The sequence below is a fragment of the Allobosea sp. AAP35 genome (assembly GCF_001295925.1).
In the GTDB taxonomy this organism is placed as follows: Bacteria; Pseudomonadota; Alphaproteobacteria; order Rhizobiales; family Beijerinckiaceae; genus Allobosea.
On record NZ_LJHQ01000063.1, the window covers coordinates 1 to 83,299 of the forward strand.

Annotated in this window: 81 protein-coding genes, 2 tRNA genes and 1 pseudogene; 41 read left to right on the forward strand and 43 right to left on the reverse strand. The window is 67.5% G+C overall.

Features of this window, described 5'->3' with window-relative positions:
• The 4 genes from IP69_RS22185 to IP69_RS18415 all read left to right on the forward strand — a co-directional run.
• On the forward strand, positions 1–313 hold a 313-nt coding region (locus IP69_RS22185; protein ID WP_054144291.1), incomplete at its 5' end, for a hypothetical protein.
• Positions 314–329: 16 nt separating this feature from the next.
• Positions 330–641, forward strand: coding sequence for an RNA-binding S4 domain-containing protein (locus IP69_RS18405; protein ID WP_054144292.1), 312 nt, complete (start codon positions 330–332; stop codon positions 639–641).
• Positions 642–815: 174 nt separating this feature from the next.
• Positions 816–1,154, forward strand: coding sequence for a ferredoxin FdxA (gene fdxA, locus IP69_RS18410; RefSeq protein ID WP_054144293.1), 339 nt, complete (start codon positions 816–818; stop codon positions 1,152–1,154).
• Between the two features lie 397 nt (positions 1,155–1,551).
• Positions 1,552–2,154, forward strand: a complete 603-nt coding sequence (locus IP69_RS18415) for a CarD family transcriptional regulator (protein ID WP_054144294.1) — start codon at positions 1,552–1,554, stop codon at positions 2,152–2,154.
• Positions 2,155–2,232: 78 nt separating this feature from the next.
• On the opposite strand, the gene IP69_RS18420 is transcribed toward IP69_RS18415, so the two are convergent.
• The 3 genes from IP69_RS18420 to IP69_RS18430 all read right to left on the reverse strand — a co-directional run bounded on the left by IP69_RS18420 (position 2,233) and on the right by IP69_RS18430 (position 5,500).
• On the reverse strand, positions 2,233–3,102 hold the full coding sequence (locus IP69_RS18420) for a dienelactone hydrolase family protein (RefSeq protein WP_054144295.1): 870 nt from the start codon (positions 3,100–3,102) through the stop codon (positions 2,233–2,235).
• 105 nt (positions 3,103–3,207) lie between these two features.
• On the reverse strand, positions 3,208–4,689 hold the full coding sequence (locus tag IP69_RS18425; protein WP_054144296.1) for a M48 family metalloprotease: 1,482 nt from the start codon (positions 4,687–4,689) through the stop codon (positions 3,208–3,210).
• Between the two features lie 4 nt (positions 4,690–4,693).
• A complete protein-coding gene (locus tag IP69_RS18430) occupies positions 4,694–5,500 on the reverse strand; it encodes a hypothetical protein (protein WP_054144297.1) in 807 nt (268 codons plus the stop codon).
• Positions 5,501–5,528: 28 nt separating this feature from the next.
• On the opposite strand from IP69_RS18430, the gene IP69_RS18435 reads away from it, so the two are divergent.
• Positions 5,529–5,605, forward strand: a tRNA-Arg gene (locus IP69_RS18435).
• Between the two features lie 74 nt (positions 5,606–5,679).
• Here the strand turns inward: IP69_RS18435 and IP69_RS18440 are convergent.
• The 3 genes from IP69_RS18440 to IP69_RS18450 all read right to left on the reverse strand — a co-directional run bounded on the left by IP69_RS18440 (position 5,680) and on the right by IP69_RS18450 (position 8,825).
• Complete coding sequence (locus tag IP69_RS18440) at positions 5,680–6,690, reverse strand: NAD(P)H-quinone oxidoreductase (RefSeq protein WP_054144352.1); 1,011 nt, start codon at positions 6,688–6,690, stop codon at positions 5,680–5,682.
• A gap of 138 nt (positions 6,691–6,828) precedes the next feature.
• On the reverse strand, positions 6,829–8,166 hold the full coding sequence (locus tag IP69_RS18445; protein WP_054144298.1) for a sensor histidine kinase N-terminal domain-containing protein: 1,338 nt from the start codon (positions 8,164–8,166) through the stop codon (positions 6,829–6,831).
• The gene (locus IP69_RS18450) at positions 8,163–8,825 is read right to left on the reverse strand and encodes a response regulator (RefSeq protein ID WP_054144299.1); all 663 of its coding nucleotides are present in this window, start codon (positions 8,823–8,825) and stop codon (positions 8,163–8,165) included. Before IP69_RS18450 ends, IP69_RS18445 begins: the two co-directional genes overlap by 4 nt.
• Positions 8,826–8,947: 122 nt before the next feature.
• Here IP69_RS18450 and IP69_RS18455 point away from each other — a divergent pair, with 122 nt between their 5' ends.
• Together IP69_RS18455 and IP69_RS18460 are read left to right on the forward strand one after the other, a co-directional pair.
• Positions 8,948–9,568: a DsbA family protein gene (locus tag IP69_RS18455; protein WP_054144300.1), complete on the forward strand. Its 621-nt coding sequence runs from the start codon at positions 8,948–8,950 to the stop codon at positions 9,566–9,568.
• Between the two features lie 63 nt (positions 9,569–9,631).
• Positions 9,632–10,252: pseudogene (locus tag IP69_RS18460) on the forward strand (L,D-transpeptidase); the annotation flags it as partial.
• 59 nt (positions 10,253–10,311) lie between these two features.
• On the opposite strand, the gene IP69_RS21975 reads toward IP69_RS18460, so the two are convergent.
• Genes IP69_RS21975 through IP69_RS18470 form a run of 3 tightly spaced genes read right to left on the reverse strand, consistent with a single transcriptional unit; the run spans position 10,312 to position 12,903 of the window.
• The gene (locus tag IP69_RS21975; RefSeq protein ID WP_156323536.1) at positions 10,312–10,467 is read right to left on the reverse strand and encodes a DUF2474 domain-containing protein; all 156 of its coding nucleotides are present in this window, start codon (positions 10,465–10,467) and stop codon (positions 10,312–10,314) included.
• Complete coding sequence (gene cydB / locus IP69_RS18465; RefSeq protein WP_054144302.1) at positions 10,467–11,474, reverse strand: cytochrome d ubiquinol oxidase subunit II; 1,008 nt, start codon at positions 11,472–11,474, stop codon at positions 10,467–10,469. The genes IP69_RS21975 and cydB overlap by 1 nt, the downstream gene beginning before the upstream one ends.
• Before the next feature lie 13 nt (positions 11,475–11,487).
• Positions 11,488–12,903, reverse strand: coding sequence for a cytochrome ubiquinol oxidase subunit I (locus IP69_RS18470; protein WP_054144303.1), 1,416 nt, complete (start codon positions 12,901–12,903; stop codon positions 11,488–11,490).
• Between the two features lie 82 nt (positions 12,904–12,985).
• Here IP69_RS18470 and IP69_RS18475 point away from each other — a divergent pair, with 82 nt between their 5' ends.
• The 6 genes from IP69_RS18475 to IP69_RS18500 all read left to right on the forward strand — a co-directional run bounded on the left by IP69_RS18475 (position 12,986) and on the right by IP69_RS18500 (position 16,812).
• Positions 12,986–13,468: an Rrf2 family transcriptional regulator gene (locus IP69_RS18475; RefSeq protein WP_197279952.1), complete on the forward strand. Its 483-nt coding sequence runs from the start codon at positions 12,986–12,988 to the stop codon at positions 13,466–13,468.
• A 116-nt stretch (positions 13,469–13,584) separates the two neighbouring features.
• Positions 13,585–13,809: a DUF2892 domain-containing protein gene (locus tag IP69_RS18480; protein ID WP_054144304.1), complete on the forward strand. Its 225-nt coding sequence runs from the start codon at positions 13,585–13,587 to the stop codon at positions 13,807–13,809.
• A 319-nt stretch (positions 13,810–14,128) separates the two neighbouring features.
• Positions 14,129–14,716 (forward strand): rhodanese-like domain-containing protein, encoded by a 588-nt coding sequence (locus tag IP69_RS18485; protein WP_054144305.1) that lies wholly within the window; start codon positions 14,129–14,131, stop codon positions 14,714–14,716.
• Between the two features lie 78 nt (positions 14,717–14,794).
• Positions 14,795–15,232, forward strand: a complete 438-nt coding sequence (locus tag IP69_RS18490) for a hypothetical protein (RefSeq protein ID WP_156323537.1) — start codon at positions 14,795–14,797, stop codon at positions 15,230–15,232.
• 152 nt (positions 15,233–15,384) lie between these two features.
• On the forward strand, positions 15,385–16,206 hold the full coding sequence (locus tag IP69_RS18495; RefSeq protein WP_248306890.1) for a sulfite exporter TauE/SafE family protein: 822 nt from the start codon (positions 15,385–15,387) through the stop codon (positions 16,204–16,206).
• 111 nt (positions 16,207–16,317) lie between these two features.
• The gene (locus IP69_RS18500) at positions 16,318–16,812 is read left to right on the forward strand and encodes a TspO/MBR family protein (RefSeq protein WP_054144355.1); all 495 of its coding nucleotides are present in this window, start codon (positions 16,318–16,320) and stop codon (positions 16,810–16,812) included.
• Here the strand turns inward: IP69_RS18500 and hemC are convergent.
• From hemC to IP69_RS18520, 4 genes are all read right to left on the reverse strand, one after another.
• Positions 16,809–17,753, reverse strand: coding sequence for a hydroxymethylbilane synthase (gene hemC, locus IP69_RS18505; RefSeq protein WP_054144307.1), 945 nt, complete (start codon positions 17,751–17,753; stop codon positions 16,809–16,811). The two genes, IP69_RS18500 and hemC, sit on opposite strands and share 4 nt — an antisense overlap.
• A gap of 115 nt (positions 17,754–17,868) precedes the next feature.
• Positions 17,869–19,374, reverse strand: coding sequence for an alpha/beta fold hydrolase (locus IP69_RS18510; protein WP_248306891.1), 1,506 nt, complete (start codon positions 19,372–19,374; stop codon positions 17,869–17,871).
• A 68-nt stretch (positions 19,375–19,442) separates the two neighbouring features.
• A complete protein-coding gene (gene chlG / locus IP69_RS18515) occupies positions 19,443–20,369 on the reverse strand; it encodes a chlorophyll synthase ChlG (protein ID WP_054144309.1) in 927 nt (308 codons plus the stop codon).
• Entirely contained in the window at positions 20,366–24,130 is a 3,765-nt protein-coding gene (locus IP69_RS18520) for a magnesium chelatase subunit H (protein WP_197279959.1), read from the reverse strand. Before IP69_RS18520 ends, chlG begins: the two co-directional genes overlap by 4 nt.
• 586 nt (positions 24,131–24,716) lie before the next feature.
• On the opposite strand from IP69_RS18520, the gene ppsR (IP69_RS18525) reads away from it, so the two are divergent.
• Positions 24,717–26,192 carry a transcriptional regulator PpsR gene (ppsR, locus tag IP69_RS18525; protein WP_156323538.1) on the forward strand — a complete coding sequence of 492 codons (1,476 nt, stop codon included), beginning with the start codon at positions 24,717–24,719 and terminating at the stop codon, positions 26,190–26,192.
• A gap of 27 nt (positions 26,193–26,219) precedes the next feature.
• Here ppsR (IP69_RS18525) and IP69_RS18530 read toward each other — a convergent pair whose 3' ends face one another.
• The 5 genes from IP69_RS18530 to IP69_RS18550 all read right to left on the reverse strand — a co-directional run bounded on the left by IP69_RS18530 (position 26,220) and on the right by IP69_RS18550 (position 31,546).
• Positions 26,220–26,516, reverse strand: a complete 297-nt coding sequence (locus tag IP69_RS18530) for a hypothetical protein (protein ID WP_054144312.1) — start codon at positions 26,514–26,516, stop codon at positions 26,220–26,222.
• Complete coding sequence (locus IP69_RS18535; protein ID WP_248306892.1) at positions 26,516–27,727, reverse strand: geranylgeranyl diphosphate reductase; 1,212 nt, start codon at positions 27,725–27,727, stop codon at positions 26,516–26,518. Before IP69_RS18535 ends, IP69_RS18530 begins: the two co-directional genes overlap by 1 nt.
• Positions 27,728–27,732: 5 nt before the next feature.
• Positions 27,733–29,070 carry a BCD family MFS transporter gene (locus tag IP69_RS18540; protein WP_054144313.1) on the reverse strand — a complete coding sequence of 446 codons (1,338 nt, stop codon included), beginning with the start codon at positions 29,068–29,070 and terminating at the stop codon, positions 27,733–27,735.
• A 179-nt stretch (positions 29,071–29,249) separates the two neighbouring features.
• On the reverse strand, positions 29,250–30,698 hold the full coding sequence (gene ppsR / locus IP69_RS18545; RefSeq protein WP_082359460.1) for a transcriptional regulator PpsR: 1,449 nt from the start codon (positions 30,696–30,698) through the stop codon (positions 29,250–29,252).
• A 74-nt stretch (positions 30,699–30,772) separates the two neighbouring features.
• Positions 30,773–31,546, reverse strand: coding sequence for a cobalamin B12-binding domain-containing protein (locus IP69_RS18550; protein WP_054144314.1), 774 nt, complete (start codon positions 31,544–31,546; stop codon positions 30,773–30,775).
• Between the two features lie 585 nt (positions 31,547–32,131).
• On the opposite strand from IP69_RS18550, the gene bchF reads away from it, so the two are divergent.
• The 14 genes from bchF (at position 32,132) to hemA (ending at position 44,341) form a co-directional block, all read left to right on the forward strand.
• Positions 32,132–32,650: a 2-vinyl bacteriochlorophyllide hydratase gene (gene bchF, locus IP69_RS18555; protein WP_054144315.1), complete on the forward strand. Its 519-nt coding sequence runs from the start codon at positions 32,132–32,134 to the stop codon at positions 32,648–32,650.
• Positions 32,647–33,936: a ferredoxin:protochlorophyllide reductase (ATP-dependent) subunit N gene (locus IP69_RS18560; protein ID WP_054144316.1), complete on the forward strand. Its 1,290-nt coding sequence runs from the start codon at positions 32,647–32,649 to the stop codon at positions 33,934–33,936. Before bchF ends, IP69_RS18560 begins: the two co-directional genes overlap by 4 nt.
• 2 nt (positions 33,937–33,938) lie before the next feature.
• Positions 33,939–35,612, forward strand: coding sequence for a ferredoxin:protochlorophyllide reductase (ATP-dependent) subunit B (bchB, locus tag IP69_RS18565; protein WP_054144317.1), 1,674 nt, complete (start codon positions 33,939–33,941; stop codon positions 35,610–35,612).
• A complete protein-coding gene (locus tag IP69_RS18570) occupies positions 35,587–35,796 on the forward strand; it encodes a hypothetical protein (protein WP_054144318.1) in 210 nt (69 codons plus the stop codon). Before bchB ends, IP69_RS18570 begins: the two co-directional genes overlap by 26 nt.
• Before the next feature lie 95 nt (positions 35,797–35,891).
• Complete coding sequence (bchL, locus tag IP69_RS18575) at positions 35,892–36,722, forward strand: ferredoxin:protochlorophyllide reductase (ATP-dependent) iron-sulfur ATP-binding protein (RefSeq protein WP_210165949.1); 831 nt, start codon at positions 35,892–35,894, stop codon at positions 36,720–36,722.
• On the forward strand, positions 36,722–37,423 hold the full coding sequence (gene bchM, locus IP69_RS18580) for a magnesium protoporphyrin IX methyltransferase (RefSeq protein WP_054144358.1): 702 nt from the start codon (positions 36,722–36,724) through the stop codon (positions 37,421–37,423). Before bchL ends, bchM begins: the two co-directional genes overlap by 1 nt.
• Positions 37,420–38,853 carry a BCD family MFS transporter gene (locus IP69_RS18585; protein ID WP_054144320.1) on the forward strand — a complete coding sequence of 478 codons (1,434 nt, stop codon included), beginning with the start codon at positions 37,420–37,422 and terminating at the stop codon, positions 38,851–38,853. The genes bchM and IP69_RS18585 overlap by 4 nt, the downstream gene beginning before the upstream one ends.
• 36 nt (positions 38,854–38,889) lie before the next feature.
• Positions 38,890–39,666 (forward strand): photosynthetic reaction center subunit H, encoded by a 777-nt coding sequence (gene puhA, locus IP69_RS18590; protein ID WP_054144321.1) that lies wholly within the window; start codon positions 38,890–38,892, stop codon positions 39,664–39,666.
• Positions 39,663–40,328: a photosynthetic complex putative assembly protein PuhB gene (gene puhB / locus IP69_RS18595; protein ID WP_054144322.1), complete on the forward strand. Its 666-nt coding sequence runs from the start codon at positions 39,663–39,665 to the stop codon at positions 40,326–40,328. Before puhA ends, puhB begins: the two co-directional genes overlap by 4 nt.
• Before the next feature lie 13 nt (positions 40,329–40,341).
• Positions 40,342–40,815 carry a photosynthetic complex assembly protein PuhC gene (gene puhC / locus IP69_RS18600; protein WP_197279954.1) on the forward strand — a complete coding sequence of 158 codons (474 nt, stop codon included), beginning with the start codon at positions 40,342–40,344 and terminating at the stop codon, positions 40,813–40,815.
• On the forward strand, positions 40,812–41,132 hold the full coding sequence (locus tag IP69_RS18605) for a hypothetical protein (protein ID WP_248306893.1): 321 nt from the start codon (positions 40,812–40,814) through the stop codon (positions 41,130–41,132). The genes puhC and IP69_RS18605 overlap by 4 nt, the downstream gene beginning before the upstream one ends.
• Entirely contained in the window at positions 41,129–42,208 is a 1,080-nt protein-coding gene (gene acsF, locus IP69_RS18610) for a magnesium-protoporphyrin IX monomethyl ester (oxidative) cyclase (protein WP_248306894.1), read from the forward strand. Before IP69_RS18605 ends, acsF begins: the two co-directional genes overlap by 4 nt.
• Positions 42,209–42,220: 12 nt before the next feature.
• On the forward strand, positions 42,221–43,090 hold the full coding sequence (gene puhE, locus IP69_RS18615) for a putative photosynthetic complex assembly protein PuhE (protein ID WP_054144324.1): 870 nt from the start codon (positions 42,221–42,223) through the stop codon (positions 43,088–43,090).
• A 39-nt stretch (positions 43,091–43,129) separates the two neighbouring features.
• Positions 43,130–44,341 carry a 5-aminolevulinate synthase gene (gene hemA, locus IP69_RS18620; RefSeq protein WP_054144361.1) on the forward strand — a complete coding sequence of 404 codons (1,212 nt, stop codon included), beginning with the start codon at positions 43,130–43,132 and terminating at the stop codon, positions 44,339–44,341.
• A 435-nt stretch (positions 44,342–44,776) separates the two neighbouring features.
• Here the strand turns inward: hemA and pufM are convergent, their stop codons facing one another.
• From pufM to IP69_RS18675, 11 genes are all read right to left on the reverse strand, one after another.
• Positions 44,777–45,745, reverse strand: a complete 969-nt coding sequence (pufM, locus tag IP69_RS18625; protein WP_054144325.1) for a photosynthetic reaction center subunit M — start codon at positions 45,743–45,745, stop codon at positions 44,777–44,779.
• A 60-nt stretch (positions 45,746–45,805) separates the two neighbouring features.
• On the reverse strand, positions 45,806–46,630 hold the full coding sequence (gene pufL / locus IP69_RS18630; RefSeq protein ID WP_054144326.1) for a photosynthetic reaction center subunit L: 825 nt from the start codon (positions 46,628–46,630) through the stop codon (positions 45,806–45,808).
• A 127-nt stretch (positions 46,631–46,757) separates the two neighbouring features.
• Positions 46,758–46,961 carry a light-harvesting antenna LH1, alpha subunit gene (gene pufA, locus IP69_RS18635; RefSeq protein WP_054144327.1) on the reverse strand — a complete coding sequence of 68 codons (204 nt, stop codon included), beginning with the start codon at positions 46,959–46,961 and terminating at the stop codon, positions 46,758–46,760.
• Between the two features lie 15 nt (positions 46,962–46,976).
• A complete protein-coding gene (gene pufB, locus IP69_RS18640) occupies positions 46,977–47,195 on the reverse strand; it encodes a light-harvesting antenna LH1, beta subunit (protein WP_054144328.1) in 219 nt (72 codons plus the stop codon).
• A gap of 125 nt (positions 47,196–47,320) precedes the next feature.
• Complete coding sequence (locus tag IP69_RS22435; RefSeq protein WP_054144329.1) at positions 47,321–47,644, reverse strand: hypothetical protein; 324 nt, start codon at positions 47,642–47,644, stop codon at positions 47,321–47,323.
• The gene (gene bchZ, locus IP69_RS18650; RefSeq protein WP_054144330.1) at positions 47,641–49,092 is read right to left on the reverse strand and encodes a chlorophyllide a reductase subunit Z; all 1,452 of its coding nucleotides are present in this window, start codon (positions 49,090–49,092) and stop codon (positions 47,641–47,643) included. The genes IP69_RS22435 and bchZ overlap by 4 nt, the downstream gene beginning before the upstream one ends.
• Positions 49,092–50,630: a chlorophyllide a reductase subunit Y gene (gene bchY, locus IP69_RS18655; protein WP_054144331.1), complete on the reverse strand. Its 1,539-nt coding sequence runs from the start codon at positions 50,628–50,630 to the stop codon at positions 49,092–49,094. Before bchY ends, bchZ begins: the two co-directional genes overlap by 1 nt.
• Positions 50,631–50,638: 8 nt before the next feature.
• Entirely contained in the window at positions 50,639–51,610 is a 972-nt protein-coding gene (locus IP69_RS18660; protein WP_054144362.1) for a chlorophyllide a reductase iron protein subunit X, read from the reverse strand.
• A gap of 41 nt (positions 51,611–51,651) precedes the next feature.
• Entirely contained in the window at positions 51,652–52,584 is a 933-nt protein-coding gene (gene bchC, locus IP69_RS18665) for a chlorophyll synthesis pathway protein BchC (protein WP_054144332.1), read from the reverse strand.
• 105 nt (positions 52,585–52,689) lie between these two features.
• The gene (locus tag IP69_RS18670; protein WP_248306895.1) at positions 52,690–53,838 is read right to left on the reverse strand and encodes a methyltransferase; all 1,149 of its coding nucleotides are present in this window, start codon (positions 53,836–53,838) and stop codon (positions 52,690–52,692) included.
• A gap of 20 nt (positions 53,839–53,858) precedes the next feature.
• Positions 53,859–54,728 carry a polyprenyl synthetase family protein gene (locus IP69_RS18675; protein ID WP_054144334.1) on the reverse strand — a complete coding sequence of 290 codons (870 nt, stop codon included), beginning with the start codon at positions 54,726–54,728 and terminating at the stop codon, positions 53,859–53,861.
• 101 nt (positions 54,729–54,829) lie between these two features.
• On the opposite strand from IP69_RS18675, the gene crtD reads away from it, so the two are divergent.
• Together crtD and IP69_RS18685 are read left to right on the forward strand one after the other, a co-directional pair.
• Positions 54,830–56,368 (forward strand): 1-hydroxycarotenoid 3,4-desaturase CrtD, encoded by a 1,539-nt coding sequence (crtD, locus tag IP69_RS18680; RefSeq protein WP_054144335.1) that lies wholly within the window; start codon positions 54,830–54,832, stop codon positions 56,366–56,368.
• A complete protein-coding gene (locus tag IP69_RS18685; RefSeq protein WP_197279958.1) occupies positions 56,278–57,237 on the forward strand; it encodes a carotenoid 1,2-hydratase in 960 nt (319 codons plus the stop codon). Before crtD ends, IP69_RS18685 begins: the two co-directional genes overlap by 91 nt.
• A gap of 144 nt (positions 57,238–57,381) precedes the next feature.
• Here IP69_RS18685 and IP69_RS21985 read toward each other — a convergent pair whose 3' ends face one another.
• From IP69_RS21985 to dxs, 8 genes are all read right to left on the reverse strand, one after another.
• Positions 57,382–57,552: a hypothetical protein gene (locus tag IP69_RS21985; RefSeq protein ID WP_156323540.1), complete on the reverse strand. Its 171-nt coding sequence runs from the start codon at positions 57,550–57,552 to the stop codon at positions 57,382–57,384.
• A gap of 15 nt (positions 57,553–57,567) precedes the next feature.
• Positions 57,568–58,623: a phytoene/squalene synthase family protein gene (locus tag IP69_RS18690; RefSeq protein ID WP_054144336.1), complete on the reverse strand. Its 1,056-nt coding sequence runs from the start codon at positions 58,621–58,623 to the stop codon at positions 57,568–57,570.
• 1 nt (position 58,624) lies between these two features.
• Positions 58,625–60,169: a phytoene desaturase gene (locus tag IP69_RS18695; RefSeq protein ID WP_054144337.1), complete on the reverse strand. Its 1,545-nt coding sequence runs from the start codon at positions 60,167–60,169 to the stop codon at positions 58,625–58,627.
• Complete coding sequence (gene bchO / locus IP69_RS18700) at positions 60,163–61,053, reverse strand: alpha/beta fold hydrolase BchO (RefSeq protein WP_054144338.1); 891 nt, start codon at positions 61,051–61,053, stop codon at positions 60,163–60,165. Before bchO ends, IP69_RS18695 begins: the two co-directional genes overlap by 7 nt.
• Positions 61,050–62,840: a magnesium chelatase subunit D gene (locus IP69_RS18705; RefSeq protein WP_054144339.1), complete on the reverse strand. Its 1,791-nt coding sequence runs from the start codon at positions 62,838–62,840 to the stop codon at positions 61,050–61,052. Before IP69_RS18705 ends, bchO begins: the two co-directional genes overlap by 4 nt.
• Positions 62,837–63,856: a magnesium chelatase ATPase subunit I gene (bchI, locus tag IP69_RS18710; protein WP_054144364.1), complete on the reverse strand. Its 1,020-nt coding sequence runs from the start codon at positions 63,854–63,856 to the stop codon at positions 62,837–62,839. The genes IP69_RS18705 and bchI overlap by 4 nt, the downstream gene beginning before the upstream one ends.
• Positions 63,857–64,035: 179 nt before the next feature.
• Positions 64,036–64,989 (reverse strand): 4-hydroxy-3-methylbut-2-enyl diphosphate reductase, encoded by a 954-nt coding sequence (ispH, locus tag IP69_RS18715; RefSeq protein WP_054144365.1) that lies wholly within the window; start codon positions 64,987–64,989, stop codon positions 64,036–64,038.
• 8 nt (positions 64,990–64,997) lie between these two features.
• Positions 64,998–66,980 (reverse strand): 1-deoxy-D-xylulose-5-phosphate synthase, encoded by a 1,983-nt coding sequence (dxs, locus tag IP69_RS18720; RefSeq protein WP_082359463.1) that lies wholly within the window; start codon positions 66,978–66,980, stop codon positions 64,998–65,000.
• 253 nt (positions 66,981–67,233) lie between these two features.
• Here dxs and IP69_RS18725 point away from each other — a divergent pair, with 253 nt between their 5' ends.
• Entirely contained in the window at positions 67,234–67,626 is a 393-nt protein-coding gene (locus IP69_RS18725) for a c-type cytochrome (RefSeq protein WP_054144340.1), read from the forward strand.
• 526 nt (positions 67,627–68,152) lie between these two features.
• Here IP69_RS18725 and IP69_RS18735 read toward each other — a convergent pair.
• The 3 genes from IP69_RS18735 to IP69_RS18745 form a co-directional block, all read right to left on the reverse strand.
• Positions 68,153–68,229: transfer RNA gene (locus IP69_RS18735), tRNA-Arg, on the reverse strand.
• 183 nt (positions 68,230–68,412) lie between these two features.
• Entirely contained in the window at positions 68,413–68,787 is a 375-nt protein-coding gene (gene hisE / locus IP69_RS18740) for a phosphoribosyl-ATP diphosphatase (protein WP_054144366.1), read from the reverse strand.
• Between the two features lie 75 nt (positions 68,788–68,862).
• Positions 68,863–70,683, reverse strand: coding sequence for an ABC transporter ATP-binding protein (locus tag IP69_RS18745; RefSeq protein ID WP_054144342.1), 1,821 nt, complete (start codon positions 70,681–70,683; stop codon positions 68,863–68,865).
• A gap of 163 nt (positions 70,684–70,846) precedes the next feature.
• Between IP69_RS18745 and IP69_RS18750 the strand changes: the two genes are divergently transcribed.
• The gene (locus IP69_RS18750; RefSeq protein WP_054144343.1) at positions 70,847–71,983 is read left to right on the forward strand and encodes a DSD1 family PLP-dependent enzyme; all 1,137 of its coding nucleotides are present in this window, start codon (positions 70,847–70,849) and stop codon (positions 71,981–71,983) included.
• A 52-nt stretch (positions 71,984–72,035) separates the two neighbouring features.
• Here the strand turns inward: IP69_RS18750 and IP69_RS18755 are convergent, their stop codons facing one another.
• A complete protein-coding gene (locus IP69_RS18755) occupies positions 72,036–72,932 on the reverse strand; it encodes a helix-turn-helix transcriptional regulator (protein WP_248306896.1) in 897 nt (298 codons plus the stop codon).
• A gap of 115 nt (positions 72,933–73,047) precedes the next feature.
• Here IP69_RS18755 and IP69_RS18760 point away from each other — a divergent pair, with 115 nt between their 5' ends.
• The 3 genes from IP69_RS18760 to IP69_RS18770 are packed head-to-tail and all read left to right on the forward strand — an operon-like array spanning position 73,048 to position 75,355.
• Entirely contained in the window at positions 73,048–73,734 is a 687-nt protein-coding gene (locus IP69_RS18760; RefSeq protein WP_156323543.1) for an ABC transporter permease, read from the forward strand.
• 5 nt (positions 73,735–73,739) lie between these two features.
• Positions 73,740–74,462 (forward strand): ATP-binding cassette domain-containing protein, encoded by a 723-nt coding sequence (locus IP69_RS18765; RefSeq protein WP_054144367.1) that lies wholly within the window; start codon positions 73,740–73,742, stop codon positions 74,460–74,462.
• 38 nt (positions 74,463–74,500) lie between these two features.
• Positions 74,501–75,355: a substrate-binding domain-containing protein gene (locus IP69_RS18770; protein ID WP_054144346.1), complete on the forward strand. Its 855-nt coding sequence runs from the start codon at positions 74,501–74,503 to the stop codon at positions 75,353–75,355.
• Positions 75,356–75,400: 45 nt separating this feature from the next.
• Here the strand turns inward: IP69_RS18770 and IP69_RS18775 are convergent, their stop codons facing one another.
• Positions 75,401–75,631, reverse strand: coding sequence for a DUF1674 domain-containing protein (locus IP69_RS18775; protein WP_054144368.1), 231 nt, complete (start codon positions 75,629–75,631; stop codon positions 75,401–75,403).
• A 129-nt stretch (positions 75,632–75,760) separates the two neighbouring features.
• On the opposite strand from IP69_RS18775, the gene htpX reads away from it, so the two are divergent.
• From htpX to IP69_RS18805, 6 genes are all read left to right on the forward strand, one after another.
• Entirely contained in the window at positions 75,761–76,696 is a 936-nt protein-coding gene (htpX, locus tag IP69_RS18780; protein WP_054144369.1) for a zinc metalloprotease HtpX, read from the forward strand.
• Between the two features lie 4 nt (positions 76,697–76,700).
• Positions 76,701–78,077, forward strand: coding sequence for an RsmB/NOP family class I SAM-dependent RNA methyltransferase (locus IP69_RS18785; RefSeq protein ID WP_248306897.1), 1,377 nt, complete (start codon positions 76,701–76,703; stop codon positions 78,075–78,077).
• Positions 78,078–78,167: 90 nt separating this feature from the next.
• On the forward strand, positions 78,168–79,886 hold the full coding sequence (locus IP69_RS18790; protein ID WP_054144347.1) for a heparinase II/III family protein: 1,719 nt from the start codon (positions 78,168–78,170) through the stop codon (positions 79,884–79,886).
• 105 nt (positions 79,887–79,991) lie between these two features.
• The gene (gene purH, locus IP69_RS18795) at positions 79,992–81,584 is read left to right on the forward strand and encodes a bifunctional phosphoribosylaminoimidazolecarboxamide formyltransferase/IMP cyclohydrolase (RefSeq protein ID WP_054144348.1); all 1,593 of its coding nucleotides are present in this window, start codon (positions 79,992–79,994) and stop codon (positions 81,582–81,584) included.
• Positions 81,585–81,614: 30 nt separating this feature from the next.
• The gene (locus IP69_RS18800) at positions 81,615–81,881 is read left to right on the forward strand and encodes a hypothetical protein (RefSeq protein WP_054144349.1); all 267 of its coding nucleotides are present in this window, start codon (positions 81,615–81,617) and stop codon (positions 81,879–81,881) included.
• Between the two features lie 4 nt (positions 81,882–81,885).
• Complete coding sequence (locus IP69_RS18805; RefSeq protein WP_054144350.1) at positions 81,886–82,365, forward strand: YbaK/EbsC family protein; 480 nt, start codon at positions 81,886–81,888, stop codon at positions 82,363–82,365.
• Between the two features lie 9 nt (positions 82,366–82,374).
• Here the strand turns inward: IP69_RS18805 and IP69_RS18810 are convergent, their stop codons facing one another.
• Positions 82,375–83,187 carry a DUF72 domain-containing protein gene (locus IP69_RS18810; RefSeq protein WP_054144351.1) on the reverse strand — a complete coding sequence of 271 codons (813 nt, stop codon included), beginning with the start codon at positions 83,185–83,187 and terminating at the stop codon, positions 82,375–82,377.
• Positions 83,188–83,299 lie beyond the last annotated feature (112 nt).

The window sequence follows — 83,299 nt, forward strand, 5'->3', positions numbered from 1 at the left end:
CGAGCGCGAGCCGCGACGCGACGAGCGGCCCCGTTCCGGCCCGCGTGGGCCCCGGCCCGAGGGGCAGGGCGCCGGTCAGCCTCAGGGTCAGGGCCGTACCGACCAGGGTCGTGGCCCCCGGCCCGATGGCAAGCGCGACGGCCGCCCAGGCGGCGGCGGTGGCAGCGGCGGTCCGCGCCGCGACGATCGCGGCGGCGGCGAACGCTTCCAGCAGCCACCAAGGCCACGCCCGGCCGATCGCGAGCCGGACCCGGATTCGCCCTTCGCCAAGCTCGCCGCGCTGAAAGCCCAGCTCGAAGGCCGCAAGAGCTGACGGCGGCTGGCGACACGTGCGGGACGATCGTCAGAGGCTCGACAAATGGCTCTGGTTCGCGCGCTTCGCCAAGACGCGCCCGGCGGCCGTCCGCCTGATCGAGGATGGCCATGTCCGGCTGGAAGGCCGGCGGGTCAAGAATCCGGCGCATGGGCTCAAGCTTGGCGACGTGCTCACGCTCGCCTTGCCGCATGCAACCCCGGTGGTGAAGCTGCTCGCCCTGGGTGAGCGGCGCGGCCCCTTCGAGGAGGCGCGGTTGCTCTACGAGCGGCTCGATGAGGCCGGACGCGGCGATCCGTCTCTTGCCGTTGCGGACGACGACAGCTAAAAAATGCTGCCGATCGTTTGTATGCAAATGAATCAAGGCCTCCCGGATGGGAGCATCATCAGGCGGCGATCGGTGCAAAGCGCGGGTCCTGCCCCCAAGCGAACCGGCAGGCCTTGAAACGCGAGGTTTTCAAGGCTTTATGGGCCGTACTGGTAGACGGGAAGGACCGGCGACATGACCTATGTGGTCACCGAGAACTGCATCAAGTGCAAGTATATGGATTGCGTCGAGGTTTGCCCGGTCGACTGCTTCTATGAGGGCGAAAACATGCTCGTCATCCATCCTGACGAGTGCATCGATTGCGGCGTCTGCGAGCCCGAATGCCCGGCCGAGGCGATCAAGCCAGATACCGAGCCCGGACTGGAGAGCTGGCTGCAGCTCAATTCAAAGTACGCGTCCAGCTGGCCCAACATCACGCAGAAGAAGGACGCGCCCTCTGACGCGAAGGCCTTCGACGGCGTCGCCGGCAAGCTCGACGCGCATTTCTCCGCCAATCCCGGCGAAGGCGACTGAAGCGCCGGTTCCAGCGACGAGAACGCGTCCGATTGGCGCAAGAAAACCGTCCGGCAGCGTTAACCACGCAGGGGCGGCAGCCTGCCTGAATGCGTTTACCTTTGATTCGGCGTGTTTTTTATGCTATATCATCAGCTCAGTCGCATTCGTTCCGCATGCCCCTGCGAGGTTTTCCACAGACGGGGCGTCCCCTTCAAAAGAACACTGAGAGCCGCCGGCATCTTTTGCCGGAGCACCAGATGTCTTTGGCCGGTGGCGTAGAACAGACGATCGACTGAGGGAGCGTGAAGCGGCCGGCGCAAGTTGCGCTGCATCAGGCGGAGTGTCTCCGGTCATCCGGCCGGGGATTGAGAATTTCGAGCCCGCGTCCAGCGGTCCGGTCAGGAGTCGTAACGGCATGTCCATGGTGAAGAAAGCTGTTGTGCGCCAGGGTTTCAAGACGGGCGAGTTCGTCGTTTACCCGTCTCATGGCGTCGGTCAGATCACGGCGATCGAGGAGCAGGAAGTCGCTGGCTTCAAGCTCGAACTCTTCGTCGTCAGCTTCGCCAAGGACAAGATGACCCTGCGCGTTCCCACCGCCAAGGCGGCCAGCGTCGGTCTGCGCAAGCTCGCCGATGCCGAGAGCGTCACCAAGGCCCTGACCACGCTGACCGGCCGCGCCCGCGTCAAGCGCACCATGTGGTCGCGCCGCGCCCAGGAATATGAGGCGAAGATCAATTCGGGCGATCTCGTCGCCATCGCTGAGGTCGTTCGCGATCTCTATCGGTCCGAGGCCCAGCCCGAGCAGTCCTATTCCGAGCGTCAGCTCTACGAAGCGGCGGTTGATCGCATGACCCGCGAGATCGCGGTCGTCGACGACATCACCGAGACCGAAGCCCTCAAGAAGATCGAGGGGCAGCTCGCCAAGTCGCCGCGCCGCCCCGGCAAGGGCGAAGTCGTGGAAGCCGCCGAGGACGAGGCCGAAAGCGACAACGACGACATCAAGGAAGAGGCCGCCTGATCCAGGCTTCTCCGGTCTGCGAAACGAAAACCCGGCGGGCGACCGCCGGGTTCTTTCGTCTTGGCGGGTTCGACGCCGTCAGCTGGCGCCGGTCTCCGCCGCCAGGACGGCGACCGACCGCTCCCACGCCAGCTTTGCCGCCGCCGCATTGTAGCGCTCGGTGCTGGTGTCGTTCAGGAAGGCATGGTCGACATCCGGATAGACGACAACCTCGTGGCGGATGCCGGCTGTCTTCAGCGCCGCCTCATACGCGGGCAGCGCCTGTACCAGCCGCGCATCGCGCGCGGCGTGCTGGATCAGCATCCGCGCCTTGATCTGCGGCACCTTCGCCAGATCCGGCGAGCGGCCATAGAAGACAACACCTGCGGCAAGTTCGGGAATGGCCACGGCAAGATCGTTGACCACCCCGCCACCCCAGCAAAAGCCAATCGCGCCGGTCTTGCCCGTTGCATCCGGCCGCGCGGCGAGAAGCGCCAGCGCCGCCCGGCCCTGACTCAGAACATCCGCCGCAGGCAGCCGCGAGAACATCGCGCGGGCCTCGTCGGGATCCTTTGGCGTGCCGCCGAGCGGCGTTAGGAAATCGAGCCCCAGCGCGGTGAAGCCGGCAAGCGCCATGCGCCGCGTCACATCCTCGATATGCGGATTGAGCCCGCGATTTTCATGGATGACCAGAACGCCGCCGCGGCGACCCGCCGCCTTGGGCGTGGCGAGATGGCCCTTGAGAGCGACGCCGCCCGCGACAACGTCAAGCCGTTCGACGGCGATGCGGGCATCGTCGGGCGCGATCTGCTGAGCCTGCGCATAGTTCGGCTCGAGCACGGACAGCGCCGCCTCCGCAGCTGCCGCAGACCCCGCGAGCACCATCAGCCGGTTGAAGAAGACGCGACGGTCGAGCGGCTTGTGGGTGTATTCGTCGTAGAGTTCGACGATCCGGCGATCGAGCGCCATGGTGACCTCCTGTACGAAATCGGACGGCCACAATGGTAGCGGCTTCAGGCCCCGAGAGGCGGCAAGATCCATCCCGTCGCGGCTTCGTGATCCGCGCTTCGCCGGCTATTCCGCGACGATCTTGTAGCGTTGACTTGGCGTGACCACGCCACCACGCTCGATGCCGTTGAGAACCAGGAACAGCTCCTGCGCCCGTTCCTGTTCGGGCATCCGCGCCGCCAGTGTCGCCGGGGTGTCGCCGGCGGCCGCTGCGACCACCCTGATGGTCATCGGCCTGACCGCCTGCGCTTCTTCGGCGCTCAAGAGCCGGAAGCTCTCCAGAAGCGCCCGCATGGGTCGCTCCGGATCGGCGTTGCCCTTCGCGGCCAGAATGAAGCGATAGACGCGGCCGCCCGCCTGCACGGCCGCGAGGCGGAAGCTCCAGTCCGTCCCCCGGCCCAGGGCGATCACGCCCGGCTGCCCGCCGACTTCGAGAGTCTCGATCGCGGTCGTCTCGACCCCGTCGATCCAGCCCGCGGCGACATAGGATTGCAGCGTCTGGTCGGGCTTCAGCGTGACGGAATCGAAGCGCAGCGCCTGCGCGCCATTGGCGCTGACGCCGATCACCATGTCGCGCGCCGATTCGAGCCCAAAGCCGTCGGGCGCGGTGAAGCCGATGCGCAGCGCACTGTTGAGGTAACGCCGCCCGCGCACGACGCCGTCGCGCGGATCGTCGCCATAGGCGATGCCGTCGATCGCCGAGAGCCAGCGCCCGGCATCGCGCTCGCCAAGGCCTGGCGCCCCGATCTGGCGGGCGGCGGCGGTGACGGCGGCGATGCGCTCGGGCGTCTGCGGATGGCTCGACAGCATGTCCAGCCGCTTTTCGTCAGGAGACTGATTCTCGCTGCGGCTGCGGAAAGCCGTGTTGCGACCGAGCGCAACCAAAAAACGCCCGGCGCCATAGGGGTCGTAACCGGCGCGCGCGATGTTGCGGACGCTGATCTCGTCGGCGGTCAGCTCCTGCTGTCGCGAGAATTTGGCGAGCGAGAGCTTGGAACCTGCCTGGACCGCCGCACCCTGGGCCGGATCCTTGAGGACCTGCGAGACGACCTGGCTGACGAGCGCCGATTCCAGTTCGCGCTCGGCCCGCTCGACCGCGTGCTGCGCCGTGACATGGGCGATCTCATGGGCAAGCACGGAGGCGATCTCGGCGGTGTCGTTGGCCAGCGCCAGCAGGCCGCGCGTGACGTAGAGCCGGCCATTGGGCAGCGCGAAGGCATTCACCGCCGGGGAATTCAGAATCGTGATCTCATAGGTGCCGATCTGGCCCTCGCCAGCCTTCGCCAATCGCGCCACCACCTCGTCCAGCGCGGCGCGGGCCCGGGAGGCGCGGTATTCGCCGCCAAAGGCCGCAAGCAGCCGCTGATGCTCGCTCGCGGAGGCGCGCTGCAGCGTGTTGACGCGCGGCGCGATCTCGCCATCGCCGGGCGGCTGTGGCGGCAGCAGCGCGCTCTGATCCCCGGCACAGCCCAGCAGCAGGACCGCGGGCAGCGCGAGCGCGGCCAGTCTGGGCCAGAGCGGCCTTCGATGTCGCCAGAACGCCAGCATGCTGTCAGTCGATCAGTTCCAGGGCGAGCAACGTGGTGACGTCGAGCAGAAGCCCGTCCCGCCCGGAGAGCACGCCGCGCGCCCGCGAGCGTTTACCGCTGACACTCTTCGCGGTCCAGCCGGCATCCTGCATCTCTCGCCATAGCCTCTTCGTCACCACGATCGATGCGGCCTCTCCGCGCCGGCGTGAAAAATTCAGATAGGTTCTCTGCGCGCGCTCGCCGACCGAGGCGATCCGCCCCTCCAGCAGCACGAGCCGCCCTTCCTGTTCCTTGAGCGCGGCGAGATCATGACCGTCGATGGCAAGGCCGCCGGCGGACGCACCTGCAGACGCGACAGTGGCGGGCACCGGGTTGCGGCGCGTACGCACGGCAGGGAGACGCACCTCGCCGCACAGCGTCTGCCTGACCTCCGGCAGGGCAGAGGCTGCCCCTGCGCCAAGCAGGATGGACGCCACGTCGCGCGGCATTTGCCCCGCCGCCGCCGGCTCAAACAGCCGGGCCGGCAGCCGGCCCCAGCGGTCGGCCTCGCCGACCAGAACCAGCAGCAGATCCCGCTCGCGCCATGGCCCGATGCCGGCGGCAAACCGCGCGGCCTCCGCTTCGTCCTGCCGGGGCGCGAGCCCGACCAGGCGCAGCCGTCGCCCGTCCAGCAGAACCGGATCGCCGGCCTCGTCGAGCCCCGACAGACGCACCGCGGGGGTGTCGGGCAATTGCAGACAGGCATCGCTCGCACCAGCGACACCGGCCAGTAGCGGCAGGGCCACAAGCGGCACGCCAAGGAAAGAGGCAAGAAGAGGCTTCACCGGCATGGTGATTATGCTACATGGTTTGGCGTGCGTCCCGGTAGCTCAGCAGGATAGAGCAACGGTTTCCTAAACCGTAGGTCAGGGGTTCGAATCCCTTCCGGGACGCCATTCCCTCATCCGATGGTATACGCGCTGATGGCGGGTTCGATTGCCCTGCCCTTCTGGCTGGCTGGGCGCGTCGGTCAGATGGCGATCTCGAGCATGATCTTGCCGAGATGGGCGCTCGTCTCCATCAGTTCATGCGCCTGCCGCGCCTCGTCCAGGGGAAAGGTCGCGTGGATGATCGGCTTGACCGTGCCCGCCTCAAGCAGCGGCCAGACATCGCGACGCAGATGCGCGGCGATCTCGGCCTTGAGCGCGACGGAACGTGGCCGAAGGGTCGAACCGGTGAGCGTCAGGCGCCGGATCATCAGCGGAGTCAGATCGAGCTCCGCCTTGCTGCCTTGCAAAAAAGCGATCTGCACCAGCCGGCCTTCGACGGCGAGCGCCGCGAGGTTGCGCTGGATATAGGGGCCTCCGACCATGTCGAGAATCACGTCGACGCCACGCCCCTCCGTCAGCCGCTTGACTTCGGCACCGAAATCCCGGGCGCGGTAGTCGATCGCCTCATCGGCGCCAAGGGAGCGGCAGAACTCGCATTTCTCGGGCGACCCGGCCGTCGCATAGACCGTGGCGCCCGCGTTTTTCGCAAGCTGGATCGCGGTCGAGCCGATGCCGCTGGAGCCGCCATGAATCAGGATGGTTTCGCCTGTCGTCAGCCGCCCGCGCGTGAAGACGTTGTCATGGACGGTGAAATAGGTCTCCGGCAGGCCGCCGGCCTCCAGCAGCGAAAGCGGCTTGGGCACGGGCATGCAGAGCGGCTCCTCGGCCACCGCATATTGTGCATAGCCGCCGCTGATCAAAAGCGCACAGACCGCCTCGCCGACGCGGCTTTCCGCGACGCCCGTCCCCACGGCGACGATGTGGCCCGAAACCTCGAGGCCGGGGATGGCCGTGGCGCCGGGAGGCGGCGGGTAGCCACCGGCGCGCTGCAGGCAGTCAGGCCGGTTGATACCGGCTGCCGCGACCGCGATCAACACCTGGCCAGGGCCAGGTTGCGGCACCGGCGCGGTTTCGATCTCGATCACCTCGGGGCCACCCGGCCCCGAAAAGCGCACCTGCTTCATCGTCTGCGGCAATGCCATGATCTTCATCTCTCCCTGGTCGGGTCCTGCCGGGAGCATGCTCTGATCGCAAAAGCGAAGTCCACCGTCTTCGACGAGCCGGTGGAAGCGCTCGAAACGCTCCTCCTTCAACCCCGGCAACCAGGCGAAGCTCAGTTTTCCAGTCCGTCACTTCGGCGGCACCGGGAACGACACGGTCGCGAGGAGCCCCGGGCCCGAAGGCGAAGGCGTCAGGCTGACCGTCGCATCCAGGCGCCCCAGCGCCGCCTCGACGATGGCCAGGCCGAGCCCGCTGCCGGCCGATCGCGACGCACGCCCGCGATAAAACCGCTGAGTGACCAGCGCCAGCTCGTCAGGGGGGATGCCCGGTCCCGCATCCTCGACCGTGACCTCGCAGGCGCCGACGCGCCGCCAACTGACAAGCCCGCCGGGTGGGCTGTGTTCGCAGGCGTTCTCGTGGAGATTGCGCAGGGCAAACCTGAGGTGATCGGCATCCCCCACCAGAACGAGCGTGTCGAGCGCGGGGTCGATATCGACGCGAACATTTGCCCACTGCCTGTCCCGGTCGATCTCGGCGAGCAGCGGTCCGACGGCCATCGGCATCCGTTCGCGTTTGGCGACAGCGGCCTCCAGCCGGGCCAGCGCGAGCAGCTGGCTCACCAGCCGCGCCGTGCGGTCGACGCCGCGAATGATCTTCTCCAGCGCCGATGACCGCATCTCGGGGGTCTCGGCGGCCTGGGCGATCTGGGCCTGCGTCCGGATTCCCGCAAGCGGCGTGCGCAGCTCATGCGCCGCGAAGGCGGTGAAGGCCCGCTCCTGCGCCCGCGCGGTGTCGAGACGGGAAAACAACCCGTTGAGCGCATCCGTCACGGGCCGGATCTCGTCGACGACCTCGGGCTGGACGGGACCAAGATCATCGGCCGGGCGCGCCTGCAGATCGGCTGCCACCTGGCGCAGGGGCGCCAGCCCACGGCCCACGGCAAGCCAGATCAGCCCGGCAAACAGCGGCAGCATCAGCAGGGTCGGCGCGACGAGGCCGAGCACGAGATCCTGGACCAGCCGATCGCGCAGACCGAGCCTGTCACCGACCAGCACGCGCACGCCCTTCACGGCATCCTCGATCGCATAGACGCGCCAGAGTTCGCCTTCGATGGTGCTGTCGGAAAAGCCCGCGCCATGGCCGGAGAGCCGCGTACTTGGCGCCGCGCTGGAAGCAGCGACAAGACGCCCGCCCAGCGACCAGATCTGGCAGGACAGCTGGCGTTCATAAGCCGCGCCTCCCGTCGAGGCAGCCGCTGGCGGGATCGCGCCGATGGCCGCCTGCGCCGTGCCTTCATCGTCGCGCACGAGCGAGGCCACCATGCGCGCGGCCTCCTGCAGCCTTGTATCGAGCACGCGTTCGAGCTCGGCCTTGGTGCCGAGATAGATCCATGTTGTCGCCGCCAGCCAGATCACGCTGGTGGTCGCAACGAGGATCATGAAGATCCGGGTTTTCAGAGAGGTCATGGCCCCCTCCTCAGACGATAGCCGAGACCGCGCATCGTCTCGATCAGATCGCGGCCGAGCTTCTGGCGCAGATTGTGGATATGGACCTCGATGGCATTGCTCTCGATATCCTCCTGCCAGCCATAGAGCCGCTCTTCGAGATCAGGCCGTGAGAAGATCACGCCAGGACGTTCCGCGAGCGCGCGCAGGATCGCGAATTCGCGCCGCGTGACCTCGATCGCGAGGCCGTCGCGGGCGACGCTGTGACTGGCGGGGTCGAGCACCAGACCGGCGGCCGCGATCGTGGCCGCGGCCCGGCCCTGCCCGCGCCTGGCGATCGCCCGCAGCCTCGCGGCCAGTTCGCCGAGATCGAAGGGCTTGCCGAGGTAGTCGTCGGCGCCGCGATCGAGCCCCGCGATCCGGTCGCGGCTCTCGTCGAGTGCGGTCAGGACCAGGACCGGCCGCGTCTCGCCTGCTTCGCGAAGCCTCGCGAGCAGGTCGAGGCCCGATCCGTCCGGCAGCATCACGTCGAGCACGATCGCATCGAAAAGCCCCGCCACCAGCGCATGGCGACCATCGGCGCAGGAGCCAACCACCTCGGCATTGATGCCATGGAGCTTGAGCCCGACGGCAAGCCCGTCGGCCAGGATCGGGTCGTCTTCGACGATCAACACGCGCATGTGATCTCCTCGGCGCCAGCAACCCGGCCCAGCTTAAGGCTGGCTTAAGCTGAGGGGCGCCGATGGCGGCATCCGAGGCCAGAGCGGCCGCCACCCAAAAACAGCTGACAAGGACCAAACCGATGCAGCAGGACCGCCGAAGGATCATCGCCGGCCTCGCCGTTCTCCTCGCCGCGGCGCCAGGATTGGCGCTGGGACAGGGCAGCGAGATCGATGTCGAGGCGATCCTCAACGATCCCGAGGCGCCGGCTTCCGGCAATCCGAAAGGCGATGTCACGATCGTCGCCTTTCTCGACTACAACTGCCCCTTCTGCAAGAAGGCCGCGCCCGATCTCGCCCGTCTGGTCAAGGAGGATGGCCGGATCCGGCTGGTCTACAAGGACTGGCCGGTGATTGCCGAGACCTCGGTCTATGCGGCGCAGCTCGCCCTCGCGGCCGCTTATCAGGGCGCCTATGCCAAGGCCCATGACGCCCTGATGGCGACAAGGGGGCGGCTTGGCCGCGAGCAGATCGGTGCCGCCGTCAAGGCGGCCGGCATCGACATGGCCCGGCTCGAAACCGATCTGAACGCCCGGTCCGCCAGCATCACGGCCCTGCTCCGGCGCAACATGGCGCAGGCGGAATCGCTCGGGCTGCAGGGCACGCCGACCTATCTGATCGGGCCGTTCCGCACCTCCACCCAGGATTATGCCGGTTTCAAGCAGGTCGTCGCCGACGCCCGCAAGAAGCAGACTTCCCCGTAAGCGACAGGCCAGATTGCCCGCATGACCGACACCCCACACCCGACCCGCCGCCTGGCGGGCCTCATGATCGCCCTGGCCGCGGCGGGCTGCACGACCATCGCGCAACAGCCCATCGCCACGACGCCCCCGGCGCCGCAGTTCAGCGCGCTCGATCTGCGGCGCTATGGCGAGGTCGGCGGCGAGCCGTTCCACGTGCCTGCCGTCTCGCTTCAGGATCTGCAACCGCGCAATCTGCGCCAGCTCGTCGATTATCCGACCCCGCATCAACCCGGCACGCTGATCGTCGATCCGGCTAACCGGTTCCTGTATCTCGTCCAGGAAGGCGGCAAGGCGCTGCGCTATGGCGTCGGCGTCGGCCGCGAAGGGCTGGAGTTCACGGGCTCGGCGACGGTGCAGCGCAAGGCGCAATGGCCGCGCTGGACACCGACGCAGGACATGATCAAGCGCGAGCCCGACCGCTACGCCAAATGGGCCGGCGGCATGAAGGGCGGCGACACCAATCCGCTGGGTGCCCGTGCGCTCTACCTGTTCAAGGATGGTCGCGACACGCTCTACCGCATCCATGGCACGAACGAACCCGACACCATCGGCGAGGCGGTGTCGTCGGGCTGCATCCGGATGATGAACCAGGATGTGATCGATCTGCACGACCGCATCCCCAAGGGCACCAAGGTCGTCGTGCTCCCGGCCTGACCTGACAGGCTGCAAGCCGGAGGGTTTTGCTGAGCCTCGCTTGCCGAAGATCAGATCTTCAGCGCCCAGCGGATGACGAGGCCGACGGCGGTGAGGCAAAGTACGCCCGCAGCCCAATAGGCCACGAACCAGCCGATCCGCGCGAGCGCCCGGGGCTTCGCAGCCATATCGGGCTTGGCGGCCAAGTCGCGGTTGTCAGCGGCCATCAGTGATAGCCTCCTCCTGCCGCGTTCACCTTGCCGCGGAACACCCAGTAGGAATAGGCGGTGTAGGCGAGGATCAGCGGGATCAGGACGACGGCGCCGACCAGCAGGAACAACAAGGAGTTGTCCGGCGCGGCCGCCTCCCAGATGGTCACGCTGTTGGGCACAATATGCGGATAGAAGCTGATGCCCAGCCCGATGAAACAGAGCACGAACAGGCCCTGCGACGCCAGGAAGGGGCTGAGTTCGTGCCGCTGGGTCAAACCCCGCCAGAGCACGAAGCCCAGCGCCGCCACAGCCAGCGGCACCGGGCCGACCAGCAGGATCTGCGGCCAGACCAGCCAGCGTTCGAGATAGTTCGCGCTCAAGGTCGGCGTCCAGGCGCTGACGAGACCGATCAGCAGCAGCGTCGCGGGCGCGGCCCACATCGCGATGGCATAGGCCCGGCGCTGGACATGGTGTTCGGTCTTGAGGATCAGCCAGGTCGCGCCGAGCAATGCGTAGCCGATCACCAGCGCGACGCCCGTGACGACGCTGAACGGCGTCAGCCAGTCCCACCAGCCGCCGGCATAAGCCCGTCCGGCGATCGGGATGCCCTGCACCAGCGCCCCCAGCGCCACGCCCTGGCTGAAGGCGGCGATGGTCGAGCCGAATGCGAAGGACCAGTCCCAGAGAAACTGGCCGCGCTTGGTTTTCCAGCGGAACTCGAAGGCGACGCCCCTGAAGATCAGGCCGAGCAGCATCACGGTCAGCGGCACATAGAGCGCCGGCAGGATGATCGCATAGGCCAGCGGGAAGACCGCGAGCAGACCCCCGCCACCCAGCACGAGCCAGGTCTCGTTGCCGTCCCAGACCGGCGCCACCGAGTTCATCATCTCGTCGCGATGGGCCTCGCCGGGGATCAGCGGGAACAGGATGCCGACGCCGAGGTCGAAGCCGTCGAGCACGATATAGGCCAGCACGGCAAACGCGATCAGCGCCGCCCAGATGAAGGGGAGATCGAGCATCATGGCTTCGGCTCCTTTACGAGGCGACTGGAAGGGCGCCTTTGGCGTCCATCACGGGGCCGGGCATGATGCCGCCGGCGCGAACCGGCTCGTCAGGCGCGAGCCCACTCTCGGCGACATGCGGCGGGTGGTTCATCAGGCGCAGGATGTAGAAGGTGCCGGCGCCGAACAGCGCGAAATAGACGACGATGAAGGCGATGAGCGAGGCGCCGACCGCCGCCGCGTCGATTGGTGACACGGACTGCGCCGTCGTCAGCAGGCCATAGACCGTATAGGGCTGCCGGCCGACCTCGGTGGTGATCCAGCCCGCCAGCACCGCCACGAATCCCGTGGGGCCCATCAGCACGGCCGCCCGCAGGAACGGCCTCGCATCGTAGAGGGTGCGGCGCCAGCGCAGATACAGGCTGACCGCGCCCAGGCCCAGTATCGCGAAGCCGATGCCGATCATCACCCGGAAGCTCCAGAAGACCACGCCGACCGGCGGCTGCAGATGTTCGGGGATCGTGTCGAGCCCCGCCAACGGCGCGTTGAGGTCGTGCTTGAGGATCAGCGACGAGAGCTTGGGAATCTGGATGGCGTAATCGATGCGCTTCTCGGCGCTGTTGGGGATGCCGAACAGGATCAGCGGCGCGCCTTCGGGATGGCTCTGGAAATGGCCCTCCATCGCCATGACCTTGGCGGGCTGATGCTCGAGCGTGTTCAGCCCATGCATGTCGCCGGCGACGATCTGGATCGGTGCCACGATCGCCGCCATCCACATCGCCATCGAGAACATGATGCGCGCGCCCTCATTGCCGCGATCGCGCAGCAGATGCAGCGCCCCGACCGCGCCGACAACGAGAGCCGTCGTCAGATAGGCGGCCAGCACCATATGGACGAGCCGGTAGGGGAAGGAGGGATTGAAGACCACAGCCCACCAGTCCGTGGCGACGAACTGGCCGACATCGTTGATGGCGTAGCCGGCCGGCGTCTGCATCCAGCTGTTCACCGACAGGATCCAGAAGGCCGACATGAAGGTGCCGAGCGCGACCATCAGCGTCGCCGCGAAATGCAGGCGCGGACCGACGCGCGACAGGCCAAATAGCATCACGCCGAGAAAGCCCGCCTCGAGGAAGAAGGCCGATAGCACCTCATAGCCCATCAGCGGCCCGATCACCGGGCCGACCTTGTCGGAGAAGACACTCCAGTTTGTGCCGAACTGGTAGCTCATGACGATGCCGGAAACGACGCCCATGCCGAAGGCGACGGCGAAGATCTTCTTCCAGTAGTTGAACAGGTCCAGGAACACCGGGCGCCCGGTTGCGAGCCAGAGTCCGTTGAGCACCGCGAGATAGCTCGCGAGGCCGATCGAAAACGCCGGGAAAATGATGTGAAAACTGATCGTGAACGCAAACTGGATGCGCGCCAGCATCAGGGCTTCGAGACCGAACATGTTCGCCTCTTTCAAATTCGAATAATGCCGATGATCAATATTGCGGTGCAGTGATAAAAGCAATATTTCGGATACAGCATTGTTGTCGCAGGAGGCCGAGTTGCGCCTGACCCAGTATTCGAATTTCGCCCTGCGCACGCTGCAGCTGCTGGCACTGCGCGCGCCCGCAATCGTGTCTGTCGAGGACGTGGCGCGGGCGCACCGGATCTCGCGCTCGCATCTGGTGAAGATCGCCCATGAGCTAGGGCGTCGCGGTTATGTCACGACGGTGCGCGGGCGCAATGGTGGCATGCAGCTGGCGCGCCCGGCCGACCAGATCACGGTCGGCGAGATCATTCGCTGGACCGAAGCGCCGTTGGCCTTGGTCGAATGTTTCGACCCCGAGACCAACACATGCCCGCTGCTCGGCGTCTGTCATCTCTCTCGCGGGCTCCAGCGAGCGCTGCGGGCCTTCCTCTCCGTGCTCGATGATTTGACGATCGCCGACATCGCGATCAACCGGAGCGCCCTGCTCGAGCGTTTGGCCACGGTGAACGAGGACGCTCCAGCCACGCGCTGCGCCTGAGCGAGGCGCCCCTGCAAAGGCCTCGATAAAATATAGACGTGGGATACATATTATATTGACAGAAGCGCGAATATGCTGGCCAATGATGAGGTCATCGTCGTTCACAGGAGAGTGCCATGGCCAATGTCGGTACAGTCGATCGTGTCCTCCGGTTTGCGCTGGGCGCGCTGCTCGTCGTCGCGGTCTTCATTCCCCCTTTCGCTGAAATGGTCGCGCCCTGGGGCGCCTGGAAATACGCTCTGACGGCGTGGGGCGTCGTGATGATCGGCACGGCGGCCTTCCGCTTCTGCCCCGCCTATACGCTGCTGGGCGTACGGACCTGCCCGCTCGCCAAGTCATGATCAACCGCGGCTGCAGGCGGGCGCACCGCCAGCAGCCGCAGGTGATACCCAGGCCGCCAGCCCCGTCCCTGCAGGTGACCCTCCTGCGGGCGCCACTCGGGCAGGACGGCTGCGCCACGGCCTTCATCATCGAGCCGGCAAACGCCCCGTGACGATCGAGCGGATGACGGGCGCATCCTGACGCGCCTTCGTAAATCGGCCCGGACCGTCTTGATCGCGATCACCCTGCGCTCCGACACGTCATCAGGCCTCGCAGCCTCGGCCTGTCGCAGGTCCGCGCGGATGCTCAACACCTACCTGACACGCGAAGGGAGCGGTCATGTCCAAACGCATCAACTGGCTTGTTGTGCTGAGCCTTCTGGGTGTGGCCCCGGCCCTAGCGGCGCCGGAGCCAGCCGATCCCGCGCGGCAGACACCTTGGAAGCTCTATGTCGATTCGACCGAGGCCTTCGCCATGAAACAGGCTCAGGGCAACAAGGTGCTGCTGGTCGATGTGCGTGATCCCATCGAGATCATGTTCACCGGCTTTGCGCCGGCGGTCGATGTGGTCGTGCCCTACATGTCGGCCAACCGGTCGAAGTGGAACGACACGCGATCCGTCTATCAGGTCGAACGCGAGCCCGCTTTTGCCGACAGGATCGCCAAGGCCCTTGCCGATCGCGGTCTCGGCAAGGACACACCCATTCTCCTGATGTGCCGCTCGGGCGGTGAGCGGGGCGCGCCATCGGCCAGGGAACTGTGGGGCAAGGGTTTCGCCAGCGTCTATGTCGTCGTCGACGGCTTTGAAGGCGACACGGTGAAGGACGGCCCGCAGAAGAACTGGCGGCGCGTCAATGGCTGGAAGAACTCAGACCTGCCATGGGGCTACACGCTCGATCGCTCGAAATTCCCCATCGGCGAGAAATGATTTCCGCTGCCGTCATGACGGGCTTTCATGAACGGTGCTGTTGACGCCTGACACCCCATGACCTTTGAGGACACGCAAATGACAACAGTATTCAAAGCGCTTTCGAGCGCGATGCTGGCCTTGGCGGCGATGGCGTCGCCCGCCGTCGCAGGCCAGAAGATGCTGATGTTGCTGAGCGCGCCGGCGGCGGAGGCGCAGGCCTTCAATCTGGTTTTGGCCAACCAGGTGCAGGCGAGCGGACATGGCATCCACATGCTGCTCTGCGGCGAGGCTGGCGACATGGCTTTGAAGACCGCGCCGGAAGCGGCGACCAAAACCGTCACGCCGCAGGGCATGACGGTCCGCACGCTTCTGGAGGGTCTCTTGAATAAGGGTGGCACCGTCCAAGTTTGCGCCATCTACCTGCCCAACCGCAAGCTCCAGGCCGATGCTCTGATGGAGGGCGTCAGCGCCGCTCGCCCGCAGGACATCGCCACCATGATGGTCGATCCCGCGATCAAGGTCATCGGTCAATAACGCCGCGCAAACCCGTCAGACACTGGAAACCGCCTGTTGGGTAAAGCTGAAGCCGCGGATGCAAAAACGATGACCAAACACTCCATGATTTCGCACGGACCGGCGGGCCAAAAAATTTGCCGGCAGAATGGCTCGCTGAGCACGGCAGATGCATGTTTCATCGCGGCGGCAACCGCGGCATGATCGGCGGTCCCGATATCGCGTCGGTGGGCTCGGGGACGCTGGTGGGCTTCGTGCTGGGGCTGATCGGCGGCGGCGGCTCGATCCTGGCCGTGCCGCTCCTGGTCTATGTCGTCGGCGTGGCCTCGCCCCATGTCGCCATCGGCACCAGCGCGGTGGCGGTGGCGCTGAGCGCCTTTGCCAATCTGCTGGGCCATGCGCGGGCCGGGAACGTCCGCTGGCCCTGCGCGCTGATCTTCTCGGCCGCCGGCATCGCAGGCGCCGCGGCCGGCTCGACCCTCGGCAAGAGCTTCGACGGGCAGAAGCTGATGCTCCTGTTCGGCGTGCTGATGATCGTGATCGCAGTGATGATGCTGGTCCGCAAGGCGGGCGACGGCACCGCATTCCGGCCGCTGGCGCGCGAGACGGCGCCTTCGCTTCTGCCGCGGCTGCTCGGCATGGGCGGGCTCGTCGGCGCCATGTCCGGGTTTTTCGGCATCGGCGGCGGCTTCCTGATCGTGCCCGGGCTGATGGGCGCGGCGCGCATGCCGATGATCCTGGCCATCGGCTCCTCGCTGGTCGCGGTCACGGCCTTCGGGATCACCACCGCCATCTCCTATGCGCTGTCGGGTCTGGTCGACTGGCGCATCGCCATCCTGTTCGTCGCGGGCGGCGTTGCGGGCGGCCTTGGCGGCACGCTACTGGCGAAGCGGCTCGCCAGCCATAAATCCCTGCTGACGCGCGTGTTTGCGGCCATCGTCGCGATCGTGGGCGCCTATGTCGTCGCGCGCGGCTCTGCGGCTGTCTTCGGCTGATCCTTCGCAAACGGCTCGGACGGTCCGCAAGTCGAGCGCGCTCCCATCCGCCACGGGATGTGCTAGCCTGCCCGTAGGGGTCGCACCGACCCGACGATGGGCCTGGATTTCATGACGTGGACGGATGGCTTGGGATTGGCGGGGTTTGTCGTCGCCTGCATGGTGGCGGCGAGTTCGGGGGCGATCTTCAAGCCCGGCGCCTGGTATGAAGGCCTCGCCAAGCCCTGGTGGCGGCCGCCGAACTGGCTGTTTCCGCCGGCCTGGACGCTGCTCTACTGCATGATCGCGGCATCGGGCTGGCTGGTCTGGCGCAAGGCCGGCTTTGCCGGAGCGGGGCTGGCGCTCTCGGTCTACGGGCTCCAGCTCGTCCTGAACGCGATGTGGTCGGGGATGTTCTTCGGCCTGCGCCGGATGGACCTCGCCTTCGTTAATGTTTGCGCGCTGTGGCTCTCGATCCTGGCGCTGATCGTGCTGTTTGCGCCGATCGATGCGCTCGCGGCCTGGCTGCTCGTCCCCTATCTCGTCTGGGTGAGCTTTGCGGCGTGCCTGAACTTCACCGTCTGGCGGATGAATCCCGACGCATCGCCCCGGAACCGTACAGCCTAAGCACCGACATATTTGAAATGGGCGCCGACGCTGCGGTACGACGCCTCGAGCACATCGACGCCGCCGGCGAGCCGCAGCGCCTCCGCCGTGGCGAGACCGAGTTCGACCGCCTCGCGGCCCGGGCGCTCGTCGCTGGCGGTGATGCGTTTGTCGCCGTCGAAGGAGGTGATCTGCGCGTGCAGATGGAGCCTGTCGCCCCGCCAGGTCGCGCTCGCGCCGACCGGCAGGCTGCAGCCGGCGCCCAGCGCATGCAGCATCGCCCGCTCGCAATCGACCTCGGCGCGCGCCTTGGGGTCCTCGATGTCCTTGAGCATGGCCAGGATCATCGGGTTGTCGTCGCGCGCCTGCACGCCGAGCGCACCCTGCCCGATCGCATAGGGAAACAGAACCGGATCGAGCAATTCGGAGGTCGCGCCTTCGAGGCCCAGCCGCTGCAGCCCGGCCTGCGCCAGGATCACCGCATCAAGCCCGTCATCGCCGTTGATCTTGGCCAGCCGCGGCCCGACATTGCCGCGGATCGGCACCACCTCGACATCGGGCCGCAGGCTCAGCATCTGCGAGCGCCGCCGCAGCGAGCCGGTGCCGACGCGTGCGCCCTGGCGCAGATCGGCCAGCGTCGCGCCGCAGAGCACGTCGCGCGGATCGACCCGCTCGGGCACCGCCGCCAGCACCAGTCCCTCGCGCAGCGTGGTCGGCAGGTCCTTCAGCGAATGCACGACGATATCGACCTCGCCCGAGGTCAGTTGGTCCTCGTGCTCGGTCGAGAACACGCCGATGATGCCGAACTGGTGGAATTCGGAGACCCGGTCCTTGTCGGCGATCGTCGCGATCGGATGCAGCGAGAACTCGGTGTCGGGATGCTTCGCCTTGATCAGCGAGGCGATGTAGTTCGTCTGCGCGATGGCGAGTGGGCTGCGCCGCGTACCGATTTTCAGAAGCATGGACGAATGACCTAGCCTTGGGCCCTTTGGGCGCACTCATGGACGAACGAAATCTCTATCAGCCGAGCAAGTCGCCGAGGCAACGTCAACTGCTTTCCATCTCCGGGACGCGCCATCATCGCGCCACCAGCGGAAAGGTGGCGGCGATCGCCCAGGCGAAGGCAAAGGCGTTGGCGGTGCCGGCCATGAAGGGATGCCCGGAACGCCGGAATGCCCAGGCGCTGAACAGCCCATAGACGAGGAAGAACAACACGATCACCGGGACGATGATCAAGAGGAAGAACAGCCGCTGGAAATCGAGCGCCACCGCCAGCCCAAGCGAAACCAGGAAGGCGAGTTTCGAGGTGAGATAGGCCCCGCGCGCCGCCCCCGGCCCGCGCGTCAGCCATTCATCGGCGAGGAAATAGATCAGCGTGCCGGCCAGTGTCGCGGCAAACAGCGGCAGGCGATGGCCCGCAGGCACGAACGCCGTCACGAAACTGTGGACCGGCCAGACCAGGGCGACGAGCCCGAACAGCATCAGCGCCAGGGTGCCAGTGGCCAGCGCGCCGCGCGACACGGTCGCACGCGGGACGGTATACCCGCGCTGGACGAACGCGAGGCAGAGCGCCGTGAGCACGCCATAGGCGGCGAAATGCACGGCGAGATAATCGCCGACGATGACGGGCAGGAAGTTGGTCGGCACGAAGCGCAGCAGAACCGGCGTGAGCAGCGCCGGCAGAACCAGAGGCAACGCGATGCGCCGCCAGCCCAGCGCCGCCCCCACCGGCGGCGAGGCCGCACGCGGCAGCAGGGCCGAGAGCGGAGAGGCCAGCACGACGACGCCCAAAAGCAGGAGCAGAATCCAGACGCCCCGGCCATCGAGATCGGGGCTCGCCACAGCCGGCCGGCCAAAGCTCGCATCGAGCCAGGCCAGCGCCTCGCGCAGGCTGACCTCGTTGTAGAGCACGCCGACATGCTCGGCCCTGGGGCTGACGGCGGCGCGCCTGGCGGTCCCCGCCGCGACATCGCCATAGGTGACGCCGGCCTCGGGCGGGGCCGGCGCCGAGACCAGCCCGACGGCGCGCAGCGCCTCGCGGCGCAGGCCGCCCTCCCATTCCCCGGCGATGACCAGGAGGTTGCGCGGGGTTGTGGCCGTCACGGCCGGCGAGAACATCGAGACCGCGACCGTGGCAGCGACATCGGCGCGGCTCTGGGCGACGCGCACGATGATGTCGGTCGCCATCGAATGGCCGAGCAAGGCGAGCCGCCCATCGCCCAGGCCGATCGCCCTTTCGGCGACGCGCGCGGTCTCGTCGACCAGCCGGCGCGTCGCGCCGTCCTCCCGAGAGATGCTGCCGGTAAGCGGCATCGGATTGGCGCCATGGCCAGCGAAATCGAAGGTCACCGCGACATAGCCGGCCCTCGCCAGCGTGACGGCGAAGGGCTGCATCAATTGCTGCGAGCCGGCGAAACCATGGGCGATCACCACGACCGGGGCGGCGCCACTGCCCTGAACCGGTCGAAACACCGTCATCGGCGTGCCATCCACCGACATCGACTCGGTGATGACGCCGCGCCTGGCATCCTGCAACTGCACCAGTGCGACACCGATCGCGACGACGGCGAGGCCTCCGAGCAAAAGCCGGATCCATCCCAAGGCAGGCCGGCCCGGGCCGCTTATAGTCATGCCGCGCGCAAACCCACGGCCTAGAATCCCGCGGGCAGGCTGCGCACCGCGATCGCGCTCGCCATCATGCCGAAGACGAAGAGCGGCACGCCAAACCCGCTGTAGAACAGGGCCTTGCCGACGGGATCGCGCAGGAAGCGGCCCATCAGCACGAGTTGACCCGCCAGGAAGACAGCCACCACGACTGCCTCGACCGGCCGCTGCCAGTGCAGCAGCAGCGCGATCACCACGAATTGCGGCGCGGCCATGATCGCGCAGGCGGCGCGCGCCGCACCTTGCGCCCCGAGCTGGACCGGCAGCGAGGCGATGCCCATCTGCCGGTCGCCCTCCATCGCCTTGAAGTCGTTGAGGGTCATGATGCCATGCGCGCCGAAGCTGTAAAGCAGCGCCAGCGTCAGCACCGGCCAGGCTGGCAACGCACCGCCGAGCATCACCGCAGCGCCCGTCACCCAGGCCAGCCCCTCATAGGAAAACCCGCAGGCCGCATTGCCGAGCCAGCCATTGCGCTTCAGCCGCAAGGGCGGCGCGCTGTAGGCCCAGGCGAGGAACAGCCCGAGACAGGTCGCGATCAGAACCCAGGAGCCGAGCATCGAGGCGACCGCGAGCGACAGCCCGGTCCAGATCATCGCGATATACAGCCCCCAGCGTCCGGGAATCCGGCCCGAGGGAATCGGCCGGTGCGGCTCGTTGATCGCATCGACCTCGCGGTCGTACCAATCGTTGATCGCCTGGCTCATCGCGCAGACCAGCGGCCCGGCCAGCACGATGCCCAAAGCCGCAACGAGGGCATTGTCGACGATCGACACACCCGACGACACCACCCCGCAGGCAAAGGCCCACATCGGCGGAAACCAGGTGATCGGCTTGAGCAGTTCGAGCACGGCCGATGGCGCGGGATAGGTCCCGGTGGCAGCACGTGGGCCCAGCGTGGCGCCGGTCTCGCTCATGCCGCCGCATCCATACCGATACCCTCGAGCCGGTCCTCGAGCTCGTCGCCGGCCTGTTGAAGTGCAGCCAGCGTCGCCGCATCGGGCTTCCAGTATTGCCGCTGCTGCGCTTCGATCAGGCGGTTGGCGAGTTTGGCGGAGGCCGTGGGGTTCAGGGCCGCCAGCCGCTCGCGCATGGCCGGGTCGAGCAGATAGGTCTCGGTCAGCTTCTGGTAGACCCAGGGCTCGACCTGGCCTGTCGTCGCCGACCAGCCCATCGTGTTGGTGACATGGGTTTCGATCTGCCGCACGCCCTCATAGCCATGCTTGAGCATGCCCTCATACCATTTCGGGTTGAGCATGCGGGTGCGCGTCTCCAGCGAGACCTGCTCGGAGAGCGTGCGCACCGTGCCTTCGCCCCGCGTCTGGTCGCCGATATAGACCGGCGTCGAGACACCGCCCCGGGCCCGCCGCACCGCGCGGCTGATGCCGCCCAGCGTGTCGAAATAATTGTCGACCGTGGTGACGCCGAGCTCGACCGAATCGAGATTCTGATAGGCGAGTTCGACGCCGCCGAGCACGCTCTTCAAGAGGTCCGGCTGCTGCACTGCCCGGCCGCCTACGCCATAGGCGAAGCCCTTGCGGCGCGTATAGGTCTCGGCCAGCTCGTCCTCGTCCTGCCAGCGCCCGCTCTCGATCAGGTTGTTGACGTTCGAGCCATAGGCGCCCTCGGCATTGCCGAAGACGCGCAGCGACGCCGTTTCCAGATCGCAGCCATGCTGCGCCTGATAGGCGAGCGCATGCTTGCGCACGAAGTTCTGCTCCGGCGGCTCGTCGGCTGATGCCGCCATGAAGGCGGCTTCCGCCAGAAGCCTGATCTGCAGCGGCAGCAGATCGCGGAAGATGCCCGAAAGCGACATCACCACATCGATGCGCGGGCGCTGGAGCTGGTCCTGCGGGATGAGCTGCGCACCCGCAAGCCGGCCATAGCTGTCGAAGCGCGGCGCGGCCCCCATCAGCGCCAGCGCCTGGGCGATCGGCGCCCCTTCTGTCTTGAGGTTGTCGGTGCCCCACAGCACCAGCGCGACGGTTTCGGGCAGCGGGTTGCCGTCCGCGAGATGGCGCTCGAGCAGCCGCGCAGCCTGTTTCGCGCCGTCCTGCACCGCATAGGCGCTGGGAATGCGGAACGGGTCGAAGCCATGCAGGTTGCGCCCGGTCGGCAGCACGGCCGGCGTCCGCAGCAGGTCGCCGCCCGGCGCCGGGCGGATGAAGCGCCCGTCGAGCCCGCGCATCAGGCCCTGAATCTCGTGGTCCTGCGCCAAATGCGCATCGGCGGCCGCCAGTTCGGTCAGCATCGCCAGCATGGCGCCCTGCGGGTCGAGACCCTGAGCCTTCAGCGCCCGCTCCGGGCTTCCCCCTGCGACGAGATCTTCGATCAGCGCACGGTCGGGCCGCAGGCCATGGCTCGATTCCGCCATCGCCAGCAGCATGTCGACGCGCTCTTCGGTCGAAAGCGGCTCGCCCACGACATGCAGGCCATGCGGGATCAGCGTGTATTCCAGCTCCAGCACCGTCTCGGTCAACCGGGCGACGTGCGGTTCCAGCTCCAGGCGGTTCCAGGCCGGTTCGGCCGGCGCGAGATCGAGCGCGGCCGCCTGGGCCTGGACCAGCACCGCCAGTTCGTCCTGCTCGCGCGTCTCTTCCGGGGACAATCCGCGCCAGCGGTCGAGCGAGCCCTTGAGCTCGATCAGCCCTCGATAGAGCCCGGCGGATGCCACCGGCGGCGTCAGATAGCTGATCAGCGTCGCCGCCCCGCGCCGTTTGGCGATCGCGCCCTCGGAGGGGTTGTTGGAGGCGTAAAGATAGATGTTGGGCAGATCGCCGATCAGCCGGTCGGGCCAGCACTGGGCCGAAAGCCCACTCTGCTTGCCCGGCATGAATTCGAGCGCGCCATGGGTGCCGAAATGCAGCACGGCATGGGCGCCGAAATCCTCGCGCATCCAGCGGTAGAAGGCCGAGAAGGCATGCGTCGGCGCAAAGCCCTTCTCGAAGAGCAGGCGCATCGGGTCGCCCTCATAGCCGAAGCTCGGCTGGATGCCGACGAAGACGTTGCCGAAGCGCTCGCCCAGCACGAAGATCGAGGAGCCATCGCTCTGCTGGCGGCCGGGCGCGGGGCCCCATTGCGCCTCGATCTCGGAAAGCCAGCGCTCGCGCCGGACATGCTCGCCCGCGCCGATCTTGACGTGGACATTGGCCATGGCGCCAAAACGCGAGGCATTGCCCTCGATGATCGACTGCCGCAGCGCATCGACGCTGTCGGGAACCTCGACGCTGTAGCCCTCGGCCCGCATCGCCAGCAGCGTCCGGTGCAGCGATTCAAACACCGAGAGATACGCCGCCGTGCCGGTGTTGCCGGCATTGGGCGGGAAGTTGAACAGCACGATGCCGATCTTGCGCGCGGCCCGGGCGGAGCGCCGCAGCGCCACCAGCTTGTCCGTGCGCGCGGCCAGCACTTCGGCGCGCTCGGCGCAGACATGCATGTCGCGCTGGCCTTCGCTCGCCGGGAAGCTGCAGGAGCGGGCGCAGCCGGTGCAATGCCCGGCGTTTTCGGTACGGCCGCCGAAGATGATCGGACCGGTCGCGCCGTCGAGCTCGGGGATCGCGACCATGATCGTGGCTTCGACCGGCAGCAGGCCCCGATCCGACGGGCCCCACTGGTCGAGCGTCTGGAACTCGGCCGGATGCGCCGCGATATAGGGCACGTCGAGCCGCGCCAGGACTTCCTGCGCGGCGTGTGAATCATTATAGGCCGGCCCGCCGACCAGCGAGAACCCGGTCAGCGAGACCAGCGCGTCGATGACAGGGCGGCCGTTCCTGAAGAAGAAGGCGTCGATCGCCTCGCGCGCATCGAGCCCCGTGGCGAAGACCGGCAGGACATTGAGGCCGCGTGCCTCGAACGAGCGGATCACGCCATCGTAATGGGCGGAATTCCCGGCCAGCACATAGGAGCGCAGCACCAGCAGCCCGACCGTGCCCTTGGCACCGGCCCGCACCGGCAGCTTGTCCGCCTCGGCGCTGACACGGCCCGGCATGGCCGGGTGATAGACGCCCGTTTCGGGATATGCGGCCGGCTTGCCGACCTTCAGCGTGCCGCGCAGGACGCGCCTTTCGCCATCGGCATAGCGATCGACGAGGAAGCGCACGAGATTGGCGATGTTCTCTTCCGAGCCCGCGAGCCAATATTGCAGCGTCAGGAAATAGGCGCGCACATCCTGGGCCGTGCCCGGGATGAAGCGCAGGATCTGCGGCAGCCGGCGCAGCATCTTCATCTGGCTGGCACCGCCGCCGGCCGGCTTGCCCTTGTTGCCGCGCAGCCGCTTGAGCAGGGCCATCGGGCCGCTCGACGGGCCGTCCATCCTGAAACGACCCAGCCGGGTCATCTTGGTGACCTCGCCGGCCGACATGATGCAGACCATCGCATCGCAGGCGTCGCGCCGTGCCTGCAGCGCCGGCATCAGCGGCAGGAAATGATCCTCCATGAACAGCATCGTGTTGATGATGATGTCGGCCGACGCGATCGCCTCGAGGCAACGCGCGAGCGTGCGCGGATCGGCGGACCATTCGGATGCGGCGTGAACGCTGAGCTCAAGGCCCGGCAGATCGCGCTTCAGCGCCAGATGCGCCCGCACTGTGGCGCTGGCGACATGGGTATCCATGGTGACGATGACGACGCGGACCGGCGTGGCGGCGATGTCGGCCTTCCGGGGGCGGGCTCTGGCCATCGTGCCCATATCGTCGATTATGCCCATGTCACGGCACCTCGGGCGTAGCGGACGCCGTCGCAGGAGCGCCGGCGGGTCGGCCTTGGGACCGTGATGCCAGCGAAGCGAGGAGCCGCCTCGTCGGACAGCCGATCATCGATCCGGACCGGAGCTCGGTCCTGGCAACAGCTGCGGCGCCCTGACCAGGGCGACAGGCGGAGGTGGGTATCGGGGTGCCGGCGCTGTCTGCGATCGGCCGGGTAAGCTCTGCACGAAACGTCATGGGACGCCCCCTGCCGACGACGTCAACCGGACTGCGGTTGCGCTCGCGGCTCTTGGAAGCTGAAGCCAAGCGATGTGAGTGTCAAGTTAGATTGACTATTTAAGACCCAAAAAATGTAATGTTGACTTTACAAATCCGGAGCTTTCGGTAGGGTCGATATCATAAGGTCCTTCCGGACCAGACGCCTTGCGCTGTAGCCAACACCGGCCCAGTCGATCGGGATCGTGCCGGGACAACCTGACTGAGCAAAGAATCGCATTGGAGATCGAGGCGGAAGATGATGTTTTTGCCGGTCCCGTCAGATCGGTGATCCAGCGCGACCGCGTGAATGCAGGCCTTCTCAACAAGGAATGGGCCTTCGTCGCCATGTCCTCCGGATCGTCACACAACCCTTCGACCGAACAGCCGGCTGGCGAACTCCGATCGGACGCGCTTTCGCCCTTTGCACGCCAGATCATCACGGCCGCATCAGACATCGCAGTCCTGCTCGACTCCGGCGGAAGGATCGCATCGGTTGTCAGCCTGCACAGCACAGGCGCCCGCGCCGACTGGATCGGCAGGCATTTCAGCGATGTCGTCTCGCCGGACAGCCAGGCCAAGGCGCTCGATCTGATTGAAGGCGCGGCGTCCGAGCCCGGCCGGGTCAGCGAGATCAATCATCCCGCAGAGGACGGCGTGCACCAGGCTTTTCGGTACAAGATCGTGCGGGACGGCCATAGCGGGGCGCGGTGTCTGGTGGGGCAAGACCTCCTGCCCATCGCGGCGCTTCAGCAGCGCCTCATCGATGCCCAGCAGCTCATGGAACGGGAATATGCGCGGCTGCGCCTGGCCGAAACGCGCTATCGGATGATCTTCCACTCGTCGTCGGAGCCGATCCTGATCGCCGACTCCGTCACGTTCAAACTCCTCGAAGCCAACCCCGCAGCCTTGAGCGAGTTCGCGGTTGCCGCCGATCGCATCGGCAAGATCACGCTGCCATCGCTGTTTGCCCCGACGAGCGCAGACGCGCTGGAAACCATGCTGGCCACGGCGCGGGTCTCCGGCGAGGGGCAGGAGACCGACGTGTCGCGTCCCGGCACCAAGCGCAAGACCTGGGTTCGCGCCACGGCCTTTCGTCAGGACGGCGCCATCAATCTGCTGGTTCGGCTTCGCTTCGATGCGCAGGAGCCCGACATTCCCGCTGGCGACACGCCGTTGCGCCATTTGCACGGGATGGTCGAACAGACGCCCGATGGCTGCGTCATCATCAGCCCGGAGCGCATCATCGTCCACGCCAACAAGGCCTTTCTCGAACTGGCACAACTCGCCTCGCGGCATCAGGCCATCGGCGAGCCGCTCGATCGCTGGCTCGGGCGGCCGGGAATCGACCTGCCGATGATCCAGGAGACGCTGGCCGATCACGGCGTCATCCGGAACTTCCCGACGATCATCCGTGGCGCCTTCGGCAGCGTCGAGACCGTGGAACTGTCGGCGGTCACGGCCTGGGCCGGCGATGCAGGCTCGACCGGGCTGATCATCCGCAGCAAGGGAGCTCAAACCGCGCTGCAGGCCCCACGCGGCCAGGCCTTGCCACGATCCGTGGAACAGCTCTCGCAACTGGTCGGCCGCACGCCGCTGAAGGATATCGTGCGCGAGACGAGCGATGTGATCGAGAAGCTGTGTATCGAATCAGCGCTGGACCTGAGTAAGGACAACCGCGCCGCCGCCGCACAGATGCTCGGCCTCAGCCGCCAGAGCTTCTACGCCAAGCTCCGCCGCCATGGTCTCGGAGACCTCGACGACGAAAACGATCCGCTCTGAGCCGGGCGGAGGAGCGACAGCCGCGCGTCAGGGCTGCCGGGTCAGGGCCGCAGCGGGTGACCCGCCCCGGCGCAGGCGCATCGTGATGTCGGCTGCATGGGCGAGACCGCCCAGTGTCAGCGCGGCCAGGGTCAGGCGCGGATCAGCCCCGACCGCCACCGTCCGCAGCGCCAGCAACAGCCCCAGGCCCGACAGGACCGTCAGCAACAGGGCGCGACGCGGCGACGAGGAGCCACGCCACGAGGCCACCCCGATCAGCACGAGTTCGAGGGCGATGACCGCGAGCGCCAGGTCGATCGTCGTGACGAGCGGCGGCAGCGGCATCAGCGCGCCATGCCCAGCAGATGGCTGAGATCGTTGAAGAACACCCGGACATGCGCCAAGAACTTGCCGCGCACGAGCTCCTTGTTCATGTAGGAATCCCAGGTCAGCTTCTGGACGTCGGGGTTGCGGCAGAGCTTGACGAATTGTTCCCGGCGCTTGTCGTTGCGGTACCAGATCCACTGCAGCAGGCCGAGGATGAAGAACACCCGGCCGTGATCGGCCATGAAGCGCTTGCGCGCGGTGGCGAGTGCGCGTGCATCGCCGGTGCGCAGCGCGAGTTGCACCGCCTCGCCCGCCAGCCGCCCGCACAGCATCGCGTAATAGATGCCTTCGCCCGAGGCCGGCGCGACCACGCCGGCGGCATCGCCGGCGAGCAGCACGTCGCGGCCATTGTCCCATTTCTTCATCGGCTTCATCGGAATCGGCGCGCCCTCGCGCCGGATCGTCTCGGCGCCGTCGAGCCCGGCATCGCGCCGCAGCAGCGTGACTGCGTCCTTGAGCGAAAAGCCCTTATGGGCGCTGCCGGTGCCGATGCTTGCCGTCTCGCCATGTGGAAAGACCCAGCCGTAGAAATCCGGCGAAATGCGCCCCTGATAGATCACGTCGCAGCGCTTGGCGTCGTAGCGCGGGTTCGCCTGGGCCGGCACGCGGACGATCTCATGATAGGCGAAAACGAAGGGCGGCCGCTTGCTGCCGGGCATCGCGGCGCGGGCAAGATTCGAATTGGCCCCGTCGGCACCGATCACCATGCGCGCTCGGATACTGGTCGAAGCGCCGCCATCCTTGAGGCGGATCTGCAGCCGCGCCGTGCCGTCGGCGTCGCGCTCGAACCGTTCGAACGTCCCCGTCATCCGGTGCGCGCCGGATTGGGCAGCTCTGACGCGCAGCCATTCGTCGAAATGCTCGCGGTCGACCATCCCGACATACCCATCCCCGATTGGCATATCGACGCCCGTCTCGGACGGCGCGACCATGCGGGCGCAGGCGATGCGCGCGACGATCTGCGACGGTGGAATCGCGAAATCGCGGATGGCACGCGGCGGGATCGCACCGCCGCAGGGCTTGATGCGGCCCGCGCGGTCGAGCAGCAGGACCTTGTGGCCGGCCCGTGCAAGATCGTCCGCAGCTGTCGCACCGGACGGTCCGCCGCCGACGATCGCGACGTCATAGGTGAGGTCTGCTTCGTGCGGCATCGGCGGCGTCTTCGTCATGACGGTCATCCTGGGTTGGGGACGAGCAGAGTGTCAGGGTGGCGCGGGCGGCGGCGCTCGCTGTCCGTCGCCTGCCGCGCGACCGCGAGGGCGAGCCCGGCGGACACCACGAACAGCAGCGCCTCGAGGGTGAAGACGGTGGCATAGGCGGGAGCCGGCGAGCCCCAGACATGCCGTGCGAGATCGGTGGCGGATGCTCCCAGCAGGCCGCCGAGGCCGAAGGCGACGCCCTGCGCCGCACCCCACAGGCCCATACGAACGCCCTGCCGCTCCGGCTTGCCCTGGCCGACGAGCCGCATCATCGAGCCGATCGCCGCGACCGCATAGGCGCCGTTGGAGACACCGAGCGCGAAGACGATCGGCTTCAGCGGAAATCCTGAACCGGCGAAAGCGCCGACCGACAGACAGGCCAGTGCGATGGCGGATGCCAGGCAACCGCCGACCGCCCAGATCCGCAGCGACCCGGCGCGGGCGCCGGCCAGCGTCGTGACCAGTGCAACCAGAACCATGCCGGCGAGCACCCCGCCGCTCTGGACACCCGCCAGCTTGGTGCTTTCGCCGGGTGTGTAGCCGAAAACCGTCCCGGCGAATGGCTCGAGGATCAGGTCCTGAGCGCTGTAGGCGATCATCGAAACGAAGACGAAAATGGCAAAGAGCCGCGCCTGCGGCTCGTCCCAGACCTCGCGCATCGCCACGCTGAACGAAACGGCAGGCACGGGCTCGGCCTCACGCTCCGGCGACCGCGCCGTGTCCTCAACGCCGCGAACCGCCAGCACCGTCACGCCCATGGCCAGTGCGCTGACGACGCCCGAGACGGCCACGAGGCGCCCTGTGGAGAACGGGTCGAGCGCCTGGCCGGCGAGACCCGCCGTCACGATGAAGCCGGCGATCATCATGACCCAGACCACGGTCGCGGCGGCGGGGCGGCGCGCATCTGCGACACGGCGCGACAGCAAGATCAGCAGGCAGGTGCCGCTCGCCCCCACGCCCATGCCGATCAACGTGAAGGATAGCGCAGCCAGCGCCACGCCCGGCCAGAACAGCGTCTCCATCAGCGCGGTCGCCACCGCCGCGCCGAAACCGCCAAGCGCCAGAACCGCCATTCCGCCGATGATCCAGGGCGTCAGCCGCCCGCCGATGTCAGAGCCATGGCCCCAGCGCGGCCGCAGCACCTGCACGGCATAATGCAAGGCGATCAGCAAGCCGGGTAGGGTGGCGGGCAACGCCAGTTCGACGACCATGACGCGGTTGAGCGTGGAGGTGGTCAGGACGACGACCGCGCCGATGGCGGTCTGGACAAGCCCCAGGCGTGCGATGCCGAGCCAGCCCAGCGGCGCCATCATCGCGCCGCACCGGATGAAGTCGGCACGGCATGATCAGCCGGCAGAACATGCCATTCGGCCCGGGAGGTGATGCACCAGCGCGTCATGCCCGAAGGCTAGGCGGACCGCTGCCGACTGTCAATTATGTTTGACGTTTTGGGCAGCAAAAACCGTCAACTAAAACTGACAGATCAGGTCCGTCAGTTGAGCTCTCCACCTTCGGTGTCGTCGAGATCGCCGAGCCCATGACGGCGCAGCTTGGCGTAGAAGCTCTGGCGGCTGAGGCCAAGCATGTTGGCGGCCGAAGCGCGGTTGTCCTTGCTCAGTTCGAGCGCCGCCTCGATGCAGAGCTTTTCAATCACGTCGGTTGTTTCACGGACGAGATCGCGCAGCGAAACCCGTCCGACCAGCTCCGTCAGATGTTCGACCGAGCGCGGCAGCGAGCGACCGCGATGACCGGCCAAAGCGGTGCGTGCGCCCAGACTGCGGATGACGAAGCCATAGGACGGAGAGCTGCCGCTCAGCGCGGGAACGGCGGAGATCTCGACCTCCTCGACCGTGCCGAATTGACCGCGGATGATCGTCGAGAAATTGCGCACGACGCCATGCTCGGTCAGCGTCACCATCAGCAGCGGCAGGTCGATCCCGGGCCGGCCGAGCCAGCGCTCGAGCGGCTCGCCGAGCGCCTGCTGTTTGGTGGTGAGCTGGGTGAAATCGAGGAAGGCACGATTGGCCTCGAGCACGGTCAATTCGGAACCGATCACCACGAAACCGTCGGGAAATTTCTCCAGCACGCTGAGAACACGGCTTTCGGCAACACTGTCCGACCGACCAGCCCCGGTCAGCGGCGTCAGCCGAATCAAAAGATAGCCCGCATTGTCCTGCCGGAAGGCAGAGCCGAGCACCCGAAAGCGCCTTGCGCCGGAAGCCAGCTCCACCTCGGTTTCCTCGGCGCGTCCATTCGCCTGGACGGCTCGCAGCATCGCCTGCAGCGCATCGCCGCTCTCGGGCGAGAGCCCGGCCAGGATCGAGGTGTTCGTCAGCCGGTCGCTTGGCAGCTCGAGTTGCTGCTGCGCGGCGGGATTGGCCTCGACGACGCGAAAGTTCGCCGCCTCGACGATCACCACCGGCTCGGAGGTGAGATGAAACAGCATGCGATAGCGGGTTTCCGCCATGCGCAGCCGCGCATATTCCCGCTCCATCGCCTGCTGCGCTTCGACAAGCTGCTGCTGCAGATGGGCGAGATTGCGCAGGTCGCGACCCAACGCCACAATCGTTCCATCCTCACCGACCTGCATGGCCGAATAGCGGATAGGAACATCGGCTTCCCCCTCGACAGGGTGGTTGAGCTCGCGAAACTGGATCGAGGTCTCGTTGCCGGAGCTCTCGATCAGGTCGAGCACCTTGGGCCGGCTCTCGACCGATACGACATCGGTCCAGTTCCGCCCGATCCAGGCGCCATGGCCCTCGCGCCGCAATTGCTCCGTGCCGAGCGAAACATCGAGAATGATGCCGTCGCGATCAAGCACGAGCGCGATGTCGCTGGCGGCCGTGATTAGACTTCCGGCGACTTCGGGCGCAAGCCGCCCCAGCCAGCCGGACTGCCCCTTGAAACCGAGCGTAGGAGCCTGGGGTGCGAAGACGTTCATAGCAACGAGTACCCGGTTCCTGCCTGTGACGGGGTGTTCCAAAGGCCTTTAGCAGATAATGGCGTGCCCAATCTTCAACAAGGCATCTTTTTTGTCTCGAGCATCCAATCGACGCGGTTCACCGCTTCCGCAGCGTCGCGTGCGCCGAAATCGGCTCCCAACGACACGGCCAGGGCGGGATCGGCAACGAACAGGTTGCCCCCGAGCATGATGTGAAGCTTTTTGTTGAGCGCGCAGGCCCGCACCGCCTTGACCACGGCGGCGACATTGGCCGCGGCGACCTCGCCACTGGCCGAAAGGCCGACGAGGTCGAACCATTCCGTGCGGACATGCTCGAGCAGGATCGGCTTCGATGGCAGGAATTCCGACTGGACATGCCAGCCGGCGCGCCGAAAGAACTCCTCGACCACCGCCAGCCCGAAGGTGTGCTGCTCGCCCGGCACCACGGCCAGGAGCACCCGGCCACGCTCGACTTCGGGAGCGGGCGAAATCTCAAAGGCCGGTCCATAGACCCGCAGCAATTGCTGCAGCCGGGACAGCCCGACGGTGACGTCAACGAAGGTGCATCGATCCTGCTCCCACAGCACGCCGAGATGGCGCGCGGTCGCCGACAACATGCTGGTGATCAGGGCCTCCGCCGTCAGCCCCCTGTCACGCAGCCCGTCAAGATGAGCGCGGGCCGCGCTGAGCGGCTTTCGCACGATCATCTCGGCGAAATCCGCTACATCTCCATCGGTGATCACCATCGGCACGGCCACCGGCAGCGGTTCGCGGACCGCACCGGGCCCGCGATGCGCAAGCATCAGGCGTGGAATGATCTCGGTTTCGATGGTCCGGGCGAGATCCATGCGCAACGATGGCGCCGGACCGGTCGGTTCCAGCGGGCACCAACCCGCATCCGGAAGCTCCGGCAGACCGTTCTGATCGTCGAAGAATGGCGCGCGAACCGCCGATAACCCGCGTCCCGAGTCTGGCATCAGGCCACCTCCCTGAGGCAACCGAACGATCCAGCCAGGAACTCTATTGGTCCTGTTACGTGGTGGCCACATGGCAGCCAACGGTCTGGAAGGCGGTTCCTCTTGACCTATTACATTGGAGTGAAGCATGCCGCCGAACACTCCGCAATCACGAAATGACTATGTTTCGAGACAATATTCGCAGGGCTGACGCTGCGAAAAACGAAAAAAAGATCAGCAAAACCAAGCCGATCGACCGATATTCTGACGCTGCCCCAGGATGGCACGCGGCTGCGGCGCGCCACTCACGACGCCGTGACACCGAAGCTAGCTAAGTGCCCCGCATATGTCCATATAAAATGACAAGGCGGCAACAAATAGTGTCATGCACGGTTGACACTCGAAAAGCGGCGCGCCAATCTTCAGGCATCGGCGCCGCGGTTTTCTTCCAGCGGCGCGACGGACCGGAGACGTCCGATGCCATCGCCAGCCAGGCCCGACAGCGGCAAACCGCTTTATACGCCCGAGCAGCGCCGGCGCCGCGACGCGTCGCACTGGACGCTGGTGCAGGGCATCCTCGCCCCCCTGCAGTTCGTGGTCTTCCTTGTCAGCCTCGGCCTGGTGTTGCGCTATCTTGCCACCGGCGCCGGCTATGATGCGGCCAACCTGTCCATCATTCTCAAGACGCTCGTCCTCTACACCATCATGGTCACGGGCGCCCTGTGGGAGCGCGACGTCTACGGCGTCTATCTCTTCGCTCCCGCCTTCTTCTGGGAGGACGCCGTCAGCTTCATCGTCATCGGCCTTCACACGGCCTATCTTGTCGCCATCTTCACCGGCTGGCTGACGCCGACGGAGCAGATGCTGATCGCGCTGGCGGCCTACGCGACCTATGTGGTCAACGCCGCCCAGTTCCTGCTGAAGCTGCGGGCGGCCCGCCTGCAGGCGGCAGCGACGTCCGCCTCGATCGACGACCGGCTGGAGCTCGCGTCATGAACGCGCCCCTGCTTGTCACGCCTGTTCCCGCATCGGGCTGCGCAGCGCCGCCGATCCTGCGCGAGCGCGGCCAGCGCGAGGTCTTCTGCGGCCTCACCGGGATCATGTGGCTGCACCGCAAGATCCAGGACGCCTTCTTCCTGATCGTCGGCTCGCGCACCTGCGCCCATCTGATGCAGTCGGCCGCTGGCGTGATGATTTTCGCCGAGCCGCGCTTCGCCACCGCGATCATCGAGGAGAAGGATCTCGCCGGGCTGGCCGACGCCAATGCCGAGCTCGACGCCGTCGTCGAGCGCCTGCTCGCCAGGCGGCCCGAGATCCGGATGCTGTTCCTCGTCGGCTCCTGCCCCTCCGAGGTGATCAAGCTCGATCTGTCGCGCGCCGCCATCCGGCTGGGCCAGCGCTTCGCGCCGCAGGTCCGGGTGCTGAACTATTCCGGCAGCGGCATCGAGACGACCTTTACCCAGGGCGAAGACGCCTGCCTGACCTCGCTCGTGCCGACCCTGCCGGCGCAGCCCGTCGATGCGGAGGCCTCGCTGCTGATCGTCGGCGTGCTGGCGGATGCGGTCGAGGACCAGTTCCGTCGGCTGCTGGCCGCGATGGGCATCAACCGTGTCGCCTTCCTGCCGGCCCGTCGCGCCGCCGACATGCCGGCCGTCGGTGCGAACACCCGCTATCTGCTCGTCCAGCCCTTCCTCGGCGAGACGGCCCGCGCGCTTGAAAACCGCGGCGCGACGCGACTTGCCGCCCCCTTCCCGCTCGGCGCCGAAGGCACCACCGAGTGGCTGCGGGCCGCGGCGGATGCGTTCGACGTGTCCGATGCGGTGTTCGAGCCCGCCATCGCCGCCCCGCGCGAGCGGGCGAACAAGGCGCTGCAGCATTCGCGCGCGGCGCTGAACGGCCGGCGCATCTTCTTCTTCCCCGACAGCCAGCTCGAGATCCCGATCGCACGCTTCCTGTCGCGCGAGCTCGGCATGGAACTGGTCGAGGTCGGCACGCCCTATCTGCACAAGGACCATCTCGCCGCCGATCTCGCGCTGCTGCCCGAAGGCGTGCAGCTCAGCGAGGGCCAGGATGTCGATCGCCAGCTCGACCGCTGCCTGGCGGCGGCGCCCGACATCACCGTCTGCGGGCTCGGCCTCGCCAACCCGCTGGAGGAGCACGGCCTGACCACGAAATGGGCGATCGAGCTCGTCTTCACACCGATCCAGGGCTTCGAACAGGCCGGCGATCTCGCCGAATTGTTCGCACGGCCGCTGAATCGCCGCGCCCTGCTGGAGGTGTAGCGATGCACCTCACCGTCTGGACCTATGAGGGCCCTCCCCATATCGGCGCGATGCGCATCGCCACCGCGATGACCGATGTGCATTACGTGCTACATGCCCCCCAGGGCGACACCTATGCCGATCTGCTCTTCACCATGATCGAACGGCGCGGCAAGCGCCCGCCGGTCACCTACACCACCTTCCAGGCGCGCGATCTCGGCGGCGACACCGCCGATCTGTTCCAGCGCGCCGCCCTCGACGCCTATGAGCGCTTCAAGCCGGCCGCCATGCTGGTCGGCGCCTCCTGCACCGGCGAGCTGATCCAGGACGATCCGGCCGGGCTCGCCCGCGCGCTCGGCCTGCCGATCCCGGTGATCCCGCTCGAACTGCCCTCCTATCAGCGCAAGGAGAACTGGGGCGCGGCCGAGACCTTCTACCAGCTGGTGCGCACCCTGGCGGGGCCCCATATGCCCGCGCCGGGCACCGACCGCCCCGCCCGCAAGCCCGGCGAGCCGGCCCGCTGCAACATCCTCGGCGCCACCGCGCTCGGCTTCCGCCACCGCGATGATGTCCGCGCGGTGAAGGAGCTGCTGGCGCGGCTTGGCGTCGAAGTGAATGTCGTCGCGCCCTGGCAGGCCGGCGCCGCCGACATCGCGCGGCTCGGCCAGGCTGATTTCAACGTCGTGCTCTATCCCGAGATTGCCGGGCTCGCGGCCCAATGGCTCAAGCGCGCCTTCGGCCAGCCGACCATCGCCACCGTGCCGATCGGCGTCGGCGCCACCCGCGACTTCATCACCGAGGTCGCCCGCCTCGCCGGTGTCGATGCCACGGCCGTGCTGGCCGACGAGACCTCGCGCCTGCCCTGGTATTCGCGCTCGGTCGATTCGACCTATCTCACGGCCAAGCGCGTCTTCATCTTCGGCGACGCGACGCATGCCATCGCGGCGGCCCGGATCGCCAGCGAGGAGCTCGGCTTCAAGGTCGTGGGCCTGGGCACCTATTCCCGCGAGCGCGCCCGCGACGTCCGCGAGGCGGCCGGCCGGCTCGGGCTCGAGGCCCTGATCACCGACGATTATCTCGAGGTCGAGGCGGCGTGTGCAGAGCTTCAGCCGGAGCTGGTGCTCGGCACCCAGATGGAGCGCCATATCGCCAAGCGCCTTGGCATCCCCTGCGCGGTGATCTCGGCCCCGGTCCATGTCCAGGACTTCCCGGCGCGCTACTCGCCGCAGATGGGGTTCGAGGGCGCCAACGTCATTTTCGACACCTGGGTCCATCCGCTGATGATGGGGCTGGAAGAGCATCTGCTCGGCATGTTCCGCGACGATTTCGAGTTCAACGACGGCGCGGGCTCCTCGCATCTCGGGCATGGCGCCAAGCCTGTCATTCCGGGGCGAAGCGAAGCGCCGAACCCGGAACCCACGACCGGGCTCAACGCGGATGACCGGCCGGACGACAGGGCTCACCCCGTCGTGGGTTCCGGGCTCGGCCCTGACGGGCCGCCCCGGAATGACGGCGAACTCGCAGACAAGCCGATCGTCCTCAGCTGGGCCGCCGAGGCCGAGCTGGAACTCAAGAAGATCCCGTTCTTCGTGCGCGGCAAGGCTCGCCGCAACACCGAGAAATTCGCAGGCGAACGCGGGATCAGCCCGATCACGGTGGAGACACTCTACGATGCCAAAGCTCATTTCGGCCGCTGATTTCGTCCCCACCATGCTGGCGATGGTCATGCTCGACCGTCGCCGCGCCCTGATGGGCGATGGCTCCGAATCCGCCGGCGACGGCCGGACGGACACCGACGCCGCGGGCCCGACGCCGAGACGCGCCGGCAGCCGGCGCCGCCGCGATCGACGCGCCGACTGCGGCAGCGAGGCCATGGCATGACCGTCCTGTTCCAGCATCCCGGCCTCAAGGCCGATTACCGCGCCAAGACGCCCCCGCCTGCGGGCGAGGATGGCGAGGGCTCGGTGCAGGTCCAGATGGACCAGCTGATGGGCTGCGAGAGCGCCAAGGTCTTCGCCGTCTACGGCAAGGGCGGTATCGGCAAGTCGACGACCTCGTCCAACCTCTCCGTCGCCTTCTCGCGGATGGGCAAGCGCGTGCTGCAGATCGGCTGCGACCCCAAGCATGATTCGACCTTCACCCTGACCAAGAAGCTCATGCCCACCGTCATCGATGTGCTGGAGACGGTGAACTTCCACTCCGAGGAGCTGCGCGTCGAGGATTTCTGCTTCGAAGGCTATGCCGGCGTGATGTGCATCGAGGCCGGCGGACCGCCGGCCGGCACCGGCTGCGGCGGCTATGTCGTCGGCCAGACCGTCAAGCTGCTCAAGGAGCACCATCTGCTCGAGGACACCGATGTGGTGATCTTCGACGTGCTCGGCGATGTCGTCTGCGGCGGCTTTGCCGCCCCGCTCCAGCATGCCGAACGCGCGGTCATCGTTACCGCCAACGACTTCGATTCGATCTTCGCGATGAACCGCATCGTCGCCGCCATCAAGGCGAAGTCGAAGAACTACGAGGTCCGCGTCGGCGGCGTCATCGCCAACCGCTCGGCGGGCACCGACGAGATCGACCGCTTCAACGCCGCCACCGGCCTCAAGCGGCTTGCCCATTTCCCCGATCTCGACGCCATCCGCCGCTCGCGGCTGAAGAAGGCGACTTTGTTCGAGATGGGCGACGCGCCCGAGGTCCTCGCCGTCCAGCGCGAATACATGAACCTCGCCGAGCAGATGTGGGCCGGCGGCCCGGCGCTCGAAGCCAGGCCGATGAAGGACCGCGAGATCTTCGACTTCCTGGGGTACGAATGATGACCGACGCCACCTATGTGCAGCGCCGCGGCGAGCTGAAGACCTATTTCGACCGCACCGCGGTCGAGGCCTGGGCCAAGCTGACGACGGATGCGCCGGTCAGCGGCATCCGCGCCACCGTGCGCGCCGGCCGCGACGCCATGCGCGCGACGCTTTTAAGCTGGCTGCCCGACGACATCCGCGGCGCCCGCATCCTCGATGCCGGCTGCGGCACCGGCGCGCTCGCGGTCGAATGCGCGCTGCGCGGCGCCCATGTCACCGCCATCGACCTGTCTCCCACGCTGGTCGCGCTCGCCCAGGACCGCAGCCCGCGCGACCTGCGCGGCGGCTCGATCTCTTTCCGTTCGGGCGACATGCTCGATCCCGCGCTTGGCCGCTTCGACCATGTCGTGGCGATGGATTCGCTGATCCATTACAAGACCGCCGACATCGTCCGCGTGCTGGCGCAATTTTCCGCGCGCACCAGCGGCTCGATGCTGATCACCCATGCGCCGCGCACCCCGGCGCTGACCCTGATGCACTGGGTCGGCCTCGCCTTCCCGCGCTCGAACCGGGCGCCAGCGATCGAGCCCGTCAGCGAGCGCAAGCTGGGCCATCAGATCGAAAGCGACAGCGCCCTGGCCTCCTGGCGCGCCGGCCGCACGCAGCGGATTTCGAGCGCCTTCTACAAATCCCAGGCCCTGGAGCTCGTCGCCAGATGAATCCGGTTTCGGCAGCCTTCGTGAAGGGTCTGACGCGGATTGGTCCGCGCTGGCTGCCCTTTGCCGATGCCGCCTCGCCGGAACTCCCGCTCGGCCGGATCCTGCGGCTCTCGCTGTTCCAGATTGCGGTCGGCATGGCCTCCGTCCTGCTGGTGGGCACGCTGAACCGGGTCATGATCGTCGAGCTCAACGTGCCGGCGGCTTTGGTCGCGGCGATGGTCTGCCTGCCCTTCCTGTTTGCGCCCTTGCGCGCGCTGATCGGCTACAAATCCGACACGCATCGCTCGGTGCTGGGCTGGCGGCGCGTGCCTTACATCTGGTTCGGCTCGCTGCTGCAGTTCGGCGGGCTGGCGATCATGCCCTTCGCGCTTCTGGTCCTGTCGGGCGACGGCGTCGGCCCGGTCCTCTACGGCCAGATCGGGGCGGCGCTGGCCTTCCTGCTCGTCGGCGCGGGCCTTCACACCACCCAAACCGCGGGGCTGGCGCTCGCCACCGACCTCGCCACGCCCGCGACCCGGGCCCGGGTCGTCGCGCTGCTCTATGTCACCTTGCTGGTCGGCATGGTCGCAAGCGGGCTGGTTTTCGCCTGGCTGCTGGCCGATTTTACGCCCTTGCGGCTGATCCAGGTCGTCCAGGGCGCCGCCGTCGTCACCATGGCGCTCAATGTCGTGGCCTTGTGGAAGCAGGAGGTGCGCAACCCGGCCCGCACCGCGGCCCATATCGAGCGCCCGGCCTTCCGCGCGATGTTTCGCCAGTTCATCGCCAGGCCGCGCGCCGCCCGGTTCCTGGTTGCGGTCGCACTCGGCACGGCCGCCTTCAATATGCAGGACATCATCCTGGAGCCCTATGGCGCGCAGGTTCTCAATCTCAGCGTCAGCGGCACCACCATCCTAACCGCGCTGCTCGCAGCCGGCGCCCTGGCGGCGTTTGCGCTCGCAGCCCGCTTGCTGGCGGGCGGGATCGACCCCTATCGCCTGGCCGGACTCGGGCTCGTCTCGGGGCTGATCGCCTTCCCTTGCGTGATCTTTGCCGGCGCCATCGACGCGCCCGGCCTGTTCCGCCTCGGCACGGTGCTGATCGGCTTCGGTGGCGGATTGTTCGCGGTCAGCACGCTGACCATCGCGATGGAACTCGAAGGTGGCTCGAACAATGGCCTTGCGGTCGGCATCTGGGGTGCGGTCCAGGCCAGTGCGGCCGGCCTCGCCATCGCGCTCGGCGGAGCCATCAAGGACGGCTTCGCCGCGCTGGCAGCCACCGGCGCGCTGGGCCCCGGCTTCGCCGATCCGTCGGCCGCCTACAACGCCGTCTACCACATCGAGCTCGCGCTGCTTTTCGCCACGCTTATCGCCATCGGTCCGCTGGTGCGCAGCACGCCAGCAGCGCGACCGAGTCCATCAACCCGTTTCGGCCTCGCGGAATTTCCAGGCTGACACCGTTTCAAGCCGACAGCCAAGGAGGGCTCTCTGATGGGTGAGATCATGGGATATATCGACGTCGCCCAGGTCGCGATCTGGCTGTTCTGGCTCTTCTTCGCCGGGCTCGTCGTCTATCTGCGCCGGGAGGACCGGCGCGAGGGCTACCCGCTCGAATCCGACACCCACCCCGGCAAGCTGCTTCCGCCGAGCCTGGTCTTCTATCCCGCGCCGAAGACCTTCCGGCTTTCGACGGGTGCGACGACCTCGGTTCCGAACGGGCGGCCCGATTTTCGGCCTCTCGCGGCGCAGCCCACGGCCAAATTCCCGGGAGCCCCGCTCGCGCCGACCGGTGCCAATCCGATGCTCGATTCGATCGGTCCCGGCTCCTGGGTCGAGCGCGCCGATGTGCCTGAGATGACCTACGACAACCTGATCAAGATCCTCCCCGTCCGCATCGCCACGGGTTACCATTGTTCGGTCAAGGAGGATCCGCGTGGCTACGACGTCATCGGCGCCGACATGAAGGTCGCGGGCAAGGTCGTCGATATGTGGGTCGATCGCTCCGAGGGCCTGCTGCGCTATTTCGAGGTCGCCCTGCCCAGCGGCCGCAACGTGCTGCTGCCGGTCACCTTCTCCGACATCACGCGCGGCGCGAAGCCCGGTATCGGGCGCATCAAGGTCGAGGCGCTGCTGGCGAGCCAGTTTGCCGACGTGCCTGCCACCCGCAAGCCCGACTCCGTCACGCGGCTCGAAGAGGAAAAGATCTGCGCCTATTTCGGCGCCGGCACCCTCTATGCGACACCCCTTCGCGCGGAGCCGCTGCTATGAGCCACGACGATTTCGCATTCGAGCCCCTTCCCGGGCTCCCGGCTCTGCCGCCCGAGGGCGAGACCATTCTCTGGCAGGGCAGCCCGGATTGGCGCGGGCTGGCCTGGCGCGCCTTCCATCTGCGCGAGGTCACCTTCTACTTCGCGGCGCTGGTCGCAGCCCAGCCGGTTCTGGCGCTGATGCAGGGCACGGCGGTGAGCGCCACGCTGCTGCCGATGACCTTCATTGCGCTGGCTGGCAGCGTTGCGCTTGGCGTGCTGGGGATGCTGGCCTGGCTGTCGGCGCGCGGCACCGTCTACACCATCACGAGCCGGCGCCTGGTGATGCGCTTCGGCATCGCCCTGCCGATGACGATCAACCTGCCCTTTACCGTCATCGCCGAAGCGGGGCTGCGTCTACGCCGCGGCGGCCGGGGCGATCTCCCGATCGGCCTCGTACCGGGCGAGCGCGTCTCCTACATCGTGCTGTGGCCGCATGCCCGGCCCTGGCGCATGGGGCGCCCGGAGCCGATGCTGCGCGATCTGCCCGAGGCGGAGCGCGTCGCCGACATCCTGGCGCGGGCGCTGGCGGCTCAAGCCGGCGCTGCGGTTGCCAAGCGCCAGCCCGCTTCGCCTGCAAGCCATGACCAGCGCGTGCCGCAAGGCATGGCTGCAGCCGGTTGAGAAGGGGAAGACGATGAGCGACTCAACCCTGACAGGCAGCGCCTCGGCAGCCCAGTCGCCGCCCCGCTGGACCCTGATCGGCATGGCCCTGCTGGCGCTGTCGACCATCGCGATCGCGGGCTTCGCGCGCCAGACCGGTATCGGCGTCACCGGCGTGCCTGACAGTCCCGCCGTCGCCCAGGTCGATTTGCGCTTCGAAGACCTCAGCGATGGCGCTGTCGTGGTTCGCGATGGCAGGGGGCAGGTGCTCGAAACCATTCCCGTCAGCGCCGACGGCTTCATCCGCGGCACGATGCGCAGCCTGGCGCGGCAGCGCAAGCAGGCCGGCCTGTCGCCCGAACTGCCTTTTCTCCTGGAACGACGCGAGAATGGCCGCTTGAGCTTGAGCGATCCCTCGACTGGAGGCAGGATTGAGCTGGACGCCTTCGGGCCCGGCAACGCGGCCAGCTTTGGGCGTTTCCTGCCGCCTCGGGAGACCCGCTCATGACCGATTACACGATGACGGATACACGCATGGCCGAACCCAAGCAGTTCGATGTCGGCTGCACCATCGAGGTCTCGCACACCTTCGAGAGCCTGCACGCCCATGTCACGCTCGACGGCGACATCAAGATCCGCCCCGGCGACGAGGTCGTGGTGCATGGCGAGCCGATCAAGGTCCCCTATGGTGAGGTCCAGACGTTCCGCCGCGTCGCCACCGTCAAGCGCGCCGGCTGGCTGGAGCAGATCTGGACCAAGATCTCGGGCCGCGCCGAATTCATGGAGCTGCTCGAATTCAGCTTCTCGGAAAGGATGAAGCTATGACAGCCGCAACCATGTCCGTCGGCAAGACTGCCAAGCTCCCCAACGAAGCCACCCGCATGGCCCAGCAAGACACCTTGCTGACGCCGCGCTTCTACACCACCGATTTCGAGGAGCTCGACAAGATCGACGTCACGCCCGTGCGATCGGAATGGGACGTGCTGATCGCTGAGATGAAGAGCGACCCCAACAAGGGCCACTTCACCCGCAACGCCGATTGGAAGCTCGAGCTGGAGCGGATCCCCGAGCCGCTGCGCAAGGAGTTCATCGACTTCCTGGTGTCGTCGCTGACGGCCGAGTTCTCCGGCTGCGTGCTCTATGCCGAGATGCGCAAGCGCGGCACCAATCCCGACATCTGCGAGCTGTTCAAGTATATGAGCCGCGACGAGGCCCGCCATGCAGGCTTCATCAACGACGCCCTGAAGGAATTCAGCATCGGCGTCGATCTCGGCTTCCTGACCAAGGCCAAGAAATACACCTTCTTCAAGCCGAAATTCATCTTCTACGCGACCTATCTGTCCGAGAAGATCGGCTATGCGCGCTACATCACGATCTACCGGCACCTCGAGCGCAACCCCGACAAATGCTTCCATCCGATCTTCAAATGGTTCCGCGAATGGTGCAATGACGAGTTCCGCCATGGCGAGGCGTTCTCCCTGCTGATGCGGGCCAACCCCCATCTTCTCACCGGCGGCAACAAGCTCTGGGTGCGGTTCTTCCTGCTCGCCGTCTACGCCACGATGTATGTGCGCGACCATGTCCGGCCGGAGTTCCACAAGGCGCTCGACATCGACCCGACCGAGTATGATTTCGAGGTCTACCGGATCACCTCCGAGATCTCGCGGCAGTGCTTCCCCGTGGTGCTCGACACCGACAATCCGAAATTCCGCGCCGGCCTGGAGCGGGTCCGCATCCTGGCGGGCAAGATCGCCGAGGCGTCCGAGGAGGGCGGCTTTGCCGCCAAACTGCGGATGCGCGCCTATCAGGCCCAGGTCGGGGCCGTGCTGCTGCGGCTTTATCTGCTGCCGACGATCAAGAACGAGATCCCGCAGACCAGCCGGCTTCAGCCGGCTTATTGAGGGAGAGGCGTCTTGGTCACCTACGGCCTGCCGATCGTCGCGACATTGCTGGCCTGGTGGTTTTCCACCGGTGCGATCTTGTATCTCGACGGTCTGCCGCGGGCGACCTTCCGCTGGAGCTTCAGCGCCGCGACCGCGATCGGGCTGGCGGCTCTTTGGGGCCTCGCCGAGACGGCCGGCGACACCAGCGTCGGCGGCGCCTATCTCGCCGTGCTCTGTGCCGTTCTGGTCTGGGGCTGGAACGAGATGGCGTTCCTGTTCGGCTACATCGCCGGCTCCAGCCGCGAGCCCTGCGACCCCGCGCTGCGCGGCTGGGCGCGCTTCGTCCAGGCAACGCGGGCGATCCTGCACCACGAGCTGGCGCTGCTCGCTTCGCTGGCTGCGATCGCGGCGCTGACTGTCGACGGCACCAATTCGTTTGGGCTCGCGACCTTCGCGCTGCTGTTTGCGATGCGACTCTCGACCAAACTCAACATCTTCCTCGGCGTGCCCAATACGACGGTGGAGTTCCTCCCCGAGCATCTGGCCTATCTGAAATCCTATTTCCGCCAGAAGCCGATGAATCTGCTGTTCCCGCTCTCGGTCACCGCCGCCACGCTGCTCAGCGCTTGGCTCGTTCACAAGGTCGCGCTGTCGGCCGACCCCTTCATCGCGACAGGCTTCGTCCTTTTGGCGACATTGGCCGTGCTCGGCCTGATCGAACACTGGTTCCTGGTCGTCCCGCTGCCCTTCGCCGATCTCTGGGCCTGGGGCCTGCGCTCCCGCGCTCAGCCGCAGACCGAGTCCGCGGCCGTTCCACTCAGACCGGCATCCCAGCCGGCACCCGCAACCGCCGGCCTCGCGACCCCGCGCGCCGTCAACCCGTCAACCCTGGTCGCTTAGGTCGACAGCCGTGAGGAGGGCCGCCCCGTGAAAACGCCCCTGGACTACGAAATGTTCTTCCGCAAGGAACTGGACGGGCTTCACAAGGAAGGCCGTTATCGCGTCTTCGCCGATCTGGAGCGGCAGGCGGGACAGTTCCCGCGCGCGACCTATCATGGCGACACCGGGCCCCGCGATGTCACCGTCTGGTGCTCGAACGACTATCTCGGCATGGGCCAGCACCGCGACGTGCTCGCCGCCATGCATGGCGCACTCGATGGCTGCGGCGCCGGCGCCGGCGGCACGCGCAATATCGGCGGCACCAACCACTATCACGTACTGCTCGAGCGCGAGCTCGCCGATCTGCATGGCAAGGAAGCCGCGCTCCTGTTCAACTCCGGCTATATGTCGAACTGGGCCTCGCTCTCGACCTTCGCCTCGCGCATCCCCGACTGCGTCGTCGTGACCGACGCGCTCAATCACGCCTCGATGATCGAGGGCATCCGCCATTCGCGGGCCGACAAGGTTGTCTTCGCCCATAACGACGCTGCGGATCTGCGCCGCAAGCTGCAGGCGATCGACCCGCGCCGGCCCAAGCTGCTGGCCTTCGAATCGGTGTATTCGATGGATGGCGACATCGCCCCGATCGCCGAGTTCTGCGATCTCGCCGACGAGTTCGGCGCCATGACCTATATCGACGAGGTCCATGCGGTCGGCCTTTACGGCCCGCGCGGCGGCGGCGTCAGCGAGCGCGAGGGGCTGAGCCACCGCCTCGACGTGATCGAGGGCACGCTGGCCAAGGGCTTCGGCATCATGGGCGGCTATATCGCCGCCAGTGCCGCGACCTGCGACTTCATCCGCAGCTTCGCCTCGGGCTTCATCTTCTCGACGTCGCTGCCGCCGGCGCTGGCGGCGGGTGCGCTCGCCTCGGTGCGCCATCTGAAGGCCAGCCACGCCGAGCGCGCCGGCCATGGCGACCGCGTCGCGGCGGTCCGGGCGGGGCTCGACGCCGCCGGAATCCCGCATCTGCCCAACCCCAGCCACATCGTGCCGGTGATGGTCGGGGATCCTGTCCTGTGCAAGCGCATCAGCGACGAGCTGCTCGAGCGCTTCGACATCTATGTCCAGCCGATCAACTACCCGACCGTGCCGCGCGGCACGGAGCGGCTGCGCATCACGCCCTCGCCGCTGCATTCGGACGCCGACATCGCCGATCTGGTCGGCGCGCTGACCGCGATCTGGGGGCAGGTCGGGCTCAAGCTCGCAGCCTGAAGCACCTTCACCAATTCCCTCCATCACCACGGCCAGGCACCCGCCTGGCCGTTTTTCTGTGGCCGGCCCCGATACCCATCAAGGTTCGTGCAGCGAGAGCCGGCCAAAGCTGGCGAAACGCCATCGCAACCTGCTCGCGTGGCTGCAAGGCGGCGAAGCGCGGCCATGCGCCCGGTCTGCGAAGCGTCGCTTTCCCCCGGCCGACACCATTTCGGCTGGCGCGTGCTGCTTTCCCTATGGAAGCGCGGATGCCTTCCTGAACCCACGATCGCGCGAGCTCAGGAATAGGCCCCGGGTCCAGCCCGGCACGACGCCATGGTTTCTCGTGAAATCCGCAGGCTCTGAGCTTCTAGCGAACTGCGCCCGCCATGCGAAAGGGAGGCCGTTTCCGGCCTCCCTGATAAAGCTTGCGCGCCTGGAGCTTGCGGGTTGCGATCAGGTCCGCGGGGGCGGGACCGCGATCTCCTGCCACATGGTCGGATCGGCGGGAGCGAATTTGTGCTTGATCGCCCATTCATACCAGTTGTCGACGGCCGTTCCGGTCAGGAGGATGCCGATGCCGCCGGTCAGCGTCGTCAGCACTGCAAACCACCAGGCCCAGCGATGGATCGATTCCATCGTCGCGTTGAAGCCCATGGTCCAGCGCCAGAACAGGGCGGCGCGTTCGGAGGCCGTTCCACGATCGATGATCTGCTCGACCTCGCGATCGCCGCCATAGCGCGACACGGCCAGGATGGTCGCGCCATGCATCGCAAACAGCAGGGCCGAACCGTAGAGAAACGCGATCGAGAGCGCGTGGAACGGGTTGTAGAACAGGTTGCCGTAGCGCAGCGAGAAGTTCTGCGTCCAGTCCAGATGCGGGAAGATGCCGAAGGGCACCGCCTCGCTCCAGCTGCCCATCAGCAGCGGGCGGATGAAGCCCAGCACGAGATAAAGCCAGATCGCGGAGGCAAACGCCCAGGCGACATGCGTTCCCATGCCGAGTGCCCGGGCGCGGTTGTAGGTCCGCACCCACCACAGCAGGATCGATGTCGTCAGGAAGAAGCCGGCGAGAAGCCACCAGCCGCCCTCCTGCAGGGGCGGGAGAATCGTGATGCCGTGCTGCGGCAGCGGCGGCGCGAGCTGGAGCCAGAACAATTCGCGCACGAACCGGATCGGGTCCCAGTTCACCGAGGCGAGCATGTTGAGCCCGATGATCTCGAAGGCGATGATGCCGCAGACGATCGAGGTGACGCCGGTCCAGCCGAGATAGATCGGCCCAATCTGGGCGTCGCCGATCATGCCGAAGAGGTTGTTGACCCGCGTCGCCGTGCCGCGACGCGTGCCCCGGCCGGGAATCGGGACGCCGAGATCGGGCGCGCCGTGGATCTGAACCCGGGTGAAAATATTCTGGTACGTTGCCATCGCCTGAATCCTTGGACAGCCGGATGCTTCGTGGGTGGCTAGGGCCTGAGGCTCGTCGCCTCAGCGCCAGATCGAAAAGTGGCGCGACAGATCCCACCACTCGGCCCAGCCTTCGCTCCAGTACGGGCCGCTGATGATGATGCAGACCGCGCTCCAGAAGGAGGCCGATACGGCCAGGAACAGGCCGAGCCGGTGGATGCCGAGCGTGCCGATCGAGTAGCCGATCGTGTCGCGGAAGAAGGTGTTCTCGTGTTCGGGGGTCTTCACCGGTTCGCCGCGCTTGGGATTGGTCGCCGACAGGATCAGTCCGCCATGCAGCGACAGGGCCAGCGCGCTGGTGAAGAAGAACGTCACCGCGATCATATGCGCCGGATTGTAGTGGAACTGCAGGTACTGGTAGCCGACGTTGGAGACCCATTCGAGATGGCTGAAGATGCCGTAGGGAAAGCCATACGCCCAGGCACCGAGCAGGAACGGCCGGAAGATCACCAGGGTCACATAGGACAGGATCGCGAAGCCATAGGCCACGGGCACGTGGTAGCCCATGCCGAGCTTGCGGCAGATCTCGACCTGGCGCAGCGCCCAGGAGACGAACGCCGCCGTCGCGCAGATCGTGATGATCTGCCACAGGCCGCCCTCCTTGAGTGGCGCGAAGCCCAGGCCGTGTTCGGGCCGCGGCGGGGCGATCGAGATCAACCAGGGGTTCCAGGTCGGGCCGATCGCGGCGCCGTAGAAGATCAAAGCCGTGCCGAGCGCGGCGAAGAAGGCCGTCGCGACGCCGAAGAAGCCGACATAGAAGGGGCCGACCCAGAAGTCGAAGAGATCGCCTCCGATCAGCGTACCGCCCCTGACGCGATATTTGCGTTCGAAATTGAGCAAGGCCATGGTCGCATCCCTCCGCGGGCCGTGGCCGTTGCGGCCGCGCCTCGTCTGAACGGTTTCGTGTGCGCGTCTTTGGGTTCGATCGGCGGACGGGAGCGGCGCGAAGGTCGCGCCCCGTCCGCCAGTGTCGTCAGCCGATCCGGGTGATCGTCACATCCGAGGCCGGGACCTCGATCTGCAGCGTCGCCGCGGCAGGCCGCCTCGGGCCTTCGATCCAGTTGAACCTGTTCGTCGAGAGCAGGATGAAATGGATCAGGATGGCGAGTCCGAACAGGAAGGTGAAAAGCGCGATCAGCGTGCGACGCGGATCGAACAGCAGCCAGATTTTCCACATGGGTTTCGCTCCAGGTTACGAGATCAGCGAAACGGCTGTGGTCAGGGCCGTCTTCACGCCTTCGTCGAGTGACGCATATCCGTTGGGTCCGGGCAGCCAGGGCCGCCACGACCAAACCAGGAAATGCGCAATCACGGCGATGACCGTGAATCCGATGAAGCTCGTGATGAAGAAGCCGTGGAATTCCTTGGCTTCCGCTTCGGTCAACCCTGACAGTGAGTCTCTCTCTGTCATGATTACTCTCCTTTGGCCTTGCGGCCGTTACCGCACGAAGCCGTGCGGCTGGCTGCCGGGCTTTGACCCCCGGCAGTTCCTCCCGCCCAAAACGGGCGAAAGCACGTGACCCTCGCGTTCCGGCGTCAGCCCATGAACATGAAGGGAATGGTGGCATTGGCGCTGGCGCGGGCCTGCGCGAAAACGGAAAGTCGGTGGCCGCCGGCAACAGGGCGGACTGCCCGCTGTACCAGGGTGGACACCAGGAAGAAGGGCATCGACAGCGCCGTCAGGCGCCGGCACATCCGCCCGTCGGACGCCAGGGACTTCATCCGGCGAACATGGTCCTGCTGCGAATGACGCGCCGTGAACTGCATGGTCATGGTGGTGGTCTCCCCTGGGACGGTTTCTGTGCCAGGCAGCAGGGCCTGGGCCCTCCCGCCGGCGAAAGGCATGGACAAGCCCGTCATGCGAGGGCTCCTTCGCGGCTGGCGACCGCGTCGAGATGGTCGGGCTGGACGCGCTCGGCGCCATCCCGGCGGGCGCGCGCCTCGGCGGCGTCACGCAGGCGCTTTGCGGCGGAAATCCGCACCAGCACCGGCTGTTTGTCGAGCACGCCATCAAGCAGGGCCTTGGCCTCTTCGGACCAGGGCAGCTCCCGGTGCAGCCGCGACGGCGTCGCCTCGACGGCGTCCATCTGCGTGCCCAGCGGCAGGATGTGGAAGAGCGCGTCGAAGAGCGCGTTGCAGACCTCCTGGACGAGATAGGTCGCCCCGGAATAGCCCATGAACGGCGTGCCGGTGTGCCGGCGGATTACGGCGCCTGGGAAGGAGGCGGGGATGTAGATTCCGCGCCCGCCGGCCTCGGCCATGTACATGCGCTCATTGAACGAGCCGAACAGCACCAGCGGCGGCTTGTCCTTGAGCGAAGCGCGCACCGCGTCGTTGTCGGATTTCTTGCCCGCGCAGCGCGAGGCGGAGAAGGTGCAGGGCAGGCCCATCTCGGTTTCGAGGAAATGGCGCACGCCGCGCGCATAGGTCTCGTTGGCGACGATGGCGAAGGAAGCCGTGCCGAAGAAATCCTGCGTCACCGAGCGCCAGAGATCCCAGAGCGGCTTGATCGTGGTGTGCTTCTCGCGCTCGATGAAGGGCTCGGGGTCGAGCCCGAGCAGTTCGCCCAGCGAGCGCAGGAAGGCGGTCGTCGAATGCAGCCCGATCGGCGCCTGCAGATAGGGACGGTCGAGCGCCTCGCAGAGCAGCCGGCCATATTCGCGATAGAGGCAGACATTGACCTCGGCATCGGCCAGCCGCTGCACCTGAGAGAGATGCGAGCCGAGCGGGAAGGTCATGTGGACCTCCGCGCCGATGCCCTCGATCAACCGACGGATCTCGGCGAGATCGGAGGGCATGTTAAACATGCCATAGGCCGGGCCGATGATGTTGACCTTCGGCCTGGCGCCCTCCTTGCGGGGCTTGGCCTTGGGCACGATGCCGCGCTTGGCGCCAAATTCGCCCCAAAGCCAGAACAGCGCCCGATCAGCGCATTGCCACTGATCCTCGTCGATGGTGCGCGGCAGGAAGCGCTGGATATTGGTGCCTTCGGGCGTCACGCCGCCGCCGATCATCTCGGCGATCGAACCGGTGACGACGACGCTGGGCAGATGCGGATCGAGCGCCGCATTGGCGCGCTTCATCGCGCCTTCCGTGCCGTGCTGGCCGAGTTCCTCCTCGCCCAGACCGGTCACGACGATCGGCAATTCATGAGGCGGCAACGCGTCGGTGTAGTGCAGCACCGAGGTGACCGGCAGGTTCTCGCAGCCGACAGGGCCGTCGATGACGACCTGGAGGCCCTTGATGGCGCAGAAGACGTAGACCGCCCCCCAATAGCCGCCGGCGCGATCGTGATCCTGGATCAGCATCACGGAATCTCCTCGGCCGCCGCCTTCGCCTTGGCGGCGCGGCGGGCGAACTTCTCGCGGAAATTCGGATAGTGTTGGGGCGTATCCTGCCAGGTGCCGGCGGTGTCGCCCTCGCCGACCCCTGTGAAGAAGGCCTTCATCGCGTCCATGCGGTCCTTGTTGCCGATGGCGGCATTGACCACCTGGGCGAGCGAACCGGCACCGGCGGGCCCAAACAGCGGCCGCGCCGAGATCAGATTGGTGAAGTAGAGCGCGGGAATGCCGAGCTGCTTGGCCTTCTGCACCACCGGCGTGGTGCCGATGGCGAGATCGGGCTGGAACTCGGCCATCGCGGCCAGATCCTGCTCCAGCGTCGCGCGGAAATGGACCATCACGCCGCGTGCCGCGAGCCACTCCCGGTCGGTTTCCGACCAGGGCGTGCGCGGGCAGGCGGTGCCGACATAGCGCAGATCGGCGCCGCTCTCGACCAGCAGCCGCGCAACCAGAAGCTCCGAGCCCTCATAGCCCGAAAGCGTGATCCGGCCCGTGATCGGCATCGCCGAAAGCGCGCCCCGGATCGCCGGGAGGAGCCGGTTCTGAGCAGCCTCGACCACCGGCCTGGCCACGCCGCAGGCCTCGCCGATCGCCGAGAGCCAGCCCGCCGTGCCCTCGACGCCGACCGGGCCGGAGCCGACGATGCTGCGACCCGCCGCTTCGAATTCGCGAATGGAGGCGGTGTAGAACGGATGGATCGCCGCGACGACCGCGCAATCGAGCGCGGCATAGAGTTCGCGCCATTCGCGCGTCGGCACGACCGGACCGGCCGCCAGACCCAGCGGCTCGAGCATCATGCCGATGCCGACGGGATCGGCTGGGAACATCTCGCCAAGCAGGGTGACCGTGGGACGCTGCGCCTTCCCGGCGCGCGGCGCCTGGACCGGGCCGGCCTCGGCCTCCTTGCGGGCATAAGCCAGCATCGCGCCCGCCAGCACGTCCTTGGCCTCGGCATGGGTCGGCACACCGAACCCTGGCACGTCGATGCCGATGATACGGACGCCGTTGATCTCCTTGGGCAGGAGACGCAAAGGCACGCCCGACGCCGAAGGCACGCAGAGATTGGTGACGACGATGGTATCGTAAAGCGCGGGATCCGCGAGCTTGAACACCGCCTCGCGGATGTCCTCGAACAGCTTGCCGGTGACCAGGGTCTCGGAGTTGAACGGCACATAGCCGACCGAGCGCCGCGCGCCGTAGAAATGCGAGGTGAAGGTCAACCCGTAGACGCAGCAGGCCGAGCCCGAGAGCACGGTCGCGGTGCGGCGCATGCGCAGGCCGACACGCAACGAGCCGAAGGCCGGGCACATGCTTTGCGGCTTGTCATGGGGGCCGACAGGATAATCCTTGGCGAACCGCTCCAGCATCTCGCTGTTGCCGGCAGCGGTCGCGGCCTGCCGCAGCGCATCCTTGCCGGAATGGCAGCCGAGCCCATCGCCTTGCGTCGCGGCCGCGTTGATCGCGGGGGCGGAGGCTGCGTCGGGAAGGGGCTGATGCACGGTCATGATGCGCCTCAGACCTGGTCGTAGACGACTTCGAGAGTCGTCTTCGTGAGGGCGGAGGGGCCGCACATGTCTTCGAGCGTGGCGGGAACCAGCACGACGTTGCGGCCGGTGCTTTCGCTGGAGAACAGGCCCAGCAGCTGATCCTGCGTCAGCGGCGCCGGCCGCACCGGCGGCGCTTCCGAGACGTTGAGCCCGAGTTCCTCGAACAGCGGCGCCCAGACATCGCCCGGCCGCCCGATGATCTCGTAATTGGCGCTCTTCTTGCGGATGTCGTCATTGGCGGGGATGGCGGCGAGAACCGGAATGCCGACCTTCTCGCAGAAGGCCTGCGCCTCGCCGGTGCCGTCATCCTTGTTGATGACCATGCCGGCGACACCGACATTGCCGCCGAGACGGCGGAAATACTCCACCGCCGAGCAGACATTGTTAGCCACATAAAGAGACTGGAGATCGTTGGAGCCGACGACGATGACCTTCTGGCACATGTCGCGGGCGATCGGCAGGCCGAAGCCGCCGCAGACGACGTCGCCGAGGAAATCGAGCAGGACGAAGTCGAAGCCCCAATCATGGAAGCCGAGCTTCTCCAGCAGCTCGAAGCCGTGGATGATGCCGCGCCCGCCGCAGCCGCGGCCGACCTCGGGGCCACCGAGCTCCATCGCGTAGACGCCGTCGCGCTTGAAGCAGACATCGCCGATCTTGACGTCTTCGCCGGCTGCCTTCTTGCGCGAGGAGGTCTCGATGATCGTCGGGCAGGCCCGGCCGCCGAACAGAAGCGATGTCGTGTCGGATTTCGGGTCGCAGCCGATCAGCAGCACCTTCTTGCCCTGCTGGGCCATCATGTAGCTGAGATTGGCGAGCGTGAAGGATTTGCCGATGCCGCCCTTGCCGTAGATCGCGATGATCTGCGTCTCCTTGGTCGGAGCGGCGGTGACGATCTCGGCGTCGGGCTGGGCCGCCTCCTCGCGCAGACGCGCGGCCATGGCGGCGGCGGGCGAGGGAACAGGATTTCGGATTTGGATGTTCACGAGCAGGCACTCCAATCCAGGATCATCTTGAGACAGGACGGGTCGCTGAAAGCGGTGCGATAGGCGGCCGGCGCGTCATTGGCCGGCGCGCTGTGGGTGATGAGCCCGTCCAGTGAAAGTCTTCCGTCGGCGATGAGGGTCATCACGACGTCGAGGTCGGCCTGGCGCCATTCCGCGGCGACGCGCAACCGCGCCTCCCGCATGAAGGCGGGCGGGAAGGAGAAGGCGACCGGCTGGTCGTAGAAGCCCGCGAGAACGATCTCGCCGCCCGGCGCCAGCCTTGCGATCAGCGTGTCGAGGAGCGAGGCGTCGCCGCTGACATCGCAGATGACGCGGTAATCCTTGCGAGCATCGGCTTCGGCGGAGACGACCGCATAGCCCTGCGCCTGCGTCGCCCGCAGCGGGTTGCTCTCCCACACCGTGGGCTGACCGCCATGGGCGAGGACGAGCCGGGCGAGCAGGCGTCCAAGCACGCCATGACCGATGATCAGCTCCGGAAGGACGCCATTCGCCAGGGCATGCTGGGCCGTGGCCGCGAGTGCCAGAAGCACGCCGGACGGGCCGAGGCTCTCGGGGATCGGGACGGCCTTGGCGCCGGGGACGACGAGATGGGACGAGGCGCCGCCGAACAGGCCGCGCGCCTCCTTGAAGCCGCGCGAACCCGGCACGAAGACGAGCTCTCCGACATTTCGCCCCGAGGCGTCGCCGGCCTGGATAACCCGACCGACCGATTCGTACCCCGGCACCAGCGGATAGCCCATGCCCGGAAAGGGCGGCATCCGGCCCGACCAGAGCAGACGCTCGGTGCCGGTCGAAATCCCGCTCCATTGGGTGGCGACGACGACGTCCTCATGCCCGGCCGCGACGAGTTCCAGTTGGCTGAGAACCAGATGCTCGGGCCTTTCGACGAGGACTGCCAGCGCTTGCATCGGAGAACCTTCGGGGTCGGGGCGGGCCGCACTGGCTCGCCGATCGCCTGACTGTCAGGTTATCGGAACAATCCAAGGTGTCAAATTGAATTTACACTTTTTGTGTCAACTGACACGCGCAGTCAGTCCGCCGGTCAGCATTGGCCTCCGCGTCTTCAGCCGGCGGACATCGGAAAATCCGGCCTCGTGCAGGAACTGCGTCAGCTCCGCGGGGCTGCGCGCCCGGCCGCTGCCCATGGCGAGCAGATAGAAGGCGAAATAGGCTTCGGCCATCCGCGCGGTCTCGGGCGAGCCCGCCATCGGCTCGGCGATCAGCAATGTGCCGCCAGCCGGCAGGCAGGCACGTATCCGCGCCAGCAGGGCTCGCACCGCTTCGTCATCATGGTCGTGCAGCACCCTCACAAGCGTCACCAGATCGGCGCCCTCGGGCAAGGGATCGCGGTGCATGTCGCCGCCGACGGTGTCGGCGCGCGCGCTAATTCCCGCCGTCTCGAAACGCTCTCTCGCCCGCGCCGCCACGGCCGGCAGGTCGAACAACGTCAAAGCCGGAGCCTTCGCTTGGGCCCCCACGCGGATCAGAAAGGCCCCCTCCCCACCGCCGACATCGAGAATGCGGCGATGACCCGAGAAATCGTAGGCCGCGAGAATGTCGTCGGCGACCAGATGCTGGGACTGCGCCATCAGGGCGCTGTAGGCGGCGACATCGACGGCGGGTGCGTCTGCTGGCTTCTCCGCCGTCGCGTAGGACCAGTAGCGCGACAGCGCGGTCGGCCCCGCCTCGCCGCGCAGCAGCGCCACGGGATCGGCGAGATCGCCATAGAGCAGATCGTGATGGGCGATCATCGCTCCGACGCCGGGATTGCCGAGCAGCGCCGCGCCCAGCATGGCAAGCCCATAGCGCCCGCCGGGGCGATGCTCGACCAGCTTGAGCGCAGCCGCAGCCCCGAGCAGGCGCGTAGTCGCGGCCTCGGTCATCGCCAGGCGCGGCGCGAGTTCGGCGGCGCTGCGCGGTCCCGGCTCGAGAATGCGGAACAGATCGAGACGGACGCAGGCCTGCAGCACCTGCGCGTAGACGAAGCCGGCGCAGAGATCGAACAACGCCTGCGACTGCCGCCGCGCGATCGGCCTGGTCAGGGGAAAGGAGGCGGCAAAGCGCTGGAAGCCCGGGCTCGCCACCAGCCGGTTGCGCCATCCCGCCAGCCGGTCGGTCAGCGAGACGGCGGGTGCCGGTTCCACCGCAGGCCCAGCAACCAAGGCCGGCGCCTCGGGCACCATCAGGCCGCGCGACGCTGCAGGCTCTCCGGCAGGAAGCTCTTGGCCGTGAGGCCGATCAGCATCCCGAGTTCCTGGCGGCCGGGGCAGGCGGGAATCGCGGCGATCGCCTCCAGCACCAGGGCGTCGAGATGGGCGATCGCAGGGCCAAGCCCATGGGCCGACGCGTAGTTCGGCCGCAGATGCGCCGCGTCCTGGCCGCAGGGCTTGCCCAGTTCTTGCGGTGTCGCGGCGACGTCGCGGATGTCGTCGGCGACCTGGAAGGCCTCGCCGAGCTTCTCCCCAAGCCCCCGCCAATCCCGATGCGCGGCGCCGGCGGCCGCAGCACCGGCCATCGTTGCGCCGGCAAACAGCGCCCCGGTCTTGGCCTGATGATACAGCGCGCAATCGATCGTCGCTTCCGATTCCCAGGCCTGGCCGGCGACGATGCCGCCCCGGCTGCCGACGGCGGCGCTGACAACGCGCACCAGCGTCGCAAGATTCTGCGGCTGGCGGATGGCGGCCTCGGCCAGTGTCTCGAAGGCGAGCACGATCAGCGCATCGCCCGCCAGCACCGCCAGCGGCTCGCCATAGGCCTTGTGGACCGAGGCCTTGCCGCGCCGCATCGCGGCATCGTCGAAACAGGGCAGGTCGTCATGGACGAGCGAGGCGCAATGCAGGAACTCGATCGCGGCGGCCGCAGCGTTCGCCATCGCCGGCTCGGGATCGCCGCAGGCCCGGGCGACGGCGAGCGTCAGGCGCGGCCTGATCCGCGCGCCGCCGGGAAACACCGCATGGCGCATCGCCTGGGCCAGCAGCGGCGGGCAGTTCTGCAGATGGGCGGCCGCGATGGCGGCGTCGAGGGTCTGTTCGATCCGTGTTCCGGTATCCATCACGATCCCCCTTGCGAATGAACGTTCTTCCAAGCTGACAACTTATGTGTCAACAAGACTGGACAGTTGTGAGTGTGAAGTCAACCCGCACGAGGCGCCGCTTGGGCACTCCCCGCATCCTGATCATCGGCGCCGGCATCGGCGGGCTGGTTTCGGCTTTGCTCCTGGCCACGCGCGGTTGCGACGTCACGGTGATCGAGAAGGCGGAAGCGCCCGGCGGCAAGATGCGCGAGGTCGTGGTTGGAGGTCGCAGGCTCGATGCCGGCCCCACCGTGATGACCATGCGCTGGGTCTTCGACAAGATCTTCGAAGAAGCCGGCGAGACGCTCGACGCCCATGTCGCGCTGACGACCGCCACGGTGCTCGCCCGCCATGCCTGGAGCGAGTCGGAGCGGTTCGATCTCTTCGCCGATCGGAACGCCTCGGCGGACGCGATCGCCGCCTTCGCCGGCCCCAATGAGGGGCGCAACTACCTTGCCTTCTGCGATCAGGCACGCGGCCTGCATGATGCGCTGAAGGACAGCTTCATGACACGCGAGCGGCCGAGCCTGCTCGGGCTGGTGCAGCATGCGGGGCTCGGCGGCCTGCGCCAGCTCTGGGGCGCGAGCCCGTTCGGAACGCTGTGGGACGCGCTGGGCCAGTCCTTCCAGGACCCGCGCCTGCGCCAGCTCTTTGGCCGCTACGCCACCTATTGCGGCTCCTCCCCCTTTGCCGCACCCGCGACGCTGATGCTCGTCGCCCATGTCGAGCAGGAGGGCGTCTGGCTGGTCGAGGGCGGGATGCACCAGCTGGCGCTTGCGCTGGCCGGGCTCGCCAAGGCCAAGGGTGCGCGGCTGCGCTACGGCGAGGCCGTCGATGAGATCCTGATTGAGGGCGGCCGCGCCGCGGGTGTGCGCCTGGCCGACGGTGAGACCTTGCGCGCCGATGCCGTCATCAGCAATGCCGACGTCAACGCCATCGCCACCGGCCGCTTTGGCCGGGCTGCCGCCCCCTTCGCGACACCGACCAAGCCCGCCGAGCGCTCGCTCTCGGCGCTGACCTTCGCCGCCTTTGCGCAGACCGGCGGCTTTCCGCTGCACCGGCACAACGTTTTTTTCTCGCGCGACTACGCGGCCGAGTTCGAGGCGATCTTTCGTCGGGGCCGGCTTCCGGACGAACCCACGATCTATGTCTGCGCGCAGGACCGCGACGAGGCGGGCGCGGCGCCGCCCGGCCCCGAACGCCTGCTCGTCCTGGTCAACGCCCCGCCCTGCGGCGACCGCCCCGCCTTTCCGCCCGAGGAGATGGAGACATGCCTGCGCAGGAGCCTCGCCCGGATGGCGCAATGCGGCCTGGAGATCACCCTGCAGCGCGACACGATGCTGACGACGCAAGCCAGCGACTGGGAGGCACTGTTTCCGGCGACGGGCGGGGGGCTCTACGGCCGCTCGACCCATGGCGCGATGGCGAGCTTCAACCGACCGGGCTCGCGCAGCCGCCTGCCGGGGCTTTACCTGACCGGGGGCAGCGTCCATCCGGGACCGGGCGTGCCGATGGTGGCGCTATCGGGGTGGCTGGCGACGCAGAGCGTGGTCGCGGACCTCGCTTCGACGTCGCGGTCGCGCCAGGCGGCTATGTCTGGTGGTATGTCGACGCGCTGAGCGACGATGGCCGCTACGGTCTCAGCATCATCGCCTTCATCGGCAGCGTCTTCTCACCCTATTACGCCTGGGCGCGGCGGCGTAGGCCTGCCGACCCGCGCGACCATTGCGCGCTGAACGTCGGGCTGTATGGCCCCGGCGCGCGGCGCTGGACGATGACCGAGCGCGGGCGGCGGCACGTCGATGTTGGGCCGGATCATTTCGCGGTCGGCCCCAGCGCGCTTCACTGGGACGGGCGGACACTGACCATCACGATCGACGAGATCGGCATGCCGCTGCCCGTGCCGCGCCGGGTGCGCGGGACGGTCCGTGTCACACCGCAAGCGATCACCGACCATGTCGTGACGCTGAACCCGGATGGCGACCATCGCTGGTGGCCGATCGCGCCGCTGTCGCGGGTCGAGGTCGCGTTGAGCGAGCCCGATCTGTCGTGGAGCGGCCCGGGCTATCTGGACATGAACCAGGGCGACGCACCGCTCGCCGAGGGCTTCCGTTCCTGGCACTGGTCGCGCGCGCCGACGCCCGACGGCGCGGCCGTGCTCTATGGCGGCACGCGCCGCGACGGCTCGATCTTCGATCTCGGCTGGCGCTTCGGCCAGGACGGCCAGGCGACCGCGCTTGCACCGGGACCGACCGTCGCCCTGCCCAGCAGCGGCTGGCGCATCGCGCGCGAGACCCGCAGCGACCCCGGCAGGCCGGCCGTGCTGGTCGAAACGCTGGAAGACACGCCTTTCTATGCGCGCTCGCTGGTGCGCACCTCGCTTGGCGGCGAGAGCGTCACGGCGATGCATGAGAGCCTGTCGCTGGACCGCTTCGCCAACCCGGTCGTCCAGGCGATGCTGCCGTTCAAGATGCCGCGGCGGAGGTAGCGCGTGCTGCGTTTGATACAAAGCCGGTCATCCCGGACGCAGCGAAGCGGAGATCCGGGATCCATTCCTGAATCTTGATCGGACGCGTTCTGGAATGGGTCCCGGGTCAAGCCCGGGACGACGACGCCATGGGTCGTTGTGAGATCAGGACGCGCCAGCGCGCTCGGAATCTGCGTCTGCCGCGGCCTTTTCAGCCGCCTTGGCCGCATCCTTGGCCTTCTCGCGGCGCAGGTCCCAGAGCTGGTAGAAGCCGAAGCCGAGGCACAATCCCAGCGTCAACAGCATCTCGGCGATGATCAGCGTGCTGGACGCCATCGCGGCAAATCCTCCTCATCGCCCCCCGGCGGCGGAACGCTCGACCCGGCCAAGGCGCTCGAACATCTCGATCACCGCCGTCGTGCGCCCCACCAGATCCCACCATGGGACGACAGCCACATGCAACGGCATCCGGGCCCCCTGCGACATCACGGCCACGGCCGTGACAAGATAGGCCGTCGCCGGCATTGCCGGCAGCCCCAGTTGCACGGCATCGCGAGAGCCGCCCGCCAGCGCGCGGGCGAGAAGCACCAGCTTGCGCCAAGCCGGCACGACGGCCCGGCGAGATACGCCGTCATGCCCGCGTCGCGCGACCTCGCGGCCGATTTCGGCATAGATCGACCGCGCCGCGCGAATCCCCGACCGGCAGGAGGCGGGCAGCGCCGCGATGCCGGCATCGGCCCGGGCGTAGAGCCTGTCGGCCTCGGCCAGAAGCCGCGCCACCACCTGACCCAAGGCCGGAGAGAAGCGTGGGTCGGCCAGGAAGGCGTCGGGGTCGATGCCGGCCTCGCGCAGCCAGGACAGCGGCAGATAGATACGCCCCATCGCCGCATCCGCCCCGACATCGCGCGCGATATTGCTGAGCTGCATCGCCACGCCGAGATCGGCCGCCCGCGCCAGCACCTCGGGCGCGCGCCGGTCCATCAGCGTCGCCATCATTACCCCGACGGAACCCGCCACGCGCGCGGCATAGTCGCAGAGGTCGTCGAAACTCTCGTAGCGCCTCCCTTGCGCATCCCAGGCCAGCCCCTCGATCAGCGCCAGCGTCACGGCCGGGGGCAGGCCAAAGCCGCGCACTGTCTCAGAAAAGGCGCGGTCGACCGGGTGATCATGCGGGCGGCCGGCATGGGCGGCGGCGACACGGCGCTCGAGCAGCGCGATCGTCGTGGCATCGCCCGGCCCCTCGTCGATCGCATCGTCCGCAAGCCGGCAGAAGGCATAGAGCGCAGTCGCAGGCTGGCGGATGTCGCGCGGCAAGAGCAGCGCCGCGGCCCGGAAGGATTTGGAGCCCACGCGCAGGATCGCGTCGCAGGCGGCCAGATCCGTCCCTGAGGGCCCCGAGAAACGCATATCAGACCCGTTCTGTCGCATGAGGCACCACTGAATCGAGGATCTTGGCCGAGGACAGGACGCCGGGCAGCCCGGCGCCGGGATGGGTTCCCGCACCGACGAGATAAAGCCCGGCGACCTCCTCGCTGACATTGTGAGGCCGAAACCAGGCGCTCTGCATCAGCCGCGGCTCGAGCCCGAAGGCGGCGCCATGGACGGAGAGCAGATCGTCGCGGAACGCGGGCGGCGTCATCAGCCGGGAGGTGGCGAGGCAGTCGCCCAGGCCCGGCAGCAGCGTTGCCTCCAGCCGCTGCTGAATACGACGGCGGAACGGCTCGGCCTCGTTCGCCCAGTCGACATCGCCCTGCAGATTGGGAACCGGCACCAGCGCATAGAAGGCGTCGCAGCCCTCCGGAGCCAGGGTCGGGTCGGTCGCGGTCGGGCGGTGCAGATAGAGGCTGAAATCCTGAGACAGCACCTTCCGCTCGAAGATGTCGTCGACCAGCCCGCGATAGCGCGGCCCGAACAGGATGGTGTGATGCGGCAGATCCTCGTAGCGGCGGCGCGTGCCGAAATACCAGACCACGACCGACATGGAATAACGCGCCCGATCGAGCTTCGCGTCGCTCCAGCGTTTGCGCGGCTGCGCCTTCAGCAAGGTGCCATAGGTGTAGGCGGCATCGGCATTGGAGACGACGACATCGGCGGCGATGGCCTCGCCATCCGCAAGCCTGACGCCGGTGGCGGCGCCGTTCGCCACGGTGATCTCCGAGACCTTGGCGCCATAGCGCAGGGTCGCGCCCTGCCCTTCGAGAAGGCGCACGAGGCCCTGCACCAGCGCGCCCGTGCCGCCCTGGGCGAAATGCACCCCGAATTTCCGCTCCAGATGAAGCACCAGCGCATAGATCGCCGTCGCCGAGAACGGGCTGCCGCCGATGAAGAGCGGGTGGAAACTCAGCGCCGTGCGCAGCCGCTCGTCGCGGACATGATGCGCCGCGAGACCGTAGACGCTACGATCGGCCCGCAGCCGCGCCATCGCCGGCAGCGCCTTGAGCATGTCGACGAGCGTGCTGAACGGCACATCCGCAAGTTGCTCGAAACCGACCTTGTAGATCGCCTCGGCGTCCCGGAGGAAGCCGCCATAACCGGCGACATCGCCCGGCGCGAAGGCCGCGATCCGCGCGCGCATGGCCTCGACATCGCCGCAGCAATCGAGGCTGGAGCCATCGTCGAACATCAGGCGGTAGAACGGGTCGAGCGCGGTCAGCCTGACATCGTCAGCCATCCGCCGCCCGCACAGCGCCCAGAGCTCCTCGAACAGGAACGGGGCGGTGACGATCGTCGGCCCGGCATCGAAGGTGAAGCCGTCCTGCCGGAAGACGCGGGCCCGCCCGCCGGGCTGGTCGAGAGTCTCCAGCACGGTGACGCGGTAGCCGCGCGCCCCTAACCGGATCGCGGCGGCAAGCCCGCCGAAGCCCGAGCCGATCACCACCGCATGCGGGCGGCGGTCGGGCTCCGGCGCGCGCGTGCCCGAACCCAGGCTCGGCGGGTGCAGTTCGGTCAGCATGCGATCAGCTCCCTGTGGCGCAGCATCTCGATCCCGATCAGCCGCGCGACCGCCTCGGGCTGCTCCTCATGAGCGAGATGGCCCACCCCTGGCAGCGTCTCGGTCCGGGCGTCGGGCAGGCGTCGTGCGACCTCGCGCGCCTCGGCGGGGGAGACGGCCTTGTCACCGGCGCCGACGACGAGCAGCACCGGCACGTCGATCTTGCCGAAGCTGCGGCCCAGCCCCTCCAGATCCCAGTTTGCCATCATCCCGAGCGTCGAGGCGACATGGACGCGGTTGGAAAACAGCCGCCGGTATAGTTCCTGCCCGCGCGCATCGAGCCGCGAGCCGGTGCCTTCCAACAATTGCGTCACCGCGTCCGCACTGCCCGCCCGCCAGGCGAAGAAGCGCGGCACCAGCGGGTTGAGCACCAGAAGCCGGGCGACCGAGGGAAACAACTGCGACGCCACGCCCTTGAACGGTAGCAGCGCCCCGTTCAGGCTGATCAGGCAATCGGGGGCGATCGTCTTGGTCAGGACCATGCGCAGCGCGATCGCCGCGCCGGCAGAATGGCCGACGACGCCATCGGGCGACACGCCGAGCATGCGCAGCAGCGCTGCGAGCCCCCGCGCCATCGCCGGCAGCGAGAGCAGGTCGCGGTCCGGCGCCTGGGTGAAGCCGTGGCCCGGCAGATCGACGGCGACGACGTGGAAATCCCGCGCCAGCAGCGGCATCAGATCGCGCCAGGAATGGGTCGAGGCGCCGGTGCCGTGCAGCAGCAGCAGGGTCGGGCCCTGCCCCATCGACTGGACATGCCAGGACAGCCCGGCCGCCGTGACGAAGCGGCTCGCGGCGCGATGCGGCCAGTCGCGGCCCTCGATCGCCCAGGACAAGGCGGCGCTCATCGCGCCACCGACAGGGCGGCGCCGACCGCCCGGCTGACGCCGGCTGCATCGGCCTGGGGCAGCGGCAGATAGCGCCCGCCCATCGCCGCCGCCAGTTCGGCCGCCTGCGGTTGCGGCTGGGGCGAGGTGTCGATCAGAATCGCGGTCAGCCCCGCGCCGCGCAGGCCCCGCGCCGCCATCAGCGCATCGGCCTGCGCCTTGCCGCGACCCGGCTTGCCGTCCGCATCGATATTCGCCCGCCCGTCTGTCATGAATACGAGCGCGGGCGTGCGGCCCTTGCGGCGCACCGCATCCGCCAGCCCCATGGCAGCCTGGATCGCGATGGCAAGCGGCGTCGCGCCCCCGCCCGGCAGGGCCGCCAGCGCGCGCTCGGCCGCCACCAGAGACCGCGTCGGCGGCAGCAGGAGATCGGCCTGCGCCTTGCGAAAGGCGATCAGCGCGACCTCGTCGCGGCGGACATAGCACTCCGCCAGCAAAAGCCGCACCGCGCCCTTGGCCTCGGCCAGGCGCTCCAGCGCCGAGGAGCCGGAAGCGTCAACGACAAACAAAGTCGCGGTTTCGCTGCGCTGCCTGTAGCGCGCGATCCGGAAATCCTCGCGGCGCACGATCAACCCGGGGCGGCCCGCCATCGCGGCCTCGCCGCGCCGCAGAAGCTGCCAGGGCGCCGCCGCGCGCAGGGTCTCGACCACATCGAGCCGCTCCCCGCCGCGCAGATCGCCGGCCTTCGAGCCGATGATGCGGCCGCGCCGCGCCGCCTTCTGGAACTGTCCCGCGCGACCGGCGGCGCGCGCCTGGGTCCGGCCCCCCGCCGTCAGCAATTGCGCCAGCAGACCGGCGGGGATCGCGGCCTTGGCGGCCTCCAGCACCATGTCGTCGAGATCGCGTGGCTCGACCGGCTGATCCTCGCTTTCGGAGGGCGGTATATCCGGTTGCGCCTGCTGCTCCGGCTCGGGCTCCTGGTCCTGGTCGTCTGCCTCATCGCTTTGGGCCGGGAGCTGCGTCGCGCGCGGCGCCAGCACGAGCGCGGCGGCCAGTGCCGCATCCTCGGGCGAGACCGCGTCGCGTCCCGAAAGCGCTGCCGCCAGCCGCGCCACCTTGACCGCCTGCAGCGCGGTGCGCGTCGAGCCGATGCCGAGCGCCAGCGCCGCCGTGCACAGGCAGGCGATCGTCTCGTCGCTGATCGTCGCGGCGACGCGTTCGCGCGCGGCGGCGATGATCTGTGCGTCGAAGGCGGGCGCCTCAACCTCGCGATGCGACAGCGCCGTGAGATCGAGCCGCAGCGCCAGGCGGTCGGACAGCGCCGCCGCGGGCCGCTCGTCGGCGGCGATGCCTTCATCCAGCGCGACGATGGCGAACCGACTGGGAGTCGTCAGGGCGACGCCGTCGCGCTCGACCGTCACCGCGCCAGCATCGAGCACGGCGCAAAGCTTCGCCGCCGTCGCGGCATCGACGCGTTCGGCCATGGCGACGAGCAGAACCCCACCATCCGCCTCGGCGAGCAGGCCGCGCTCGGCGACCGGGCGCCCCATCGCCAGCGTCGCGGTGAGATCGAGCCCGCCGAGCAGGCGCGCATCGCCGATGCCGGCCGGCATGCGCAGGGAGCGCGCCCCGCCGCGCAAGGTCGCAAGCCGGGCGAGCCAGGCCTCCCGGACCGGGCCGGCCGGAGCGCGCAGGGACACACCCCCGATCGAGGCGCCGTCCAGCGCAAGCAGCGCGGCCGCGATCTCGGCCAGCCGCCAGGGCGTCAGCAAGGGGGTCTCTGTCGCGCTGGCGACGGCCGCGCTCATGGGCCGAACACCTCGGCCAGCGCCCGCTCGACCCGCACGGTCGAGCCGGCCTCGTCCAGTGGGTTGCGGCGCAGGCGGTGGCGCAGCGCCATCGGCGCGACCGCCCGGATATGACTGTCGAGGATTTCCTGGGCGCCCTCGAGCGCAGCCAGCGCGCGCGCCGCCCGCATCAGGGTGAGCTCGCCGCGCAGGCCGTCGGTGCCCAGATGCAGGCAAAGCTCCGCCACGCGCGTCAGCGCCGCGTCCGAAGTCTCGATCTGCGCCAGCCGCTTGCGTCCGGCGATCAGCTTGCGGCCGATCGCCTCGTCGGCCGCCCGCCATTGTCCGCAAAAGCCGTGCGGGTCGCGGTCGAAGGCGTCGCGACGCTTCACCACCTCGATGCGCGTCGGCAGATCGGTCGGCGTGGTGACGTCAACCGAAAGGCCGAACCGGTCGAGCAGCTGCGGGCGCAGTTCGCCCTCTTCCGGGTTGCCGCTGCCGACCAGCACGAAGCGGGCGGGGTGGCGGATGCTCAGCCCCTCGCGCTCGACCACATTCTCGCCGGAGGCCGCGACGTCGAGCAGCACGTCGACGAGATGGTCCTCCAGCAGATTGGCCTCGTCGATATAGAGGAACCCGCGATTGGCCCGCGCGAGCAGGCCGGGCTGGAACGCCTTCTCGCCGCTCGCCAGCGCCTTCTCCAGATCGAGCGCGCCGACGACGCGGTCCTCGGTTGCCCCCAGCGGCAGATCGACCACGGGGACGGGCACGAGATGCGTCTTCTGCCCGCGCTGGCCGGGATCAGGCGCGGCGTTATAGGGGTCGCCGATCACGGCTTGCATCGGCGGCAGCAGCGCCGCGAGCGCGCGGATCGCGGTCGATTTGCCGGTGCCGCGATCACCGAAAATCAGCACACCGCCGATCGTCGGGTCGATCGCTGCCAGCAGCAGGGCCCGCTTCATCTCCTCCTGCGCGACGATCGCCGAGAAGGGGAAGGGCGGCGCCCGTCCGGTGGAGGCATCCCGCGAAACCCGCATCGGCGTTGTGGCGCGGGCCCGCCGCGCAGCCTTTGCCGGTGCGGGTAAAGCCTTTGCGGTATCGCGCGTTGCGGCGCCCGCTGGCCCACCGACGATCCCCGGATCGGCAGCATTCTGCCGCCCGTCGGAGAGGAGGTCGGAAGAATCCATCAGGCCGTCCATCATCTGTCGCTCCGGGTTCAGGACGCCATCGCCTCGACCAGCCGCTGCGGCAGGCGGAAGACGATGTCCTCCTCCGTGCCGTCGAGTTCGCGCACGCTGACCGAGCGGAATGTGCGCAGCCGGTCGATCGTGTCCTGGATCAGCTGCTCGGGCGCCGAAGCGCCGGCCGTGAAGCCCACCGTATCGACCGCGTCGAACCAGGCCGGATCGATCGCGTCCGGCCCCTCGATCAGATGGCTTTCGACGCCGGCGATCGCGCCGACCTCGCGCAGCCGGCTCGAATTCGAGGAGGAGCGCGAGCCGATGACGAGGATCAGGTCGCAATGCGGCGCCATCGCCTGCACGGCCGCCTGGCGGTTCTGCGTGGCGTAGCAGATGTTGCGGATATCGGGGCCGACGATCGCCGGGAAGCGTGCGGTGAGCGCCGCGATGACCTCGCGCGTGTCCTGCACGCTCAGCGTCGTCTGGCTGACATAGGCGACCTTGCTTTCGTCGATGACGACGAGATCGGCGACCTCGGCGGCGGTGGCGATGACATGCAGGCGGCCGGGAATCTGACCGCGCGTACCCTCGACCTCGGCATGGCCCTCATGGCCGATCAGCACGACGTCATAGCCGAGCTGGGCGTAGCGCCGGCCCTGGTTGTGGACCTTCTGGACCAGCGGGCAGGTTGCGTCGATCACATCGAGCCCCCGTGCCGCAGCGGCCGCCTCGACCGTGCGCGAGACGCCATGGGCGGAGAAGATCGTGGTCGCCCCCGGCGGGATCTGGTCGACCTCGCCGACGAAGACCGCTCCTTGCGCCCGCAGCCCCTCGACGACATGGGTGTTGTGGACGATCTCGTGGCGGACATAGACCGGCGCACCAGCCTGGGCGAGCGCGCGCTCGACGATCTCGACCGCCCTGACGACGCCGGCGCAGAAGCCCCGGGGCTTGGCCAGAAGCACCTGCAAGGGGCGCTTGAAGGGCATCACCACAGTCATGTCGAGGCCTCGTGAAGCGAGCGCGGCCCTTCGGAATGCGCCGGCACAAGCCGCAGCGCCGCCGAACCCGCCATGGCGTGGCGCCAGGCCGCCTGCCCCGGCCGGCACAGCCCCGTCGCGACCGCGACGATGGCAGCGGCATCGAGGCCGGCATCGGCATACATGCGCGTCTGGGTGTCGTGTTCTTGGAAACGGTCCGGCAGGGTCAGTGTCTTGATCTTCAGACCGGCCTCGAACAGCCCGTCCTCGGCCAGCGCATGCAGCACGAAGGAGCCAAAGCCGCCGACCGAGCCTTCCTCGACCGTGATCAGCGCCTCGTGATGGCGCGCGAGACGGCCGATCAGCGCCCGGTCGAGCGGTTTGGCGAAACGCGCATCGGCAATGGTCGTCGAAAGCCCCATCGCTTCGAGCTGCTCGGCCGCCTGCAGGCATTCGGCGAGCCTTGTGCCATAGGACAGGATGGCGACACGGGTGCCCTCGCGCAGAACGCGCCCACGCCCGATTTCGAGCGGCGTGCCGGCGGCCGGCAGCTTGGCGCCGACACCGTCGCCGCGCGGATAGCGCAGTGCGATCGGCCCCTCATCATAGGCGCAGGCGGTGGCGACCATATCGACGAGTTCGGCCTCGTCGCCGGGCGCCATCAACACGAAGCCGGGCAGGCAGCCGAGATAGGCGGTGTCGAACGCGCCGGCATGGGTTGCTCCGTCGGCCCCGACGAGCCCGGCACGGTCGATGGCGAAGCGCACGGGCAGCTTCTGCAGGGCGACGTCATGGACGATCTGGTCATAGGCGCGCTGGAGGAAGGTCGAATAGATCGCGCAGATGGGTTTGAGCCCCTCGCACGCGAGCCCCGCCGCGAAGGTCACGGCATGCTGCTCGGCAATGCCGACATCGAAGAAGCGCGACGGGTGGGCCTTCGCGAAGGCGTCGAGTCCGGTCCCAGACGGCATGGCGGCGGTGATCGCGACGAGGCGCTCGTCGCGGGCCGCCTCCTGCATCAACGCCTGGGAAAAGACCTTCGTGTAGGAAGGCGCGGCCGAGACCGCCTTCTCCTGCACGCCGCTGGCGACATCGAACTTGACCACCGCATGGTATTTATCGGTCGTCGCTTCGGCGGGCGCATAGCCCTTGCCCTTCTGCGTCACGACATGGACGAGGATCGGCCCGTTGGGCGCATCGCGGACATTGCGCAGGACCGGGATCAGATGGTCGAGATTATGGCCGTCGATCGGGCCGACATAGTAGAAGCCGAGCTGGTCGAACAGCGTCCCGCCCGTGAGATAGCCGCGCGCATGCTCGACCGCCCTCGTGATTTTCGAATCGAGGCCGCGCCCAAGCCTTCGCGTCAACTGGCGGCCCTGGTCGCGCAGCGAGAGATAGGCTTTTCCCGAGAGCAGCCTGGCCAGATGCGCGGAGAGCGCGCCGACCGGCGGCGCGATCGACATGTCGTTGTCGTTGAGGATCACGATCAACCGCTTGCCGAGCGCGCCGGCATTGTTCATCGCCTCATAGGCCATGCCGGCCGACATCGCGCCGTCGCCGATCACCGCCACGACATGCCCGTCCTGCGCCTTCAGATCGCGCGCCACGGCAAAGCCCAGCGCCGCCGAGATCGAGGTCGAGGTGTGGGCGGCGCCGAAGGGGTCGTATTCGCTTTCGCTGCGCCGGGTGAAGCCAGATAGCCCGCCCCCCTGACGCAAGGTGCGGATTCGGTCGCGCCGGCCGGTCAGGATCTTGTGCGGATAAGCCTGGTGGCCGACATCCCAGATCAGCGTGTCGCGTGGGGTGTCGAACAGATGATGCAGGGCCACGGTCAACTCGACCACGCCGAGCCCGGCACCGAGATGGCCGCCGGTCACCGACACCGCATCGATCGTCTCGGCGCGGAGTTCGTCTGCGAGTTGCCGAAGCTGCGGCACCGAAAGCTGGCGCAGATCGGCCGGAATGGTGACGCCGTCCAGAAGCGGGGTATCAGGCATTCAGCTCCCCTTCGCTCGTCGAATATGTCAACTTGAATTTACATATTGCTGTAAGGCTGACGATACACTACGAAGGAGTTGCACGACATGCAATCGTTTTGGTCGGGCTTTTTTCGCGAATTGGCCCGTGACAGCCAAGCGGCCCGAGGCCGCGAAATCGTGAAATAGATACCCGAGGGAACGACACGACGGGCTTGCTCGTTGCAACTTCTGCTTACATGATAATTGCAATAAGTCTGGAGAGGTCATCGCCATGAGACAGCTTGCCTACGCCATCGCCGCCGGCTTCATCAGCTTCATGCCCTTTGCCGCGCAAGCGCAGGACGCCGCTGCCGGCGAAAAGGTCTTCCTGCAATGCCGGACCTGCCACCAGGTTGGCGAAACGGCCAAGAACGCCGTCGGCCCCGCGCTGAATGGCCTGTTCGACGGCCGCAAGGCGGGAACGCAGCCGGGATACACCTATTCCGCGGCCTACAAGACGCTGGACAAGGTCTGGAGCGAGGAGAATTTCCGGGTCTACATCAAGGATCCGCGCGGCGTGACGCCAGGCACCAAGATGATTTATCCCGGCCTCAAGGAAGACGCCCGCATCACCGACCTGATCGCCTATCTCAAGCAGTTCGGGCCGGACGGCAAGAAGAAGTAGGTCGTCTCAAAACGCTTCGGGCGGGCCCGAGGAAGGCCCGCCACGATGACCAGCTCACTTGCGCGCTGCTTCTGCCGGATGCTGGGCGCCCCCCAGGCGGCGCATCGCACTGACGATCATCTTTGAACCTGCCGCGCCCGACGATCACAAGGTCGAGATGGCGCGCGACCCGCTCAGCAGACAGCGATGTTGGCGACCAACGCCAGGTTCTGCCGATGGTGTGCTGTCTGCGGCAGCGTGGTCGAGAGGGTTGAGACCCGCCGCAAGTCACATCAGCGCCCAGACCATCTCCGACTGCACTCCCAAGGCGCTCGCCAGCGTCTGGGCTCGGGTAGGCGACCGCGCGTGAAGACAAGGGACGACGCGTTGCCGATCGAACTGGGGTTGAATAGCCGGGACCCGGCGCGAGAAGCAGAACGCGCCACGCTCGGCGAAGGTATCAATCACCTTCACTCTAACTCGCGTCTACCCATGGCATGAGCAATCGCTAAAACGATCGCCTACCAATGAGTTAGATGGGAATTAGTGGCGCGCCCGAAAGGATTCGAACCTCTGACCCTCAGATTCGTAGTCTGATGCTCTATCCAGCTGAGCTACGGGCGCGTATCGGGGCACAGCGCTTGGCGCGTCGCCCGATGTCGGGGGAGATAGCCGCTCTCCCGCATCTTGGCAACCCTCAAACGCGCTCTCCCGGAAAGTTTTGCCGGCCGCAGATCCGTGTGAAAGCTCGCGGCGTCATAGCGGCCCGTGGCGGCCCGTAGGTCCTGCAACCTCGCCCCGACGGGCTTAGCCTTCCACTCCCAGGAGCGGAGCCGGACCGGGCGCCAGCCGGGTCACCGGCTTGTCCCGTCCCTTGGGCAGCTTTTCGGCGATGCCATAGAGTTTCTCGCGCCGGTCCATCTCGCGCCAGACATCGGCGGGTTCGATGCCGATCTCGCTCCACAGCACCACAAGATTGTAGATCAGGTCGGCGCTCTCGAGGATGGTGCGACGCCGGTCGCCCTGCACCGCATCCAGGGCCACTTCGACCGCCTCTTCCGCCATCTTCTTGGCGATCTTTGGCATGCCTTCGGCGGCAAGTCGTGCGGTGCGCGACAAGGCGGGGTCGCGCGAGCGTGCGGCCAGCACCGCCTGATGGAGCCGGAGGATCGAATCAGCCATCGCGAGAGAATCGACGCGGCCGATGTGAATTTGATGACAGACGAACGACAACGGGCGGATCCGCGGGCGTCGCGCTCAATCCTTGATGACTTGCAGCCGATGCAGGCGCGCATAGGCGCCATCCCGGCTCAGAAGGGCGTCATGACTGCCCGTCTCGACGATCTTGCCCTCTTCCAGCACGACGATTGAATCCGCGTCGCGCACGGTCGAGAGCCGGTGCGCGATGACCAGCGTGGTGCGGTTGCGCATCAGCCGCGCCAGCGCCTGCTGGACCAGCCGCTCGGATTCGGCATCGAGCGCGCTGGTCGCCTCGTCGAGCAGAAGGATCGGCGCATCCTTCAGGATGGCGCGCGCAATCGCGATGCGCTGGCGCTCGCCGCCTGACAGCCTCTGACCCCGCTCGCCAACGGAAGACGCATAGCCCTCCGGCATCGCCATGATGAAGTCATGCGCGGCGGCGTCCTTCGCCGCAGTGACGATCTCCGCGTCGCTGGCACCCGGCCGCCCGAAGGCGATGTTGGCGCGCACCGTGTCGTCGAACAGCACGACATCCTGGCTGACGACGCCGATCTGGGCACGCAGGGACGCAAGCGTCAGTCCGCGCAGATCCTGCCCGTCGATCTCGACCCGGCCGTCGCTCGGGTCATAAAGCCGCGGCACCAGCGCCAGCAGCGTCGATTTTCCTGATCCCGAGCGCCCGACCAGAGCAGTCGTCCTGCCGCCCTGCGCGACGAGGTCGATCCCTTCGAGCGCGCGCGCATCGTCGCGATAGCGGAAACGCAGATCCCGGAACGCCACCTCGCCCGCCGTGATCTGCAACGGCCTGGCATCGGCCGGCTCGACGATCTGCGGCTGCTCGTCAAGCAGCGCGTAATAGCGCTTCAGCGAGGCCCCGGCCTCCTGGACGATGGCGTTGAGGTTGCCCAGCGAGCGCATCGGCTGGGCCGCCAGCAGCAGCGCCGAGACATAGCCGGTGAAATCGCCGACCGTCGCGCCGCCGGCCGTGATCCGTACCCCGATCGCCGCCAGCACGCCGGCCACCGCCATGCCGCCGCCGACCTCAAGCAGCGGGTCGAGCCGCCCGCGCGCATTGGCGGCTTTCATCTTCAAGGCGCGGATGCTTTCGAAGGCCGCGGCCGCGCGCCGCTCGAGATAGGGCTCCAGCGTGTCGGTCTTGGCGGCGCGGGCGCCCTGCAGGCTCTCGGTGATCAGGCTCGCCATCAGCCCGGTCTGCTCCTGCTGGGAGGTCGCCATGCGGCGCAGCTTGCGGCCGATCTTGCCGATCGGATGCGCGACGATGGGGGCGATCAACATCACGACCAGCGTCATCTGCCAGTCGATCCAGAACATCGCGCCCACCAGCGCGACCGCCGTGAGCACGTCTCGCACGGCGATGTTGATCAGCCGAGTCAGCGCCTCCTTGACGAAGGTGAAATCGGTCGTGAAACGCTGGGTCAGCGAGGCCGGGTTTTCGCGGTGGAGCTGCGCAAGGTCGGCGCGGATCAGATGCGAATACAGCGCCGTCTGCATGTCGGCCTCGATCCGGCTGACGACGCTGTTGGTCATCACCGTCTGGGCCAGCAGCGAAAAGCCTTTCACCGCCGTGACAATGACGACGACGACAGCGACCGCGTTGACGACGCCGATCTCGATGCCGATCGATTTCGAGACCAGCCGCTCCATCCGTCGCACGAAACCGGTCGATTCCGCCGTCAGCGGGTCGGCAAAGGCATCGAACGCGGCCTTGATCAGCAGCGGATAGAAGCTCGTCGTCGCCGCGATCACCACCACGAGCGCCAGGATCATCGCCATCTGCGGCAGATAGTCTTTGACCTGCTCGCGCCAGACGCGGAGGAGAAGCGCAAAGGTGTCGTCGGTGACGCGGCCAATCTTCATGGCGCGCGACCTATCATGGCAAGTGACGAGTGGCGAGTGACGAGTGGCGAGTGGCGAACAAGCGGCCTCCACTCGCCTCTCGCCATTCGCGCCCTGGGGCCTTGCCCCCGACAAGAAGCTGGCGTCCCATGGCGCGACCCGATTCAGGAAAGCGCGACAGACCATGCCCTTGCAGCCGCCGGCCCAGGCCGGCCAGAGTTTTGCCGAGATCGACACTCCGGCCCTGATCCTTGATCTCGACGCATTCGAGCGCAACCTCGTCACCATGGCGGCCTATACCCAGGGCCATGGCGTCAGGTTGCGCCCCCATGCCAAGACCCACAAGAGCCCCGAGATCGCCCTGCGCCAGATTGCCCATGGCGCAGTTGGCCAATGTTGCCAGAAGGTCTCGGAGGCGGAAATCCTGGTCGAGGGCGGCGTCACCGACGTGCTCGTCAGCAACGAGGTCGCCGGCGCCGTCAAGCTCGACCGGCTGGCGAAGCTCGCGCGCCAGGCGAAGATCAGTCTCTGCGTCGATCACCTCGACGGCGTGCGCGAAGCCGCGGAAGCCGCCGCGCGCCAGGACGTGGTCCTCGACGTGTTGGTCGAGATCGATGTCGGCGGCCGCCGCTGCGGCGTCGCGCCGGGCGAAACCGCGGTCAGGCTGGCCGAGGCGATCTCACGCAGCAATTCGCTGCGTTTCGGCGGCCTGCAGGCCTATCATGGCACTGCCCAGCACATGCGCTCGATCGACGAGCGCCGCGAGGCGATCGAGCGCGCTGCGCTCGGCACCCGCAACACGGTCGAGCGGCTGACGCAGGCCGGGCTCAGCTGCGCCGTCGTCGGCGGGGCTGGCACGGGCACCTTCGAGATCGAGAGCCAGAGCGGCATCTGGAACGAGATCCAGGCCGGCTCCTACATCTTCATGGACGCCGATTATGCGCGCAATCGCACCGCCGACGGCACCCCCTTCCGCACCTTCGAGCATGCGCTGTTCATCCTGGCGGGCGTGATGAGCAAACCGGTGCCCGACCGCGCCGTGGTCGATGCCGGGCACAAGGCGGCTTCGGTCGATTCAGGTCTGCCGGTCCCCTTCCGGCGCGAGGGCGTGGTCTACACCAAGCCCTCCGATGAGCATGGCGTGCTGACGGGCGACCCCATCACCCTGCCGCATCGCGGCGACAGGCTCCTGCTGGTGCCGGGCCATTGCGACCCGACGGTCAATCTCCACGACTGGTATGTCTGCGTGCGCGGGCTGCACACCCCGGATGCCCATGTCGAGGCGCTCTGGCCGGTGGCGGCCCGCGGCGCCCTGACCTGACCGGCAGACGGCCCGATCGCGAGCGACCCTCGGCTACCCGCCGATGCAGCCGTCAGCGATTGAGCCGCACCGCGCCGCTTTGCGACAGATCGTAGCCGCCGAGCTCCCGTGCGCGGGCCAGCATCGCTTCACTGCGCATCCAGCCCAGCAGCCGCTGCGTCGCCGGCTCGAAATAGGTCCGGCGGCGCATCACCAGATCGACATGCTCCCAGACCAGCGGCAGGACATCGAGTCCGAAGGCACTGGCAACGGCTCTTGAGGCGATACCGCAATCGGCGCGGCCGGTGCGGATGGCAAGCGCAAGATCCTGCCCCGTCGCGCAGATGCCCTCGGCAAACACCATCGCCGTCATGGGCACGGCCTCGCGCTCGATCAGGCTGTTGAGCAAAAGTTGCGCGCCCGCTCCCGCCTGGCGCCGCGCGAACCGCGCCTGCTTCGCCACCGCCGCCGCCACCCCGGCGAGACCCAGCGGATTGCCGGGTGCGACCAGCAGACCCTGCTCGCGGCGCGCAAACCCGATCACCACCGCGTCGAACAGGCCGGGCTGCGCCAGGATGGCCGCTGGATTGGCGGTGTCATCGTCGGGCGTCGCATGGAGATGGATGGCCGCGATCGCGACCTCGCCCCGCACCAGCCGGTCGAGCCCGGCTTGCGACCCTTCGGCCAGCAGCGCCAGCCCACAGCCCGAATCCCGCACCGCGACCTCGAGCAGCGAATCCTGGCTGCCACCGATGATCGGCGGCGCCACCACCGGCTGCATCCCCCCGGGCCGCGACAACCCGGCCTCGAGCCAGCGATCGAGTGCCGCGCGCGGAAACAGCCATTTGCCGCTGACCTTGGTGCAGGGCACGGCGCCGCTTGCAACGAGCTCGTAGAGCTTGCGCTCCTTCAGCCGCAGATAACCCGCAGCCTCCTCGGTCGTCAGATAGACCTGATCCTGCATGGACATGCGCTGGCCTGCGCTAGTTACGATATTGGCAATTTGTCTCATTGAACCCTAAGAAAGACAAGTCTTTGCAGGATGACGTCATCCACGGGAGCGGGCTGGGTTGGACTTCGCAGCGATTTTTTCAGCCGCTTTCGCCTTGATTGTCGGGCTCGATCCGACGTTTCTGACGATCGTCGGGCTGTCGCTGCGCGTGACGCTGACCGCCGTGCTGGTCGCCGCGCTTATCGGCCTGCCGCTGGGCGCTGCGCTGGCGCTGGCGCGCTTTCCGGGGCGCTCCGTCGTCATCGTCTGCCTCAACGCGCTGATGGGGCTGCCGCCGGTCGTCGCCGGTCTGTTCGTCTTCCTGATGCTGTCGCGCTCGGGGCCACTGGGATCGCTCGGCTTGCTGTTTTCGCCGGCCGCGATGATCGTGGCGCAGATCATCCTGGTCCTGCCGATCGTGATCGCGCTCACGCGCCAGACGGTCGAGGATCTCTGGGGCGAGTATCGCGACCATCTGCGCTCGGTCGGGCTGGAGGGCGTACGCGCCATCCCGACGCTGCTCTTCGACGGGCGTTTCGCGCTGGCGACAGTCCTGCTTGCCGGCTTTGGTCGCGCCAGTGCCGAGGTCGGCGCCGTGCTGATCGTTGGCGGCAACATCGCCGGCTACACCCGCACCATGACGACGGCGATCACGCTGGAAACCTCGAAGGGCGACCTTCCGCTCGCGCTGGGGCTCGGCCTGGTTCTGATCGTCCTGACCCTCGCCATCAACGCCATCGCCTTCGGCGCCAGCCGCATCGGCGCCCGCTATGCGGGATGACGAACATGCGTGATGTCGCCTCCATCCTGCCCTTGTCGGTTGACGCCGTGTCTTTCCTCGGCAGTGGTCGCGCGCTGATCGAGGATCTGAGCTTCACCGTTCCCGCCGGTGGGCTGACCGTGCTGCTCGGCCCCAATGGCGCCGGCAAATCGCTGACCCTGAGGCTCTGCCACGGGCTGCTGACGCCAAGCGAGGGCCGGATAGGCTGGGCGGCCGGCGCGCATGGTCGAGCCAAGCGTCACGCGATGGTGTTCCAGAAGCCCATCATGCTGCGCCGCTCGGTCGAGGCCAACATCACCCATGCGCTGGCGGCGGCCGGTGTGGCGGGCCACGAGCGCCGGGAACGCGCCCATGCGGCGCTGGCCCGCTTCGGCTTGACCGACCGCGCGACGCAAGCGGCGCGGCTGCTGTCCGGCGGCGAGCAGCAGCGGCTCGCCATCGCCCGCGCCTGGAGCTTAAGGCCCGAGTTGCTATTCCTGGACGAACCGACCTCGCAGCTCGACCCGGCGGCCACGCGGCAGATCGAGGAGCTGCTCGCCGGGCTTGTGGCGGAGGGCATCACTATCCTGATGTCTACCCATGATCTCGGCCAGGCCCGGCGCCTCGCTGACCGGGTCTTGTTCATGCATCGCGGGCGGCTGTTCGAGGATGCTGGCGCCGGCGCGTTTTTCGCGGGCCCCGCCACGCCCGAGGCGCGCGCGTTCATCGCGGGGGAACTGATCTGGTGACCCGTCGGACATCCCACAAAAATTCCAGGGAGACGATCATGAGCCCAACCCGACGCCTGCTGATCGCCAGCGGCTTCACCGCCGCCCTGACCGCCCTCGCGCTGGCCCAGACCACGACCGCACCCCCGGCGGGCACCCGCTTCATCACCGTTTCCTCGACGACGTCGACGCAGGATTCCGGCCTGTTCGGCCACATCCTGCCGCTGTTCAAGGCAAAGACCGGCATCGAGGTCCGTGTCGTCTCACAGGGCACGGGCCAGGCGCTGGACACCGGCCGGCGCGGCGATGCCGACGTCGTCTTCGTCCATGCCAAGGCGCAGGAAGAGACGTTCGTCGCCGACGGCTTCGGACTGGAGCGCAGGCCGGTGATGTACAACGACTTCGTGCTCATCGGACCCAAGAGCGATCCGGCCGGGATTGCCGGCACGAAAGACATCGCCGCCGCGCTGGTGAAGATCGCCGAGAAGGGCACGGCGTTTGTCTCGCGCGGCGACAAATCCGGCACGCATGCGGCCGAACTCTCGCTTTGGAAAATGGCCGGTGTCGATCTCGCAGCCCGGAAGGCCGCCTGGTATCGCGAGATCGGCCAGGGCATGGGCGCGGCCCTCAACACCGCCGGCGGCATGGGGGCCTATGTGCTGGCCGATCGCGGCACCTGGATCTCGTTCAAGAACCGCGGCGATCTCACGATTGTCGTCGAGGGCGACCGTCGCCTGTTCAACCAGTACGGCGTCATCGCGGTGAACCCGGCCAGGCATCCCCATGTGAAGACCGACGACGGTCAGGCCTTCGTCAGTTGGCTCGTGGGCCCCGAGGGCCAGAAGGCGATCGCCGATTACAAGATCGAGGGTCAGCAGCTGTTCTTCCCCAACGCGACGCAAGCCGGCGCGTGATCCCGCCCAGCGTCGGAGCACGGCCGCGATCGCAGGACGCTTGTCTCAGAAGTCGCTGGCGAGGCCCTTGACCTCCCAGTCATTGTAGCGGACCGGCTCCAGGCCGCCGCGACCATCGATCTCGCGTGCGCCGGCAAGCTCGGCCGCCCGGGCGTCGATCGCCGCGCGGCGTGCCTGCGCCTCCGCCAGGGCGCGCTCGGCGGCCGGCGACAAGGGCTTCGAGGGCGCGTCTTCGGGGACCGCGGCCGCGACGGCCTGTGCGCTGGTCTCGTTCATCATCACAGCCTCTCTCGTCTCAGCCACTCTTGCAGGATCGCCCTCGCCTTCACCACATAAGCTGCAGATCCGCATCCGGGGAGAGGCATGACGCCGCGTTGCCCGTCGATGTGAACCATGGGGATGACGATGAATTATGTCCGCACCGGCATGCTAATGGCCGGTCTCACGGCGCTGTTTGGTGCCGTCGGCTATCTGCTCGGCGGCGGCAGCGGCATGCTGATGGCGCTCGGATTTGCCGCCGTCACCAACCTCTTCAGCTACTGGAACTCCGACCGGCTGGCGCTCGCTGCCCACAACGCCCATGAAGTTGATGAGGCGAGCGCGCCCGAGCTCTACGGCATGGTGCGCGATCTTGCGGCACGGGCCAACATGCCGATGCCGCGCGTCTACCTCATCGACGAGGACCAGCCCAACGCCTTCGCCACGGGGCGCAACCCGCAAAACGCCGCCGTCGCGGCGACGACCGGCATCATGCGTACGCTGAGCTATGAGGAGCTCGCCGGCGTGATGGCCCATGAGCTCGCCCACATCAAGAACCACGATACGCTGACGATGACGATCACCGCGACCATGGCCGGCGCGATCTCCTCGCTGGTCACCTTCGGCATGATGTTCGGCTCGCGCGAGAACCGCCCCAACATGATCGTCCAAATCCTTCTTTCGATCCTGGCGCCGCTGGCGGCGATGGTGATTCAGATGGCGATCTCGCGCTCGCGCGAATACGAAGCGGACAAGCTCGGCGGCGAAATCGCCGGCAATCCGGTCTGGCTGGCTGATGCGCTCGCCAAGATCGCCGGCGGCGTCGCGCATATTCCAAACGAGACGGCGGAGGCGAAGCCTGCTACGGCGCATATGTTCATCATCAATCCCCTGACTGGCGGCGGCATGGATTCCCTGTTTTCGACACATCCCGACACCGGCAACCGCATCGCCGCGCTGATGGAGCAAGCCCGCGCCATGGGCGTCGGTCGTCAGGCGGCCGGGGGCGGTTTCACGAGCCAGGCCGCGCAGAGCCCCTGGAGCGGTGGCGGCACAGGCCGCCGATCCGGGCCCTGGGGCTGACAGCGTGGCAAAGGACCTGAAATCGGACGATCTTCTTCACGACGCGCAGCAACACGAGGATGGCGAGAGCGGTGCCGGGCCCGCTCCGGGCCTGCCGGCCCGCAAGCTTGCCGCCGCCGTCATCGACGAGGTGCTGCGGGCCAGGCTCGCGCTCGACGACACCCATGAGCGCCTGGCGCCGGCCTATCACCTCGACGCCGCCGACAGCGCGTTGGCGCGCGCCATCGCCATCACGGCCTTCCGCCGGCTCGGCACGATCCAGGAGGCGATCAATGCGAGGCTGGAACGGGGCAGCCCGCGCAATTCCGGGCCGTTCGAGCCGATCATGGTGGCGGCCGCTGCCCAGATCCTTTTCCTCGACGTGCCCGACCATGCGGCTGTCGACCTCGCCATCCGCCACCTCCACGAGGATGCGCGCTCTTCCCGCTATGTCTCGCTCGGTAATGCGCTGCTGCGGCGCCTCGCCCGCGAGCGCGAGGCGATCCTGGCGGAAGCCGTCGACCCGTTCCTCGACACGCCGGAATGGCTGACCGAGAGTTGGATGGAGAGCTATGGCGAGGAGACGGCCGCGGCCATCGCCCGCAGCCACCGCGACGAACCGCCGCTCGACATCTCCGTGAAGGATTCTGCCGAGGACTGGGCGCTCAAGCTCGACGGCCTGCTCCTGCCCACCGGCTCGATCCGATTGCGCGAACGCCAGGGCATTACCGGCCTGCCCGGTTTCGACGAGGGCGCCTGGTGGGTTCAGGATGCCGCCGCCGCGCTTCCGGTACGCCTGCTCGCTCCCCAGCCTGGCGAGCGCATCGCCGATCTCTGCGCCGCGCCCGGCGGCAAGACTGCCCAGATTGCCGCACTTGGCGCGCAGGTTACCGCCGTCGACCGCTCGGGCCCGCGCCTGCGCCGTCTGCGCGCCAATCTGGAACGTCTCGGCCTTGAAGCCGAAATCGTCACCAAGGACGCCACCCTCTGGGAGGCCGAGCCTTTCGACGCCGTCCTGCTCGACGCGCCCTGCAGCGCCACCGGCACCATCCGCCGCCACCCGGACGTGGCCTGGACGAAATCGCCCGACGACCGCGACAAGCTCGTCGCGCTGCAGGCCCGCCTGCTCGAAGCGGCGGCGCGCCTGACGCGGCCTGGCGGCCGGCTGGTCTATTGCACCTGTTCGCTCGAGCCGCAGGAGGGCGAGGCGCAGATCGAAACCTTCCTGCAGACGCATCCGGACTTCGTTCGAAAGCCGATCGAAGCGGCCGAGATCGGCGGCCTCGGCGAAGCCATCGACGCCAATGGCGATCTGCGCACCCTGCCCCATCAACTCCGCAACGACACGCCCCGCCTCTCGGGATGGAGTGGATTTTACGCAACCCGTCTGATCAGGTTATGACAGAACGGGGATTCGCGCTGACGGGCGATGCCGGGTGTGATGAGTACGGGGCGTATCGGGGCATTGAACGGTTGGTCTGAGCGCAGAGGTTTGGCGCAGGCCGCGATCGCACGGGCGGCGCGGCGAACCCGTGGACAGTTCGTCGGCGTCGCGCGCAGGCTCTGGCCGTTCGGACGCGGCACCGCCACCCGCTTGCTGTTTGCCCCGCATGATCTGCGCACGGCCGATCCGACGACGGCAAGCGACATCTATGCCGGCTACTATGCGTTCGCCGGCCGCACGTTGCGGACCCATGGCGAAGCGCCCTTTGACAGCGAGCCCGCGAGCGAAGGCTGGGCGGAGGCGTTGTATGGTTTCGCCTGGCTGCGCCATATGCATGCGGCCGATACGGCGATCGCCCGCGCCAATGCCCGCGCGCTTGTGGACGACTTCATCGGCAGGAAACGCGAGCGTCATGAGATCGCGCGCCGTCCTGTCGTTGCGGCGCGCAGGCTGATCTCGCTGTTGTCCCATTCGCCTTTGCTGCTGGAAGGCGCCGACCACGTTTTCTATGAGCGCTTCGTGCGCCATGTCTCCCGCCTGGCCGACCGGCTCGATCTGGCCTTGTCAGGTGCCGTCGAGGGAACGACGCGGCTCAATTGCCTGATCGCCGTGACCTTTGCCGCGGTCTGCCTCGACGGTCAGGATGCCCGGCGCAAGCGGTTGGAATACCAGCTCTCCGACGAGCTCGACCATCAGATCCTTCCCGATGGCGGCCATCTCAGCCGCAATCCCCGCGTGCTGATCGAATTGCTGCTCGATCTTCTGCCCCTGCGCGAAACCTTCATGGCCCGCGGGATCGAGCCCCCGCGCGGCGTGCTGATGGGGATCGAGCGGATGATGCCGCATCTGCGGCTGTTCCGGCATGGCGACGGGGCAATGGCCTTGTTCAACGGCATGAGCACGACGCCGCCCGATTTGATGGCGACCCTTGCCGCCTATGACGACGCCCGGGCGCGCCCGATCGAACAGGCCGCGTATTCCGGTTACAGCCGGTTGACCGGCGATCGCAGCATGGTCGTGGTCGATGCCGGCGCGGCGCCGCGTGGACCCCATTCGATCGAGGCGCATGCCGGTTGCCTCGCCTTCGAATTCTCCAGCGGTGCCCAGCGCCTCGTCGTCAATTGCGGGACCAGCCGCCACGGCTCCGCCGAATTGCGGCTGGCGGCGCGCAGCACTGCCGCTCATTCCACGGTCACCCTCGACGATCGCTCCAGCGCCACCTTTGGCCGCGTTCTGGGCGAGATGCGCATCGTCGCGGGGCCCAGCGATGTCCGCGTCGCCCGTCAGGACACGGAGGGGGGGCAGGAATGGGTCGGCAGCCATGACGGCTACAAACGCGGCCTTGGGGCCGTCCATACCCGCCGGCTGCTCCTGGCACGCGATGGCGCCGCGCTGAGCGGCGAAGACGAGATCACCCTGACCAGTTCACCCGCCATGCTCCCGGCTGTCGCGCGCTTCCATCTGCACCCGTCGATCAAGCCCAGCCTCATCCGCGAGGGACACGGCGTCATGCTCGCCACGCCCAACGGCGAAGTCTGGGCTTTCGAGGCTTCGGGCCATGCGGTCTCGATCGAGGAGAGCATCTTCCTGGCCAGCGCCGACGGCCGACGCCGCTCCGAGCAGCTTTGTGTCGCGTTCGACGCCGTCGCCACTCCCCAGATCGTCTGGAGCTTCAGCCGGATCGGCGCCGCGGCGCCCGCGATGGGACGCTTCAGGCCGGCGCCGCCCGAGGCCGGGCTGGGGCCGGAATCCACAGGCAGCGCATAAGTTCTGTGCGCCAGCAGGTTTTGCTTTGCGCAGCGCAGCATGATAGCTCGCCCGAACCGCCAGCCGACAGACCGCGTCTGCCTCATCAATCCTGGATATATCCCGATGCCGACCGAGCTTCGCCGCGTCGAACGCGCCCTCCTTTCCGTGTCGGACAAGACCGGGCTGATCGACTTCGCCCGCGCCCTGCACCAACTCGGCATCGCGCTGGTCTCGACCGGCGGCACGGCCAAGGCACTTGCCGAAGCCGGGCTGCCCGTCACCGACGTCTCCGATCTCACCGGCTTCCCGGAAATGATGGACGGCCGCGTCAAGACCCTGCACCCCAAGGTCCATGGCGGCCTCCTGGCGATCCGCTCGCATCCCGAGCATCAGGCCTCGATGATCGGCCACGGCATCGCGCCGATCGACCTGCTCGTCGTCAATCTCTATCCCTTCGAGGCGACGGTGGCCGCAGGCAAGCCTTACGACGACTGCATCGAGAACATCGACATCGGTGGCCCGGCGATGATCCGGGCCGCCGCCAAGAACCATAACGATGTCGCCGTAGTCGTCGATGCGTCCGACTATGCCGCCGTGCTGGGCGATCTCGGGGCCCAGAAGGGCGCGACGACGCTGACGCTGCGCCGAAAGCTGGCCCAGAAGGCCTATGCCCGCACCGCAGCCTATGATGCCGCGATCTCGAACTGGTTCGCGAACGAACTCGGCGACACTGCGCCAGCCTATCGCGCGCTCGGTGGCGAGCTCGCCGAAACGATGCGCTATGGCGAGAACCCCCATCAATGGGCCGCCTTCTACCGCACCCCCGGCAGCCGGCCCGGTGTTTCGACCGCAAGACAGGTCCAGGGCAAGCAACTCTCCTACAACAACATCAACGACACCGACGCCGCCTTCGAATGCGTGGCCGAATTCGATCCTTCCGCCTCGGCTGCCTGCGTCATCGTCAAGCACGCCAACCCCTGCGGTGTGGCAACCGGAGATTCGCTGCTGCAGGCCTATGAGCGCGCGCTGGCCTGCGACCCCGTCTCTGCCTTCGGCGGCATCGTCGCTCTCAACCGCAAGCTCGATGCGCAGGCGGCTGCGAAGATTGTCGAGGTCTTCACCGAGGTCATCATCGCGCCCGATGCCGATGAGGACGCCATCGCACTGATCGCCGCCAAGAAGAATCTGCGCCTGCTCCTGACCGGCGGCCTTCCGGATGTCCGCGCGCCGGGCCTGTCGCTGCGCACGGTCTCCGGCGGCTTCCTTGCCCAGGCGCGCGACAACGCCGTCGTCGACGACATGGCGCTGACGGTCGTGACCAGGCGCAAGCCGAGCGAGGCCGAACTCGCCGATCTGCGTTTCGCCTTCCGCGTCGCCAAGCACGTCAAGTCGAATGCGATCGTCTATGTGAAGGACGGCGCGACCGTCGGCATTGGCGCGGGCCAGATGAGCCGTGTCGATTCCTCGCGCATCGCAGCGTGGAAGGCGGGCGAAGCCGCCAGGGCCGCAGGGCTGTCCGAGACCCTGGCCAAGGGCTCGGTCGTCGCCTCCGACGCCTTCTTCCCCTTCGCCGATGGTCTGCTCGCCGCAGCCGAAGCCGGCGCCACGGCCGTTATCCAGCCGGGCGGATCGATGCGCGACGACGAGGTGATCAAGGCTGCCGACGAGGCCGGCCTTGCCATGGTCTTCACCGGGCACCGCCATTTCCGCCACTGAGGACTTCGCCATACGCCGGAGGACAACCGCATGCATACGCTCAAGGTCATCGCCGCCGGCTTCGCCCTCCTTGGTGCCTTGCATTTTCTGGCACGCCGCCTGAACCGGGGCGGCGGCAATCCGACGGGCGTGGCCGTCAAGCTCTTCCTGCCGCTCTGGCTCCTGGCTTCGCTGGTCAATCTCTGGGTCGGCGTCAACCACGCCGGCTATACGCTGCTTCAGGAAATGCCGTTCTTCACGCTGGTCTTCGGCCTGCCGGCGGGTTTCGCGATCCTGCTCTTTCTCCGTTTCCGGTGAGACGATGAGCCTCGATTCCGTCCGCGCCTTCTTCGCGCAGCATGCGCCCGAGATCGCCATCATCGAGACCCAAGCCAGCAGCGCCACCGTGGCTGAGGCCGCAGCCGCCCATGGTGTCGAGCCGGCCCGCATCGCCAAGACGCTGTCGCTGCGCGTCGAGGACCGGGTCGTGCTGGTGGTGACTCGCGGCGATGCCCGGCTCGACAACCGCAAGGCCAGGGCGGCATTGGGCGGCAAGCCGCGACTGCTTGGGGCCGACGAGGCGCTGGCCGTCACCGGCCACCCGATCGGCGGCGTCTGCCCCTTCGGTCTCAGCCAGCCGGTTCCGGTCTATTGCGATGTCTCGCTGAGAGCATTCGACGTCGTCATTCCGGCTGCCGGCTCGACCCATAGCGCTGTCCGGATCGCGCCTGCGCGCCTGGCGGCGTTGACGGACGCCCAATGGGTCGATGTCTGCCAGGACGCGGTTCGTACCGCGCCCTGAAGCAGCCCCTCACGCATCCGCCGGTAGCTGGTCGGTCAGGGCCATCGCCGCAGCCGGATTGCGGACCTTGTCGCCGCTGATGACATAGAGGAAAACGTCGCGCGGACCGGCCTTTTCCGGCGCCGCGCCGATGGTGTCGAGGTCGTCGGGAACCTGGCCGGTCGACCAGGTGCGGGCACGCCTAGCCCAGGCTTCGAGGGCGTGATTGCCGTAGCCAAGCGGTTCGGCCTCCTTCGTCCCCATGATCCGGGCATAGACGAAGGACGCGGTGATGTCGGCGATCTGGGGAAAGTCGGAATCGCCCGAGGTGACCGCCGCAACGCCATACGCTCTGAGCAAGGCTGCAAAATCGGGTGTGCGGAAGCTGTCATGGCGCGCCTCGACCGCATGGCGGATGGCGATGCCATCGACGCGCTTCGGAAGCAGCTTGAGGAAGGCTTCGAAATCCACCGGGTCGAACGCTTTGGTCGGCATGAACTGCCAGTTGATCGGCCCGAGCTTGTCCTTCAGTTCGGTCACGCCGCCGGTGAAGAATTTGTCGATCGAGGCGCCGGCATCGGCCAGCACGCGCCGATTGGTGATGTAACGCGATCCCTTCACGGCAAAGACGAAATCATCGGGTGTCTCGGCATGCCAGCGCGCGAAGCTTTCGGGCTTCTGCGAACCATAATAGGTGCCGTTGATCTCGATCGAGTCCAGCCGCTCGGCCGCGTATGCGAGCTCACGCTTCTGGGGCAGCCCTTCGGGATAGAAGGTTCCGCGCCAGGGTTCGAACACCCATCCGCCAATTCCGACCCGAATGCGTCCGCTTGTTGCCGTCATCGAGGACCTCCTTCTTCCACAGAGCGACGTTTTCAGGGGAGTTCGTTTCGCGATAACGCGCAGCGGAGCGAAAAGGTGGCAGCAATGGTCGAATGGTGGCTGATATCGCCGT

Coding starts and splice junctions, on each gene's coding strand:
- IP69_RS18550 (WP_054144314.1), bottom strand. CDS start 31,546: ATGGATCTCGCCCGGACCATCGAAACCGAGATCATTCCACGCCTGATG.
- IP69_RS18480 (WP_054144304.1), top strand. CDS start 13,585: ATGGCCAATGTCGGTACAGTCGATCGTGTCCTCCGGTTTGCGCTGGGC.
- IP69_RS18705 (WP_054144339.1), bottom strand. CDS start 62,840: ATGAGCGCGGCCGTCGCCAGCGCGACAGAGACCCCCTTGCTGACGCCC.
- ispH (WP_054144365.1), bottom strand. CDS start 64,989: ATGCCCTTCAAGCGCCCCTTGCAGGTGCTTCTGGCCAAGCCCCGGGGC.
- bchM (WP_054144358.1), top strand. CDS start 36,722: ATGACCGACGCCACCTATGTGCAGCGCCGCGGCGAGCTGAAGACCTAT.
- pufA (WP_054144327.1), bottom strand. CDS start 46,961: ATGTGGAAAATCTGGCTGCTGTTCGATCCGCGTCGCACGCTGATCGCG.
- IP69_RS18675 (WP_054144334.1), bottom strand. CDS start 54,728: ATGGATACCGGAACACGGATCGAACAGACCCTCGACGCCGCCATCGCG.
- bchI (WP_054144364.1), bottom strand. CDS start 63,856: ATGCGGGTTTCGCGGGATGCCTCCACCGGACGGGCGCCGCCCTTCCCC.
- IP69_RS18415 (WP_054144294.1), top strand. CDS start 1,552: ATGTCCATGGTGAAGAAAGCTGTTGTGCGCCAGGGTTTCAAGACGGGC.
- hisE (WP_054144366.1), bottom strand. CDS start 68,787: ATGGCTGATTCGATCCTCCGGCTCCATCAGGCGGTGCTGGCCGCACGC.
- IP69_RS18530 (WP_054144312.1), bottom strand. CDS start 26,516: ATGCCGCTGCCGCCGCTCGTCACGACGATCGACCTGGCGCTCGCGGTC.
- IP69_RS18455 (WP_054144300.1), top strand. CDS start 8,948: ATGCAGCAGGACCGCCGAAGGATCATCGCCGGCCTCGCCGTTCTCCTC.
- IP69_RS18420 (WP_054144295.1), bottom strand. CDS start 3,102: ATGGCGCTCGATCGCCGGATCGTCGAACTCTACGACGAATACACCCAC.
- fdxA (WP_054144293.1), top strand. CDS start 816: ATGACCTATGTGGTCACCGAGAACTGCATCAAGTGCAAGTATATGGAT.
- puhB (WP_054144322.1), top strand. CDS start 39,663: ATGAGCCACGACGATTTCGCATTCGAGCCCCTTCCCGGGCTCCCGGCT.
- IP69_RS18490 (WP_156323537.1), top strand. CDS start 14,795: ATGACAACAGTATTCAAAGCGCTTTCGAGCGCGATGCTGGCCTTGGCG.
- puhA (WP_054144321.1), top strand. CDS start 38,890: ATGGGTGAGATCATGGGATATATCGACGTCGCCCAGGTCGCGATCTGG.
- IP69_RS18535 (WP_248306892.1), bottom strand. CDS start 27,727: ATGACGAAGACGCCGCCGATGCCGCACGAAGCAGACCTCACCTATGAC.
- IP69_RS18585 (WP_054144320.1), top strand. CDS start 37,420: ATGAATCCGGTTTCGGCAGCCTTCGTGAAGGGTCTGACGCGGATTGGT.
- IP69_RS18745 (WP_054144342.1), bottom strand. CDS start 70,683: ATGAAGATTGGCCGCGTCACCGACGACACCTTTGCGCTTCTCCTCCGC.
- IP69_RS18695 (WP_054144337.1), bottom strand. CDS start 60,169: ATGCTGACCGAACTGCACCCGCCGAGCCTGGGTTCGGGCACGCGCGCG.
- IP69_RS18450 (WP_054144299.1), bottom strand. CDS start 8,825: ATGCGCGTGTTGATCGTCGAAGACGACCCGATCCTGGCCGACGGGCTT.
- IP69_RS21985 (WP_156323540.1), bottom strand. CDS start 57,552: ATGGCGTCCAGCACGCTGATCATCGCCGAGATGCTGTTGACGCTGGGA.
- IP69_RS18440 (WP_054144352.1), bottom strand. CDS start 6,690: ATGAAGATCATGGCATTGCCGCAGACGATGAAGCAGGTGCGCTTTTCG.
- bchL (WP_210165949.1), top strand. CDS start 35,892: ATGGACCAGCTGATGGGCTGCGAGAGCGCCAAGGTCTTCGCCGTCTAC.
- IP69_RS18690 (WP_054144336.1), bottom strand. CDS start 58,623: ATGCGTTTCTCGGGGCCCTCAGGGACGGATCTGGCCGCCTGCGACGCG.
- IP69_RS21975 (WP_156323536.1), bottom strand. CDS start 10,467: ATGGCCGCTGACAACCGCGACTTGGCCGCCAAGCCCGATATGGCTGCG.
- IP69_RS18805 (WP_054144350.1), top strand. CDS start 81,886: ATGAGCCTCGATTCCGTCCGCGCCTTCTTCGCGCAGCATGCGCCCGAG.
- bchY (WP_054144331.1), bottom strand. CDS start 50,630: ATGACCGTGCATCAGCCCCTTCCCGACGCAGCCTCCGCCCCCGCGATC.
- IP69_RS18470 (WP_054144303.1), bottom strand. CDS start 12,903: ATGTTCGGTCTCGAAGCCCTGATGCTGGCGCGCATCCAGTTTGCGTTC.
- pufB (WP_054144328.1), bottom strand. CDS start 47,195: ATGACAGAGAGAGACTCACTGTCAGGGTTGACCGAAGCGGAAGCCAAG.
- IP69_RS18765 (WP_054144367.1), top strand. CDS start 73,740: ATGCGTGATGTCGCCTCCATCCTGCCCTTGTCGGTTGACGCCGTGTCT.
- IP69_RS18500 (WP_054144355.1), top strand. CDS start 16,318: ATGACGTGGACGGATGGCTTGGGATTGGCGGGGTTTGTCGTCGCCTGC.
- IP69_RS18540 (WP_054144313.1), bottom strand. CDS start 29,070: ATGATGGCGCCGCTGGGCTGGCTCGGCATCGCACGCCTGGGGCTTGTC.
- acsF (WP_248306894.1), top strand. CDS start 41,129: ATGACAGCCGCAACCATGTCCGTCGGCAAGACTGCCAAGCTCCCCAAC.
- pufM (WP_054144325.1), bottom strand. CDS start 45,745: ATGGCAACGTACCAGAATATTTTCACCCGGGTTCAGATCCACGGCGCG.
- bchO (WP_054144338.1), bottom strand. CDS start 61,053: ATGAGCGCCGCCTTGTCCTGGGCGATCGAGGGCCGCGACTGGCCGCAT.
- htpX (WP_054144369.1), top strand. CDS start 75,761: ATGAATTATGTCCGCACCGGCATGCTAATGGCCGGTCTCACGGCGCTG.
- bchF (WP_054144315.1), top strand. CDS start 32,132: ATGCCATCGCCAGCCAGGCCCGACAGCGGCAAACCGCTTTATACGCCC.
- cydB (WP_054144302.1), bottom strand. CDS start 11,474: ATGATGCTCGATCTCCCCTTCATCTGGGCGGCGCTGATCGCGTTTGCC.
- IP69_RS18485 (WP_054144305.1), top strand. CDS start 14,129: ATGTCCAAACGCATCAACTGGCTTGTTGTGCTGAGCCTTCTGGGTGTG.
- IP69_RS18810 (WP_054144351.1), bottom strand. CDS start 83,187: ATGACGGCAACAAGCGGACGCATTCGGGTCGGAATTGGCGGATGGGTG.
- chlG (WP_054144309.1), bottom strand. CDS start 20,369: ATGAGCGAGACCGGCGCCACGCTGGGCCCACGTGCTGCCACCGGGACC.
- IP69_RS22435 (WP_054144329.1), bottom strand. CDS start 47,644: ATGACGGGCTTGTCCATGCCTTTCGCCGGCGGGAGGGCCCAGGCCCTG.
- IP69_RS18520 (WP_197279959.1), bottom strand. CDS start 24,130: ATGGCCAGAGCCCGCCCCCGGAAGGCCGACATCGCCGCCACGCCGGTC.
- hemC (WP_054144307.1), bottom strand. CDS start 17,753: ATGCTTCTGAAAATCGGTACGCGGCGCAGCCCACTCGCCATCGCGCAG.
- dxs (WP_082359463.1), bottom strand. CDS start 66,980: ATGCCTGATACCCCGCTTCTGGACGGCGTCACCATTCCGGCCGATCTG.
- IP69_RS18755 (WP_248306896.1), bottom strand. CDS start 72,932: ATGTCCATGCAGGATCAGGTCTATCTGACGACCGAGGAGGCTGCGGGT.
- purH (WP_054144348.1), top strand. CDS start 79,992: ATGCCGACCGAGCTTCGCCGCGTCGAACGCGCCCTCCTTTCCGTGTCG.
- IP69_RS18770 (WP_054144346.1), top strand. CDS start 74,501: ATGAGCCCAACCCGACGCCTGCTGATCGCCAGCGGCTTCACCGCCGCC.
- ppsR (WP_082359460.1), bottom strand. CDS start 30,698: ATGAACGTCTTCGCACCCCAGGCTCCTACGCTCGGTTTCAAGGGGCAG.
- puhC (WP_197279954.1), top strand. CDS start 40,342: ATGAGCGACTCAACCCTGACAGGCAGCGCCTCGGCAGCCCAGTCGCCG.
- IP69_RS18800 (WP_054144349.1), top strand. CDS start 81,615: ATGCATACGCTCAAGGTCATCGCCGCCGGCTTCGCCCTCCTTGGTGCC.
- IP69_RS18560 (WP_054144316.1), top strand. CDS start 32,647: ATGAACGCGCCCCTGCTTGTCACGCCTGTTCCCGCATCGGGCTGCGCA.
- IP69_RS18725 (WP_054144340.1), top strand. CDS start 67,234: ATGAGACAGCTTGCCTACGCCATCGCCGCCGGCTTCATCAGCTTCATG.
- IP69_RS18430 (WP_054144297.1), bottom strand. CDS start 5,500: ATGCCGGTGAAGCCTCTTCTTGCCTCTTTCCTTGGCGTGCCGCTTGTG.
- bchZ (WP_054144330.1), bottom strand. CDS start 49,092: ATGCTGATCCAGGATCACGATCGCGCCGGCGGCTATTGGGGGGCGGTC.
- bchB (WP_054144317.1), top strand. CDS start 33,939: ATGCACCTCACCGTCTGGACCTATGAGGGCCCTCCCCATATCGGCGCG.
- IP69_RS18750 (WP_054144343.1), top strand. CDS start 70,847: ATGCCCTTGCAGCCGCCGGCCCAGGCCGGCCAGAGTTTTGCCGAGATC.
- IP69_RS18775 (WP_054144368.1), bottom strand. CDS start 75,631: ATGAACGAGACCAGCGCACAGGCCGTCGCGGCCGCGGTCCCCGAAGAC.
- pufL (WP_054144326.1), bottom strand. CDS start 46,630: ATGGCCTTGCTCAATTTCGAACGCAAATATCGCGTCAGGGGCGGTACG.
- IP69_RS18495 (WP_248306890.1), top strand. CDS start 15,385: ATGTTTCATCGCGGCGGCAACCGCGGCATGATCGGCGGTCCCGATATC.
- IP69_RS18605 (WP_248306893.1), top strand. CDS start 40,812: ATGACCGATTACACGATGACGGATACACGCATGGCCGAACCCAAGCAG.
- IP69_RS18570 (WP_054144318.1), top strand. CDS start 35,587: ATGCCAAAGCTCATTTCGGCCGCTGATTTCGTCCCCACCATGCTGGCG.
- IP69_RS18425 (WP_054144296.1), bottom strand. CDS start 4,689: ATGCTGGCGTTCTGGCGACATCGAAGGCCGCTCTGGCCCAGACTGGCC.
- bchC (WP_054144332.1), bottom strand. CDS start 52,584: ATGCAAGCGCTGGCAGTCCTCGTCGAAAGGCCCGAGCATCTGGTTCTC.
- IP69_RS18660 (WP_054144362.1), bottom strand. CDS start 51,610: ATGGCCGCGCGTCTGCGCGAGGAGGCGGCCCAGCCCGACGCCGAGATC.
- IP69_RS18445 (WP_054144298.1), bottom strand. CDS start 8,166: ATGACCTCTCTGAAAACCCGGATCTTCATGATCCTCGTTGCGACCACC.